Here is a 115,343-nt window from a genome sequence, read left to right on the forward strand (position 1 = left end):
CCGCGTGACGAAGGGTGTGCCGCGCGCTACTAAAGTTGTTGCGTGAGTAAGACCGGATTCGACCTCTTCACCGACCGCTCCGTTGTCGCTATGCGCGTCAACGGCGAACTGAAGGACCTCGCGGCGACAACCGCAGACTCCGACACGGTCGAACCCGTCACCATCGATTCGCCCGATGGTCTCAACATCCTTCGCCACTCTGCTGCCCACGTCATGGCTCAAGCGGTGCAGTCCATCAACCCCGAGGCGAAGCTCGGCATCGGCCCGCCCGTCGAGGACGGCTTCTACTACGACTTCGACGTCGAGGAGCCCTTCACCCCTGAGGACCTCAAGGCGATCGACAAAGAGATGTCCCGCATCGTCCGTCAGGGCCAGCGCTTTCAGCGTCGTGTGGTGACCGAAGACGAAGCGCGACAAGAGTTGGCGGACGAGCCCTACAAACTCGAGCTCATCGGTCTCAAGGGAGCAGCATCCGGCACTGCGCAATTCGAGGACGGCGAGTCAGTCGAGATCGGCGGCGGCGAGCTCACGATCTACGACAACGTCGACGGCAAAACCGGAGAGGTCTTCTGGAAGGACCTGTGCCGCGGCCCGCACCTTCCGAATACGCGCATGATCGGCAACGGTTGGGCGCTCGTACGTAATGCCGCCGCCTATTGGCGTGGCTCTGAGAAGAACAAGCAGCTGCAGCGTATTTACGGAACGGCCTGGCCCACGAAGGACGAGCTGCGTGCGTACCAGGAGCGACAGGCCGAAGCGGCGAAGCGCGACCACCGCAAGTTGGGTGCCGAGCTCGATCTGTTCTCGTTCCCCGAGGAGATCGGTTCAGGCCTCGCGGTCTTCCACCCCAAGGGTGGAATCATTCGCGCAGAAATCGAAAACTACATGCGCGAGCGTCTTCGCTCCCACGACTACGAGCTCGTCAACACACCGCACATCACCAAAAAGCACCTCTTCGAGACGAGCCAGCACCTCAACTGGTATCGCGAGGGAATGTTCCCGCCCATGCATTTGGACGAGGAGACGGATGCCGAAGGCAACGTCACGCGTCAGGGTCAGGACTATTACCTCAAGCCCATGAACTGCCCGATGCACAATCTGATCTTCCGCGCGCGCGGACGAAGCTACCGCGAGCTGCCGCTTCGACTTGCCGAATTCGGAACCGTGTACCGCTACGAGAAGAGCGGAACGCTCCAGGGGCTCACACGTGTTCGCGGTCTCACTCAGGACGACGCGCACATCTACGTCACCGAGGATCAGGTGAAGGACGAGATCGCGCGTCAGCTCGATTTCGTGTTCGAGACCCTCCGCGGTTATGGGCTCACCGACTTCTACCTCGAATTGTCGACTCGCGACCCCGACAAGTCCGTCGGCACCGATGAGCAGTGGGAGGTCGCGACCGAGACCCTTCGCGAGGTGGCGGTCGACTCCGGACTCGAACTCGTGGCGGACCCGGGCGGTGCGGCCTTCTACGGGCCGAAGATCTCGGTGCAGGCTCGCGACGCGATTGGGCGCACCTGGCAGCTTTCGACGGTGCAGCTGGACTTCAACCAGCCAGAACTCTTCGAGCTGGAGTACACGGCGGCGGACGGAACGCGTCAGCAGCCCATCATGATTCACCGCGCGCTGCTCGGTTCCATCGAGCGGTTTTTCGCGATTCTGCTGGAGCACTATGCCGGCGCCTTCCCGGTGTGGCTCGCACCGGTGCAGGTTGTGGGTATCCCCGTCTCGGAGGAGCACGAGGAGTACCTGAGCGACATCATCCGTCGCCTGAAGGATGCCGGGGTGCGGGCAGAGCTCGACACCTCCAGTGACCGCATGCAGAAGAAGATCCGCACCCACACACTGCAGAAGATCCCCTATCTGCTGATCGCGGGAGCCGAGGATTCGGCCAATGGATCCGTGAGCTTCCGGTTCCGCGACGGTTCGCAGGAGAATGGCATTCCCGTGGACGATGCGGTCGCACGCATCCTCGACTCGATAGCGACCAAGGCCCAGGTCTAGTGCGGGACTACGACGGAACGGATCTCGGTGAGGCCGAGCCCGCATCGGATTTTGCGGCCGTTCCTGATGCTTTCCAGCGACTGTGGACTCCCTATCGCATCGCTTACATCAAGGCGAATTCGGAACAGGAACCGGGGGCGGAGGGGTGCCCGTTCTGTGTCGCCCCGACGCTGAGCGACGAAAAGGCCCTCATCGTTCACCGGGGCGAGCACGCGTTTGTGCTCCTCAATCTCTACCCCTACAACAGCGGTCATCTCCTCGTGTGTCCGTACCGCCATGTTGCGACGTATGACGAGGCGACTGCTGACGAGGTGGCGGAGATCGGTAGCCTCACTCAGACGGCCATGCGCGTGCTGACAGAGACCTCGGGATGCCACGGCTTCAACATCGGCATGAATCAGGGTCGGATCGCGGGTGCGGGTGTTGCTGAGCACCTCCACCAGCACATCGTGCCCCGATGGGCGCTCGACTCGAACTTCTTCCCCATCGTGGCGGGGACGAAGGCGGTGCCTCGCCTTCTCGGCGAAGTCCGTGCCGAGATCGCGGCGGCGTGGCCACAGAACTGACTCCGTCGTCGAGTCTCTCCACCACCAGACGTAGAATTTAAGGATCATGAGCTCACACAGCAACAACACTGACGGTTTCGGTACTACGCGCGTCAAGCGTGGTCTCGCGGAGATGCTCAAGGGCGGCGTCATCATGGACGTCGTCACCGCCGACCAGGCGAAGATCGCCGAGGATGCCGGTGCTGTGGCCGTCATGGCTCTTGAGCGTGTGCCCGCCGACATCCGCTCCCAGGGAGGCGTGGCGCGCATGAGCGACCCCGACCTCATCGATCAGATCATCGCGTCGGTCTCGATCCCCGTCATGGCGAAGGCCCGTATCGGCCACTTCGTCGAGGCTCAGGTCCTCGAGGCACTCAAGGTCGACTACATCGACGAGTCAGAAGTGCTCTCGCCCGCGGACTATGTGAACCACATCGACAAGTGGCAGTTCGATGTTCCCTTCGTGTGCGGGGCCACGAACCTGGGCGAGGCTCTGCGTCGCATCACCGAGGGAGCGGCGATGATCCGTTCCAAGGGTGAGGCCGGCACGGGTGACGTCTCCGAAGCGACCAAGCACATCCGCACGATCACGGGCGAGATCAACGCTCTGCGGTCGAAGACGAAGGACGAACTCTACGTCGCGGCCAAAGAACTTCAGGCGCCTTACGAACTCGTGCGAGAGGTCGCCGAGACGGGCAAACTTCCGGTGGTTCTCTTCACCGCGGGAGGTGTAGCGACGCCGGCGGATGCTGCGCTCATGATGCAGCTCGGCGCAGACGGCGTCTTCGTCGGCTCCGGCATCTTCAAGTCTGGCGACCCCGCCAAACGTGCCGCGGCGATTGTCAAGGCGACGACCTTCCACGACGACCCATCGGTGATCGCTGATGCGTCCCGTGGCCTCGGCGAGGCGATGGTGGGCATCAACGTCGCAGATCTCCCCGCACCGCACCGGCTCGCCGAGCGTGGCTGGTAAACCGACAGTAGGGGTGCTCGCCCTTCAAGGCGATTATCGCGAGCACCTCGCCGTGCTCGCCGAACTTGGCGCAAGGACCGTACCCGTGCGCCGCCCGAGTGAACTCGCTCAGGTCGACGGACTCGTCATCCCGGGCGGCGAGTCGACGGTCATGGACAAACTGAGCCGTCAGTTTGACCTCGCGGAGCCGCTCGTCGATGCAATCTCCGCCGGGCTTCCCGTGTACGGCACGTGCGCTGGACTGATCATGCTGTCGAACACCGTTGTCGACGCTATCGAGGGTCAACAGACCTTGGGCGGCCTCGATGTCGTTGTGCGCCGCAACGCTTTCGGTTCGCAAGTCGACTCGTTCGAAACCGATCTCGATATCCCCGCTCTCGGCGAACCGCCCGTGCACGCGGTGTTCATTCGCGCACCGATCGTGGAGTCGACGGGCCCCAGCGTCGACGTGCTGTCGGCGCTCGATGACGGCAGGGTCGTCGCTGTGCAGCAGGGCCCACTACTCGGGACAGCGTTCCACCCCGAGATCACCGGTGACGTCCGATTCCATCGCTACTTCCTCGACCGCATCATCGCTGCCTGACTCACACGCGACGCCCGTAGGCGATTATGTGGGTATGAAACTGTACTCGGACTTCGCTCCCCGCAGAACGCGCCAGGTCCTCGCGGATGTCACGGCCCTCGCGCTCATCGCAGCGTGGGTGTGGCTCGGCGTCACCGTCTACGGACTCGTCGCCCAACTTGCACAGTGGGGGCGGGACGTCGAGAACGCGGGCGCGGGTTTTCGGGACACCATGACGGAGGTGGGGGAGAACCTGGGGTCGATCCCGCTTATCGGTCCGGGCATCCGGGTGCCTTTTGACGGCGCTTCCGGTGCTGGTGAAACGCTCGAGGCGGCCGGCCAGAGTCAGCAGGAGACCGTCGCACTCTTGGCGACCACTCTGGGTGTGGGTATCGCCGTGCTGCCGATCGTGACGATTTTGCTGCTGTGGCTCATCCCTCGCGCCCGATTTGTGCGGCGCGCTGGCCGGGTTGGCGCCATTGCCGCATCGAGCGGAGGAATTGACCTTCTTGCCCTCCGTGCTCTTGCGACACAGAGGCTATCGGTGATCGCAACTGTCGATGCCGACGCGATGTCCGCCTGGCGGCGCGGGGACGAAGCCGTGATGCGCAAGCTTGCCGCCATCGAACTGGAGGCGTCCGGCATCCGATTGACCGATGGGCAAGTCGTCCCGACAACGAAGCTATAGCTGGTCGAGCCTGCGATATTTCGGACGCGCTCCGCGCGTGGACGCGTACCCATCGAGCTCCCGCACCTCACGCTCGGTGGTCACCGCCGCGGTACCGCTGCTGGTCCTATTCTCGGAATTCGCAAACCCGAACGCGAGTTCAAGAACGGACTCGGGATGCCCGTGCCGACGCATCCGCCGTGCGACCGAAAACTCCCAGAGATCTGCGTTGGGTCCCCACGAACACACAAGCTCATCGAGTTCGGAATGTTGAGGGCGGAAGTCCCTGAAGAACCCGGCCATGGCGTGCACACCCTGAGCGACGGTAATGCTCTCCAGCGAACGCCCGTCTGACTCGAGGGTCCGGAGGAAGGCGTTACGAGCGAATGAGATTCTGAACCAGCGCGAGGCCACCCGCCGATCGTACGGCAGGGTCCCGCGTGTTCGATCTCAGTAGACTGGTCGGCATGTCAGGCCACTCCAAGTGGGCGACGACCAAGCACAAGAAGGCGATCATCGATCAGCGTCGTGCCAAGTCGTTCGCCAAACTCATCAAGAACATCGAAGTCGCGGCGAAGATCGGCGGAGCCGACCTCTCGGGCAATCCCACTCTCGTTGACGCGGTACAGAAGGCAAAAAAGACTTCCGTGCCAAACGACAACATCGACCGCGCGATCAAGCGCGGTGCCGGCCTGACCGGTGAGAGCGTCGATTATCAGACGATCATGTACGAAGGCTATGGCCCGAACGGTGTGGCCCTTCTCATCGAGTGCCTCACCGACAACAAGAACCGCGCTGCCGCCGACGTTCGCACCGCTATGACACGCAACGGTGGCACACTCGCCGATCCGGGCAGTGTCGCGTACAACTTCCACCGCAAGGGCGTCATCTCGATCACCAAGACCGATGGAGTGACCGAGGACGACATACTCGAAGCCGTGCTCGAGGCCGGCGCAGAGGAGGTCAAGGACCAGGGTGGCGGATTCGAGGTCATCACCGACCCGTCTCAACTCGTTGAGGCCCGGACCGCGCTGCAGAACGCGGGAATCGATTACGACTCGGCCGATTCCGAGTTTGTGCCCGGTCTCAGTATCGACGTCGATGCCGAGACGGCACGGAAGGTGTTCCGTCTCATCGACGCGCTCGAGGACTCCGACGACGTTCAGAACATTTATTCGAACTTCGCCGTGTCGCCCGAGGTTCAGACCGAACTCGATCAAGACTAGGAGCATGGCGCTCAGAGTCCTCGGTATCGATCCCGGGCTCACGCGATGTGGCGTCGGAGTGGTCGACGTGGCGCCCGATCGCACAGCGTCCTTGGTGTTCGTTGGAGTGGTGCGCACACCCCCCGAACTCGCACTAGAGCGGCGACTGCTGGCGATCTCCGAGGGCATCAGTGAGGTCCTCGAGGAGTTCGCCCCGCACGCCGTGGCCGTTGAGCGTGTGTTCGCTCAACACAATCTGAGAACGGTCATGGGTACGGCGCAAGCAAGTGGGGTGGCATTGCAGCTCGCGGCATCCCGGGGCCTGACGGTTGGTCTTCATACGCCGAGCGAGGTCAAGGCGGCCATCACCGGCTATGGCTCGGCGGACAAACGTCAGGTGGCGTCGATGGTTGCTCGTGTGTTGCATCTCGACTCTCCTCCGAAGCCGGCTGACGCAGCGGATGCCCTCGCGCTCGCTCTGTGTCACGCGTGGCGCGGATCCCTTGCCGCACCGGCCATGGGCGACACGACGCTCACGCCTGCTCAGCGGTTGTGGCGTGACGCCGAAGTCGCGTCGAGAAGAGCGGTGCGCTCGTGATCGCGTCGGTCCGCGGGTCAGTCCTCGTGAGTGCTGGAACGACCGTTGTCATCGATGTCGGGGGAGTCGGGCTGTCGATCAGCACGACACCCCAAAACGCCCTTGCCTTGCGAGTAGGCATGGAGGCTACCGTTCACACGGCGCTTATCGTCCGTGAAGACGACCTTTCGCTGTTCGGTTTCGCGACGAAGGACGAACTCGACGTTTTTGACCTACTGCGAGGCGTGACCGGGGTAGGGCCGAAGAGCGCTCTCGGTGTTCTTGCGACAATGACGCCTGCGCAGATCGCGTCAGCGGTCGACGCCGAGGACGACGCCGCGTTCCGTAAGGTGCCCGGAATCGGACCCAAAACCGCGAAGCTCATCATCGTCAGCCTTGCCGGCAAACTCGCGGTCGCGTCCACCGTGACTGAGCCCGTGTCGAGCACGCCGAGCTCGGCTCGCGACGATGTCGCGGTTGCGCTTGTCGGGCTCGGTTGGCCCGAACGCGTTGCAGCGTCGGCCGTCGAGGATGCTCTCGCCGTTGCATCCGCAGCCGAAAAGGACAGCGTGCCGGCGCTCCTGCGCATCGCTCTCGCCTCGCTGGGCCCGCGGAGCTGACATGGATGTCGACGCAATTTCGAGCCCCGATCCCGAATCGGACCAGGAACTCGCCTTCGAGGGGGCGCTACGACCGAAATCTCTTGACGAATTTGTCGGCCAGACGAAGGTGCGCGGTCAGCTCGAGCTGCTCCTTAAGGCTGCCGCGATGCAAAACAGGGCACCCGATCACATCCTGCTGGCCGGGCCGCCCGGACTCGGAAAAACGACGCTCGCCATCATCGTCGCGCTCGAGAGCGGCAAACCATTGCGAATGTCGAGCGGTCCGGCGATTCAACACGCTGGCGATCTCGCGGCAGTCCTCTCGTCTCTCGTGCCCGGTGAAGTTCTCTTTATCGACGAGATCCACCGCATGGCGCGCTCGGCCGAGGAGATGCTCTACCTCGCGATGGAGGATTTCCGGATCGACATCATGGTGGGAAAGGGCGCGGGCGCTACATCGATTCCGCTCGAACTCGCGCCATTTACCCTCGTCGGAGCCACCACGAGGGCTGGCCTCCTCCCTAATCCTCTCCGCGACAGGTTCGGATTCACCGCACACCTGGAGTTCTACGATGAACCCGAACTCGAACGAGTATTAGCCCGAGCCGCCGACCTCCTGGGTCTTGAGTTGTCCGGTGATTCGCGAGCAGAGATTGCCCGCCGCAGCCGCGGGACCCCACGAATCGCAAATCGTCTCCTCCGACGGGTGCGCGACTATGAACTCGTCCACGGCGGGGGAGCCTCAGTTGCCGCCGTCCAGGCCGCGCTCGAGCTTTACGATGTCGACCCACTCGGGCTTGACCGGTTGGACCGGGCCGTGATGCACGCCGTGCTCATGAGATTCGACGGGGGACCGGTGGGCCTGAACACCCTCGCGGTCTCGGTAGGAGAAGAAGCGGAGACGATCGAGTCGGTCGTCGAGCCGTTCCTCGTTCGAATCGGGCTGCTCACGCGCACACCTCGAGGCCGAGTGGCGAGCCGTGAGGCGTGGAAGCACTTCGGGCTGCGACCACCCGCGGCATCCGGTGCCCAGCCGGGCCTCTTCGACGATGACCTATAATTGGGGCGGTTGCCCAGCTACGTCGCCGTAGACTGCGAACCATGGCTCGGCAGAGTGCCGACAACCCCCACCCCGGAAGGTGTCCTTGATGGATCCGTTAACTATCGGAATGCTTGCCATCCTGGCTGTGCTCGTGTTTTTCATGTTCCGCAATAGCAGGAAGCGCAAGCAGCAGGCGGAGGAGCTCTCGCTGAAGATGGTTCCGGGCGTGCGCGTCATGACCAGCTTCGGTCTGTTCGCGACCCTCGTGTCGGTTGACGACATCAAGAACGAGGCGGTGCTCGAGGTGAGCCCCGGTGTTTTTGTTACCGTCCACAAGCAGACTCTCGCCAAGGCCGTAGAAGAAGCCGAGGGCGAGCCCGGTGAACCGCGCTCGGTTGAAGAGGCGATGGAGATTGCCAACCGTGAGGCAGCGGAGCGCGAGGCGGCTGAGGCCGCCGCTGCGGATACCGAAGAGCCCGCGTACGGTGAGCGCATCGAGCCCGAGAAGAAGCCTCGGTCAAAGAAGGCCTCCGAGTAGCACTAGCCTAGGTTGCTGGCTCCGCAATGCGGGGCCAGCACTTCACGGCGGGTCCGCGACGAAGCGGTCCGCAACGCACAGAAAGCTGAGATACCCCCGTGGCACGATCAACTCCCGTCCGTAAGGCGTGGCGTTCTCTCACCTGGCTCGGAGTCATCATCGTCGGACTCATCGCCATCAACGGGGCTGGTGTCCTGTGGGGCGGCGGGTCCTGGGTTCCGAAGCTCGCGCTCGACCTCGAAGGTGGAACGCAGATTATTTTGGCCCCGCAGCTCGAGAGCGGTCAGACGGTCACGGCGGAGCAGCTCGACCAAGCGGTCTCCATCATCCGACAGCGTGTCGACGCCAGTGGTGTCTCCGAGGCCGAGATCAGCACGCAGGGCGGGCAGAACATCGTTGTGGCCATCCCGGGTGTGCCAGACGACCAGACGATCGCACGGATCGAGTCGTCCGCGAAGCTCGAGTTCCGACCTGTCATTTACACGGATGCCGCGGCCAACAGCGCAGTCGGCGCCGATGGCAGCACGTCGACTGCAACTCCTGAGCCCACTCCGGTTCCCCTGTCGACGGAGCTCACCGCTTCGCCCACCGACGCGAGCGACCCGAGTTGGGTATCGCCAGCACTCTTCGATGAGTTCCAGAACTTCGACTGCTCCTCTATCGAGGAGAACCAGGCCAACGTCGCACCGTCCGACCAGCCGCTCGTGACGTGTGACACCTCGGGCATCGAGAAGTTCATCCTTGGACCCGTTGAGGTCACTGGCGAGCAGATTTCCGACGCGACGAGCGGCCAGATCTCTAACTCGCAGGGTGCCAGCACCGGCCAGTGGGGTGTGTTCATCACCTTCAACGAAGAAGGCACGAAGGACTTCGCCGAGGTCACGAAGCGACTCTTCAGCTACCTGTCGACGGATGCGGCCACGCCCGACCCGCGCAATCGCTTCGCCATCGTGCTCGACGGCAGTGTGATTTCGGCGCCGACCACGCAGGGTGTGATCCAGGACGGCCGTCCGCAGATCTCCGGTTCGTTCACGCAGGAGAGCGCAAAGACTCTCGCCGATCAGCTCAAGTTCGGTGCACTGCCGATCGGATTCGAGATCCAGAGCCGCGACACGATCTCCGCGACCCTCGGTTCGTCCCAGCTTCTCAGCGGACTTATCGCCGGTGTGATTGGACTCGCGCTCGTTGTGGTCTATTCACTGATCCAATACCGGGCCTTGGGCTCGGTCACCATCGCCTCGCTGTTGATCGCCGCGCTCATCACCTATCTGTTGATCGCGATTCTCTCGTGGCGACAGGGCTACCGATTGTCTTTGGCCGGTGTCGCAGGTCTTATCGTGGCCATCGGTATCACCGCGGACTCCTTCATCGTCTACTTCGAACGAATCCGCGACGAGCTTCGAGACGGAAAGAGCCTCGAATCCTCGGTCGAGGCCGGCTGGAAGCGCGCTTTCCGCACGATCCTCGCGTCGGATGCCGTCAACTTCCTCGCGGCAGCGATCCTCTTCATCCTCGCGGTCGGTAACGTTCGCGGGTTCGCGCTCACGCTCGGTCTCACCACGATCGTCGACCTGATCGTCGTCTCGCTCTTCACGCACCCGGTGCTTCAACTTCTCGGAAGAACAAGGTTCTTTGGTGAAGGTCATCGCTTCAGCGGGCTCGACCCGAAGGCGCTTGGCGCCGTCTACCGCGGTCGCGCGCAGTTCCGCGAGCCCGTGGGTGTTGCGGAGACCAAGCGCGCCAAGAGCAGCCGGGAAGCGGCTCGCCGACAGACGATCGCGGAGCGGAAGGCGGCAGAGGCCGCGGGATCCTCAGCTTCGAGCGAAGGGAAAGATTCCTGATGGCCAGCTTCTCGCAGTTCGGAAACGACCTCTACACCGGTAAGCGTTCGTTCGACTTTGTCGGCAAAAAGCGCATCTGGTTCACGGCCGCGATCATCATGCTCATCATCGCCGTGGGTGGCACTGTGCTCCGCGGTGGTTTCGTGCTCGGAATCGAGTTCACGGGCGGCTCGGAGTTCACCATCAGCAATCCCGCCGATGTCGATCAGACACTCGCGCAGGATGCCGTGGCAGAAATCGTGCCCGGCTCGACGTCTCGTGTTTCCGTCGTCAATGGTGGCGACTCGATCCGTGTTCAGACCGATCAGGTGTCGACCGAGGAGTCTCAGGAGATCCGTGACGCGCTTTCGGCCGCGTACGACGTCTCTGAGGACCAGGTCACCTATTCGTTCATCGGTGCGACGTGGGGTGCTGACATCACCCGATCGGCCCTGACCGCTCTCGGTGTGTTCCTGCTCTTCGCGGCGGCGACGATGGCGCTCTACTTCCGCACCTGGAAGATGTCGGCCGCGGCGATCATCGCGCTCATCCACGACCTCATTTTCACCGCGGGTGTCTACGGCATCGTCGGGTTTGAGGTGACCCCCGCCGCGGTCATCGGATTCCTTACTATTCTCGGATACTCGCTCTATGACACCGTTGTGGTGTTCGACAAGATCCGCGAGAACACTGCTGAAGGCTCATCCAGGACCTTCGGCGAGTCGGTGAACCTCGCCGTCAACCAGACGCTGGTGCGCTCGATAAACACGTCGGTGGTTGCGCTTCTGCCCGTCGCGTCGATTCTCTTCATCGGATCGGTCCTGCTCGGTGCAGGCACCCTGCGCGACATCGCCCTCTCGCTCTTCATCGGGATCTTCGTCGGAACCTACTCGACGATCTTTATCGCGGCTCCGCTCTACGCCTGGATGCGTCAGGGCGAGACGATCGTGAGGAAGAACGATGAGCGCAAGGCCTCGTCGGCGCGGATGTCGGGAGCGGTTCGCTAAGGGCCGATTCGACCCGTCCGATCGGAATCGATGCACCTCCCGAGCCGCGTAGAATTGCGTGAGGAGGTGGGTGCATGACGGAGACGACTCAGAGCGCCGCCTCATTCCGCAGCCTTCTGCCAAGACTCTTTTCGCGCGCACAACCTGCCGGGGCGGTCGATCGTCTCATCAAAACGGTGAAGATGCACCATCCGCGTGCAGATACGGCCATCATCGAACGCGCCTACACCGCAGCCGAGCGTGCGCATCGCGGTCAGCGGCGTAAGAGCGGTGAGCCGTACATCACCCACCCCGTTGCCGTCGCCCAGATTCTGGCCGACCTCGGCATCGGCACGAAGACAGTTGCGGCGGCCCTGCTTCACGACACGGTGGAAGACACCGACTACACGCTCGATGTGCTGCGGGCTGACTTCGGCGACGAGATCGCCATGCTCGTCGACGGGGTTACCAAGCTCGACAAGCTGAAGTACGGCGACAGTGCACAGGCGGAAACCGTACGCAAGATGGTAGTCGCGATGTCGAAGGACATCCGCGTGCTGGTGATCAAACTGGCTGACAGACTGCACAACGCCCGCACCTGGGGCTTCGTGGAGGAGGCCTCGGCGACACGTAAGGCCACGGAAACCCTCGAGATTTACGCGCCGCTCGCCCACAGGCTGGGGATCCAGGCCATCAAACTCGAGCTCGAGGACCTCTCGTTCGCGGTGCTGCACCCGAAGCTCTACGTCGAGATCGAGAGCCTCGTGAGCAAGCGCACCCCACAGCGCGAGCAGTTCATGCAGCAAGTTATCGACGCCGTTAACGACGATCTAAAGGCATCGAAGATCAAGGGGTCGGTTGTGGGCCGCCCCAAGCAGTACTACTCGATTTACCAGAAGATGATTGTCCGCGGGCGCGAGTTCGATGAGATCTACGACCTCGTGGGTATTCGAGTCCTCGTGGGGTCCGTGCGCGACTGTTATGCCGTCCTGGGTTCGATCCACGCTCGCTGGACGCCGGTACCCGGCCGCTTCAAGGATTACATCGCGACACCAAAGTTCAATCTGTACCAGTCGCTTCACACAACGGTGATCGGTCCGCAGGGCAAGGCGGTCGAGATCCAGATCCGTACGCACGAGATGCACCAGCGTGCCGAGTTCGGTGTCGCTGCGCACTGGAAGTACAAGGATCGTGTCAATAGCGGACGTGGTGACACGGGGACGGCCGTCGCTACGGACAGCGACATGGCGTGGCTTGCGCACATCAACGACTGGCAGGCGGAGACGGACGACCCGAGTGAGTTCCTCGACAGCCTCCGATTCGAGATCGGTGCCAAAGAGGTCTACGTCTTCACACCGCAAGGAAAAGTCATCGGTCTGCCGGCCGGAGCCACTCCCGTGGACTTCGCCTACGCCGTTCACACCGAAGTCGGACATCGAACGATGGGCGCGAAGGTCAACGGTCGCCTTGTGCCTCTGGAGAGCACTCTCCAGAGTGGTGACTCCGTCGAGGTGTTCACGTCCAAGAATCCGGATGCCGCTCCGAGCCAGGATTGGCTGAGCTTCGTCAAGAGCACCCGTGCACGCAACAAGATCAAGGCTTGGTTCACGAAGGAGCGCCGCGAAGAGGCGATCGAGCAGGGCAAGGATGCCATCGCGCGGGCCATGCGCAAGCAGAATCTCCCACTGCAGAAGCTCATGAGTCAGGACTCGTTCGCCGAAGTAGCATCGCAGCTGCGGTATGACGACGTCTCCGCGCTGTACGCCGCAGTCGGCGAGGGACACGTCTCCACTCAATCCGTTATCGAGAAGGTCGTTGCGCTCGTCAGCGAGGACGACACGGAGGACGATCCGACATTCGTGCCAAAAGCACGCTCGCGTGCGCTGAAGAACAGCGACTCCGGTGTGCTCGTTCGTGGCGCCCCCGACATCCTCGTCAAACTCGCTCGATGCTGCACGCCTGTGCCGGGTGACGACATCGTGGGCTTCGTCACGCGAGGCGCCGGGGTTTCCGTGCACCGAACCGATTGCAACAACGTTGAGTCGCTCATGCACGAACCTGAGCGAATTATCGAGGTGGAGTGGGCACCGAGCTCCAAGAGCGTTTTCCTCGTTCAGATCCAGATTGAGGCTCTCGATCGCCCCGGACTGCTGTCGGATGTCACTCGTGTACTCACCGAAAACCACGTCAACATCCTGTCGGCGACGGTATCGACGTCGAGTGAGCGCTTGGCGCTGAGCCGATTTGTCTTCGAAATGGGTGACACGACGCACCTCGATCGCGTTCTGAACGCCGTGCGGCGCATCGACGCCGTGTACGACGTCTATCGCGTCAACTCTGGCTAAGCACGCTCCACGCCTGAAGAACCCTCTCCATCGCTCGCCGCTTGTGCGGGAGCTTGTGGCGCGAGAGCTCCACGGTCAGGGTTTCCAGGCTGAGATTGCACTCCCGCATGAGCGTGATCACGGTCGTCTCGTCTCGCGGTGTCCATCGATCGGTGAACCGCGCGAGGTCGGCGGTCGTGCGCAGGGGAGTGGTCACCTGGACACCGCCCACTCGCACAACCTCAGAGGGCTGCAACACAACCTCCCGAATGATGACGTGCGGTTGGGAACGATGCGCGATCCGAGCCTCCTGTGCGGTGCAAAACTCGTGTGGCACGGGTGGACACGAGCGCGCGCCCCAAATCCAGGCCGCCGTTCCCCGTTCGGCTATGAGTTTGTCGTGATCGAGGAGCATACCCGCGGCCCGAAGCCTCGGTGTCGGGAACTCGTCGAACCGGGCATAGCCGCGGTCGATGGCGACGAGTTCGCCGTCGAGAGCCATCGCCGACAACTCCGCGATAGGGAACTGATCGGGGCCGAGGATGCCGTGCATCCTCACATCATCGTCGCCCCGGGAGAGTCGAGCGCTTTGGCCTGTAGATCTGTGAAGATCTCGCGCACTTTCCCTAGGAGGAGATAGCTCCGAGCCAGGCCTTGCGAGCTTCCAAAGCTTCCTTTGCCTTGGCAATGCGCTTTTTATCTCCGCTGGCCTTGGCCTCGTCGAGCTCACGCTCGAGCTTGGCGATAGCCGAGTTCAACTGGCCGAGGAAACCCTCCTCGCGCTGCTGGCGTTCGGGGTTTGACTTCTGCCAGTGCTCTTCGTCTAGCTTGCGCACGGCGTTCTCGACCTTCCGGAGCCGATCCTCCACCGCCCGAATCTGGTCGCGGGGAACCTTGCCGATCTCATCCCAACGCTTCTGGATAGCGATGAGTGCTTCCCGTGCCTTGTTGCGATCGGTGATTGCGAGAATCGCCTCCGCTTCGGTGAGGAGCTCCTTCTTTTTGGCGAGGTTCCCCTCAAACTCGGCGTTCTCCTGAGCGTCCAACTCAGACTTGGCGGCGAAGAGCACGTCTCCCGCAGCCTTGAACTTCGCCCACAGAGCGTCATCGACCTTCTTGCCCGCGCGACCTGCCCGCTTCCAGTCGTCGAGCAGCGAACGGTAGGCCGGGATGCCAGCAGCACCCTGTGCGGAGAGCGCTTCGGCTTTGTCAACGAGGGCCTGCTTGGCGTTGCGAGCGTCTCGGTGCTGACTGTCGAGTTCGGCGAAGAATGCCTTGCGATGTGTCTCGATCGTCGTCCGTGCTGCCCGGAATCGCTTCCAGAGGTCGCTATCTTCGCCCTTCGGGAGACGCGGCCCCTCGTTCTGCTGTTTCTGCCATTCCGCGAAGAGGGCGTCGAGCTCGGCCGAGACCGCCTTCCACTGTGCCTTGGCCGGGTCTTGCGCCGCGAGCTTCTCCGCCGCAACAACGAGCTTCTCGCGCTCTTCGAGGGCGGCGGCGATAGCTGCTTTCGCTTCTGCCTTCTGCTTCTCGGTGAGTTCGGTCACAGTGCCACCGAGCGCCTCGAGACGTCGCTGGAGAGACGGGAGGTCCCCGACTGCATTCGCAGAAGAGACGCTGGCGCTCAGGGTCGAGACGGCCTTGGCGACATCCGATGGCGATGCACCGCGTTTAACACGTTGCTCGAGGAGGGTCACCTGACCGGCGAGCTCTGCATATTTGCGCTCGAAGTATGCGAGCGCTTCTTCGGGAGTGCCATCCGGGTAGGAGCCGACGGCACGTTCGCCGTCAGCTTCCCGAACGAACACCGTGCCGGTCTCGTCGACGCGGCCCCATGGAGCCTTTTCGTCTGTCACGTGGATCACCCTGTCTGCTGTGCCCTGCGGATACGGTGGGCCCTAGTTAGCCTATGGCACCGGTTCCGTGGCCGGTCGGTCTATTCGAGCGTGAAGCCCGTGATGGTTGTGGGGACGGCGGGGGCGCCATCCGGAGCACCGTCTGCGGTGCCTTGCGACGTCACGCTCGCGATGAGCGCGTCAAGTCCGGATGTGACGGTGCCGACGACCGAGTACCCGCCAGCGGAGTCGGCCGGGAGCACGGTGTCCTGCACCACGATGAAGAACTGGTGCCCATTGCTGTACGCGTCGTCACCGACACGCGCGATCGCGATCGTTCCCGCGGGGTAGAGCCCGTCCGCCGGCGCATTCTCGATCGGGCCGAAGCTGTAGGTCAGATCCGACGTGCCATTGGCGTCGAGAGCTCCACACTGGATCAGCCCTGCCGATTCGCTGGTCACGAGACGGTGGCAGGCCTTGTCGATGTAGTAGCCGTCGTTCGCGTCTTTGAGGAGCGAAGAGACCGCTTGCGGAGCCACGGTCGGGTCGAGCTCCACACCGAGGCTGATGTCCCCGTTGAACACGATGCTCCCGGTGTACGGGCGCTGTTCGGCGAAGTCGGGGGCAGGCACGTCACCGACGTTCTGTCCCTCGGGTGTTGCCGTTGCCGATGCCGAGGGTGAAGCGGATGGAGTTGGCGTGGGCGTGCCGGGGCCGCCGGAGAAGTAGAAAATTTGCAGCGCGCCAGCTACTGCCGCGACAGCGACAACACCGATGATCGCGAGAATGTTGTCCCGACGCCGCCGCTTGTGTTGATTCTCGTGGACTGCCTGCCGTGCGTTGTAACGGCGAAGTCGTTCGCGTGCCTCGCGTGCTTCGCGTGCGCTGCTCTTGTTGGGGGCCACGGTGCTCCTTGCGCGTCATGGGGGGACCAGTGAACCTTACGACGACCGCCGCGAACTGAGCAAAACCGTGTCGCTCGTCGCGGATACCATGGCCTGATGGATGCCGGGAGCGGGTTGTTCGGCGGTGCGACGCCTCTCGCTGTCCGTATGCGTCCGCGGTCGCTCGACGAGGTTGTCGGACAGCGCCACTTGCTCGGACCGGGAAGTCCGCTTGTGGCCCTCGCTGCGGGGTCGAGCGAAAGCCAATCGGCCGTGTCGATCATCCTGTGGGGTCCTCCCGGCACGGGTAAAACGACGCTGGCGAAGTCGATCGCCCAGAGCTCAGGGCGCAAGTTCGTCGAGCTGTCAGCAGTCACCGCTGGTGTGCGCGATGTTCGCCAGGTGATGGAGGAAGCGCTCTCTGCGCGCGATCTCTACGGGCTCTCGACGGTGCTCTTCCTTGACGAGATACATCGGTTCACGAAGGCGCAACAAGACGCACTCCTGCCGGGAGTCGAAAACGGCTGGGTGATCCTCGTCGCGGCAACCACCGAGAATCCGTCGTTTTCAGTGATCTCACCTCTCTTGTCACGATCACTTCTTCTGACCCTCGAACCCCTCGATGACAACGATCTCGGTGCTCTCATCGATCGAGCGCTCGTGGACGAGCGTGGACTCAAGGGAGCGATTGAGCTGGATGACGATGCCAAAGCGGCGATCATCCGTCTGTCCTCCGGGGATGCTCGCCGAGCGCTCACCGCACTCGAAGCCTCTGCTCAAGCCGCCGCGGCGGAGCACGAGGGGGAGGCCTCCCCTCGTGTGACCCAAGACACCGTCTCGATCGCTGTGGATCGAGCGCTCCTGCGGTACGACCGTCAGGGCGATGAGCACTACGACGTCATCAGCGCCTTCATCAAGTCCATCCGCGGCTCGGACGTCGATGCGGCGCTCCATTACCTCGCTCGCATGATTGAGGCGGGCGAGGATCCGAGATTCATCGCGAGGCGCGTGATCATCAGCGCGGCCGAGGACATCGGTATGGCCGACCCCCAGGCACTCCTGATCGCGACCGCGGCAGCCGAAGCCGTGCAACTCATCGGCATGCCAGAGGGGAGGATTCCGCTGGCCGAAGCTGTCGTGTATCTCGCCACGGCCCCGAAGTCGAACGCGGCCTACTTGGGAATCGATGCCGCGATTGCGGATGTCCGGGCCGGTCGTATTGGCCGTGTACCGACCCACCTCCGGGACGCGCACTACCCGGGTGCCAAGCGACTGGGGCACGGTAAGGGATACATCTACGCCCATGACACCGAGTACGGCGTTGCGACGCAACAGTATTTGCCAGACGAACTCGAGGGCACGACCTACTACAGCCCGACGAATCACGGCAACGAGAGGGACATCGCTGCCCGGCTGGAGCGTCTCCGAGCGATTTTGCGCGGCACCTGATCCAATCGCCAGCGGTAGGCACGATCTCTGGTAAAGTAGCGGGGTTCGACTGGATGTCGGACACATCCCACCCCGTATTGCTCCCGGAGCGCCCCGACGTGCGTGCCGAACCGGAGCGGTGTGGCGATGCACGTTCGTGAGCCGCGATCGCCGCGGCCATGTAGTGAAAGGCTCCAGCATGCCCACGAAGTCCCAGGACCGCCGCAAGGTCCGTCTCTCCCGCGCTCTCGGTATCGCGCTCACGCCCAAGGCGGCGAAGTACCTCGAGAAGCGTCCCTACGCTCCCGGTGAGCACGGCCGCACCAAGCGCAAGGCCGACAGCGACTACGCCGTTCGTCTCCGCGAGAAGCAGCGTCTGCGCGAGCAGTACGGCATCCGCGAGAAGCAGCTGCGCATCCAGTTCAACGAGGCCCGCAAGACCGCCGGTCTGACCGGTGAGAACCTCGTCGAGCAGCTCGAAATGCGTCTCGACGCCCTCGTGCTCCGCGCCGGCTTCGCTCGCACCACCGCCCAGGCTCGCCAGATGGTTGTGCACCGCCACATCCTCGTCGACGGCAAGCTCGTCGACCGCCCGTCCTTCCGCGTCAAGCCGGGTCAGCTCATCCACGTCAAGGAGAAGAGCGAGGGCCTCGAGCCGTTCCAGGTCGCGGCGGCCGGTGGCCACGCCGACGTGCTGCCCAAGGTTCCCGCCTACCTCGAGGTCGAGCTCGACAAGCTCCAGGCACGCCTGGTGCGCCGTCCGAAGCGTGCCGAGGTCCCCGTCACGTGTGACGTCCAGCTCGTTGTTGAGTACTACGCGGCGCGCTAAGCAGCACAATCGCTTTACGCTGGAGCGGGTCATCCATCTGGGTGGCCCGCTTCGGCCTTTAAGGAGTACTCATGACCGGTGGAGATATTGCTGGACTGATTGCGGCGGGCATCTTCGCGGTCCTCGTGGGTCTTCTCGCCATCCCACTTGTCAAGCTCGGTCGCGTTTTTGATGAGACCAGCAGTGCCATTCGCGAGTTGAGTTCGAATGTCACCCCGCTGCTCGAGGAGGCGACGACCACGATCAGCGAGACCAACAAGCAGATCGCGCGGGTCGATGCGATCACGAGCAACGTCGAGGAGGCTACCGGCAACGCGTCGTCCCTTGTCGCTCTCTTCGCGGCAACCGTAGGTGGACCGCTCATCAAGATCGCGGGGTTCTCTGCAGGTGTTCGGGCGGCCATCGGAGGGCTCCGGCCTGGCCGCAAGTCGGCGTCACGAACGAAGTAAGCTTGGTGCGGGTAGCGCCCAGAAGCGTCGCCTTCCACTGATCGTTTCGACTCAAGGAGCACACATGAAGGGCGTTCTTCTCGTACTGGCAGGTGTCGCCGTCGGCTTCGTCGTCGCACACCAGGTGGCAAAAACCCCCGAGGGTAAGAGATTCTTCGAGGACGTCGACTCGAAGGCGCGGGAGTTCGGAAACGCGGTGGTTGACGGCTACAAGGCCCGCGAGGCGGAGCTGCGTGCCGCCGTTGCGGAGGCCGAAGAGGCGATCGCCGACCTCAAACGCTCCCGCTAAGCCATCCATCACCCGCGGGCACACTGCCCGCTCATCATTTTCAGGAACCCATGCAGACCGCCGATATCCAGAACCGCTGGCTGACCTTTTTCGGAGATCGCGGTCACACCGTGGTCCCGTCCGCTTCGCTCGTGAGCGACGACCCCACCCTGCTTTTCACGGTGGCGGGAATGGTGCCGTTTGTGCCCTACCTCACGGGGCTGGTACCCGCGCCGTTCCCACGCGCAACGAGCGTTCAGAAGTGCATCCGCACCCTCGACATCGAGGAGGTCGGGAAGACGCCACGGCACGGCACGTTCTTCCAGATGAACGGCAACTTCTCGTTCGGCGACTACTTCAAAGAGGGCGCCATCACCTACGCGTGGGAGCTTCTCACGACGGAGGAGTCCAAGGGTGGGCTCGGTTTCGATGAGAAGGACCTCTGGGTCACCGTCTACAAGGATGACGACGAGGCCATCGACCTGTGGAAGAAGGTCGCAGGCCTCTCCGACGAGCGGATCCAGCGGCTCGACAAGGACACGAACTACTGGTCGACCGGCCAGCCCGGCCCGGCTGGCCCGTGCTCGGAGATATTTTTCGATCGCGGCCCCAAGTACGGCATCGACGGGGGACCGGCGACCGACGACGATCGGTACGTCGAAATCTGGAACCTCGTTTTTATGCAGTATCTGCGAGGCGAGGGAAGCGGCAAGGACTTCGAGATCCTCGGTGAACTGCCCAAAAAGAACATCGACACCGGCATGGGCATGGAGCGTGTCGCCTTCATCAAGCAGGGTGTAGAGAACTTCTACGAAATCGATCAGGTGCGGCCCGTCCTCGATCGGGCATCCGAATTGTCCGGACGCAACTACGGCCACAATCACGACGACGACGTTCGGATGCGCGTGATTGCCGATCACGTGCGCTCCGGCCTCATGCTCATGTCGGATGGCGTCACACCCAGCAACGAGGGGCGCGGATACATCCTCCGTCGACTACTCCGCCGCACGGTGCGCGCAATGCGTCTCCTCGGAGTCGAAGAGCCGACTTTCGCCGAACTGTTCCCGGCATCCCGTGACGCCATGAAGGCGCAATATCCCGAGGTTGCCACCGACTTCGACCGCATTTCTCGATTGGCGCTGGCCGAGGAAGAGACGTTCCTGCGCACGCTCGCGAGCGGAACCACCATCCTCGATGTTGCCGTCGCTCGGACTCGGCAGGCTGGATCGGCCGAGTTGCCGAGCGACACGGCCTTCCTGCTCCACGACACGTACGGTTTCCCCATCGATTTGACGCTGGAGATTGCCGAGGAGGCTGGTCTCTCCGTTGACCGGGATGCCTTCGATTCCCTCATGCACCGCCAGCGCACGCTTGCCAAGGAGGATGCCAAGTCCAAGAAGCAGCACCTGGCCGATCTTTCGGTCTACAGCGCGTTCCGGGCTCAAGGCGAAACCGCGTTCACCGGCTACGAGTACCTGTCGACGGACAGCACCGTGCTCGGCATTATCAAGAATGGCGAATCGGTGACGAAGGCCTCGGCGGGGGATATCGCGGAGATCATCCTCGCGGAGACCTCGTTGTATGCGGAGTCCGGTGGTCAAGAGGCGGATGCCGGCACCATCGTCGGCTCGGGCTACGAGCTCGAGGTCCTCGACGTGCAGCGTCCCGTGAAGGGTCTCATCAGCCACAAGGTGCAGGTCACCTCGGGTGAGGTGGGTGTCGGCGATGCGGCTACAACACTCGTCGACGCGGACTGGCGCCGTGGCGCTGAGCAAGCACACTCCGCTACGCACCTCATCCACGCGGCCCTCCGACAGATCTTGGGCCCGCAGGCTCACCAGTCCGGTTCGTACAACAAGGCCGGCTACATGCGTCTCGATTTCTCGTGGAACGAGGCCCTGTCGCCGGCCACACGTTCCGAGGTCGAGGAAGTCGCCAACAACGCGGTGCGTGACAACCTCGAGGTGACGACACGCATCATGTCCCTTGACGAAGCGAAGTCGCTCGGCGCGATGGCTCTCTTCGGCGAGAAGTACGGCGAGACGGTTCGTGTCGTCGAGATCGGGGGGCCGTGGTCGCTCGAACTGTGCGCCGGCACCCACGTGTCGCGTTCGTCCGAGATCGGTCTCATCAACGTCGTGGGCGAGTCCTCCGTCGGAGCGACGAACCGACGTATCGAATCGCTCGTGGGTCTCGACGCGTTCCGGGATCTCGCGACGGAGCGTGCCATCGTTTCTGAGCTCACGTCGAGCCTCAAGACGCCGCGTGAACAGCTTCCAGAGCGCATCGCAGAACTGGTGGCGAGTCTCAAGGCCGCGGAGAAAACGATCGCGCAGTTCGAGCAGGCCGCCCTGTCCCAGCGGGTGCCCGCTCTCGTCGAGAATCGCCGGCTCGTCGGTTCGACGACCATCGTCGCCGAGAATCTCGGGTCCGTGGCATCCGGCGACGACCTCCGCTCGCTGGCGCTGTCGGTGCGCGAGCGACTCGGGTCGGAACCGGCTCTCGTCGCCCTTGGAGCTGACGTTGGCGGCAAGCCAGCGATCATCGTCGCGACCAACGACGCCTCGCGAGCTCATGGGCTCAAGGCCGGCGTTCTCGCGAAGGCTGCCGCAGGCGTCCTCGGTGGTGGTGGCGGCGGCAAGGACGATATCGCCCAGGGCGGCGGAACGGATGTTTCGGCCATTGGTGCCGCGCTCGACGCGGTCGTGAGCCAGGCCGCTTCCTGATGCGTTCGGGCGTTCGCCTCGGTGTCGACGTCGGGACGGCGCGCATCGGGGTCGCCCGGAGCGATCTGCACGGAATGCTCGCGACTCCGGTCGAGACTGTCCCGCGCGGAGCAGGCGACGTTGAGCGAATCGCGGCCATTGTGGCCGAGACAGAGTGCATGGAGATGATCGTGGGTCTCCCTATCGCGCTGTCGGGCAATGAGACCGCGTCGACGGCGGATGCTCGCGAATTCGCCGGCCGCCTCGCGGACCTCGGCGTGGCCACCGTCCGCGTCGTCGACGAACGTCTGTCCACGGTGTCTGCGCACGCCGCATTGCGGTCGTCTGGCAGGCGGGAGAAGGGGTCCCGCTCAGTCGTCGATCAGGTCGCCGCCGTTATAATCCTTCAGCACGCACTCGACTCCGAGCGTGCGTCCGGCCGCCCGCCCGGCGCGCTCATCGATCCGCACGAAGGAGCCTAAGTGGCGAACGAACCGAGCTGGGAGGACATCTTCACTCCCCGCGACACGGCGCCGGACCAGAATGCGGCTCCTCAGCCCGCCAGCGCTCCCGTTGTGGTGGCACCGGCGTTAAGTCGACGCGAAGCGCGTGAGCGTCAGGCGACTGGGGCGGGAGGTGGCGGCTCGCGCGGTGGTGGTCGTGGACGCGATAACAGCGGCAACTATGGTCGGACTCCGCGTAAGCGGCGTCTTCTGTGGCTCTGGATCACGCTGCCCATCGTGCTCATCGTCGGTGGACTCGGCGGTGCAGCGGCCTATGGCTGGCTCAACTACGAGGACCAGATCCGAGAACTCATTGGCTGGGAACTTCCTAACGACTACACCGGCGCCGGCAACGGTGTGGAAGTCATCGTCCCCATCCAATCGGGGGACATCGGCGCAGACGTTGCCAAAACTCTCCACGACGCGGGTGTGACGATGACGTTTGATGCCGTCTACGACCTCCTCGTGGAGAACCCGGACATCGGTTTTGTTCCGGGCAACTGGCGACTGCAGGAGGAGATGAGCGCGCAGTCTGCGATCGATGCTCTGCAGGATCCCGCGAACAAGGTCACGAGTGAATTGCTCTTGACCGAGGGTTCTGTGCTTCCCGACGCTCTCGAGATCATCGCGCAGACCACGGGAATCCCCCTGGAAGAGGTGCAGGCCGCTGCGGCTGACCCGACCGTCTACGGGGTACCGGCCGAAGCGCCCTCGCTCGAGGGCTATCTGTTCCCCGCTACATACGAGTTGAGCGGTGACGAAACGGCCCAAGACATCTTGCAGATGCTCGTGGACGAGATGTTCGAGCGCCTCGACGCCTTCGGTGTCGCGCCCGATCAGCGTCACGTCGTTTTGACGAAGGCATCGATCATCCAGCGCGAGGCTGGTTGGAATGTCGACGACTTCTACAAGGTGGCCAGAGTCTTCGAGAACCGTCTGGAACAGGGCATCAATCTCGAGTCCGATGCCACGGTCGCCTACGGTACCGGCAACCTCCACACCGTGTGGACCGAACCGGAGGAGCGCGCCGACGCGTCCAACCCCTACAACACCTACGCGAACCCCGGGCTACCCATTGGTCCGATCGGCCTGCCCGGTGAGGACGCGATTTCGGCAGCTCTCAACCCAGCCGATGGCCCCTGGTTGTTCTTTGTGCCGATCAATCTCGCCACCGGTGAGACCGTGTTCTCCGAAACTGCGGATCAGCATGAGGCGGCCGCCGAACAACTTCGCGCGTGGTGTCGCGAGAGCGACGAGAACGCCGCATACTGTGCGTAATCCGGAGCGCACGCGATTAGCGGTACTCGGATCGCCCATCGCCCATTCGCTCTCGCCGACGATCCATGCTGCGGCATATCGCGTGCTCGACACCGGGTGGGACTATGGCGCTCACGACGTGACGGGGGAGTCACTCGCATCCTTTGTCGCGGCTCTCGATGACCAGTGGCGCGGTCTGTCGCTGACGATGCCGCTCAAGCGCGATGTTCTTCCGCTTTTGACGGCACGTGACGAGATGGTCGATCGGGTGGGTGCCGCCAACACGGTCCTCTTGGGCGACTCTCTCGTCAGCGGTTTCAACACCGACGTTCGGGGCGCCGTCGAGTCGTTTCGTCGCGCTGGTGTGGCCACTCTCGATTCCGTGCACATTCTCGGCGCGGGCGCTACAGCCGCGTCGCTGCTCATCGCCGCCGTGGAACTCGGAGCCACCCACGCTCTGATCTCTGCGCGCACCGTGGAGAGGGCTGAGCCCCTCGTGGTGTTGGGTGCTCGTGAGGGTATCGACGTTGATGTCAGACCGTGGGGGATCAGCGATCGGTCGCACGCGGTCCCGGATGCCGTGATCTCCACGATTCCGCAGGGCGCGGCCGACCTCGTCTTCCCGGAGGACGTGCGGAGCAGATCCACCCTGTTCGACGTCGCCTATGACCCGTGGCCCACTCCTCTAGCCAGGGCCTGGTCCGACGTCGGTGGGCGAGTGATCTCGGGTCTGGACCTCCTCATCAACCAAGCGGTCGGCCAGATCCGTGTCTTCCTGACGGGAGACGTTGAGCGTCCGCTCCCGGACGAGGAGAGTGTGATCGCAGCTATGTGGGAGTCGGTCGCGAGCCGCCACTGAGGCTCCGACGGAGCATCCGTCCCGCGCGCCTGTGGGAGGATTGACGCATGCTTCGTTGGTTGACGGCCGGAGAGTCGCACGGTCCGGAACTGGTGGCGATCCTCGAGGGTATTCCCGCCGGTGTTCCTGTTTCGCCCGAGTCCATCCAGGAGGATCTGCACCGCCGCAGCCTCGGTTACGGACGCGGTGCTCGGATGAAGTTCGAGCAGGATGAGCTGACGATCTCGGCGGGAGTCCGCTTCGGCGCGACCATGGGTAGCCCTGTGGCGCTGCGCATCGGCAACACCGAATGGCCCCGCTGGGTCGATGTCATGAGCGCCACACCCGTCGATCCGGAGACTCTTCCGAAGGGTCGCGGGGCGCCGCTGACGCGACCTCGTCCCGGGCATGCCGACCTCGTCGGAATGCAGAAGTACGACTTCCCTGAGGCGCGTAATGTTCTTGAACGCGCGAGTGCTCGTGAGACGGCGGCTCGTGTGGGGCTCGGTGCCGTCGCGCGTAGCTTCCTGTCTGAGCTCGGCATCAGCATCCTCAGCCATACGTTGTCGATCGGTTCCGTCCGTGTTCCCGATGGCTCGGCTCTCCCCACGTACGACGATGTCGCCTACCTCGATGCCGACCCGTTGCGGTGCTTCGACTCCGCGACTTCGGCCGAGATGGTTGCCGAGGTCGACCGCGCACACGATGACGGTGACACTCTGGGCGGGGTTGTCGAGGTTCTTGCTTACGGTGTTCCGCCTGGGCTCGGGTCCTACGTCCACTGGGATCGGCGACTCGACTCGCAGTTGGCGGCAGCGCTCATGGGCATCCAGGCGATCAAGGGTGTCGAGGTAGGCGACGGATTCGCCACCGCCGCCAGGCGTGGGTCCGTTGCTCACGACGAGCTCGTCATGGGCGCCGACGGGATCACTCGCCTCAGCGACCGCGCAGGCGGCACCGAGGGCGGCATGACCACCGGCACGCTCCTCAGGGTTCGCGCGGCGATGAAGCCCATCTCCACCGTTCCTCACGCGCTTCGGACGGTCGATGTCGCAACCGGTGCCGCGGCGGATGCCCACCACCAGCGTTCCGACGTGTGCGCCGTTCCCGCCTCGGGGGTCGTCGCCGAGGCGATGGTCGCGCTTGTGCTCGCCAACTCGGTGCTCGAGAAGTTCGGTGGCGATTCCGTTGGCGAGACCCGACGCAATCTCGATGCCTATCTTGCGAGCATCCCCGAAGCACTCACGACCGCCAGGTCATCGCAGAGTGAGTGAGGTCGGGTCGCCGGCGGTTGTGCTCATCGGGGCACCCGGGGCAGGGAAGACCCGCACGGGGAAACGTCTGGCACGTTTACTCGAGGTGCCGATCATCGACACGGACAGTGTCATCGTCGAGCGCCATGGTCCCATTGCTGACATCTTCGACACGTATGGCGAAGCAGTGTTCCGGCGTTGGGAGCGCGAAGCCGTCGCGGAGGCGCTGACGCAACCCGCGATCGTAACGCTGGGCGGCGGAGCTGTACTCGACTCCGAAACTCAGGCCGATCTCGAAGGGCTACCCGTCGTACAGCTGACCATCTCCGCGGAGGCCGTCGAGCGCCGCATCGCCGGCGGCAAGCGACCTCTCGTGAGGGGCGGCGTTGGGGCGTGGAGTGACCTCGTCGCTCGTCGGCAGCCCATCTACGACAGACTCGCGGACCTCACCATCGACACCTCCACGGTTCCCCTGGACGGCGTCGCGCACACGATCGCAGACTGGTTGGAGAACCGAGCATGAGTGGCACGACAGTGATTCCGGTGACGGGAGTCGACTCCTACGACGTGCTCGTCGGACGGGGACTCCTGGCCGATCTACCGCAGCAACTCGGCACCCGTGTCGCGAAGGTGCTCATCGTTCACCCCCCGACGCTCGGCGCGCGCGCTGCTCGCCTCCGGGAGGCCCTGAGCGAACGATACGAGGTCTATCTCGCGGAAGTCCCCGACGCCGAGGACGCAAAAAGGGTGGAGGTCGCGGCATTCTGCTGGCAGATCATGGGCCAGACCGACTTCACCAGGACCGACGCCGTCATCGGTCTCGGTGGGGGAGCAACGACCGATCTCGCCGGCTTTGTCGCCGCGACATGGCTTCGCGGAGTCCGATTGATCCAGGTGCCGACGAGTGTCGCGGGAATGGTGGACGCCGCCGTCGGGGGAAAGACCGGGATCAACACCGCTGAGGGCAAAAATCTCGTCGGATCGTTTTATGCACCCGCCGCCGTCATCGCGGACCTGGACCTGCTCGACACGCTCCCTCGCAATGAGATCCTCGCCGGCTTCGCGGAGATCGTTAAGTGCGGCTTTATCGGCGAGCCCGACATTCTCGACATCATCGAGGCCGATCCAGAGGCTGCGACGGATCCGACGAGCGACGCCTTCCGACGTGTCGTTGAGCTGTCGATCGCACTCAAGGCACGAGTGGTGAGTGAGGACTTCAAAGAGTCAGGTCTGCGCGAAATCCTCAACTACGGGCATACGCTCGGCCACGCAATTGAGCACGCTGAACGGTATCGCTGGCGCCACGGAGCTGCCATTTCGGTCGGTATGGTCTTCGCGGCGGAGCTCGGTCGTATCGCGGGGTCACTCTCCGACGAGGTCGTCGATCGGCACCGCGCCATCCTCACGTCTCTCACCCTGCCCATCGACTACCCGCTTGGGCGTTGGCAGACGCTCCTGGCGACAATGCAACGCGATAAGAAGGCGCGGGCCGGCATGATGAGGTTCATCGTGCTCGATGCCGTTGGCAAACCCACGGTCCTCGCCGGTCCAGATGAGTCTCTCCTCTTCGCGGCCTACCAGGAGGTCGGGGTCTGAGATGTCGAGTGGGGCGGATGCGACGGCCGATACACTCGACGTCGTGACCAGCATCCTCGTCCTCAACGGCCCGAACCTCGGTCGTCTCGGCTCACGGGAGCCGGATGTCTACGGCACCGGCAACCTCGAAGACCTGCGTGTGGCGCTCGAGTCGGCTTCCCGCAGCGACCATGAGATCGACCTTCGCCAGACAAATGACGAAGCGACACTCATTGGCTGGTTGCACGAGGCGGTGGACAACGGTTCGCCGGTGATTCTCAATCCGGCTGCGTTCACGCACTACTCGTACGCTCTTCGCGACGCCGCCGCACTCGTGACGAAGGCCGGTCTGATTCTCGTCGAAGTCCACCTTTCGAATCCGCACGCTCGCGAGGAGTTCCGCCACACGAGCGTGATTTCCGCGGTGGCGACGGGCGTCATCGCCGGTTTCGGCTTCGACTCCTATCTCCTGGCGCTGGAACTCGTCGAGCGCAGGCTCGGGTAGACTCGACCGCTGGTTTCCCTGAAAGAACGGATTGACATACGCATGGCCTCAACAGCTGACATCCGCAACGGAGTCGTTCTCAGCATGGACGGTGGACTCTGGAGCGTCATCGAGTTCCAGCACGTCAAGCCGGGCAAGGGAGGTGCGTTCGTTCGCACCAAGGTGAAGAACGTCATGACGGGCAAGGTCGTCGACCGTACGTTCAACGCGGGAGCCAAGGTCGAGGTCGAGACGGTCGACCGGTCGGACTTCCAGTACCTGTACCAGGACGGCGAGAACTTCGTTTTTATGGACCTGGGTACCTACGACCAGATCACCCTGTCGCCCGCTCAGGTGGGCGACGCCGCGAACTTCATGCTCGAGAACCAGAACGTGACCATCGCGCAGCACAACGGTGACCCGCTCTACGTCGAGCTCCCGGCATCCGTTGTCCTCGAGATCACGTACACCGAGCCGGGGCTCCAGGGTGACCGTTCCACGGGTGGCACCAAGCCCGCGACGGTGCAGACGGGCTACGAGATCCAGGTTCCGCTGTTCCTCGAGACCGGAACGAAGGTCAAGGTCGATACGCGTGACGGCAGCTACCTCGGGCGTGTGAACGACTAAGTGAGTGCTCGCACCAAGGCCCGCAAACGGGCCCTCGATGTGCTCTACGGCGCGGACGTGCGCGGAGAGTCCATCAACACCGTCCTCGGTGCCGAATCGCTCCGTGCCGCCGCCCAACCCGAGCGCTCTGCGTCGTGGGAGTACGCGCGCACGATCGTGACGGGTGTGACCGAGCACGGCGACGAGATCGACGAGCTCATTGAGACCTACTCGCAGGGGTGGCCGATCGCGCGCATGCCTGCCGTCGACAGGGCACTGCTGCGCATTGGCATTTGGGAGATCTTGTTCAACGACGAGGTTCCCGACAGCGTCGCTATCGCCGAGGCAGTCGAATCCGCACGTATCCACAGCACCGATGACTCCGCGGGTTTCGTCAACGGTTTGCTCGGTCGAATCGCCGCAACGCGCGGCTAACGCTCGTCATGTAACGCTGCGTTACGCCTCGATTACGAAGGATGGCGCCGAACGCATAACGTGCTTGTTATGCCCCCCGCAACCGCCGTAGTATCGCGCGCCCTGAGCGTATCGCTCGACGACGTGTCGCGATCGTTTCCCGCGGCGACCAAGGGTGGAACCCCGCGACGCGTTCTGCGTGACGTGTCACTCGAGATTGCTCCGGGGGAGATTGTTGCCCTCATTGGCGCCTCGGGTAGCGGAAAGTCGACTCTGTTGCGCCAGGTTTCCGGCCTGGACCACCCGGATAGTGGGGACGTCCTCATCGGGGGAACTCCGCTTGTGGGAGTCGATCAGCGCTGTGCTGTCGCGTTCCAGGAGCCGCGCCTGCTTCCGTGGCGCACCATCGCGCACAACGTCGAACTCGGACTCCCGCACGGCACGCCGCGCACCGAAGGCCGGGCTCGTGTTGCAGAGCTGCTCAAGCTCGTTCAGCTCACGGATGCTGCTGACCTCAGGCCGCGCCAGATCTCCGGGGGAATGGCACAGCGCGCATCGCTCGCCCGTGCCCTCGCGCGAGGCCCAGGGGTGCTGCTGCTCGACGAGCCGTTCGGCGCTCTCGACGCGCTGACGCGTTTGAGCATGCAGGACCTCCTGCTCGACATCCATGCCGCGGAGGCCGCGACGATCCTCTTCGTCACTCATGACGTTGAGGAGGCGCTATACCTCGCCGATCGTGTCGTGCTGCTCGGCGTCGAGGCAGGTTATCGCTCCGACAGCGGGGCGGTCATCCGTTCTGTCATCACAGTGCCGGGGAAGCGACCTCGCGATCGCTCCGACGCGGCACTCGCACATCTTCGCGTCCAGCTCCTCGAGGGGCTTGGCGTTTCGACCCATCACCCACCACACACCTTCTGAAGGACACAGCACCCATGACCAAAAAACTCTTCCCGCTTCTCGCGGCGGCCGCGGCAGCAGCACTCGTGCTGACCGGCTGCGTCCAAGGCGAGGGCTCCGCCACCGATGTCGAGGAGCCGTCGACGACCGAGTGGAGCTCGGATGTTCTCAACATCGACTTTGCGACCTACAACCCGCTGAGCCTCATCATCAAGGACCAGGGCTGGCTCGAGGAGGCGACCGGCGGCGACGTCACGATCAACTGGATCCAGTCGGCTGGCTCCAACAAGGCCAATGAGGGTCTTCGCGCTGGTGCTCTCGATGTGGGTTCCACTGCAGGGTCGGCCGCGCTCCTGGCACGGTCGAACGGCTCGCCGATTCAGACCATCGAGGTCTACACGCAGCCGAACTGGGCCGCGCTGCTCGTTCCGGCCGGTTCATCCATCACAAGTGTCGAGGAGCTCGCGGGCAAGTCGATCGCCGCGACGAAGGGTACCGACCCGTACTTCTTCCTTCTGCAGGCTCTCGGTGAGGCGGGTCTTTCGCTGTCCGACGTCAACGTTCAGAACCTGCAGCACGCTGACGGCAAGGCCGCGCTCGAGTCCGGTGCCGTCGACGCGTGGTCGGGTCTCGACCCGCTGCTGTCAACGAGTGTCGCGACCGCCGGCTCGAAGATCATCTACGACAACATCGACTTCAACAGCTACGGCTTCCTCAACGCGACCGAGTCGTTCCTGGAGAAGTCTCCCGATCTCGCCCAGCTCGTGATCGACGCCTACGAGCACGCTCGTGCCTGGGCAATCGAGAACCCTGAGGAGACCGCCGCGATCCTTGCCGAGGTCGCAGCGATCGACACCGAGGTCGCCGAAGCGGTTCTCATCGACCGCACGGTCATCGACCTCGACCCGGTCCCGGGCGACAAGCAGCGTGAGGTGCTCGAGTTTATCGGCCCGATCTTTGTCGAGTCCGGTGACGTCGCGAACCAAGACGACATCGACGAGGCGCTCGATTCGCTCTTCAACACGACGTACATCGAGGCCGCCGACCCCGCACGGTTTGGTTGATATTGCCTAAGCGTCCGTCAGAGCTCGCAGCCGACTCCTCCGAGAAGGAGTCGGCTGCGAGCCTGTTGCAATACAGCTCGAGTTTCGGGTACTCCGCGGCCGGAACCGCAACCAGCTCACGATCAACTCGCGCTGCGCGTTCGTCCCGGCGCGGCTGGTTCATCGCCGCAGGAGCCGTTCTTCCGGTTGTACTCGTCATTTTCTGGCAGTTCCTGTCGACCTCGGGCCTCGTTCCGTCGTACCGGCTTCCCACCCCGGTTGCGGTGGTCCAGTCCGGCATCGATCTGGCCGTGAGCGGACTGCTCGGTCAATACATCGCGATCTCGCTTCAGCGTGTTCTGCTCGGCTTCTTCGCGGGCGCGATCGTCGGACTCGCGTTGGGAGCGCTCGTTGGACTCTCACGGTGGGGGAGCGCGTTCCTCTCGCCAACTATTGGCGGCATTCGCGCCGTGCCATCACTCGCATGGGTTCCGCTGCTCATCATGTACCTCGGCATCAATGAGGACTCGAAGGTGACCCTCATCGCGATCGGCGCACTGTTTCCCGTCTACACCACGGTGTCGGGAGCGTTGCGTCACGTCGATCCGCACCTCGTGGAGCTCGGCCGCGCCTACGGCCTCGGCCGGATGTCGCTGCTGGCTCAAGTACAGCTGCCCGCTGTCATCCCGAGTGTGGTCTCCGGGCTCCGACTAGCATTGGCGCAGTCCTGGCTCTTCCTCGTGGCCGCGGAACTCATCGCCTCGTCGATGGGTCTCGGATTCCTTTTGGTCGATTCGCAGAACAACGGCCGTATCGACCGCATCTTTCTCGCGATCATCATCCTTGCCGTTCTCGGCAAAACGACGGATGCCCTCATCGGGCTGCTCGAGCGTTACTTGCTCAAGCGCTGGGGCTAACCGCCGCCAGAGACACGTAAGGGGTCGACCTCGCGGTCGACCCCTTACGTGTTTGAGCGTCAACGACGCTTCGCGTGTGCCGTGCTGTAACCCGCAACAACAAGCAGGCCGGCGATGAGCACGAGGTTCTTCGCGATGAACTCACCCTCGAACGTGACGAAAAGCGGGTTGCCCGTGAAGACAACTGCGGGGTAGATCACGAACACGGCAAAGGTGCCGAGGAGGTGTGCAATCTGCACGGCTGCGACCCAGGGCACGAGCACGCCGGCGATGAGCAGGCCGCCGAGGATGACCTCGACGATTCCCATTCCGGTCACGGCGACGTTTGCGGGAAGGAACGGCATCATGGCAGCGACAAGGTCACCGACAGGGGTGGCGCCGATGACTTTCAGTACACCGAACCAGAGATAGACGACGCCGAGTGCAATGCGCAGGAGCGGGATGGAGGTCGGCTTGATGACGGCGATCGTGAGATCGACGAGGTCCGCGACCCAGGCGAACGGGGGACGCTTCGCCGGTGCGGTGGGTTCGACTGCGTCGGGAGTTGGCGCGGGGCGAACGGGTGTGTGGAGGGACATCGGTGATTCCTTTCAACGGGAGGGTGACGTGGTTCCACGCTCCCGTGCCCGTCGTCCCGGGCACGAGGGGCTTTCGTCACGACATGTCGGGCATCCGGTCCCGGCACCGGTGGGTATAGTTGGGTGACCGACATCCTTTAAGTTCCGTCCTGTGAGGCGGGGAAGGAGGTCAGAGTGACTGCACGCGTTGTGCTGCAGCAGGCTGACATCGCCCGAGCGTTGACTCGGATCTCCCACGAGATCCTGGAGTCCAATCGAGGTGGCTCAGATCTCGTTATTCTCGGCATCCCCACGCGGGGTGTCCTCCTCGCCGAGCGCATCGGACGCATCCTGGACAGCATCGAACCGGGGTCCGGCACCGTGGGCTCCCTCGACGTGACGATGTACCGCGACGACCTTGCGACTAATCCCACACGAACGCCCGCCAGAACGGCGATCCCCGATGGAGGGATCGACGGCAAGACGGTTGTTCTCGTGGACGACGTTCTCTACTCGGGGCGCACGATCCGCGCAGCGCTCGATGCACTCGGTGATATCGGACGAGCGCGAGCGGTGCGGTTGGCCGTTCTCGTCGACCGAGGGCATCGCGAGCTTCCGATCCGGGCCGACTTCGTGGGCAAAAACTTGCCGACGTCGGCGTCGGAGCGCATCAATGTGCGTCTGGCGGAAACTGACGATCGTGAAGAGGTGACAATCCAGTGAGACACCTTCTCTCCACGGCGGACCTCTCGCGGGATTCCGCTATCGCGTTGCTCGATCTGGCCGAAGACATGGCCGACGTATCGAACCGTGAGGTCAAGAAGCTCCCCACGCTGCGGGGTCGCACTGTCGTAAATCTTTTCTTCGAGGACTCGACACGCACTCGAGTGTCGTTCGAACTGGCCGCCAAACGGCTGAGCGCCGACGTCATCACCTTCAGCGCCAAAGGATCAAGCGTGTCGAAGGGCGAGAGCCTCAAGGACACATCGCAGACGCTCGCCGCCATGGGTGCGGATGGCGTCGTCATCCGGCACTCAGCGTCCGGTGCCCCGCGGGTCCTCGCCGATAGTGGGTGGATCGACGCGGCCATCGTCAATGCGGGTGACGGCACACACGAGCATCCGACACAGGCCCTGCTGGATGCGTTCACCATGCGCAAGCGTATTCACGGCGTTGCGTCGCGCGGCCGTGCTCTTGACGGCGTGCGGGTGGTGATTGTCGGCGACATCCTCCACTCCCGGGTGGCCCGCTCCAACGTCTGGCTGCTCTCGACTCTCGGTGCCGAGGTGACCCTCGTCGCACCAGCGACCCTGCTCCCCGTGACGACGTCAACGTGGCCGGTTGCCGTGTCTCACAATCTCGACGATGCACTGTCGACAACGCCGGATGTCGTCATGATGCTGCGTATTCAGGCGGAACGTATGAACGCCGCGTTTTTCCCTTCGTCGCGCGAGTACTCACGTCAGTGGGGACTCGATGACGACAGAGTCGCTCGACTGCCAGCGGATACCATGGTCATGCACCCCGGGCCCATGAACCGCGGCCTCGAGATATCGGCCGGCGCAGCCGATTCGGCCCGCTCGACCGTTCTCGAGCAAGTAGCCAACGGGGTATCGATAAGGATGGCTGTGCTCTTTCACCTACTCTCCGGCAGCGACTCGTGAACATCACGGTAAAGGGAGCCGCGCTTCCGGGCGGAGCGCGCACGGACATCCACATCGTCGACGGTCGTTTCGCCGAAACGGCGGATGCCCGAGCAACGGTTATCGATGCCGAGGGCCTCATCGCCCTACCGGGACTTGTTGACCTCCATACGCACCTGAGGGAGCCGGGCTTCGAGCAGAGCGAAACGGTACTGACCGGCTCGCGCGCGGCCGCGGCCGGGGGCTTCACCGCGGTGTTCGCCATGGCGAACACGAGTCCCGTACAGGACACCGCGGGGGTCGTCGAGCAGGTCCAATCGCTCGGCGAACGCCACGGGTACGTGACGGTGCGCCCCATCGGCGCGGTCACCGTCGGACTCGCGGGGGAGAAGCTTGCCGAAATCGGCGCGATGGCCCAGTCCCGCGCCCGGGTCCGGGTGTTCTCCGATGACGGGCTCTGCGTGCACGACCCACTTCTCATGCGTCGCGCATTGGAGTATGTGAGCACGTTCGGGGGTGTTGTGGCGCAGCACGCCCAGGAGCCGCGCCTGACGATCGGTGCCCAGCTCAACGAGGGTGCCCTGTCGAGCGAACTCGGTCTCGCTGGATGGCCGGCCGTCGCGGAGGAGTCGATCATTGCGCGCGATGTACTGCTCGCCGAACACGTCGGAGCGCGGCTGCACGTGTGCCACGTCTCCACCGCTGGCTCGGTCGACGTCATCCGGTGGGCGAAAGCTCGCGGCATCTCGGTCACCGCGGAGGTAACTCCACACCACCTGCTCCTCACTGAGGAGTTGGCCAGGGGATACGACTCGCGCTTCAAGGTCAACCCGCCGTTGCGTCGGGACGAGGACGTCCACGCACTGCGTGCCGCCCTCGCCGATGGGACCATCGACATCGTGGCAACCGACCACGCTCCGCACCCCGTCGAGGCCAAGGAGTGTGCGTGGGATGAAGCGGCCAATGGCATGGTCGGGCTCGAGTCAGCCCTCTCGGTGGTCCAAGCGGCGGTTGTCGACACCGGGATGCTCGCGTGGGAGGACGTGGCGCGGGTCATGTCGAGCGCGCCAGCGGCCATCGGGCTCCTGGATGGGTACGACTCTCCGTTTGACGTCGGATCGCCGGCGAACCTCGTGCTCGTGGACCCGGCCGCCCGCCGCGATTTCTCCACGGCAGACCTGCGAGGCAAGTCGGTCAACTCTCCCTATTTGGGTCGCTCGCTACCGGGGAGGGTCGTCGCGACCATTCATGACGGGCGCCCCACGGTGCTGGACGGCGAGTTGCTCGCTCCCGAGATAGTGGGTGGTCGGCATGGATAGGGGCATCCTGCTCGCTCTCGTTCTCGTACTACTCGTTGTGCTGCTGGCACTCTTGCCGCTTGGCTGGTACGCCAGACGGCGTCGGCAGAAGGATGTTGTCGCCCCGATTTCGGCACCGACCGATCTCGGCACCGTCGTCGGTTCGTTCGCCGGCAAATATGTAGCGACGACGGCATCCGGCGACCCGTACGACCGCATCGCCGTTCACGGACTCGGATTTCGGAGCGCGGTGACGGTGACGGTGAGCGACACCGGCGTGCTCCTCGTTCGTCCGGGCACTCCTGATGTCTGGATTCCCCGGGCTGACCTGCTGTCGCTGCAACGCGCCACGTGGACCATTGACAGAGTTGTGGAACCCGGGGGACTCCAGCTCATCGAATGGACGCTCGGCTCCCGCGCCGTGGCGACCTATCTCAGACTCGACAACCCCGCGGCCTTCGAGGCCGCACTCTCCCCGTACCTCCCCATCGAAAGGCAGGCTTCGTGACCGTCGCCACCGACCCAGCAGTACTCGTCCTCGAGGACGGCACCCGATTCGCCGGGCACGCGTACGGGGCCCGCGGACGAACCCTCGGTGAGGTTGTTTTCGCGACCGGAATGACCGGTTACCAGGAGACACTCACCGATCCCAGTTACGCCGGACAGATCGTTGTCATGACGGCGCCGCATATTGGCAACACGGGGGTCAATGACGAGGATCCCGAATCGTCACGTATCTGGGTCAGTGGTTACGTTGTGCGTGATCCCAGTCGCATCGTGTCCAACTACCGCGCTGACGGATCCCTCGACGACCAGCTGAGCGAACAGGGCATCGTCGGGATCTCGGGTATCGACACTCGTGCCGTGACGCGCCGCATTCGCGATGCCGGTGCCATGCGCGGTGGCGTCTTTTCCGGCGAGGATGCAGGACTCGACGCTGACGAGCAACTGAGGCTCGTGCGTTCCGGCGAAGAGATGACGGGGCGGAACCTCTCGGCGGAGGTCTCGACACGCGATGGTTACGTCATCGCCGCCGAGGGCGAGCGGATCGGTAACCTCGCCGTGCTCGACCTCGGAGTCAAGACGTCGACCCTGAACTACCTCGCGGCTCGCGGGTTCGAGGTCCACGTCCTCCCGCAAACCGTCACTCTCGATGAGGTTCTCGCGTTGGACCCCGTCGCCGCGTTCTTCTCGAATGGACCGGGGGACCCCGGAGCCTCGGATCAGCACGTCGAACTCCTGCAGGGCATCCTGCGCAACGATGTTCCGTTCTTCGGCATCTGTTTCGGCAACCAGCTGCTCGGCCGTGCGCTCGGCTTCGGCACCTACAAGTTGCCCTTCGGTCACCGCGGCATCAACCAGCCAGTACTCGACCGTGAGACGGGCCGAATCGAGGTGACGAGCCACAACCACGGTTTCGCGGTTCAGGCAGAACTCGGGGAAATCCTCGAGTCCGCGACGGGCTTCGGCCGGGTCGAGGTGAGCCACGTCAACCTCAACGACAACGTGGTCGAAGGCCTGCGCGCCCTCGATATCCCCGCATTCTCGGTGCAGTACCACCCCGAGGCGGCAGCGGGACCGCACGACTCCAACTACCTCTTCGACCGGTTCCGCGACATGGTGCTCGCGCACAAGAAGGACAGCAAGTAATGCCCAAGCGCACCGACATCCAGTCCGTTCTCGTTATCGGTTCTGGCCCGATCGTTATCGGTCAGGCGGCCGAGTTCGACTACTCCGGAACCCAGGCCTGCCGCGTGCTGCGTGAGGAGGGGGTGCGCGTCATCCTCGTCAACTCCAACCCGGCGACCATCATGACCGACCCCGACTTTGCGGATGCGACATACGTCGAGCCCATCACCTGGGAGGTCATCGAGACGATCATCCAGAAGGAGAAGCCTGACGCGATCCTTCCGACCCTTGGCGGTCAGACGGCGCTCAACGCCGCGATCGACCTGCACAAACACGGCATCCTCGAGAAGTACGATGTCGAACTTATCGGCGCCAACTTCGAGGCGATCAACAAGGGCGAAGATCGGCAGATCTTCAAGCAGTTGGTGTTGGATGCCGGCGCCGATGTCGCCCGTTCCTACATCGCGCACACGCTCGAGGAGGCGATCGAGTACGCCGAGGATCTCGGCTACCCGTTGGTCATTCGTCCGAGCTTCACGATGGGCGGGCTCGGCTCCGGTTTCGCCTATTCGCGCGACGAACTCGTCCGCATGGTCACCGATGGCCTGCACCAGAGCCCGACAACCGAGGTCCTTCTGGAGGAATCGATCCTCGGCTGGAAGGAGTACGAGCTCGAGCTCATGCGCGACACCGCCGACAACACGGTTGTGGTCTGCTCGATTGAGAACGTCGACCCGGTCGGCGTCCACACCGGTGACTCGATCACGGTCGCGCCGGCCCTCACCCTCACCGACCGCGAGTACCAGAAGCTCCGCAACATCGGCATCGACATCATCCGCGCGGTCGGCGTCGACACCGGTGGATGCAACATCCAGTTCGCCGTCGATCCCAAGACCGGACGCGTCATAGTCATCGAGATGAACCCGCGCGTGTCCCGTTCGAGTGCGCTCGCGTCAAAGGCAACCGGATTCCCCATCGCCAAGATCGCCGCAAAACTCGCGATCGGCTACCGCCTCGACGAGATCCCCAACGACATCACAAAGGTCACTCCCGCGAGCTTCGAGCCGACCCTCGACTACATCGTGGTCAAGGTACCCCGTTTTGCGTTCGAGAAGTTCCCGGCCGCCGACGTGCGTCTCACGACGACTATGAAGTCGGTCGGCGAGGCGATGGCGATCGGCCGCAACTACTCGACGGCCCTTCAGAAGGCTTTGCGTTCTCTCGAGAAGCGTGGCTCGAGCTTCCACTGGGAGGGCGAGCCCGGTGATAAGCAGCAGCTCCTCGCCGTCGCGAGTGTGCCGACCGACGGACGTATCGTCGTCGTTCAGCAGGCGATGCGCGCGGGTGCCAGCATCGAGGAGGTTTTTGGCGCGACGGGCATCGACCCCTGGTTTGTCGACCAGATCGCTCTCATCAACGAGGTGGCGGATGCCATTGCCGCAGCCGCGGAACTCGATGACGCAACCCTGCTCCTGGCGAAGGACCACGGGTTCAGTGACGTCCAGATTGCGCAACTCCGGGGTCTGTCGGAGGCCGAGGTTCGCGCGCTTCGGTGGGAGCGCAACATCCGCCCCGTCTACAAGACCGTCGACACGTGTGCTGGCGAGTTCCCCGCGCTCACGCCGTACCACTACTCGAGCTACGACTCAGAGACCGAGGTCGCCCCGAGCGATCGGCGCAAGGTCGTCATCCTCGGATCTGGGCCGAACCGCATCGGACAGGGCATCGAGTTCGACTACTCGTGTGTCCACGCGTCGTTCGCACTCGCGAACGCCGGCTTCGAGACGATCATGATCAACTGCAACCCTGAGACCGTCTCCACCGACTACGACACGAGCGACCGGCTGTACTTCGAGCCGCTCACGCTCGAAGACGTTCTTGAGATCATCCACGCCGAGTCGCAGTCCGGCGAGCTCGTCGGCGTGGTGGTCCAGCTCGGCGGCCAGACCGCACTCGGCCTAGCGCAGGGACTCAAGGATGCGGGTGTGCCCATTCTCGGCACGACCCCCGAGGCGATTGACCTCGCGGAGGAACGCGGCTTGTTCTCGGGCATCCTGAACTCTGCAGGACTTCTTGCTCCCCGCAACGGAACGGCGACCGATCAGCAGGGCGCCGTCGCGATCGCCGAGGAGATCGGCTATCCCGTTCTCGTCCGCCCGAGCCACGTCCTCGGCGGTCGCGGCATGGAGATCGTGTACGACACCGGCTCGTTGGAGGACTACTTCGACAGGGTGCGCGACCAGGCCATCATCGGCCCGGGCTCGCCGCTGTTGGTGGACCGATTCCTGGATGACGCGATCGAGATCGATATCGACGCACTCTACGACGGCTCCGAGCTGTACATCGGCGGCATCATGGAGCACATCGAGGAGGCGGGAATTCATTCCGGTGACTCCGCGTGCACACTCCCACCCGTCACTCTCGGCCGCGACGTCATCGACCGTGTGCGCGAGGCGACCGCAGCCATCGCTGAGGGTATCGGCGTTCGCGGCTTGCTCAATGTGCAGTTCGCGATCGGCCAGGGCATCCTCTACGTTCTCGAGGCCAACCCGCGGGCATCGCGCACCGTGCCGTTTGTGTCCAAGGCGCTCGGCATCCCGCTGGCGAAGGCGGCGTCCCTCGTGATGGTCGGACGCAGCATCCGCTCGCTCGTGGAGGACGGTCTTCTTCCGGCACAGGATGGTTCGATCGTGCCTCTCGATTCTCCCGTCTCGGTCAAAGAAGCTGTACTGCCCTTCAAGCGTTTCCGTACGGTCGAAGGTCTCGTTGTCGATTCCGTGCTCGGCCCGGAGATGCGGTCGACCGGTGAGGTGATGGGCATCGACTCGAACTTCCCCAAGGCGTTCGCAAAGAGCCAAGAAGCTGCCTACGGCGGTCTGCCCGCGAGCGGCTCGGTCTTTGTGTCGGTAGCCGATCGCGATAAGCGCGCCATCGTCTTGCCCGTGCTCCGTCTCAGCCAGCTCGGTTTCAGCATCCTCGCGACGGAGGGCACTGCGGAGGTCCTCGCGCGCAACGGCATCGAGACACGTGTTGTTCGCAAGTACCTCATGGGCCAGGAGGCGGATGCCGGCGAGCCGACGATCGTCGACCTCATCAACGCTGGCGAGGTGGACGTGGTGATCAACACCCCGTCGGGGCGCAGCGCGCGGGCGGACGGTTATGAGATTCGCACGGCAACGGTCGCTGCTGACAAACCCATCTTCACGACTATCGCGCAGCTCGCGGCAGCGGTGGCGTCTTTCGAGGCGATCCAGGATGGCTTCGACGTGCGCTCGCTTCAGGACTACGCGCGAGACCGAGCGGAGCGGGTTGCTCGTGTCTGATTTCGGATCGCGACTGAACCAGGTGCTCGACACCGTCGGTCCGATCTGCCTCGGCATCGACCCTCACCCTTTCCTCCTTTCCGAATGGGGTCTCGCGGATTCGGCCGACGGTGTCCGCGAGTTCGGCCTTCGGGCCGTTGAGGGTGCCACAGGAGTTGTCGGCATCGTGAAGCCACAGGTCGCGTTCTTCGAACGGCACGGGAGCCGCGGCATCGCCGCTCTGGAAGTCGTCATGAGTGCTGCCCGCGCCGCGGGTCTGCTTGTTATCGCCGACGCAAAACGTGGCGACATCGGTAGCACTGTCGAGGCCTATGGCGAGGCGTGGCTCAGTTCGGGCGCTCCGCTCGAGGCAGATGCGATGACCGTCGTCGCGTACCAGGGAGTTGGCTCACTTCAGGGCGTGATCGACCGCGCCACGGGAGCGGCGAAGGGGTTGTTCATCCTTGCCGCGACGAGCAACCCGGAGGCGCGTGAGACGCAGACGGCGGCCATTCAGGAGGGTGTGCGGGTGGGCACCCCGGTCGCACGCGCGGTCGCCGATGACGTGTGCGCGTTGAACTCGGCAGATTCGCCGCTCGGTTCCATCGGTGTTGTTGTCGGGGGGAACCTCGACCTGGCGGGTTTCGGGCTGAGTTCTGAGTCGCTCTCGGGCACCCCGATTCTTGCGCCCGGCTACGGCGAGCAGGGTGCTTCTCTCAGTGCCATAAAAACCACTTTCGGCGCCGCTTCGCGCGGGGTTGTCGCCAACGTGGGCCGTGCAGCACTGCGTCGCGGCCCCCGTGAACTCGCGTCAACGCTTGAGGCTCTTGCTCGAGAGGCGGCGATGGCACGATGACGCCGCGTCCTGCCCCACCGTCGGTTGACCGTGCCGCTGCCTCGCAGGCGGCTGTTGCGGCGCGCCGGGCGCGAGCGGCGATCAAGAAGGATGTCTCGGATCGCACTCGCTCGCCCCTCGAGGTTGCGTCTGCCGCGTGGAACGATCCCGCCAGCCCTGAAGCGGGGCTTCGCGTGCGAGAACTCCTGCTCAGCGTCCCGAGCCTCGGGCCGGCGAAGGTCGACCGTGCGCTTGGCGAACTCGCAATCTCGGAGCGCAAGCGTCTCGGCGGACTCGGCTCGCGTCAGCGGGTTCGATTGACCGAGTACCTGATCAGTCGTACCCCTGCTCCGCCCGCACGCCTCACCGTTCTCGCCGGGCCGACTGCGGTCGGCAAGGGCACCGTATCGAGTTACATCCGCGAGAACTACCCCGACATTCAGTTGAGTGTTTCGGCCACAACGCGCTCGCCACGCCCGGGTGAGGTCGACGGTGTCCACTATTACTTCGTCAACGATGACGAGTTCGACCGCATGATCGATGGCGGTGAACTTCTCGAGTGGGCGACCGTACACAACTCCTACCGCTACGGCACACCTCGTGCACCGATTGAGCAGGCTCTGGCCGCTGGCCGCCGCGTTCTGCTGGAGATCGACCTCCAGGGAGCGCGCTCCGTGCGCCGCGCCATGCCCGAGGCAAAACTCATCTTTCTCTTGCCGCCGACGTGGGAGGAGCTCGTGCGGCGCCTCACCGGGCGGGGCACCGAAAGTGCAGAAGAGCAGCAGCGGCGCCTCGACACCGCGAAGGTCGAATTGGCTGCTCAGGACGAGTTCGACGCCCATGTTGTGAACACGGACGTCGGGGTTGCGGCTCGGGAGGTCGTAGAATTGATGGATGCGCCCGCTGGCGCGACCGCTTTCCGCCCGAATCCCACCCCAACCGAGGGTTCGGCGCCACGATAATCGAGGAGTTCGTTATGACCGACAAGCACGCAGGAATCATCGACCCGCCCATCGACGAACTTCTCTCGAAGGTGGACTCGAAGTACCAGCTCGTCATCTTCGCCTCGAAGCGTGCGCGCCAGATCAACGATTACTACGCAGATCTCCACGAGGGCAGCCTCTTCGATAACGTCGGGCCGCTCGTCGACTCGACGATCGAAGACAAGCCGCTCTCGGTGGCTCTTCACGAGATCAACGAGGACAAGCTCGAGCTGAAGCGCCTCTCCGAGTAACCCCGAGCGCTCGAACCGCGTCCGTGTCATCCTCGCTCACCGTCGTTGTCGGCGTGACCGGTGGGATCGCCGCCTACAAGGCTGTATCGGTCGTACGGGCTCTCGTTTTGCGCGGGCACGACGTCCACGTCGTTGCGACCGAGAACGCCCTGAGGTTCGTCGGGCGCCCCACCCTCGAGGCCATCAGTCGCAATCTCGTCCACAGCGATCTCTATGAGGGTGTTGCTGAGGTCAGGCACGTCGCGATCGGGCAGTCGGCCGACCTCATCATCGTGGCGCCCGCGACCGCGAACACGATCGCGAAACTCGCGGGAGGATTCGCCGACGACCTCCTGGGCAACACCATTCTTGCGAGCACGGCACCGCTCGTGATTGCTCCCGCGATGCACACTGAGATGTGGCAAAACCCGGCGACGGTCGCCAACATCGCGACTCTGCGGTCGCGTGGCGTGACCGTTGTTGGTCCGGCATCCGGCCAACTCACGGGCACCGATTCCGGCGCAGGTCGCATGTCCGAGCCTGACGACATCGTTGAGGCGGCCCTCGCCCGCGTCGCGCGTAGCCGGGACTTCGACGGCGTTCGAGTTGTCGTGAGTGCTGGCGGCACACGTGAGCCTCTTGATCCCGTTCGATTCCTCGGCAATCGCTCGAGCGGACGGCAGGGCATCGCCCTGGCCGAAGCCGCACGCGATCGCGGTGCGGATGTGACACTCGTTGCGGCAAATCTCGACGTGCAACCGCCGCAGGGGATGCGGGTCGTTCCCGCCTCAACCGCCAGTGAGCTTCGGGAGATCATGCACGCCGAGTCACGCGACGCGGGTGTTGTGATCATGGCAGCAGCGGTCGCCGATTACCGCCCGGATACGGTCTCCGAGGGCAAGATCAAAAAAGAAGATCGGGGCGACACGCTTCAGCTCACGCTCGTGCGCAACCCCGACATCCTGCGTGGGCTTGTCGAAGCGCGCGCAAACAACCAGATCATTGTGGGTTTCGCCGCGGAGACCGAACGCAATCCTGACGCATTCCTCGACCTCGGCAGAGCCAAGGTTCGTCGCAAAGGTAGCGACCTTCTCGTCCTCAACAGGGTGGGGTGGACCGAGGGCTTTGCAACCTCGGGTAATGAGGTCGTCGTGCTCGATACACGCGGGGATATAGTTGGCGAGGCGAGCGGCTCGAAGCGTGACGTAGCCGATCGCATTCTCGACGCGATCATTCGTCGTCAGCGATGACGGACCGCCTCGACCTCCCGACCGCCTTTCTACCGCCGACGTGCCTGGAGCAATTGTGAGCAAGCCGCTGCGACTCTTCACCTCTGAATCCGTGACGGAGGGGCACCCGGACAAGATCTGTGACCAGGTCAGCGACAGCATCCTCGACGCCCTTCTCGCGGAGGACCCGTTCGCACGTGTCGCCGTCGAGACGCTCGTCACGACCGGCCTCGTTCACGTCGCCGGCGAAGTATCGACGTCCGGTTACGTCGACATCCCGAGCATCGTGCGCGATCGAATCAGCTCCATTGGCTACACGTCTTCCGATGTCTGGTTCGACGGTCGTTCGTGCGGCGTTTCGATCTCCATCGGCGGCCAATCTCCCGACATCGCCATCGGGGTGGATAGTGCCTACGAGGCGCGCGAGCACGCCAGTGAGGACGCCGGTGACGTCCAGGGTGCTGGCGACCAGGGCATCATGTTCGGCTATGCCACCAATGAGACGCCGGAGCTGATGCCACTCCCGATCTGGTTGGCGCACCGGATGGCAGAGCGACTCGCCGAGGTACGTCACACGGGTGTTGTCGATTACCTCCGTCCCGACGGCAAAACGCAGGTCACGATCGGCTACGAGGGCTCGACTCCTCGAACCGTGAACACAGTGGTGCTCTCGACGCAGCATTCGCCGTCGGTGTCCACGCCGGACCTTCGCGCCGCCATGGAGGAGCTTGTCATCCGTCCTGTTCTCGATCGTACTGATCTGGATACACGCGACCTGCGTGTCCTCATCAATCCGACGGGCCGTTTCGAGATCGGCGGACCTCAGGGTGATGCCGGTCTCACTGGCCGGAAGATCATCGTCGACACCTACGGCGGTGCTGCCCGACACGGTGGTGGCGCCTTCAGCGGCAAGGACCCGTCGAAGGTTGACAGATCAGCCGCCTACGCGATGCGGTGGGTCGCGAAGAACGCCGTCGCCGCCGGTTTGGCTGACCGTCTGGAGGTGCAAGTGGCGTACGCGATCGGAACGGCACACCCCGTTGGTCTCTACGTCGAGACGTTCGGCACCGCGCACGTGCCGGAGGAGACCATTATCGCGGCGATCGACGAGGTATTTGATCTCCGGCCCGGCGCCATTATCCGTGAACTCGATCTGCTGCGCCCCATCTACGCGCAGACAGCCACGTATGGGCACTTCGGCCGTGAGCTGCCCGACTTCACGTGGGAGCGTACTGACCGCGTCGAGGCACTGCGCAGCGCATCCGGACTCTGATCGTGTCCGAATCAGCCATCGCCCGCGTGGTGGTCGATTCGCCGCTGCCACAACTTGATCGACTCTTCGACTATTCGATACCCGATGCGCTCGCATCTGAGGTGGTCGCCGGTGTGAGAGTCAAGGTGCCGCTGAGGTCGGCGGGACGCGTTGCCGACGGCCTCGTGGTCGAGGTCGCTGAACGTGGCGGATTCGATGGGCCTCTCAGCGAAATCGACTCCGTCGTGTCCCCGATCCCTGTCTTGACGCCCGAGGTGTGGCGCCTGGCGCGGCAGGCGGCCGATCGAGCAGCAGGCTCGGCCAACGACATTCTTCGCCTGGCGATTCCCGGTCGCCAGGTAAGGGTCGAAAAGACCTTTCTCGGGGCAACAGAATCTGAGCCAATACCCGTCGTGGCAAGCCCGACGGTCCAGCACTACGGCGAGACGATTGATTCGGTTGTGACCGACCGGTCCAGAATCGCGCTGTCCGCCGTGCCGGGAGTTACCGAACTTCGGGACGGTCGGTGGGTGAGGACCTGGGCTGTAACTCTCGCCCAGGCCGCGGCAGCCTGTGTGGCGCGTGGCGACACCGCGATACTGGTCGTGCCTGACTACCGCGATCAGAATCAGGTTGAGGCGGCGCTGGCGCAGTATCTGCCGCCGGAACTCATCATCAGGGCGGATGCCCGGCAATCCAACCCAGACCGTTACAGGGGATTCCTCCGCGGCTTGGGTGACACCGCTCTCGCGGTCGTGGGGAATCGCTCGACGGTATATTTCCCCGCGAAACGCCTTGGACTCATCGCGCTGTGGGATGACGGCGACCCCCTCCACGCCGAACCACTCGCTCCGTATGTTCACGCGCGTGACGCGGCGCTGATCCGCCAGGAGCAACGGGGGTGCGCGCTGATTTTTGCGTCCCACTCGCGTAGTTCCGAAGTGCAACGTTTGGTCGAGCTCGGTTGGTTGATTGCTGTCGATCCTGTCCGGGCCGCGCACCCGAAAGTTGTGCCCACCGCTCATCAGCTCTCCGACGATCCCATGGCTCAGCGAGCGCGCATTCCCTCGCTCGCGTGGCGCACCGCTCGGGAAGCTGTCGCTCACGGCCCCGTCCTCGTGCAGGTCGCTCGACCCGGATACTCGCCGCGCCTCGCGTGTGCCGACTGTGGCCAGACAGCACGCTGTCTGAGGTGTTCTGGCCCGCTCGCTCAACGATCCGCCGGTTCAACACCCTCCTGCAGCTGGTGCGGAATGCTCTCGACTTCGTGGTCGTGTTCGCACTGCGACGGCACGCGACTTCGTTTGGTTGGCGCTGCTGGTTCAACGAGAACAGCGGAGGACCTGGGGCGAGCGTTTCCGGGGGTCAGGGTGATCATCGCCGACGGCGAGCATCCGATAGAACATGTCGGCAGCTCTCCCGCCCTCGTGATCGCCACTCGCGGCGCCGAACCCATCGCAGACGGTGGCTATCGGGCCGTCTTGCTCCTCGACGGCGAGCAGATGATCGCGAGGGAGTCCCTGCGTGTCGCGGAGGATTGCCTGCGGTGGTGGTCGAATGCTGCCGCGCTGGCCGCCCCCGGCGCCGTCTCGGTGCTGAGCGGGGTGGGCGGCGAACTCGCGACCGCGATGGCGACGTGGCGCCAAGCCGATTTCGCCGCGCGTGAACTGAGGGATCGACGGATGCTGCGCTTCCCGCCAGCCGTGCGCGTGGCGACGGTCACGGGAACTCTCGCCGCCGTTGCCGAAGCCATCGCGGACTTGCCGGTCGAGCCTTCAGACGTACTGGGTCCCGTGGATCTCGGCTCAGCCACCGTGCGGTCGATCGTGCGTTTCGACTACTCCGCCGGGTCGGAGATTGCCTCCGCTCTTCGCTCGGAGCTCATCCGTAGTGCATCCGGCCGGCGCAGCGCCGCTCGCGGGGGACGACCCACAACCCCCGCGCTGCGTGTTCGTCTCGACGATCTCGAACCGTTCCTCGAATCGTGATGTCGGGTCGTCAGTCGGGCGTCGGGGAGAATGGAGGGATGCGGATCGTCTTTGCTGGCAGCCCGGCCGCCGCCGTCCCCAGTCTCGAGGCATTGGCTACGTCGAAGCACACGATTCTCGCGGTGATCACACGGGAGGACTCGCCTCAGGGGAGACGGGGCGTGCTCACACCTACCCCGGTTGCAGTTCGTGCGGAGGAACTCGGCTTGCGCGTCATCCGGGCCAATCGTCTCGACGAGCGCGTTCGTGACGAGGTCGCGGCGCTTCGAGCCGATCTCGGCGTTATCGTCGCGTATGGGGGGCTTGTGCGCGAGCCACTGCTCTCCGATCCGGCTCTCGGCTGGATCAACCTGCACTTCTCGGTACTTCCACGCTGGCGTGGAGCAGCGCCCGTGCAAAGGGCGATCATGGCGGGAGACGCCACAACAGGTGCGACGGTGTTCCGTCTTGTTCCCGAACTCGATGCTGGCGACGTGGTGGCGGCGATCGACGAGCCGATCGGCCGCTTCCACACGGCGGGCGCGTTGCTCGAGCGATTGGCGGAGGTCGGTGCAGAGCTCCTCGTACGCAGCGTCGACGGTCTCGAGGACGGAACAGCGGCTTTCCGACCGCAGTCGGGCGACGTGACCTTTGCGCCGAAGCTCACTCTCGAGGACGGTCGAATCGACTGGACACTGCCCGCCGTAAGAGTTCACGACATCATCAGGGGAGTGACGCCGGAGCCAGGAGCCTTCACGGTCATCGACGACGTTCGTGTGAAGATTCTGGAAGCCGCTGTCGCTCATGATGAAATCGCTCCAGCGCCGGGTGTGGTCGAGCTTCGCGGTAAGGCGGTTGTCGTTGGTACCGGCGCCGGCGCGCTCGAGTTAGTCCGCGTGCACCCGGCGGGGCGTAAGGCGATGGATGCCGCGGCATGGTGGCGTGGCATCGACTCCGCCGCGACCGCGGTGAGGGCGTCGTGAGTCGCGGCGGTACTGCGCGTTCTGTCGCGCTCGACGTGATCGTTGCGACCCGAGAGTCCGATGCCTATGCCAACTTGCTCCTGCCCGCCCGGATTTTGTCTGCCGGTCTGTCGTCGGCGGATGCGGGTCTCGCGACGGAGCTCGCTTATGGCACGTTGCGCATGCAGGGTTTTTATGACCGGGTGATCGAGCTGGCCGCCGCCCGCCCCGTGAAGGACATCGACGCGGCTGCCCTGGACGTTCTCAGGCTCGGTTGTCACCAGCTGCTCTCCATGCGTGTCGCCGCACACGCCGCTGTTGGTGAAACCGTGGAGCTTGCTAAGGGACGGGTTTCACGGTCCGCGGTGGGCTTCGTCAACGGTGTCCTCCGCACGGTGAGCAGAACTGACGTGCTCGAGTGGCGCGATCGGGTGATTGCCACCGCTCGCTCGGGCGAGGAGGCACTCGCCTTCGAGCATTCGCATCCTCTGTGGGTGGTCCGTGCGATCCGCCAGGTGCTCACGGCGGAGGGGCGGGAGGCAGAGTTGGAGGGCGCACTCGTCGCCGACAATGTCGCGCCGCGCATCGCGGCGGCCGCGCTTCCCGGTTTTGCTTCTCCCATAGAAATTCCCGGCAGCCGCACCGAATTCTCACCCGTCGGTGTGCGTGTCGATGCCGGAGATCCGGCGCGCGTGCCAGCGATCAAGGATGGCCGCGCGCGCGTGCAGGACGAGGGTTCCCAGCTCGCTGCACTCGCGCTCTCGCGCGCACGGCCCGTCGGCGAAGGCGAGCGCTGGCTGGACATGTGCGCTGGACCGGGTGGCAAAGCCGCGCTCCTGGCCGCCGAAGCTGCTTCCGGCGGCGCGACCCTCACTGCTAACGAGGTTGTTCCTGCTCGGGCCGGACTGGTGCGTAACGCGCTGCGCGCTGTTGATCCGACGATCACCGTTCTTGAGCAGGATGGCAGGATGCTCGGCGAAGAGCACCCCGACACGTTCGACCGCATCCTCCTCGACGCCCCGTGCACGGGCCTTGGTGCCCTCCGTCGGCGTCCCGAGGCGCGCTGGCGCAAGCAGCCGAGCGACGTTGCTGAACTCGGAGCCCTGCAGTCGGCACTCCTCTCGTCCGCGGTCGCTGCGCTGCGTCCTGGCGGCCTTCTGGCCTACGTGACCTGCTCGCCGCACGCTGCCGAGACCAAGGCGATCGTCGCGAGCGCCCTGCGCACGATTCCCGGCCTTTCGACCGTTAATACGCCAGCGGTACTGGAGTCGATCGCTTCGCATCCTCTCGACCTGCCGCCGGGGGAGCATGTGCAATTGTGGCCGCACCGTCACGGCACCGACGCGATGTTCATCCAACTCCTGACGAAAGCCTGATCATGAGCAGAATCAACCCCAGCATCCTCGCCGCGGATTTTGTCAACATGCAGCGGGATCTCGAGCGAATCGCGACCGCCGACTACGTTCACGTCGATGTCATGGACAACCACTTCGTGCCGAATCTCACGTTCGGACCACAGATGGTGGGACGCATCCAGGATGTTTCGCCCATCCCTCTCGACGTCCACCTCATGATCGACGACGTCGACCGGTGGGCGCCCGACTACGCGCGGCTTGGCGCGTTCTCCGTAACCTTTCACGCCGAGGCGACCGAGCACCCGATCGAACTCGCGCGCACCCTCCGGTCGCTCGGAAGCAGGGCCGGTATCGCGGTCAAACCGGGCACCCCGGTTGAGCCATACCTCGACTATCTCGCCGAGTTTGACCAGTTCCTCGTGATGACGGTCGAACCAGGCTTCGGCGGGCAGAGTTTTATGTCTGAGACCATGGCCAAGGTCGAGCGCGTGCGTTCGGCCGTTCGGGACGCTGAGACGGATGTTTGGCTCCAGGTGGACGGCGGAATCGATCGTTCGACCATCGGCATAGCGAAGGCCGCGGGCGCCGACACTTTTGTCGCGGGATCGGCTGTCTTCGGCGCAGGGGAAGCGTCCGAGAACATCGCCGCGCTGAGAGCCGCAGCGCACGATCACCGTCACGATGTCTGATTGACTTGTGTCATGACTGATGCACCCCGGACCAAGCCAGAAGTCGAGTTCTACGAGGGCCCCGAGCCCACAGAACTCGTGATCATCGACATCATCGAGGGAACGGGCGCCGAAGCAAAGCCGGGCGCCACCGTAGACGTGCACTACCTCGGCGTCGATTTCGAGACCGGTGAAGAGTTCGACTCCTCGTGGAGCCGCGGTCAGTCGATTGAGTTCCCGCTCGCGGGCCTGATCAAGGGCTGGCAGGACGGCATCCCGGGGATGAAGGTTGGCGGCCGTCGTCAGCTCATTTGCCCGCCAGCACTCGCGTATGGACCGGCCGGTGGTGGCCACCGCCTCTCCGGACGCACCCTCACCTTCGTTATTGACCTCCTCGGCGTACGCTGAGGCCCCTCGCCGAACCGGTAGCCTTAGCGCGTGAAAAATTTCGACGATCTGTTCGCCGAGCTCTCCGAACGCGCTGAGTCCCGCCCGTCGGGGTCGCGCACGGTCGAGTTGCTCGACGGCGGCGTTCACGCGATCGGCAAAAAGATCGTCGAAGAGGCTGCCGAGGTGTGGATGGCCGCCGAGTACCAGTCGCGGGAAGAGACCGCGGAGGAGATCTCACAACTGCTCTACCACCTGCAAGTCCTCATGGTCGCGAAGGGTCTCACGCCTGCCGATGTCTGGCGACATCTGTAGACCGAGCACCCCACCCGACGACCAGGAGAGACAACCATGCTGAGAATTGCGGTCCCGAACAAGGGATCTTTGAGTGAGACCGCGGCTGAGATGCTGCAAGAGGCCGGTTACACCGGTCGACGTGATCCGCGCGCACTGAGCGCTCTCGACGCACGCAACGATGTCGAGTTTTTTTACCTTCGTCCGCGTGACATCGCGACCTATGTCGGGTCGGGAGCGCTCGACGTCGGTATCACGGGGCGCGACCTGCTGTTGGACTCCCGAAGCGAGGCACAGGAGATCTCGACCCTCGATTTCGGGGAGTCGACTTTCCGTTTTGCGGCAATCCCCGGGCGCTTCACCGAGCTCGCCGATCTTGAGGGGGTTCGTGTCGCGACAAGTTACCCGGGCCTCGTCGGCGACTTCCTGGCCCGTCATGGCGTGTCAGTGACGATGGTCTCGCTCGATGGGGCAGTCGAGTCCGCGGTCAAGCTCGGTGTCGCGGATGCCGTCGCTGATGTTGTGTCGACAGGATCGACACTGCGCGCTCAGGGGCTCGAGATCTTCGGTCCGGTCATCCTGGACTCCACGGCCGTGCTCATCAGCGCGTCACCGCAGTTGCCCGGCATCTCGACTCTTCAGCGCCGCCTGCAGGGTGTGCTCGTCGCTCGCCAGTACGTGCTCGTCGACTATGACGTGCCACGAGAGCACCTCGAAGCGGCAACACGCATCACGCCTGGACTTGAGAGCCCGACCCTTTCGCCACTTCACGACCCGAACTGGGTTGCGGTGCGGTCGATGGTTCCGCGATCCGACGCGAACGATGTCATGGACGCTTTGCACGCCGTCGGGGCCCGCGCGATCCTTGTCAGCGCGATTCACGCTGCGCGGATCTGACGTGGGCGTCGCAGTTCGGGTCATCCCGTGCCTTGACGTCGCCGACGGGCGTGTGGTCAAGGGAGTCAACTTCCTCAATCTCCGGGATGCCGGAGACCCGGTCGAACTCGCTCGCAAGTACTACGAGCAGGGCGCCGATGAGATCACGTTCCTCGACGTGACTGCCACGGTCGACAACCGCGCGACGACCTACGACGTGGTGCGAGCCACGGCCGAGCAAGTGTTCATTCCGCTCACCGTCGGCGGGGGAGTCCGCTCGACCGACGATGTCTCGCGACTGCTCGCGAGCGGTGCCGACAAGGTCGGCGTCAATAGCGCAGCGATTGCCCGCCCGGAACTCATCGGGGAGATCGCCGATCGATTCGGCGCACAGGTTCTCGTTCTGAGCCTCGACGTGCGTCGCTCCGGCGGCCGTTTCATTGTCACCACCCACGGTGGGCGCACCGACACCGATCTCGATGCTCTCGAGTGGGCGGCGGAGGCGATCGAGCGCGGTGCGGGGGAGTTGCTCGTCAACTCGATTGACGCCGACGGAACGAAGGATGGCTTCGATCTCGAACTCGTCACCGCCATGCGCGAGATCAGCTCGGTGCCCGTTGTCGCCAGCGGCGGTGCGGGAGCCGTGGGGGACTTCCTCCCCGCGATAGCGGCGGGTGCCGATGCCGTGCTCGCGGCCTCCGTGTTCCACAATGGAGAACTGACGGTGGGCGAAGTCAAGAGCGCCCTCGGTGAGGCTGGAGTGCTGACACGATGAGCGAGCTAACGCAGGAGACCGTTGGTCCGGTTCTCGACCGAGTTCGATTCGGTTCGGACGGATTGATCCCTGCGATCATCCAAGAGCGTGCGACGCGGGATGTTCTCATGCTCGGCTACATGGACAGGGAGGCCCTCCGGCGCACCCTCACCGAGGGACGTGTGACGTTCTGGAGCCGCAGCCGTCAGGAGTACTGGCGTAAGGGCGACACGAGCGGGAACATCCAGCTGGTGACGGGCGCGGCTCTCGACTGTGATGACGACACGATCCTCGTGACGGTCGATCAGCATGGCGCCGCCTGCCACACGGGTGCCCACGCGTGTTTCGACGTCGATCCGTTGGAGCCCGCCATCGCCGTGAGTCTGGGAGGAACCGATGGATAACACGACCACGCGCGACGACTTCGATTCGCGTGTCGCGGCCGGCCATCGTGTGGTTCCGGTCATCCGCGAGCTGTTTGCCGACAGCGAGACCCCGGTGGGCATCTACCGCAAGCTTGCGCACGGCCGCCCCGGCACTTTCCTCCTCGAATCCGCGGAGCAGGGCGGCATCTGGTCACGGTACTCGTTTGTCGGCGTCTCGACCTTTGGAGTGCTCACCCAGAACGGCAGCGACACCGTATGGCTCGACTACGGGTTGTCGGCCGAACGCGCCCTCGGCGCGACGCCAACCGCGCCGCTCGAGGCGATCGCACACCTCTACGCCCGGTGGTCGACTCCGCGGGTCGACGGGCATCCGCCCTTGACGGGGGGTCTCGTTGGATTCATCGGTTGGGAAGCCATCCGCCAACTCGAGCGACTTCCGGATGCCCCGCCAGCCGAGATACCGATCCCTGGCCAGGCCCTGGGTTTTGTCTCGGAGCTTGTGGTCCTCGATCACCGCAATGGAACGGTGCTCCTCATCGCGACGGCGCTCAACGATGGAACAGAGTCGGGCGATGAGCTCTGGGCGAGTGCTCAAAAGCGGCTCGACGGACTGCAATCCGGCCTTGCAAGCCCGGCGGATGCCTCGTTGGCGATCGTCGACTTCGAGACGATGCCCCAGCCTCAGCTTCGTGTCACGAAGGAGACGTTCTCGGCGGCGATCGAACGATCCAAGCAGCACATCCGCGACGGCGACGTGTTCCAGGTCGTCATCTCGCAGCGCTTCGACCACCCGATGACCGCCGAGCCGCTCGACGTCTACCGAGTGCTGCGAACGCTGAACCCTTCTCCGTACATGTACTACTTGAGCCTCGAGACGCCAGAGGGCGAACCATACGTCATCGTGGGTTCCAGCCCCGAGGCAATGGTCAAGGTGACGGGGGAGCGGGTTTACATGCATCCGATCGCCGGCTCACGCCCGCGAGGACAAACGCCTGAGGCCGATCTCGACCTGTCCGAGGAGCTCCTCGCCGACGACAAGGAGAAGGCCGAGCACCTCATGCTCGTTGATCTGGCACGAAACGACCTGCAAAAAGTGTGCCGTGCCGGATCGGTCGAGGTGACCGAGTTCATGCAGGTGGAGCGTTTCAGCCACATCATGCACCTCGTCTCCTCCGTCGAGGGAGACCTATTGTCGTCCGCCACATCCATCGATGTCTTCAGGGCCACCTTCCCCGCGGGTACGCTCTCCGGCGCACCCAAGCCGCGTGCACTCGAGATCATCGATGATCTCGAACCGGCCCAGCGTGGTGTCTACGGTGGAGTCGTCGGCTACTTCGACTTCGCGGGAGATGCCGACCTCGCGATCGCGATCCGCACGGCGGTCATTGCACGCGGTGTGGCCCATGTTCAGGCCGGCGCTGGGCTCGTCGCCGACTCTGACCCAGAAGCCGAGTACGAAGAATCCCGCAACAAGGCCGCTGCACCCCTCAGAGCCGTCGCAATAGCCAACGCGTTGCACTCAGCACAGTGAGCGCACGCCGACTCAAATACATCACTCTCGCGACGGGTCTCCTCGGCGGTGTTCTCGCGCTCGTCGCGTGGACGCAGGTGTGGTTCACGGTCACGCTTACCGACGACGTGAGCATCCCCATCGCCGGCGATCGCGCTGCGGGGGCCCTTGCGGCGCTTGGTCTCAGCACACTCGCGCTCGTGGGTGCGTTGGCGATTGCAGGACCGATATTCCGCGTGATTCTTGGTGTGCTCGCGGCCGCTCTCGGTGCAGTCATTGGCGTCTCGTCGATTCTCGCCATCGTCGACCCGATCGCGGAGTCCGCCGCCTCGATCTCGGAGCGAACAGGTGTTGCTGGCGATGATTCTCTTCGTGAACTCATCGTGTCGATCGATACGTCAGGGTGGCCGATCGGCGGCGTCATCATCGGGGTACTGATCCTCGCCTTTTCCGGCGCTGTCATTGCGACATCGAGCCAGTGGCCCTCCAGCTCCCGTCGATACAGCGCGACACGGCTCGAGGGGGAGAACGGCGAGTCGCCGAGCGAGCTATGGGATGCCCTCAGCGACGGGAGCGACCCGACGACGACCGATCCTCGTTCCCCCTAGAATTGATGTGCACCTCGACGAACGGAGATCGATGAACGAGACTGACCCCGGCCACGGCAACTCACCGGCTGCCTGGACGGCCGTCGTCATCATGCTGGTCGGTTTTACCATCGGTACGATCGCCTTCTTCTTCGACCTCGCGTGGCTCGTCGTCGCTTCTGCAGGTCTCGTAGTCGTCGGCGCGGTCGTCGGCTGGCTTCTTTCTAAGGCGGGCTACGGCGTCGGTGGCTCCCGCGTTACTCAGAAGGCACACAACTAGGTGCTCGGCGAACTTGTCGCCGGAGCCCTCGCGGATGCTTCGGCGCGTCGTAGCGTGCGCTCGATCGACGACGTGGAGCGCGCGGCACTCGCTGCGCCACCGGCCCTCGATGCCCGTGCAGCACTGGCGCCGCGGAGCTCGGTGCACATCATCGCCGAGGTGAAGCGTGCGAGCCCCTCGCGCGGCGCGCTCGCAAGCATCCCGGACCCGGCAGCCCTCGCGGCGTTGTACGAGCTGGGCGGCGCGAGCGCGATCAGTGTGCTCACGGAGGAGCGGAAGTTCAAGGGTTCGCTCGCCGACCTCGAGGCAGTCCGCGCCGCTGTGTCCCTCCCGGTCCTGCGGAAAGATTTCATCGCCGAGCCGTATCAGGTCTTCGAAGCTCGAGCCGCTGGTGCCGATCTTGTGCTTCTCATTGTCGCCGCGCTCGACCAGCCGACGCTGTCGTCGCTGTTCACGCTCATCAATGAACTGGGTATGACGCCGCTCGTGGAGACTCATTCGGCGGAGGAGCTCGACAGAGCACTCGACCTGGGGGCGGATGTCGTCGGCGTCAATGCGCGCGACCTTTCGACCTTCGAACTCGACAAGAACCTGTTCGGGGAACTCGCAACGGCCATTCCCGAGGGTGTCGTCAAGATCGCGGAGTCCGCCGTCACGTCACCGGATGACGTCGCACACTACCGTCGCGCAGGAGCCGACGTTGTGCTCGTGGGGGAGGCGCTCGTCACCGGGGATCCCGTCGCGACGCTGAAACGATTTTTGGAGCCATGATGTATCGCGATGAACTCGGCCCGTACTTCGGTGACTTCGGGGGGCGTTTTGTTCCCGAGTCGCTTATCGCGGCCCTCGATGAACTAGACGTCGCCTATCGCGACGCAAAGACCGATCCGGTGTTCCAGTCCGAGCTGGCGGCGCTTCACGCCACGTACACGGGTCGACCGTCGATCATCACCGAGGTTCCGCGGTTCGCCGAGCACGCCGGCGGAGCCCGCATCATCCTCAAGCGCGAGGACCTGAACCACACGGGCTCGCACAAGATCAACAATGTTCTCGGTCAGGCTCTTCTCGCCCGGCGCCTTGGCAAGACCCGCCTCATTGCCGAGACCGGCGCGGGCCAGCATGGGGTTGCCACGGCAACCGCCGCGGCCCTCTTCGGTATGTCGTGCGTCGTCTACATGGGTGAGGTCGACACCGAGCGACAGGCACTCAACGTCGCTCGCATGCGTCTGCTCGGGGCCGAGGTCATCCCCGTCAAGACCGGCTCGCGCACACTCAAGGATGCGATCAACGAGGCACTGCGCGATTGGGTCGCCAACGTCGCGGACACTCATTACCTCCTCGGCACCGTCGCCGGCCCGCACCCGTTCCCAGTTATGGTGCGCGACTTCCACAAGATCATCGGTGAAGAAGCTCGTCAGCAAGTCCTCGAGCTCACCGGTCGACTGCCGGATGCCGTTGCCGCCTGTGTTGGCGGTGGCAGCAACGCCATCGGCATCTTCCATGCCTTCCTCGACGATCCCGAGGTCGCGCTGTACGGCTACGAGGCCGCTGGCGACGGGCACCTGACCGAGCGTCACGCTGCGACACTCACCCGTGGCCGCCCCGGCGTTCTCCATGGAGCGAAGAGCTACATGCTGCAGGACGAGGACGGGCAAACGCTCGAGTCGCACTCCATCTCCGCTGGTCTCGACTATCCGGGTGTCGGTCCGGAGCACGCGTGGCTTCACGACATCGGACGAGCGAGCTACCTCCCGGTGACCGATGACGAAGCGATGCAGGCGTTGCGCCTCCTCAGCCGCACCGAGGGGATCATTCCCGCGATCGAGTCGTCGCACGCCCTTGCCGGAGCGCTCACGCTCGGGCGTGAACTCGGGCCGGAGTCGATCATCCTCGTCAATCTCTCCGGTCGCGGAGACAAGGACATGGAAACCGCAGCCACGTACTTCGACATCCTGGATGCCCGATGAGCCGCGTCGCGGACGTCATCGCCGCGCGTCGCGATGCCGGATCGGGGGCGCTCGTCGGCTACCTCCCCGCAGGATTCCCTGACCTCTCGACGAGCATCGACGCCGCTGTGGCCCTCGCGCACAACGGCGTTGATGTCATCGAACTCGGACTTCCGTACTCCGACCCCGTCATGGACGGAACGGTCATTCAGAAGGCAACCCAGACCGCGCTTGCCGGCGGTTTCCGACTGGCCCACGGTTTCGAGGCGGTGCGCCAGATCACGGCGCAGACCGACGTGCCGGTTCTCGTGATGACGTACTGGAATCCCGTGGTCCAGTACGGCGTCGATCGCTTCGCTGACGACCTGCGCGCCGCGGGTGGAGCCGGTCTCATCACGCCGGATCTCATCCCGGATGAGGCGGGCGATTGGCTCGCGGCATCCGACCGCGTCGATCTCGACCGCGTCTTTCTCGCTGCACCGTCGTCCACAGACGAACGACTGCGCCAGTCCGTTGAACTCAGTCGCGGGTTCGTGTACGCGGTCTCCACGATGGGGATCACGGGTGCCAGGAGCGACGTCGATTCGGCCGCGCGCACTCTCGTCGACAGGCTCCGTACGGTCGGGGCGACGTCGACGTGTGTTGGCCTTGGAATCTCAACCGCCGAGCAGGTGCGCGAAGTGCTCGCCTACGCCGATGGCGCCATCGTGGGGTCCGCACTCGTGAGGGCCCTCGCCGACGATGGCGTCGAGGGTGTCGCCCGTGCCGCCGCCGCTCTCTCCGCCGGTACTAGACTCGCGTAGTCCGTACGAAAGGTCTGAAGGTTTGTCGTTCCTGCCGCTCTCCATCCCGAGCCCGCCCGAGGATTGGCGCAGCATCGACTTCGGTCGTTGGCTCGCCTCGACGTTCGGGTGGGAGTTTGCCGAGTCCTGGCGCATTGCGACCTACGCCCTTCTCATCCTCGTCGGCATTGTGCTCGCGACCGCCTGGGTCAACTCCCGACTGAAGGCGCGCGGAGCCGAGCCGGGTGTCGTGCTCGACGTGATCATTTTCGCCGTGCCGCTCGGACTCGTGGGTGCGCGTGCCTACCACGTGCTTACGCACCTCGGCGACTACTTCTACGAGGGCTCGAACCCGTGGAATCCGCTCCAGCCTGGCAGCGTATGGGCGATCTGGGAGGGCGGCAACGCCATCATCGGCTCGCTCATCGGAGGCGCCATCGGTGCCTACATCGGATGCCGCGTCACGGGCCTGCGCTTCTGGACCTTCGCGGATGCCCTTGCCCCCGCCATTCTCCTGGCTCAGGTCATCGGTCGCCTCGGCAACTACGTCAATCACGAGCTCTTCGGTCTGCCGACCGATCTGCCGTGGGGCCTCGAAATCCCGAGCCCCAATCCGGCCATCCCCGTCGGTCTGCCCGAGGGAACTCTCTTCCACCCGACGTTCCTCTACGAGATGATCTGGAACACCGTCGGAATCGTCTTCCTGCTCACGATGGAGCGTCAGTTCCGTCTACAGCGTCGCCGTATTGCGGGCCTCTCGATCGTTGTTCCGGTTGGCGATGCTCAACCTCGACTCCAATGGGGCAAGGTCTGGGCCCTGTACCTCGTCTGGTACGGCGTTGGGCGTGTCATTTTCGAGTCGATTCGGATCGATCCGAGCGAGGTTTTCTTCGGCATCCGCGCCAACGTCTGGGGTGCCTTCGCACTCATCGTCATCGGTGTCGTTCTGTACCTCGTTCAGCGTCGCCGTCACCCGGGTCTCGAGCCGAGCCCGTACGTGCCGGGTCGCGAGTGGGTCCCGGGGGGTGCTGTAGACTCGGACGAGACCTATTCGGACTCCGACGACCCCAGCGACGAGGCTGCGACGGAGCCTGAGTTGGCCGCCACAAGCGGATCACAAACCCCGACCTCCTAATCCCACGGAGGCCGTTCACCCCTTGGGCCGCCGACGTCCCGCATTTCCAGCACCATCGTGAGGACGGTAGCCATGGCTCTCACGCCAGTTTTCGAGCGTTTCAGCTCCACGCCAGCAGCAACAGGTTTGTACGACCCGCGCAATGAGCGCGATGCGTGCGGCCTCGCCATGGTCGCGACGCTGCGCGGTACCGCCGGTCACGACATCATCGACACGGCACTCGGTGCCCTCCGCAACCTCGAGCACCGTGGAGCTGTCGGCTCCGACGCTGGCACCGGCGACGGAGCTGGTATCAACACGCAGATTCCGGATGCTTTCCTCCGGGCGGTCGTTGACTTCGAGCTCCCGGCCGCTGGTCGCTACGCCGTCGGTATGGCCTTCCTGCCGACCGACGCGACCGAGCGCGACGAGATCAAGGCGGGTGTTGCCCGTCTCGCCGAGTCCGAGAGCCTGCGTGTGCTCGGCTGGCGCGAGGTTCCCGTGGACCCAACACAGCTGGGCAACCTCGCACGCGCGGCGATGCCGGCCTTCGAGCAGTTGTTTGTGCAATCGACCCGCGAGACAGGCAAGGGCACGGCATCCGGTCTCGAACTGGAGCGCCAGGTCTTCCGGCTCCGCAAGCGTGCGGAGCACGAACTGCACGTCTACTTCCCGTCGCTCTCGTCGCGCACGCTCGTCTACAAGGGCATGGTCACGACTCTCCAACTCGAGCCGTTCTATCCCGACCTGTCTGATGAGCGCTTCGTTTCGAAGCTCGCCCTCGTGCACTCGCGGTATTCGACCAACACGTTCCCGTCGTGGCCGCTCGCCCAGCCGTTCCGCATGATTGCGCACAACGGTGAGATCAACACCGTTCAGGGCAACCGCAACTGGATGCGGGCGCGCCAGTCGCAGCTCGAGAGCGAGGTGCTCGGGGACATCCGGTCGATCCTCCCTATCAACACCCCTGGCGCGAGTGACTCTGCCTCGTTCGATGAGGTCGTGGAGTTGCTCAATCTCGCTGGCCGCAGCTTGCCGCACGCGATGATGATGATGGTCCCGGAAGCGTGGGAGAACCAGGCAGACATCGACCCCACCAAACGAGCCTTCTACGAGTACCACTCGATGCTCATGGAGCCGTGGGATGGTCCGGCCGCACTCGTCTTCACCGACGGCTCGCTCGTCGGCGCGACCCTCGACCGCAATGGACTTCGCCCCGGTCGCTATCTCGTCACCGACGACGGCCTTGTGGTGCTCGCCAGTGAGATCGGCGTTTTCGATGTCGAACCGAGCAAGGTCGTGCGTAAGGGTCGACTCCGCCCGGGCAAGATGTTCCTCGTCGACACGGCAGAAGGCCGAATCATCGAGGACGATGAGGTCAAGGCTGAGCTCGCCGGCTCGCAGCCGTGGGGTGAATGGCTCGAAGAGGGCAGGATCGCCCTGCGCGACCTACCCGAACGCGAGCACATTGTGCACACGCCGGCCTCGGTCGTCCGTCGGCAGCGCACGTTCGGATACACCGAAGAAGAGGTGCGCATCCTCATCGCGCCGATGGCGAAAAACGCAGCAGAGCCTCTCGGCGCCATGGGGTCTGACACCCCGATCGCGGTGCTGTCCGACCGGCCGCGGCTGCTGTTCGACTACTTCACTCAGCAGTTCGCCCAGGTGACCAACCCGCCGCTCGACTCCATCCGCGAAGAGGTTGTGACGTCGATGGCCCTGGGGCTCGGCCCTGAGCGCAACTTGCTCAGTGCAACACCCGAGCACGCCCATCAGGTCGCACTCGAGTTCCCCGTCATCGACAACGATGAACTCGCGAAGATCCAGCACATCGACACCACTCCGGGCAGCACCCGTTCGGCGACGATCAAGGGTCTCTATCGCGCGGACAAGGGGCCCAAGGCTCTCGAGAAGCGCCTCACCCAGATGTGCGCCGAAGTCGATGAGGCCATTCGCGCGGGTGCCGAGTACATCGTGCTCTCGGACCGTGATTCCAACAAGGATCTCGCGCCGATCCCGTCGCTGCTGATGCTGGCCGCCGTCCACCACCACCTCATTCGCGCAGAGACACGAATGAAGGTCGGACTCATCGTCGAGGCCGGCGACGTGCGTGAGGTTCACCACGTTGCGCTTCTGATCGGTTACGGCGCATCGGCGATCAACCCGTACCTCGCCATGGAAACGGCGGAAGAGCTCGTCCGCAGCGGAATGATCCAGGGGCTCACACCGCAGAAGGCTGTCGCGAACCTGATCAAGGCGCTTGGCAAGGGTGTGCTCAAGATCATGTCCAAGATGGGCATTTCGGTCGTGAGCTCGTACGCGGGCGCCCAGGCATTCGAAGCGGTCGGGCTGTCACAGGAGTTCGTCGACCAGTACTTCACGGGAACGTCGAGTCTCCTCGGCGGTGTCGGCATCGACGTGATCGCTCAGGAGAACGCCGCGCGTCACGCTGCCGCTTACCCGGAAGACGGGGCGACCCACGCGCACGAGCGGCTCTCTATCGGTGGTGAGTACCAGTGGCGCCGTGAAGGACCGCCCCACCTGTTCAATCCCGAAACGGTGTTCCGACTCCAGCACGCGACACGGTCGCGTCGGTACGACATCTTCCGTGACTACACAAAGCTCGTGGATGACCAGGCCGAGTCACTCATGACCCTTCGCGGCCTGTTCGGCCTGCGCACTGGCGTTCGGCCGCGCGTGCCGATCGACGAAGTGGAGTCGGTCGAGTCGATCGTCAAGCGCTTCAACACGGGAGCGATGAGCTACGGTTCGATCAGCAAGGAGTCCCACGAGACCCTCGCGATCGCCATGAACCGGCTCGGTGGCCGCTCGAACACGGGTGAGGGCGGCGAAGACGTCGATCGGCTTCTCGACCCGGAGCGGCGTTCGGCCATCAAGCAGGTCGCCTCCGGTCGGTTCGGTGTTACGAGCATGTACTTGACCCACGCCACGGACATCCAGATCAAAATGGCGCAGGGCGCCAAGCCCGGTGAGGGTGGTCAGCTTCCTGCCGGCAAGGTGTATCCCTGGATCGCGCGCACGCGCCACGGCACGGCTGGTGTCGGGCTCATCTCGCCGCCCCCGCACCACGACATCTATTCGATCGAAGATCTCAAGCAGTTGATCTTCGACCTCAAGCGCTCGAACCCCGAGGCTCGAGTGCACGTCAAGCTCGTGAGCCAGTCCGGTATCGGTGCTGTTGCCGCGGGTGTGACCAAGGCGAAGGCCGATGTTGTGCTCGTGTCGGGTCACGACGGTGGAACGGGCGCGAGCCCGCTCAACTCGCTCAAGCACGCCGGAACGCCGTGGGAATTGGGCCTCGCCGAGACTCAGCAGACGCTCATGCTCAACGGCATGCGCGACCGTGTTGTCGTCCAGGTCGACGGCCAGATGAAGACCGGTCGCGACGTCATTGTCGCAGCCCTTCTGGGGGCGGAGGAATACGGATTCTCCACCGCTCCGCTCGTTGTCTCCGGTTGCATCATGATGCGTGTGTGTCATCTCGACACGTGTCCCGTAGGAGTTGCCACTCAGAACCCCGAGTTGCGGGCTCGCTACACGGGCAAGCCTGAGTTTGTGATCAACTTCTTCGAGTTCCTCGCACAAGAAGTTCGGGAGTACCTGTCGGAGCTCGGTTTCCGCTCCCTCGACGAAGCCATCGGTCACACCGAGTTGCTCGACGTCGATCGCGCCATCGAGCACTGGAAGGCGGACGGTCTCGACCTCGAGCCTGTTCTCGTGGGTCCGTCCTTCGAGGATGACGAGCCACGAATCAACGCGACATCGCAAGACCATGAGCTCGACGAGCACTTCGACCGTGAGCTCATCCGCCTCGCGGGATCGACCCTGGATCACGGCGAGAAGGTCGTCATCGAGCTTCCGATCCGTAACACCGAGCGTGCCGTCGGCACAATGCTCGGCCACGAGGTCACACGTCGTTTCGGCGAAAACGGCCTGCCCAGTGGCACGATCGAGGTCCGTCTCACGGGAACGGCCGGTCAATCGCTCGGTGCCTTCATGCCGTCCGGGATCACGTTGCGCCTCGAGGGCGACAGCAACGACTACGTCGGCAAGGGTCTGTGCGGCGGTGAGATTGTCATCCGTCCACACCGCGACAGCGTTTTCGCCGCCGAGCGCAACGTCATCGCGGGCAACGTGATCGGCTACGGCGCCACTCAGGGATCCATGTTCCTTCGCGGCATCGTTGGCGAGCGCTTCCTCGTGCGTAATTCCGGTGCCACCGCAGTCGTCGAAGGTGTTGGCGACCACGCGCTCGAGTACATGACGGGTGGACTCGCCGTGATTCTCGGCGGAACAGGACGCAACCTGGGCGCTGGCATGTCCGGCGGCACCGCCTACATCCACGACCTGCGTCCCGAGCGCGTCAATCGCGAATCACTCTCGTCCGGTGAGCTCGAACTGCTGCCCCTCGGAAGCGGCGACAGGGAGATCCTGCGTGACCTCCTGGAGCGTCACGTCGACGAGACCGACTCCGCAGTCGCCGCGCGACTGCTCGAGAACTTCGAAGACGCTGTCTCGCGCTTCACCAAGGTGTTGCCGCGCGACTACGCCGCTGTTCTCGCAACCCGACAGACTGCAATCGAAGAAGGTCTGGACCCCGACGGCGACGTCGTGTGGGGACGGATCATGGAGGTGACCGGTGGCTGACCCGAAGGGCTTCCTCAAGGTACAAGAGCGCGAGCTTCCCAAGCGTCGCCCCGTCAGCCTCAGGCTGATGGACTGGAAAGAGGTCTACGAGCAGCAGGATCCGTCGCAGCTGCGCCGTCAGGCCGGACGCTGCATGGACTGCGGTATCCCGTTCTGCCATCAGGGCTGTCCGCTCGGCAACCTGATCCCCGAATGGAATGACCTCACGTGGCGTGGCGAGAATGCCCAGGCCATCGAGCGGCTCCATGCGACCAACAACTTCCCTGAGTTCACGGGAAGGCTTTGCCCCGCGCCGTGCGAAAGCGCGTGTGTTCTCGGAATCAACCAGCCCGCCGTCACGATCAAGCAGGTCGAGGTCTCGATCATCGACCAGGCGTTCGCGAACGGCCTCGTGACGCCGCATCCGCCCGAGCGTCTCACGGGCAAGACCGTCGCCGTTGTCGGCTCTGGTCCTGCGGGTTTGGCCGCTGCGCAGCAGCTCACGCGCGCGGGCCACACCGTGGCCGTGTACGAGCGGGATGACCGCATCGGCGGTCTTCTTCGCTACGGCATCCCGGACTTCAAGATGGAAAAGAAGCACATCGAGGCGCGTCTCGCACAGATGCAGGCCGAGGGAACACGTTTCCGTGCCGGCGTCGAGATCGGTGTCGACATCTCGTGGTCCGACCTCCGTTCGCGATATGACGCAGTCGTCATCGCGACGGGCGCTATGGTGCCGCGCGACCTTCCGATTCCCGGTCGCGATCTCCTCGGAGTGCATTTCGCCATGGAGTACCTCGTCCAGGCGAACAAGGTCGGCGCCGGGGATTCGGTTCCGGACCAGATCACCGCGGAGGGCAAGCACGTCGTTGTCCTCGGTGGTGGCGACACTGGCGCGGACTGCATTGGAACGGCGCACCGACAGGGCGCACTCTCGGTGACGAACCTCGCCATCGGCACGCAGCCCCCGTCGGAGCGACCCGACAACCAGCCATGGCCCATGACGCCGACACTCTTCGAAGTCTCCAGCGCGCACGAGGAGGGCGGTGAGCGCATGTACCTCGCGTCGACCGTCGAGTTCCTCCGCAACGATGCCGGCGAGGTTCGCGGTGTCCGTGTCGCGGAGACAGAGTACGTCGATGGACGCCGCGTGCCGAAGTCCGGCACCGAGCGTGAAATCCCCGCCGACCTTGTGCTCCTCGCACTCGGATTCACGGGGCCCGAGTCGCACACTCTGTCGGAGCAGCTCCCCGTACCGTTTGAAGAGCGCGGCAACATCGAGCGCGATGGTGACTACCAGACCAGCGAGCCAGGCGTCTTCGTCGCGGGCGACGCGGGTCGCGGTCAGTCCCTCATCGTCTGGGCCATTGCCGAGGGTCGGGCTGCGGCATCCGCCGTCGACCGCTACCTTGAAGGGGAGACGAGTTTGCCGTTCCCGGTGCGCCCGACGGATCGGGCGATCTCCCTCTAAGCATGCGCGGGCGTGCCCGCACGATTGCTATCACAACGCCTTCGGGCACACCCCACCACAGAAGGAAGTCATGAGACGAGCCAAGATCGTTGCGACCCTAGGGCCGGCAACGTCGAGCTATGAGAGCATTCGAGCGATCATCGATGCTGGCGTCGATGTCGCGCGGATGAACCTGAGCCACGGTTCTTACGATGTCCACGAGGCGGTCTACGCCAACGTGCGCAAGGCAGCGGACGACGCAGGCAAGGCTGTAGCCGTGCTTGTCGACCTGCAGGGACCGAAGATCCGTCTCGGCAAGTTCGAGAACGGACCACACGAGCTGGCGGTCGGCGACATCTTCAAGATCACCACCGAGGACATCCTCGGCACGAAGGAGATCGTCGGAACGACGTTCAAGGGTCTTCCGCAAGACGTCGCGCCCGGTGACTTCCTCCTCATCGACGATGGCAAGGTCAAGGTCCGGGTGATCGAGACCGACGGCGTCGTCGTCACGACGGAGGTCGTTGTTGCTGGCCCGGTCTCTAACAACAAGGGCATTAACCTTCCCGGTGTCGCCGTCAATGTTCCGGCCCTGTCAGAAAAGGACGAGGATGACCTCCGTTGGGGTCTGAAGCTGGGTGCTGACCTGATCGCCCTGTCCTTCGTACGCAATGCTGACGATGTCACGCGCGTTCACGAGATCATGGCGGAGGAGGGGCGTCGCGTCCCCGTCGTTGCGAAAATCGAAAAGCCCCAGGCGGTAGATCACCTCGAGGCCATTGTCGACGCGTTCGACGCGATCATGGTCGCGCGCGGCGATCTGGGTGTTGAGCTCCCGCTTGAGGCGGTGCCGATCGTTCAGAAGCGCACGATCGAGCTCGCTCGGCGTATGGCCAAGCCCGTGATCGTTGCGACCCAGATGCTCGAATCGATGATCTCCAGCCCGGTGCCCACGCGTGCCGAGACCTCGGATGTTGCCAACGCGATCCTCGACGGCGCGGACGCAGTCATGCTGAGCGGCGAGACCAGCGTCGGCGCGTACCCCGTGATCACCGTCCAGACCATGGCGCGAATTGTGAGTTCCACCGAGGAGCACGGGCTTGAGCGCATTCCGCCCCTCGGCACCAAGCCCCGCACGCAAGGTGGCGCGATCACGTTGGCCGCAGCGGAGGTCGCTGACTTCGTTGATGCGAAGTACGTGTGCATCTTCACCGAGTCTGGCGACTCGGCACGCCGGATGTCCCGTCTTCGCTTCCGCGTGCCCATGAAGGCCTTCACGCCGGATCAATCGATCCGCCGCCGGATGGCCCTCATCTGGGGAATCGAGTCCTACGTCACTCCTCGAGTGACGCATACGGACTCCATGTACGCCCAGGTCGACACCGTTCTTCTGGAGGAGGGACTCGCCGAGGTGGGGGAGAAGGTTGTTGTGATCTCCGGCTCGCCTCCCGGAATCCCCGGCGGCACAAACGACCTGCGGGTGCACGTTGTCGGTGACGCCGTCAATGGCGTGGCGCCGGCCTGGACCGTCCACGACGACTCCTAACGATCACCACCGCACGAGCGATGAAAAACGGACCCCGATCCTGACAGATCGGGGTCCGTTCTCTCGTTCGTGGCCGCTAGTGCCGCGGGAGCGCCGCAGAGATTGCGTCGGCCGCCCGCACCAAAGCAAGGTGCGAAAAGGCCTGCGGAGTGTTCCCCATGTGGTCGCCAGTCGTCGAGTCCACCTCCTCCGAGAGGAGCCCCACGTCGTTGCGCAGCCCGACAAGTCGATCCATGAGCTCGCGAGCGTCGTCGATCCGACCGGAGAGTGCGTACTGCTCAACGAGCCAGAACGAGCACGCGAGGAACGGATGCTCGTCGCCGGGTAACCCGTCGACTCCCGACTCGGTGAGGTACCGGAGCACGAGGCCGTCGTGCATCAGCTGTTCCTCGATTGCAGCCACCGTTCCGAGCATCCGGGGATCGTCCGCCTCCAGGTAGCCGACGTGGGGCAGCTGAAGGAGCGCTGCATCCACCCCGGTTCCTCCGTAGTACTGAACGAAGGTGCCGAGTTCAGCGTTGTAGCCGTGCTCATCGATCTCGCGACGCAGCGCGTCACGGTGCGCACGCCACTCGTCTACTGGCCCGGGCAGGCCGAATTTCTCGACGGCGTTCACTCCACAATTGAACGCGGACCACATCAGCACCCGGGAGTGGGTGAAGCGACGCAGGGGACCACGAATCTCCCAAATTCCGTGATCCAGTTCGTCGAGCGTGTCGGTGAGACGCCCGAGAAGGGCTTGCTGCAGTGGCCAGGAGAACGAATCCTCGGTGACCCCGTTGCTTCTGGCGAGGGACAGCGCCTGCATAACTTCGCCGTACACGTCGCCCTGGAATTGTGTGTACGCGGCGTTGCCCACGCGCACGGGAGCAGATCCGCGGTGACCCGGGAGAGAGCTCGGCGTCCATTCGACGAGCCGCCTCTCACCACCCAGTCCGTACATGACCTGCATGTCGGCAGGGTCCCCCGCAATGGCGCGAAGTAGCCAGTCCCGCCATTCGAGAGCCTCGGTCTCGTAGCCATGGAGCAGGAGCGCCTCGAGGGTAAATGCCGCGTCTCGAAGCCAGACAAAGCGATAGTCCCAGTTGCGAACACCGCCGAGATCCTCGGGAAGACTTGTTGTGGCCGCGGCCACGATCCCGCCCGTGTCTTCGTGTGTCAGTGCGCGAAGCACAAGCAGGGATCGGGCCACGGCATCCTCATACGGTTCGCCCGTTCGCGTGTAGTGCGACGCCCACTCGGTCCACCACGACTCCGTGCGTTCGATCTGTGCGTCGACGTCGAGGGCAGCGGGTGGGCGCCGGTGAGCGGGATGCCACGTCAAGACGATGTCGACGGTCTGCCCCTCGCTGACCGTGAACTCCCCGCGGTGGGCGTGGTCGCGTGCGATCAGGCGAGGTCCGCGAATGGTGACGGCATCCGGACCCGCTACGGCCAAAATCGCCGATTCGTATCCATCGGCGTATTCGGGCACTTGCCGCACCCACGGCAACGCTGCGGCATAGTCGAAGCGAATGCGCACGGTCTGCTCCATGCGCACCGTGCCAGAGAGTCCGCGAACCCTGCGGATGACGTCGGCACGTCGGTCGCCGTGCGGCATCACATCGATGACCTCGACAGTGCCGTCAGGCGTCTCCCACAGCGTCTCGAGGATGAACGTGCCCTCTCGGTAGTGCCGACGTGTCGCGACGTCCGCACCGACGGGTGCGACCCTCCAGTGACCGTGCCGTTCATCTCCGAGCAGAGCGCCGAAGGTGGACGCGGAATCGAACCGTGGCAGACACAGCCAATCGATGCTCCCCGTGAGCGATACCATCGCGCCGGTGTGACAGTCACCGACAAGTGCATAGTCCTGAATAGGGCGGGCCATCGTCCCATCTTGGCAAACGACGATGTGCGAGACCCCCGCGGTCCATGAGGGCCCGTGGATTCTGTCATGCTAGAGGGGCGCCCGCCTGGTGGAATTGGCATACACGTCCGACTCAAAATCGGATGCCGAAAGGCTTGCGAGTTCGAGTCTCGCGGCGGGCACCGTCACCTCTGGCATCGAGGGCACCACCACACCGTTCGGAGCATGGTGGGGGAGTCGCCGAGTTCTCCGACCATAATGCGCGTGCCACAGCGCAGACAGGGCCTTCCACCTCGCCCGTACACCCACGTTCGATCTCTCTGGAGGTTGCCCGTTGTCGTGCGTTCGACACGGTCGCGATTGGCGAGGATGAGACGGTGCGCGAGGTCGACCATTCGCTCGAGATCGTTGACGTCGCCGACGGGTCGAGTGGGGAGAACCCCGCGAAGAAAGCACAGTTCTGCTCGATAGACGTTGCCGAGACCGGCGAGCACACGCTGATCGAGGACCGCGAGACCGATCTCCCGCTCCGGTGCGGCGCGGAGATTGGCTAGTGCGGTGTCGGGGTCCCAGTCGGGACCCAAGAGATCGGGGCCGAGATATCCGACCGCCTCATCCTCGTCCGATGTCCGGATCACCTCGAACAGCCCCAGTTCGAAACCGACGGCAACCACGGATTCTGTCTCCAGAATCGCGCGCGCCTGCCAGGCCGGTCGCTGCCAGCGAGTGTCGTGCCGGTAGAGGTGCCAGCTCCCCTCCATCTTCAAGTGGCTGTGGAGGGTGTACTCACCGACACGCATGAGCAGGTGCTTACCCCGGGGGATGACCTCGTGCACGGGCGACCCCGTCAGGTCGGTTGTCGCGAACTTTGGGACACGAATATCGCATCGTGTGAGCACCGTGCCAGCCAAGGCAGCGTTGAGAGCGTGGGCGGAGCGGTAGACGGTGTCACCTTCGGGCATTCGCTAGACCCTTAGCCTGAGACCCGCGGGGGTGGAGCCAATGCCTGCTTCGAGCAGGGCGGCGCCGAACGGCGTGCCCTGCGCTGGGTCACCGTCGATCCGCTCGATCTTGAGTCCCTGAGAAGAACTGCGTGCGGTCTCGAGGAGTGACCGCGCCGCCGCAGCCAGGATGTCGTCATCGTCTGCGAAGGTGACGATGCTTTTGCCGCCCTTCTCCACGAACACGGCGAGCCGCCCATCGACGAGGGTGACGAGTGCGCCCGCCTTCCGCCCGGGACGGTGCCCCTCGCGGGGAGGCCAGGCTAGTGCGGCCCCGTAAGGGTTTGCGGGGTCCGTCGCCGCGAGGGTCAGCGCTTTTAGCTCGGGAGCTGTATCGGGTTCTACCGCGAAGGTGCGTAGCCGATCGACCGTAGCACCGGCCGCGAACTGGGCTGCACCGAGGCCGTCAACGAAGTAGCCTCTGCGCACCCGCCCTTGCTCCTCGAATCCCGACAGCACGCGGTAGGTGAGGGCGAACCCACCAGGGATGCCCTCACCAACGACGGAGCCCCGCGTCACCACCCCGTGCCGTTCCAGCAATGCCTCCGCGGTTGCTTTGGCGCGTGTCGTGTCATCGGCGTCGTCCACGAAGACGAGTGACCACCGGCCAGCGCCGGCAGCGGGGCCCGACTGGGTTACACGAAGCGAGCGACCTCGCGACCGTCGAGGTCGCGCCGCGACCGCTCGTCTCCCGAGATGCGCACGCAGTGGCGCCAGGCTGTCATTGGTGACGAGGCCGTCCCAGACGAGTTCCCACAGTGCTGACAGCAGCATCGAATCGGTGACGGGTTCCTCACCCCGTTCCAGCAGGGCGACACCAACCGCGTTCGCGAGCTGACGGAAGAAGTAGGCACCGCCGCCCTGCAGCGATTCGAGCACGGTGGTGCCGAGCGGCGAAACTTCTGCAGCATGACGTTCATAGAGCAACAGCCCGACCGAGTCGGCTACCTGCAGCCGAACCCAGCCATCGGAGCCGGGAAGCGAACCCGCGCCCGACCATTGCACCTCTCCCGACACCGTCAGTTCGTCGAGCAGGGCGGGGGAGTAGTCGGCAACGCGCGCGGGAAGCACGAGAGTCTCGAGCGCGGATGCCGGGATGGCAACCCCGCCCAACTGCTCGATCACCTGCAACACCCCATCAACACCTCGCAGTCCACCGCCGACGTGCTGCCACGAGGGAAGGAAGCGCCCGAGAGTGTCCTCCGAGACGGGTTCGACGTCGTCGCGGAGAGCGGCAAGGGATCGAGCACGAAGGCGCCGCAGAACTTCGATAGAGCACCACTCCGTACCCGTTGCCCCGGGGCGGAACTCTCCCTCCACGACGCGCCGATCCGACTCGAGCCGTCGGAGGGCGTGAAGAACGACTGCCGGGCCGAGCCCAAACCGTGATGCGACGTCGTCGACGGTGAACGGTGCATGAGTTCGAGCGAATCGACTCACGAGTTCACCGACCGGGTCCGACATCTCCTCGGTGAAAGCAGCAGGGATCCCGAGGGGAAGAGGCACACCGAGCGCATCGCGGAGACGCCCAGCATCCTCTACGGCGGCCACCCGTTCCACACCCCCGACGGTGGCGACGAGTGCGCGTGTTGCCGCGAGAAGGGCGTCAACGGTCGCGTCGACGTCGACGCCGGAGGCGCGGTCGCGGATCTCGTCCCTACTGAGCGGTCCGAGCATCCGCAGCACGTCGACAATGCCCTCGAGGTCGCGCGCGTGCCGCTCGGGGGCGAGTCGCTGCAGCTCTCTCTCCGTGCGTTCGATTTCGACCGGATCGAGCAGTTCCCTCAATTCGGCGCGACCCAGCAGTTCGGCGAGCAGGGCGGGGTCGAGACTCAGCGCCGCGGCGCGTCGCTCCGCGAGCGGCGCATCACCTTCGTACAGGAACGCAGCCGTGTACCCGAACAACAGGCTTCGCGCGAAGGGGCTGGGCATCGGGGTTTCCACCTCGGCTACGCGAATGGCGCGCTGCCCGATCTTGGTCGTGATCGCGCGCAGGGTCGGCACGTCGTAGACGTCCTGGAGCACCTCGCGAACGGTCTCGAGCACGATCGGGAACGTCGGGTACTTTCGTGCCACATCCAGTAGCTGCGACGCGCGCTGGCGTTGCTGCCAGAGCGGTGATCGTTTGCCGGGATCACGTCGGGGCAGGAGCAGAGCCCGAGCCGCACTCTCGCGGAATCGGGCAGCGAACAGCGCAGAACCGCCAACCTCGTCGGTGACGATGTGGTCGAGCTCATCGAGTTCGAAGAGAAAGAGCTCGGCGCCAGGTGGATCGGCGTCGGTATCCGGCACACGCACGACGATGCCGTCGTCGCCGGCCATCGCCGCACCGTCGACGCCCAGCCGATCCCGCACACGTGCGCCAACCGCGAGAGCCCACGGCGCATGAACGGGCATTCCGTAGGGGGAGTGCAGCACCACACGCCAGTCGCCGAGTTCGTCGCGAAATCGCTCGACGAGGAGCGTCGTATCGTTCGGGACGTGGCCTGTCGCGGCCTTTTGTTCAGCGATGAGTGAGACGAGGTTGGTTCTGGCGCGTTCGTCGAGGCCGATCTCGGCGAGGTCTGCACGATTACCCGCGGCCACCTCGCGGACAAACGCGCCGATCGCCTCCCCAAGTTCAGCCGGCCGACCCAGACCGTCACCCTTCCAGAAGGGCACTCGTCCAGGTTGGCCGAAGGCGGGACTCACAAGAACTTGGTCGTGGGTGATCTGTTCGATTCGCCAGCTTGTGGTGCCGAGGGCAAACACGTCGCCAACGCGCGACTCGTAGACCATCTCCTCGTCGAGTTCTCCCACACGACGACCGGAGTCCGAGCCGACCATGAAGACCCCGAAGAGGCCTCGATCGGGGATGGTGCCGCCGGATGTCACGGCCAGACGTTGTGCTCCCGGCCGACCTACGAGCGTGCCGGCCACCCGGTCCCACGTGACGCGTGGCCTGAGTTCCGCGAACTCATCGCTCGGGTAGAGCCCGCTCACGAGATCGAGTGTCGCGTCGAAGGCGGATCGCGGGAGCGTTGCGAATGGTGCGCTTCGACGCACCGTGTCGAACCATTCCTCAACGTCGAGCTGTTCGATGGATGCCGCTGCGACCGTTTGTTGCGCGAGAACGTCGAGGGGGTTCTGGGGTACGGCGATGGCCTCGATAAGACCTTTGCGCATCCGGTCAACGACGACTGACGTGTGGATGAGATCGGTTCGATGCTTCGGGAAGAGCACACCGCGCGAGATTTCGCCGACTTGGTGCCCAGCTCGGCCGATTCGTTGAAGCCCTGACGCCACGGACGGGGGCGACTCCACCTGGACGACAAGATCGACAGCGCCCATGTCGATGCCGAGTTCGAGTGAACTCGTTGCGACAACGCAGCGCAATCGCCCGCTCTTCAGTTCGTCCTCGATCTCTGCGCGCTGATCCTTCGACACCGAGCCGTGATGCGCGCGTGCAAGAAGAACATCTTCGGCGTCGGGGAACCTCTCCTCGTAGATCTCGTTGAGTCGTGCCGTGAGACGCTCGGCCTGACGTCGCGCGTTCACGAACACGATCGTCGATCGGTGCTCGAGCACACGATCGACGATGGCCTCCTCCACGTGCGGCCAGATCGACCCGGTCGCCTCGGCACTGGCACCTCCATCCCCGCCCGTTATTGCCCCCGACGACGAGCCTTCCTTGAAGGTGACCATGCCGGGTTGCGCCATATCGTCGACCGGAACGGCAACCGTGAGATCGAACGTCTTGGCTGCGGGGGGCTGCACGATGGTGACGCTGGCACTCCCGCCGAGGAAGCGGGCTACCTCCTCAAGGGGTCGGACGGTAGCGGAGAGCCCGATCCGCTGCGCACGGGTGGGAAGGAGGGCATCCAAACGCTCCAAAGACAGCGCGAGGTGCGCCCCGCGCTTCGTCGAGGCAACCGCGTGAACCTCATCGAGGATGACCGTCTCAACGCCGCGTAGGGTCTCCCGCGCCTGCGAGGTGAGCATGAGGTACAGCGATTCCGGAGTCGTGATCAGGATGTCGGGAGGAGTGCGCGCGAGCGCCCTACGCTCCTGGGACGTCGTGTCGCCCGATCGGACGCCCACGGTGGGCGCTACAACGTCGAGGCCGAGTCGAGCCGCTGACCGCGTCACACCGACGATGGGGGAGCGAAGGTTCCTCTCAACATCAACACCCAGGGCCTTCAGCGGGGAGACGTACAAGACCCGAGTCCCTCGTGACACCTCGGGGTCGGAGATTAGCCGATCGATGGACCACAGAAATGCGGCTAGCGTCTTACCCGATCCGGTGGGCGCGACGACGAGAGCGTGCTGCCCGGACGCCACCGCGTCCCAGGCCCCGAGTTGTGCTGGCGTTGGCTCGGCGAAGGCTCCTTCGAACCAATCCCGCGTCGCGGGCGAGAAGCGTTCGAGCACCATGCCTCTATCCTCCCTCCACCCACCGTCGTTACCTTGTGCCCATAGTGGGATCAGCCGAACGCGGGCTGGGACGCAGAGTCGCTGGATACCGTAGGCTTTTGCCGTGACTGATCAGGATGCCGCACAGACGACACCGCGCAGAGTTGTTGTCGCAGAGGACGAGTCCCTCATCCGTATGGACATCGTCGAGATTCTCCGAGACAACGGTTTCGAAGTTGTCGGCGAGGCTGCCGACGGGGAGACCGCTGTTGCACTGGCGACAGAGCTGCGTCCCGACCTCGTCATTATGGACGTCAAGATGCCGCAGCTCGACGGTATTTCTGCTGCCGAGCGGCTCAGCAAGAACCACATCGCTCCCGTTGTGCTGCTCACGGCATTCAGCCAGAAAGAGCTCGTTGAGCGGGCATCAGAGGCCGGCGCCCTCGCCTACGTTGTGAAGCCCTTCACCCCCAACGACCTGCTTCCGGCCATCGAAATCGCACTCAGTCGGTACACCCAGATCATCACGCTCGAGTCCGAGGTCGCCGATCTCGTCGAGCGCTTCGAGACACGCAAGCTCGTCGATCGGGCCAAGGGTCTTCTCAACGAAAAGATGGGCCTCACCGAGCCCGAGGCGTTCCGTTGGATTCAGAAGGCGTCGATGGATCGCCGCCTCACCATGCACGACGTAGCGCAGGCGATCATCGAACAACTGAGCGCCAAAAAGTAGCGCTCTGGTTAGCCCTGCCGGTCGCGCAGGATGTTGGTCATGCGCACGGTCGACAGCCGTCTACCCTCGTCGTCGCGGATGACGATTTCGTGCGTCGCGAGGGTGCGCCCGAGGACGAGTGCATCGCATGTCGCCGTCACCCACCCCTCCGAGATTGACCGGCTGTGGGTCGCATTGATCTCAATGCCCATCGCGATACGACCCGGGCCCGCATGGATGGCGGAGGAGATCGATCCAAGCGACTCACCCAGCACAACATGGGCTCCACCGTGCAGGATGCCCACAACCTGACGGTTGCCCTCGACGGGCATCCGCGCGACCGAGTGCTCGGCCGAGAGCTCGAGATACTCGACACCCATCTTGACGGTGAGCTCGCCACCCCCGGTGTCCACGATCCGCGCATAGAGCTCGGGGTCGAGATCGTCGGGGAGCTTCACCATGCTGTTCCTTCGTCCGCGAATCGGCCGTCAGCGGCCGCAGCTAGGCTGGCTTCGTGACGGATCCAGCAAAGCCTACCCTTCTCGTTGTCGACGGCCATTCGCTCGCTTTTCGCGCGTTCTACGCCCTTCCGGTCGACAGTTTCGTCACTCGCGACGGGCAACACACGAACGCGATCCACGGCTTCCTGTCGATGCTCATCCTCCTGCTCCAGAACGAGAAGCCCACCCACCTCGCTGTGGCCTTCGACATCTCTCGGTTCTCCTTCCGTACGCGCGAGTACGCCGAGTACAAGGGCACTCGTTCTGAGACTCCGCCGGAGTTCGTGGGACAGGTACCTCTCCTAGAGGAAGCGCTCCAAGCGATGGGTGTGCAAACGCTCAGCAAAGAAGACTTCGAGGCAGACGACATCCTCGCCACTCTCGCCACGCGCGGAGCGGAGGAAGGGTTCGATGTCCTGGTCGTTTCGGGCGACCGCGACGCGATTCAACTCGTGCGACCGGGCGTTACGCTCCTGTACCCCAATGCACGCGGTGTTTCTGAACTCAAGCGCTACGATCGCGACGCCGTGGTCGAACGCTACGGAATCGAGCCGGAGCAGTATCCGGATGTCGCTGCCCTCGTCGGGGAGACCTCGGACAACCTCATCGGCATCGACAAGGTGGGGGAGAAGACCGCCGTCAAGTGGCTCAAGCAGTTCGGCTCCCTCGACGAGATCCTTGCCCACGCCGATGAGATCACGGGTGTGGTGGGCCAGAACCTTCGAGACCAGAAGGACCGAGCTGTTCGCAATCGCAAACTTAATCGGCTCGTCACTGATGTCGAACTGCCGGTCGGACCCCTCGATCTCGAGAGGAAGCCGATCGACGAACAGGCCGTGAGAGCTGTCTTCGACCGGCTCCAGTTCAAGACGTTGCTCGAGCGTGTTCTGAAGATCGCAGCGGCCGAGCGCGGGGATTCTGCTCCCTCGGCCGCGGATGCTCCGCCAGCCGACTCCATCCCCGTGATCAGGACCCTCGTCGACGAGGAACTCGCTCAGTGGATAAAGAAGCAGTCCGCGAGCGGCACCACTCCGCTCGGCCTCCGCGTCGAAACCCACGGGTCGTCGGTGACGGGCTTCGGGCTCGCATCGGCAACCGAAACGGTCTACGTGCCGTGGGCGGAAGGTCGCATGGATTATGTCGCTCTCGAGACGTGGCTGGCCAGCGATGCGCCGAAGTACCTGCAGGGCGCGAAGTCTCAGTACAAAGCGCTGCACGGCGCGGGCCTGCGACTAGAAGGCATCGCTTTCGACACCACGTTGGGCGCCTGGCTACTGAAGCCGGGTCTCAAACCGGAATCGCTCGAGACACAGGTCTACGACTATCTGGGTGAGCGCCTGGCAGTCGCCGACCCGTCCCAACTCGTTCCGGAGAACGAGGGAGCAAGTCCAGCGACCGAGGCCTGGTACATCCTCCGAATCGCCGAATACCTGGCTGGCAGGCTCGACGCCGGATCCCGTGGAGTGCTCGACGACATCGAACTCCCACTCGTTCCGGTTCTCGCGACGATGGAGCTGACCGGAATAACGGTCAACCACGATGTCCTTTCTGCACTCACTGCTCAGCTGAGCGAGACGGCGGCAACCGTTGCCGCCGCGGCCTTCGCCGAGATCGGGCGTGAGATCAATCTCGGTAGCCCCAAGCAACTCCAAGAAGTGCTCTTCGACCAGCTCGAGATGCCGAAGACCCGGTCGAACAAAACGGGATTCTCAACGGATGCCGCGAGTCTCGCCGACCTCCAAGAGCAGAACCCGCATCCGTTCCTGGATCTGCTCCTCCAGCACCGGGACGCGACGAAGCTCATGCAGATCATCGCGTCGATCGACAAGGCGATCGATAAGACAGGACGCGTGCACACCACGTACGAGCAGGCGGGCTCCAGCACCGGTCGCATCGCCTCCAATGATCCGAACCTGCAGAACGTGCCCGTCAAAACCGAGATCGGGCGCCGGATCCGCTCTGCTTTCGAACCGAGTCCGGGCTTCGAGACACTCTTGACCGCCGACTACTCGCAAATCGAGATGCGGATTATGGCACACCTCTCGGGTGACGCCGGGCTCATTGAAGCCTTCAACAGTGGAGAAGACCTCCACCGATTTGTCGGGGCGAGGATCTTCTCGGTGGCCCCCGCCGATGTGACGCCAACCATGCGCACCAAGGTCAAGGCGATGTCATACGGTCTGGCGTATGGCCTGAGCGCGTTCGGCCTGAGCAAACAGCTTCGTATCGAAACGTCCGAGGCCAAGGAGCTTATGACGGACTACTTCGCCCGATTCGGTGCCGTTCGGGACTACCTGCGGAACGTCGTTGAACAGGCGAAGGTCGACGGGTACACCACAACGATCTTCGGTCGCCGACGGCCATTCCCCGATCTGAACTCGTCGAACCGAGTGCTCCGAGAGAACGCGCAACGGCAGGCACTCAACTCACCGATCCAGGGTTCGGCTGCCGACATCCTCAAACGAGCCATGTTGTCGATCAGTGCCGACATGGCGGGGATGCAGTCACGGATGCTCCTTCAGGTGCACGACGAACTCGTTTTCGAGGTTGCCCCCGGCGAGCTCGACGATCTTACGTCGCTCGTTCGCGCGCGCATGGGCGGTGCGGCGGACCTCGATGTTCCGCTCGATGTGCAGATCGGCACTGGTCCGAACTGGGACGCGGCTGCCCACTGAGTGGCGTCGCGCTCGGAGAACACCGCGGCGTAGGCTTGGCCCAGGAGGGCTGATGATCGAGAGAACAGTAGCGGTGGCTTCCGCCGTTGGCCTGCACGCACGCCCTGCCTCGCTCTTCTGCAAGGCGGCCGCCCAAGCGGGTGTACCCGTCACTATCAGCTCGGCGAGTGGGTCGAGTGTGAACGCCTCGAGCATCCTGGGTGTTCTGTCGCTCGGTGTGAACCACGGGGATGTTGTGACTCTCAGTGCTGAGGGCGACGGCGCCGAGCAGGCGCTCGACAAACTGGTCGATCTCCTCTCCGTCGAACTTGATGCCCGCTGATCCCGGGTCGCCGTGGCGCGACGCGCTGGGGGAGGACTGGGAGCGACTCGACCCCCACCTCATCTCGTATTTCGGCGCTCTCACCCCCGCTCAGATCGGTCGCGGTCGTGGCGTTTTTGATGTCGTCGGCACACCCCGGAGGTGGCTGTGGCCCCTACTCTCTCTCCTCGGCGCAGTCCATGTCCTTTTTCCCGCCTGGCAGCACGACGTGCCCTTTCAGGTGCGAAATACCGATGCCGGTGGCGGTCGCGTTGGCCTTCGACTCTTCGAGTTCACGGGTCGACGTCGCACGATGGTGGATCGCGTCGCCATGGACAATCGACACCTGACTGATGTGATCGGTCGGCCGGGTTTCATCCGCGTCGAACTCGTTCCCAGGGTCGACGATGGCGCGCTCGTGCTCGAGTCCGCCGGCGTCAGCGTTGTCGGCGTTCCCGTTCCACGCTCGATAGCGCCCCGGGTTTTCTTGCGTGAGAGCTGGGACAGGACGAACGACATGCAGCACGTGGACTTTCGGCTCGAACATCCACAACTCGGACTCCTCTACGAATACTCGGTGAGCTTCACGTACACGGTCACGGAGGCGGCATGACGCAGACACCTCGCAAGATCGTTATCGCCGGCGCCTCGGGTTTTGTTGGCCGCTACCTCGTCGAGCGTCATCGCGCTCGTGGCACCGACGTCATCACCGTTGGCAGGCGCGATTCGGTTACGTGGTCGGATGCCGATGCGCTCTCGCGCGCGGTGGACGGAGCGTCACTCGTCATTAACTTGGCAGGTCGAAGTGTGGATTGCCGCTACACACCGGAGAATCGCCGGATCATTCTCACATCGCGAACCGAGACGACGGCCGCAATGAAGCTCGCGATCGAGCGAGCTGGTTCGCCTCCACCGTTGTGGGTGAACTCCTCGACGGCGACGATCTATCGGCATGCCATGGATCGCCCTCAGACGGAATCGTCGGGAGAACTCGGCGAGGGATTCTCGGTCTCTGTTGCCAGGTCATGGGAACAGACGCTGCTCGATGGTGAGCTACCGGGCACTCGTCGCGTGGCGCTCCGCATGGCAATCGTCCTCGGCCAGGGGAGTGTGTTGGAACGACTGGTCACTCTCGCGCGCCGGGGAGTGGCCGGGCCGCAGTGGGATACGCCGTGGTTTCCGAGCCGTCGACGGCGCGAAGCGGGAACCGAGCATCGATTCGGGGCTCCGTGGGGTCGGCAGAAGTTCAGCTGGATCCACGTCGAAGACGTACACCGGATGATCGACTTCCTCGTCGCGAACCCCGACATCGATGGCGCGATCAACGCGAGTTCTCCGGGTCCTGTCGACAACCGCACCCTCATGCACACACTCCGGAAGGTGTTGCGGATCCCGTTCGGCATTCCCGTACCACGGCCGGCTCTCGAACTCGGCGCGGCGCTCATGGGAACCGAGACAGAGCTCATCCTCAAGAGCCGATGGGTTGTCCCCGAAAGGATGACCGCCGCGGGGTTTACCTTCACGTACCCAGAACTCGAGACAGCTATCCGATCCATCCTCGATTAGCTGGCATCGCGGCCCACGGGACGCTAGACTGGAACGTCACGTCTGTGACTCTCTATTCGCCTGCCACGGCGGTACAACACCTGCAACACCGTCGCCGTGGCCCAACCATGTCCTATCCGGAGCAATTACTACATGACAATCGTAACGACCGACAAGGCGCCCAAGCAGGTCGCCGTCAATGACATCGGATCTGCTGATGACTTCCTCGCCGCGGTCGAGAAGACACTGAAGTTCTTCAACGATGGAGACCTCATCGAGGGCACCGTCGTCAAGATCGACCGGGACGAGGTTCTCCTCGATGTCGGTTACAAAACCGAGGGTGTCATCCCCTCCCGTGAACTTTCCATCAAGCACGACGTCGACCCGACCGAGATCGTCCAGGTTGGCGACTCCGTTGAGGCGCTCGTTCTCCAGAAGGAGGACAAGGAAGGCCGCCTCATCCTGTCGAAGAAGCGCGCTCAGTACGAGCGTGCATGGGGTGACGTCGAGAAGATCAAGGACGCCGATGGCGTCGTGACCGGTTCGGTCATCGAGGTCGTCAAGGGTGGACTCATCGTCGACATCGGCCTCCGTGGCTTCCTTCCGGCGTCGCTTATCGAGCTGCGTCGCGTTCGCGACCTCACGCCGTACCTCGGCCAGGAGATCGAGGCGAAGATCCTCGAGCTCGACAAGAACCGCAACAACGTCGTCCTCTCGCGTCGCGCTCTCCTCGAGCAGACGCAGAGCGAGAGCCGCACGACCTTCCTCAACAACCTCGCCAAGGGCCAGGTTCGCAAGGGTGTCGTCTCCTCGATCGTCAACTTCGGTGCGTTCGTCGACCTCGGCGGTGTTGACGGTCTCGTTCACGTCTCCGAGCTCTCGTGGAAGCACATCGAGCACGCCTCGGAGGTCGTCGAGGTTGGCCAGGAAGTCACCGTGGAGATCCTCGAGGTGGACCTCGAGCGCGAGCGTGTGTCGCTGTCGCTCAAGGCCACGCAGGAGGACCCGTGGCAGGTCTTCGCCCGCACCCACGCCATCGGCCAGGTTGCGCCCGGAAATGTCACCAAGCTCGTTCCCTTCGGTGCGTTCGTTCGCGTCGCAGAGGGCATCGAGGGTCTCGTGCACATCTCGGAGCTCTCCGGCAAGCACGTTGAGCTCGCCGAGCAGGTTGTGTCGGTCGGCGACGAGGTCTTCGTCAAGGTCATCGACATCGATCTCGAGCGTCGTCGCATCTCGCTGAGCCTCAAGCAGGCCAACGAGGGTGTCGACCCCGAGGGAACCGAGTTCGACCCGGCGCTCTACGGAATGCTCACCGAGTACGACGAGCAGGGCAACTACAAGTACCCCGAGGGCTTCGACCCCGAGACGAACGAGTGGAAGGAAGGCTTCGAGGAGCAGCGCGCGAAGTGGGAGGCCGACTACGCGGCCGCTCAGGCGCGTTGGGAGCAGCACAAGAAGCAGGTCGCTGCTGCTGCACTCGAAGAGGCCAACTCGACCGAGTCGTCCTCCAGCGGTTCGTCGTTCTCGAGCGAGGGCACGTCCGTCGGCACGCTTGCCGACGACGAGTCGCTCGCAGCTCTTCGCGAGAAGCTCTCGAGCAACTCCTAATAGCTCACTAGCACGATGGCCGGTCCCGAGTGGGGCCGGCCATCGTCGTTTAACGTGTCACTCGGTTCGAGCCGCCACGCGGCGCCGGCGCACGGTGACAACCGCGAAGGTGATGAGCCCGCCGAGGCCGAGTAAAACGAGGACCGGGAGAAGAAGTGCCGCGATGCTGAGTGCAACACTGCTGACATCCTCTGCCGTGCTGACGACGGGAGCGGCGAACCCTGCCGTCGTCGCGTTGAGCACCGGTCGCGCAAGCATTTTCACGAGGTGAGTGCCGAGCGCGAGTGCGACGCCGACGGCAACGGGAATCCACGAACCGGATGTGAAGAAGGACTCTGGATCGCTGACAACTGCTGTCGCCGACCCCGCACCCGTGCCGAACGCGATGCCACCAGCGGCAGGCCGGACGACCGTTTGGATCCAGTCGTTCACGGTGTCGACAACGGGCACTTTATCGGCGACGATCTCGATGACCAGCAGCACAGCGAGGATGCCGAGCACCCATGGATTCTCAAGCCACGCCCACGCCGCCGGCAGCTCGACGAAGTCAAGGAATCGCCCGGCGAGCCCCAGCACGAGCAGCGGGATGTAGGCGTTCAGTCCGGCTGCGACGGCGAGACCTGTTCCCGTGAGGAACTCCATGGGCGACCTCCAGTGCTCGATCCGGTCTGCTCCTGCGGTGAGGCTAGCATTGCCCCATGCATCTCGTCGCTCTCACCGGCGGCATCGCGTCGGGCAAGTCTCTTGTCGCCGCTCGCCTCGCAGAGCTCGGCGCCGTCCTCGTCGACGCGGACGTGCTCGCGCGCGAGGTGGTCGAGCCGGGCTCACCGGCACTCGCTGCCATTGCGGATGCCTTCGGTCCGAGTGTGATCGCCACGGACGGTTCCCTCGACCGAGCAGCCCTGGGCGCCATCGTTTTCTCCGATGACTCGAGTCGTGAGTTGCTGAACTCGATCACACATCCGGCGGTCTGGAATCTGGCCGAGGAGCGTTTCGCGCGCGCTGACGAGGCTGACCCGAGCGCGGTTGTGGTGTACGACGTCCCGCTCCTCGCCGAGCGCAGTTCACATCGACCCTTCGCCTTCGATCGAATCGTTGTGGTCGAGGCTCCGGAGGAGACGCGCATCGCTCGGATGATCAGAGACCGAGGGATGACGCGGGCCGAGGCACTCGCGCGAATCGCCGCCCAGGCGACCGATGAACAACGCCGTGCCCTAGCCGACCTTGTGATCGACAACGGAGGTTCCCGGGAACATACGCTCGAACAGGTCGATGCTCTGTGGGGCACTCTGAAAGCGGCAGCGAAGGAGGCGCCACAATCCTGACCCCGAATGGTGTCGGCGCGTCTGCCTAAGCTTGATGACATGGATGCCACGCGTGCTGTGCGGCCCTTCAAGGTCGTCAGCGAGTACATGCCGAGCGGCGATCAGCCCCAGGCGATCTCGGAGTTGGCGCACCGCATCAATGCTGGGGAGACCGATGTCGTGCTCTTGGGCGCGACGGGTACGGGTAAGTCGGCAACGACCGCGTGGCTCATCGAACAGGTCCAGCGCCCCACGCTGGTGCTGTCGCACAACAAAACCCTCGCAGCCCAGCTCGCCAACGAGTTCCGCGAGCTCATGCCCGACAACGCCGTCGAGTACTTCGTCTCGTACTACGACTACTACCAGCCGGAGGCGTACGTTCCTCAGACGGACACCTTCATCGAGAAGGACTCGTCGATTAATGCCGAGGTCGAGCGACTTCGGCACTCGACGACAAATTCGCTCCTCAGCCGCAGAGACGTGGTTGTCGTCTCCACGGTCTCCTGCATCTACGGTCTCGGCGCGGCCGAAGACTATCTCGAGGCTATGCTCGCGCTGCAGGTGGGTATGCGTATCGACCGTGAGGCGCTCATCCGTCGCTTCATCGCGATGCAGTACGAGCGCAACGATTACGCGTTTTCGCGCGGCACGTTCCGCGTTCGCGGGGACACGATCGAGATCATTCCCGTGTATGAGGAGCTCGCGATCCGAATCGAGATGTTCGGGGACGAGATCGAAGCCATCTTCGCGCTCCATCCGCTGACCGGCGATGTTGTGAGGTCCATGGACGCGGTGTCGGTGTTTCCTGGGACGCACTACGCCGCAAGTCCGCAGACCATCCAGCGCGCGATCGTGTCGATTCAGGAGGAGCTGGCGGAGCGCCTTCAACAACTCGAGAAAGAGGGCAAGCTCCTCGAGGCGCAGCGTTTGCGTATGCGCACCACGTTCGACATCGAGATGATGGAGCAGCTCGGCTTCTGCAATGGCATCGAGAACTATTCGCGGCACCTCGATGGACGCCGTCCGGGGGAGGCGCCGCACTGCCTTCTCGATTACTTTCCGGAGGACTTCCTCGTCGTCATCGACGAGTCGCATGTGACAGTCCCGCAGATCGGAGCCATGTATGAGGGCGATGCGTCGCGCAAGCGCACTCTCGTGGAGCACGGGTTCCGACTGCCGAGCGCCCTCGACAATCGTCCGCTGACGTGGGACGAGTTCCTGGCCAGAACGGGTCAGAAGGTGTACCTGTCGGCGACGCCCGGCAAGTACGAGTTGGGTATCACCGACTCGATCGTTGAGCAGGTCATCCGCCCGACCGGTCTCGTCGATCCTCAGATCATCGTCAAGCCGTCCAAGGGACAGATCGATGACCTGCTGGAGCAGATCAGACTTCGTGTCGAGCGCGACGAGCGGGTTCTAGTAACCACCCTCACCAAAAAGATGGCGGAGGAACTCACCGAGTTTCTGGGAGAGCACGGGGTACGCGTGCGCTACCTGCACTCCGACGTCGACACTCTTCGTCGTATCGAATTGCTCACCGAGCTGCGCCAAGGTGTCTACGACGTACTGGTGGGCATCAACCTCCTCCGTGAAGGCCTCGACCTTCCCGAGGTGTCGCTCGTTGCGATTCTGGATGCCGACAAGGAGGGCTTCCTACGATCCGGAACGTCGCTCATCCAGACCATCGGTCGTGCTGCTCGAAACGTCTCCGGCGAGGTGCACATGTACGCCGACGTCATCACCGACTCGATGGCGAGCGCCATCGATGAGACTTCGCGGCGACGCGAGAAGCAGATCGCGTACAACACCGAGCGAGGCATCGACCCTCAGCCCCTTCGCAAGAAGATCGCCGACATCACGGATGCCCTCGCCAGGGAGGGTGCCGACACCGCTGCTCTGCTCGGCGGCAGTGACGGTCGTAAACGCGCACCGACACCCAACCTCAAGCGTGAGGGTCTGGCCGCTCAGGGTGGCAACGACCTCACCGCGATCATTTCCGATCTCAACGACCAGATGCTTCAGGCGGCCGCAGAGCTCAAGTTCGAGCTCGCCGCCCGGCTGCGCGATGAGGTGTCGGAGTTGAAGAAGGAGTTGCGCCAGATGGAGAAGGCTGGCCACCTGAAGTAGGTGCGCTGCCGTACGATGGGGGCGTCGCGCTGACCACTGTGGGGCAGTCCTCACCTCCGCGTGACCAGGAAGCGGGACGTCATGGCGTTCGGTCCTTTCAGCGCGGCTCGTTCGGTTGTCAGCCCCTATCTCGAGGTTCTCAATTCGCCTCGCCGACGCGCGTTTGTGGCGGCCGCGTGGGCTGGGCGTTTTCCGAAGTCCGGTTTGAGCCTCGGACTGATTCTTCTCATCGCCCTCACGGAGGGCAGCTACGCGATCGCGGGCGCGGTGGCCGCGGTCTTCGTGATCGCTCTGGCCATCAGCGGGCCCCGCTGGTCACGAGCGATGGACCGCTATGGCGTGCGCCGCGTGCTGCCCATCGCCGCCGCATCCCTCAGCGTGTTCGCAGTCGCACTCCTCTGTGCCATCACGCTGGCCGCACCCCTGTGGGCCTGGTTCGTTCTCGCGGCGCTCACGGGGTTGAGCGTCGTGGACATGGGGTCGGTGGTTCGGGCGCGATGGGTGGCGTTGCTGTCGGAACGGGAGCGGCTACCGGCTTTCGCTCTCGAGTCCATCAATGACGAACTGGTCTTCGTCATTTCACCACCCGTGATCACGATCGTTGCGACTCTGGCACACCCGTCGCTCGGCTTCGCACTCGGATTGGCCGCGGGCGTCGGGGGTTATCTCGTCTTCGCTCTGCTTCCGTCACCGGAACGCTCTTCTCAGCGCCATCGGGGTCGTGCGCGACTGCACCCGGGAGTGTTCGGAGTTATCGGAGCATTCGCGGCGATGGGCATCGTCTTCGGAAGCTTCGACATCTCCGTGGTGGCTCTGGCCGAATCCGAGGGTGCCCCCGTGGCCGCTGGCCTGCTCATCGGTGTTTTTGCGCTGGCGAGCGTGATCTCCGGCACGGTACTGGGGTCGCGGTCGCCTCGGCGATCGCGGGCTCGCCGATTCATCCTCGCTGCCGTCGCCTACTCTGTGGCCGTCCCGGCCCTAGCCCTCGCGTCTAACCTGCTCATCGCGGGTCTAGCGTGCGCCATTGCGGGTCTCGTCACCTCCCCACTCATGATCACTGGACTCTCACTCGTCGAATCGAGAGCGGACCACACGCGATTGACGGAGACTCTTGCCTATCCCACGGCAGCGATTGCTGTCGGCGGCATGATCGGGGCCGCGGCGGCCGGATACGTCATCGACGGGCACGCGCCACAGGCCGGTTTTCTGGTCGCGGCGTTGGCCGCCGTGACCGTGATCGCGTCCGCTGGAGTCGGAGAGGCCCTCGCTTCGCGCGCATCTGGACCGGGGCATCCGAATGATGTCGGTGGCCTCGGTAGAATATAGAGAGTGTCGATTTCAGCAACGGAACCCGAAGAGCTCGATGAGGCCACCATGCTTCGCGTCATCGACCGGCCGCCAGCAAACGACACGCTGTCGGTGCGCGGGGCCCGCGTTCACAACCTGAAAAACGTCGACATCGACATCCCGCGGGATTCTCTGGTCGTTTTCACCGGCCTCTCCGGTTCTGGCAAATCGTCCCTCGCATTTGACACGATTTTCGCAGAGGGCCAACGTCGGTACGTCGAGTCCCTCTCCGCCTATGCTCGCCAGTTCCTTGGCCAGGTCGACAGGCCCGATGTCGACTTCATCGAGGGTCTCAGCCCTGCCGTGTCGATCGACCAAAAGTCCACCAACCGCAACCCGCGATCGACGGTCGGTACGATCACGGAAATTTATGACTACATGCGTCTGCTGTGGGCGCGGATCGGCGTCGCCCACTGTGCCGTGTGCGGTGAGCGTATCTCGCGCCAGACGGTGCAGCAGATCGCCGACCAGCTCATGACGTTGGAGCCCGGCACTCGGTACCAAGTGGTCAGCCCTGTCGTGACGCAGAAGAAGGGTGAGTTCGTCGACCTGTTCCGCGAGCTCGCCTCGAGCGGGTACTCACGAGCGATCGTCGATGGGGAACAGATCCAGCTGAGCGATCCGCCGAAGCTCAAGAAGCAGTACAAGCACGACATCGCCGTTGTGGTCGACCGACTGGTGGCCAGTGACGACGTGCTGACGCGGCTCACAGATTCGCTCGAAACGGCGTTGCGCTTGACCGACGGCGTGGTGTCCATCAACTTCGTCGACGAGAAGGGGGATGCCGCCTGGCGCAACTTCTCGGAGAAGCTGTCCTGCCCGAACGGGCATCCGGTGCAGCTCACGGAGATCGAGCCGCGAACTTTCTCGTTCAACGCCCCCTTCGGCGCATGCCCGGAATGCTCTGGCCTCGGTACCCGGATGTCCGTGGACGCCGACCTCCTCATTCGGGATGACTCGGTCAGCATCGCCGACGGCGCGATTCTCCCGTGGACAAGTGCGGGGAAGGGGCTGTTCAACTACTTCGAGAAGCTCCTGACGGGACTTGCCCAGGACCTCGATTTCTCACTCGACACCCCGTGGGGAGAACTCCCCGAGGATGTCCGCAACGCCGTTCTCAAGGGCAACAACTTCGAGGTCACGGTTCGCTGGAAGAACCGCTACGGCCGCGAGATGAAGTACTCGACGGGCTTCGAGGGTGTCATCCCCTATATGGAACGCAAGTACCTCGAGGCGGAGACCGACGTGCAGCGCCAGAGAGTCGCGGAGTACCTCCGCGAGGTGCCATGCCCCGTGTGTGACGGCAAGCGTCTGAAGCCCGAGGTGCTCGCGGTGACGATCGAGGGCATGAGCATCGCGGATGTCTGTGAACTCAGCCTCGTCGAGTCGCACAAGTTCATGGACCAGCTCGAGTTGAACACTCGAGACGCTCGGATCGCAGCCCAGGTGCTGCGCGAGATCCGACTCCGTTTGGAATTCCTCATCGAAGTTGGGTTGAGCTATCTCGACCTCATGCGCGCGGCGGGAACACTGAGCGGAGGTGAAGCTCAGCGCATCCGGTTGGCGACTCAAATCGGGTCCGGACTCACTGGGGTGCTCTACGTTCTCGACGAACCGAGCATCGGTCTCCATCAGCGCGACAACCGTCGCCTCATCGAGACCCTCGTCAAACTTAAGAACCTGGGTAACACGCTCATCGTCGTCGAGCACGACGAAGACACGATTCGCACGGCGGATTGGCTCGTCGATATCGGACCGGGCGCGGGGGAGCACGGTGGAACGGTCGTGCACTCCGGTTCCTACGAGGCGCTTATGGAGAATCGCGATTCAGTGACGGGCGATTATCTCGCCGGTCGCCGATCGATCGGCATGCCAGAGAAGCGGCGTCCGGTGGATCGCGACCGCATCATCCGGGTGGAGGGTGCTCGCGCGAACAATCTCAAGAACGTCACCGTCGATTTCCCGCTCGGCACGTTCACCGCGGTGACCGGTGTCAGCGGGTCTGGCAAATCGAGCCTCGTCAACGACATCCTGTACAAGGTGCTCGCGAACGAACTCAATGGAGCACGGCAAATCGCCGGGCGTCACACCCGTGTGACGGGACTCGATGGCCTCGACAAGGTTGTGCATGTCGACCAGGCTCCGATCGGTCGCACGCCGCGCTCGAACCCCGCGACGTACACCGGTGTTTTCGACAAGATTCGTACGCTTTTTTCTGAGACAGCGGACGCCAAGGCACGCGGATATCAGCCGGGGCGGTTCAGCTTTAACGTCAAGGGCGGACGATGCGAGAACTGTTCTGGCGACGGCACGATCAAGATCGAGATGAACTTCCTTCCCGACGTCTACGTGGCGTGTGAGGTATGTGGTGGTGCCCGCTACAACCGTGAAACGCTCGCCGTGCGCTACAAGGGCAAAAACATCGCCGAGGTCCTCGACATGCCGATCAGTGAGGCCGCCGAGTTCTTCGAGGCGATCTCGTCCATCCACCGTTATCTTCGAACTCTCGAAGACGTCGGTCTTGGCTACGTTCGGCTTGGACAGAGTGCAACAACACTGTCCGGCGGAGAAGCCCAGCGTGTGAAGCTTGCGACAGAGCTCCAGCGCCGCTCACTCGGGCGCACGGTCTACGTCCTCGACGAGCCTACGACGGGTCTGCACTTCGAGGACGTTCGCAAACTTCTCCTCGTCCTGAACGGGCTCGTCGACAAGGGCAACACCGTTATCGTCATTGAGCACAACCTCGATGTCATCAAGTCGGCCGATTGGCTCATCGATTTGGGGCCCGAGGGCGGTGCTGGCGGCGGTCAGGTCATCGCAACGGGAACGCCAGAGAACGTGGCACAGTCGGAAGCCAGCCATACGGGGGTGTTCCTCGCGGAGGCTCTCGAGGGTTCGCGAGCCTAGCCGACCATGGCCTCCGACCTGCCCTGGCGACCGCGGGCTGGTGACATCCCGCAGCAACCGGGTGTCTATCGATTCCGGGACGCGACCTCTCGTGTGCTCTATGTCGGCAAGGCGCGGAACCTGCGTGCTCGCCTCAGCAACTACTTCGCTCCACTGGCAACACTCCACGACCGCACCCGTCGAATGGTACAGACGGCCGCATCCGTGGAGTGGACGGTCGTGGGGAGTGACTTCGAAGCTCTTCAACTCGAGTACACGTGGATCAAGGAGTTCGATCCGCCGTTCAACGTCCAGTACAAGGACGACAAGTCCTACCCGTACTTGACGATCACGCTGGGTGATCCGGTCCCGCGCGTGCTCGTCACGCGCCGGCGGGGCATCCCGAATGCGCGCTATTTCGGCCCGTACTCGCGAGCGTGGGCGGTGCGAGACACGGTCGACGTGCTTCTCAAGGCATTCCCCATGCGGAGTTGCTCGGATGCCACGTACAAACGTGCGCAGCAGACCGGGAGACCGTGTCTCCTCGGCGATATCGGCAAGTGCGCAGCGCCATGTGTCGGGCGTGTCACCCTGGAAGAGCACAAGTCGATCGCACTCGACTTCGCGTCGTTTATGAGCGGCAACGATCGGGGATTCGTTACGGCGCTGACGAAAAAGATGCGCGAGTCCTCCGATCGTCAGGATTACGAGTCGGCCGCGCGGTATCGCGATCAACTCGCGGCCATCGAATCGGTTCTGGAGAAGAACTCGGTGGTGTTGTCCGAGGATGTCGACGCCGATCTTTTCGGTATCGCCCATGACGAGCTCGCAGCCGCTGTTCAGCAGTTCATTGTGCGCGGTGGGCGCATCCGCGGTGTGCGCGGATGGGTTGTCGACAAGGAGCTCGACATTGGACTCTCCGAGCTCGTGGAGTCCGTCCTGCAGAACGCCTACGACGACTCCGAGCCACCTCGCACGGTCTACGTGCCCGTTCTGCCCGATGACGCCCCCGAGCTGGAGCAATGGCTGGGTGAGAGGCGTACTCCGAGCGGCCGCGTCGAGCTCCGTGTCGCGCAACGCGGGGAGAAAGCGGCGTTGGCACAGACGGTCGCCACGAACGCCACCAATGCCCTGGTGTTGTACAAGTCGCGCCGTTCCGCCGATTTTGTCGCCCGGTCCGAGGCCCTCAGTCACATCCAGGACGCCTTGCGGATGGACGCGGCACCGTTGCGCATGGAGTGCTTCGACGTATCCCACTTGTCTGGCACGGGAATCGTCGCGTCGATGGTCGTCTTCGAGGACGGTCTGCCACGCAAGGACCAGTACCGAAAGTTCAGCATCCCCGAATCGACGGATGACACGGACTCGATCTACCAGGTGCTCTCCCGTCGACTCGCTTACCTGGGCCGCCCGGAGTCAACGGAGGACGATGAGACCGCGGCCCCCAAGCGCCGCAAGTTCGCCTATCGGCCTCAACTGCTCATCGTCGACGGTGGTGCACCCCAGGTCGCGGCGGCGCAGCGCGCTCTGGACGATGCGGGCATCACCGACATCCAGCTGTGCGGAATCGCCAAACGCCTGGAGGAACTCTGGGTTCCGGGGGACGACTTCCCCGTCATCCTTCCGCGAAATAGCGATGCGCTGTTCCTCATTCAACGAATCCGAGATGAGGCGCACCGTTTCGCAATCTCGTACCAGCGCACAACCCGTAAGAAGGGCATCCAATCCGTGCTCGCCGAGATTCCGGGGTTGGGGGAGTCGCGAGTGAAACTCCTACTCAAGCAGTTCGGTTCGGTGAGCAAGCTCAAGCAGGCAAGCGTCGAGGAGATCGTCGCCGTGAAGGGGATTGGCCCGAGCCTCGCGGCGGCAATCCACGAACGACTTGGCGAATCGCGACGGTAGGCTGGTGTCGATGACCGAAGCGCAACCCTCTCAGGAAATGCTGGTGGTGACCGGCATGTCGGGAGCGGGACGCTCGACGGTGGGTAATGCACTCGAGGATCTCGGCTGGTATGTCGTCGACAACCTCCCGCCTCAGATGCTCATCCCGCTTCTCGAACTGGCGACTCACGCCGGTACAACGCTCCCGCGCATCGCTGCGGTGGTCGATGTTCGCGGAGGCAAGCTCTTCTCCGACGTCGAGGCCGCCATTGAGGAGCTCCGCAGCCGGACTTCACTGCGCGTGCTGTTTCTCGACGCAACAGATCAGGCGCTCGTTCGCCGTTTCGAGCAAGTGCGCAGGCCACACCCGCTTCAGGGTGACGGCACCCTTCTCGACGGTATCGAGGCCGAGCGGGCTCGGATGACGACGATTCGCGAATCGAGCGACATCGTCATGGACACCTCCGACCTCAACATTCATCAACTGGCGACGCGCGTAGCCGAGCGCTTCTCGGAGGATGACACGGCCGGGGTCCGCGTGACGGTCATGAGTTTCGGTTTCAAGTACGGTCTGCCAACCGACTCCGACCTCGTCGCGGATGCCCGCTTCCTCCCTAACCCGTTTTGGGTTCCCGAACTCGCCCCTCTCACTGGTCAAGATCCTGCCGTGCGCGACTACGTGCTCGGACAACCGGGGGCCAGCGAGTTTGTCACGAGCTACGCCGCCGCACTGGCGCCCGTGCTCGCCGGCTATCAGCGTGAGAATAAACGACACGCTACGATCGCCATTGGATGCACGGGGGGCAAGCACCGTTCGGTTGCCGTCGCAGAAGCCCTCGCATCGCAGCTGCGGACTCTCCCCGGCGTTGCGGTGAACGTCAAACATCGCGATCTGGGCCGCGAATAGCCGGCGAACGCCGCACAGCAGAAGTTAGGAGCATTCGTGGGACTCACCGCCGACGTTAAAGAAGAACTGGCCATGGTCAACACGGGCAAAACCACGTTGCGCGCTGCCGAGCTTGCCACGATCCTCCGGTTCTCCGGGGGGCTGCACATGATCTCGGGTCGAATCGCGATCGAGTCGGAGTTGGATTCGGAGCGTGTTGCCAAACGAGTGCGTCGGGATATCGCTGAACTCTATGGCGTGCGTGCCGAGGGTCAGTTGGTTCCCGCATCCGGCACCCGACGTACGAGTCACTACCTGATCCGCGTGATTGACGGCGGTGAGACCCTCGCTCGGCAGACGGGGCTTCTCGATGCACGTCGGCGACCGATTCGTGGATTGCCCAATCGCCTGACGACGGGCAACCCAGAGGAGATGGGCGCCCTGTGGCGCGGGGCGTTCCTCGCTGCGGGAGCTCTCACCGATCCTGGACGCACGTCTGCTCTCGAGGTCACGTGCCCCGGCAACGAGGCCGCGATGGCCCTCGTCGGTGCAGCAGGACGCCTCGGAATCGCTGCCAAGGCCCGCGAGGTACGAGGTGTGTACAAGGTCGTCATCCGCGACGGTGACGCGATCGCCCAGATGCTCTCCATCATGGGTGCGAAGGAGACGGTCGCCGCGTGGAGCGAGTTGCGTCAGCGCCGCGAGGTCAGAGCGACCGCCAACCGTCTCGTGAACTTCGACGACGCGAACCTCCGTCGCTCCGCTCAGGCGGCTGTCGCGGCGTGCGCGCGGGTTGAGCGCGCGCTGGAGATCCTGGGCGACGAGGTGCCCGACCATCTTCGCTATGCGGGCGAGCTCCGACTCCGCTTCCGCGATTCCAGCCTCGATGAACTCGGTCACCACGCCGATCCGCCGATGACGAAGGATGCCGTCGCCGGTCGCATCCGCCGTCTCCTGGCCATGGCGGACAAGCGAGCGATCGATGAGGGTGTCCCCGGAACCGACGCAAACCTTCCGCCCGAGTTCGAGGACGCGTGAGCGGTACGTCACACCACGCGGATGCTGCGCAGCGCGTGACTACACTGGAAACACACCCCCGGTCCCGCTCGATCGCGGTGCTGTACGGGGATCATTCGCTAGGAGAACACGATGGCTGAATACACCCTTCCCGAACTTCCCTACGACTACTCCGCTCTTGCGCCGAGCATCAGTGCGGAGATCATGGAGTTGCATCACAGCAAGCACCACCAGGCCTATGTCACCGGCGCAAACGCCGCCCTGGCTGGCCTCGCTGCTGCCCGTGACGCTGGCGACCTGGCGAACGTCAACAAACTCGAGAAGGATTTGGCCTTCAACCTCGGTGGCCACGTGAACCACTCGATCTTCTGGACCAACATGTCGCCCGACGGTGGCGACAAGCCCACGGGCGATCTTGAGAGTGCGATCGACGACACCTTCGGTTCGTTCGACAAGTTCACCGCTCATTTCACCGCCGCCGCGATGGGTGTACAGGGTTCCGGCTGGGCGGCCCTCATGTGGGATTCGATCGGCAAGAACCTCATCATCAACCAGTTCTTCGACCAGCAGGCGAACTTTGCCGCCGGTACCGTGCCGCTTCTCCTCCTCGACGTTTGGGAGCACGCGTACTACCTCGACTACAAGAACGTTCGCGCCGACTACGTGAAGGCCTTCTGGAACATCGCCAACTGGGCCAACGTGCAGGAGCGCTTCTCGGTCGCGCGTGAAAAGACCGACGGCCTGCTGGTACTGTCGTAGCGGCATTGAGGCCGGGGGAGACCCCGGCCCTGTTTCATCCATCCCCCCACAGCCATGTCCAGCGTCACGTGACGCATGAGCAGTAATCGGAGCCATAGTGACCGTCAAGATCGGTATCAACGGATTCGGCCGCATCGGCCGCAACTTCTTCCGCGCCGCCCTCGCCAAGGGCAGCGACGTGGAGATCGTCGCGGTGAATGACCTGACCGACAACAAGACGCTTGCGCACCTGCTCAAGTACGACTCGATCACCGGTCGACTCGACGCCACCGTCGACTACGACGGCGAGCAGATCGTCGTGAACGGCAAGGCCATCAAGGTCTTCGAGGAGCGCGACCCCGCCAACCTCCCCTGGGGAGAGCTGGGTGTTGACATCGTGATCGAGTCGACCGGTCGTTTCACCAAGTCCGAGGATGCTGCGAAGCACATCGCCGCCGGCGCCAAGAAGGTCATCGTCTCGGCACCCGCTACCGGTTCCGACGTCGCAACGCTCGTGCTCGGTGTGAACGAAGACACCTACGACCCCGCAGTCCACAACATCATCTCGAACGCGTCGTGCACCACGAACTGCCTTGCGCCGCTCGCCAAGGTGTTCATGGAGAACTTCGGTATCGAGCGCGGTCTCATGACGACGGTTCACGCGTACACGGCCGACCAGAACCTTCAGGATGGTCCGCACAGCGACCTTCGCCGTGCGCGCGCGGCCGCGGCCAACATCATCCCGACCTCCACGGGTGCCGCCAAGGCACTTGGCCTCGTTCTGCCCGAGCTTGTCGGCAAGCTCGACGGCTACGCGCTTCGCGTTCCGGTCATCACCGGTTCGATCACCGACCTGACCGTCACCGCCTCGCGCTCCGTGACCGTTGAAGAGATCAACGCCGCGTACAAGGCTGCAGCCGAGGGGCCGCTCAAGGGGATCCTCAAGTACACCGAGGACGAGATCGTGTCGTCCGACATCGTGGGTGACCCGCACTCGTCGATCTTCGACGCCGGCCTCACCAAGGTGATCGGCGACCAGGTCAAGGTTGCCTCGTGGTACGACAACGAGTGGGGCTACTCGAACCGTCTCGTTGACATCACCGAGTACGTCGGCGCGCGCCTCTAAGCCCGCTCCCCGCACTCCGTCACCATGGCCATTCGAACCCTCGATCAGCTTGGCGACCTTCGCGGCAAGCGTGTCATCGTCCGCTGTGATCTGAACGTCCCCCTGAAGGACGGCCAGATCACGGACGATGGCCGCGTGCGCGCGTCGGTGCCGACGCTCACCGCACTCCTGGAAGCAGGGGCAACTGTCGTCGTGATCTCGCACCTCGGTCGTCCCGATGGTGCCCCGGACCCGAAGTACAGCCTCGCGCCGGTAGCGGTCCGCCTCTCGGAGTTGCTCGGTCGCGACGTCGCGTTCGCCACCGACACCGTGGGTGATTCCGCTCGTGGAGTAGTGGCCGAGCTCGGCGGGGGAGGCATCGCACTTCTCGAGAACCTCCGCTTCAACCCGGAGGAGACCTCGAAGGATGCCGAGGTTCGTGCAGGATTCGCCCGCCAGCTCGCCGAGTTCGCCGACGTTTTCGTCTCCGACGGATTCGGAGTGGTACACCGTAAGCAGGCAAGTGTCTACGAGCTTGCGGAGGCCCTGCCGAGCGCCGCCGGCCTGCTCATCGAGCAGGAGCTCGGTGTGCTCGAACGGCTGACGGTGGACCCGAAGCGCCCTTACACGGTGGTTCTCGGCGGTTCGAAGGTGAGCGACAAGCTCAGCGTCATCGATGCCCTTCTTCCGAAAGTCGACACGCTGCTCGTGGGTGGAGGCATGCTCTTCACCTTCCTTGTCGCACAGGGCCACAAGGTCGCGGCGAGCCTCCTCGAGGAGGACCAGGTCGATACGGTCAAGGAATACCTGCGTCGGGCCGACGAACTCGGCGTGACCATCGTGCTGCCGACCGACATTGTGGTGGCGTCGAAGTTCGGCGCGGACGCAGAACACGTCGTCACAGCAGCGGACGCGATCGAACTCACTCCGTTCGGTGCCTCGGGCCTCGGCCTGGACATCGGCCCCGAGTCAAGCGCGCGCTTCGCCTCGGAGATCGGACGCTCCGCGACGGTGTTCTGGAACGGCCCCATGGGAGTTTTCGAGCTCGCGCCATTCGCGTCGGGAACCCGCACGGTCGCCCAGGCGCTTGCCGACTTCGACGGCTTCGGAGTTGTCGGCGGGGGAGATTCTGCCGCCGCCGTGCGTGCGCTGGGGTTCGAGGACTCGCAGTTCGGCCATATTTCCACCGGTGGTGGCGCCAGCCTCGAGTTCCTCGAGGGAAAACGACTCCCAGGACTCGAGGTACTCGGATGGCAGTGAAAAGGGTCCCGCTCATCGCGGGCAACTGGAAGATGAACTTCGACCACGAGCAGGCGATCGCCTTCGTGCAGAAGCTCGCGTGGACGCTCAAGGACGCAAACCACGACTACGATGAGAAGGGCTCGGAGGTCGCGGTCTTCCCACCCTTCACCGATCTTCGCCCGGTTCAGAATCTGATCTGGTCCGACAAACTGGAGCTCGTCTACGGGGCACAGGACCTGTCAGAGCACGACTCCGGTGCGTACACGGGTGAGATCTCGGGTCAGTTCCTTTCCGCCCTGCACTGCACGTACGTTCTCGTCGGGCACTCCGAGCGTCGCACGATGCACAACGAGACGGATGAGATCCTCGCCCGCAAGGTCGCTGCGGCGCTGCGGCACGGTCTCGTCCCGGTACTGTGCGTCGGGGAGACGGCAGACGATCTCGAACAGCACGGTCCGAGCGCCGTGCCGGTGGCCCAGTTGCGGGCGGCTCTCGCCGATGTGACCGGCACACCTGACCTCGTCATCGCCTACGAACCCGTGTGGGCTATCGGCTCCGGTCTGGCTGCCACACCCGAACAAGCCGAGCAGGTTGCTTCGGCGCTGCGTTCGACGCTTGCCGAGTTGCTGGGTCAGGAGGTGGCGGATGCCACGCGCATCCTGTACGGCGGGTCGGTGAAGTCGAGCAACATCGCGTCGCTCATGCGCGAGCCGAACATCGACGGTGCACTCGTGGGAGGCGCAAGCCTTGATGTCACAGAGTTCGCGAGCATCGCACGCTTCCAGAAGCATGTCGGAACCTGACCGATACACCTCCCGCTATACTTACTGAGGCTTTCGAAAGGTTCTTCAACGTGGAAATTCTCCAGGTCGTGCTGCAGGTCATCCTCGGCATCACATCCCTCCTCCTTACTCTTCTGATCCTGCTGCACCGCGGTCGTGGTGGCGGGCTCTCGGACATGTTCGGTGGTGGGGTCACGTCGAACCTCGGCGCGTCCGGTGTTGCCGAGCGCAACCTGAATCGAATCACGGTTCTGCTGGCCGTCGTGTGGATCATCTGCATCGTCGTTCTCGGCCTCATCACACGTTTCAGCGGCTAATCGCTCGCTCGAGCACACTCAGGGAGAGTCATGGCATCAGGCGGTAGCGCAATTCGCGGCTCGCGCGTCGGCGCGGGCCCCATGGGCGAACAGGATCGCGGATTTCACGCGGATCGAATCGCCGTGTCGTATTGGGACGAACTCGGCAACGAGACCGTCCGGTACTTTGCCGCGAATCTCCCGGATGAGGAGATTCCCGAGGTGATCGATTCGCCGTCGACGGGCCTTCCCGCCGGCCGCGACAAAGCCAATCCGCCGTCGGTCACCAAGCTCGAGCCCTACAAGACCCACCTCGCGTACGTGAAGGAACGCCGCACCGAAGAAGAGGCGGCACAGCTCCTCGATGAGGCGCTCCAGCAGTTGCGCGAACGTCGCGGCACCGCGAGCTGATCACGAACCGAGCTGATCACGGCCCGAGCTGACCACGCACTGCGTCGACGCTGACGCGGTAGTGATCACGCGGTAGCGCGACCGTCAACGGCGGCGTTTCTACTCGTCGGCGCCCGTCCAGAACTGGCCGGGATCGATAAGGTTCTCAGGAACCTCGGCAGCGGCATCCCCGTCGACAAAAAAGAGAGTGCGTCGACGGCCTTCGACACCGGCAGCCGGAACCTCATCGATACTGGCGTCCGCGAGGGTGAGTCCCAGCGCCGATGCCTTATCGCTGCCGGCGACAACTGCCCACACTCGAGCGGACGAGTTGATCACCGGAAGCGTCAGACTGAGTCGCTCGGGCGGAGGCTTGGGGGAGTTGCGCACCGCGATGACGGTTTCCTCCGTCACCCGGATGCCGGGATGCCCGGGGAACAGCGACGCGATGTGACCGTCGGGACCCATACCGAGGAAGGTGATGTCGAAGTGGGGGAGGGAGGCGTTACGCGGGGCCGCCGCGACGAGCTCATCGGCGTAGGATCGTGCCGCAGCGTCGAGGTCGAGCCCTTCATCCGAGCTGGGGAACGCGTGCACCCTCCGGGGGTCCAGCGGAACGTGGTCCAGGAGCGCCTCACGCGCCTGCTTCTCGTTGCGCTCGTCGTCTGCTTTCGGCAACCATCGTTCGTCGCCCCACCAGACATTGACGCGCGACCAGTCGATGCTGTCCCGGTCAGGGGAGCTGTTGATCGCCGCAAGCGCGGCGATGCCCATCGAGCCACCTGTGAGAACAACCGTCGCCTCATCGAACTCTTCGATGAGGTCGCGGACCTTACGCACGAACCGAGCGGCGACCGCGGCAGCCAACGTTTCTTTGTCGGCGTGGACGAGGACGCGGCGCTCGGGTGACATTAGTGGGCCTTTCCTGCAGTGCTCAGTTCTGGAACGCCGTGCTGGATCACGTCGCCGTAGAGGTCATCGGGGTCTAGCCGGCGAAGCTCCTCAGCCAGACAATCACGCATGCTGCGACGCGGCAAGGAGATGTCGTGAACGGGCTGGGCCGGCTGAACGAGCTGCGCGATCGTCGGGTCGAGCCGCGAGAGGGTGATCACGCCGCTGTCGCGCGTGAGGGCGACCGATTCGATGCCCGTAGCTCCGTGGCTCGGTCCCGAAACCACCAACTCGACGGGAACCTCGAGCGCGTGCTGCAGCCAGGCGGCGAGCAGCGCGGTCGAGGGGGAGTCGGATGCGCCATGGACCTCGACGGCCGTTACGGTGTCGTATGGCGGCTGGTCGAGAACCGCTGCGAGCTGTGCGCGCCACAGGGTAAGCCGTGTCCAGGCGAAATCCGTGTCGCCCGGCTGGTAGCTGCTGGAGAGCCGAGAGAGGGTGGCAAGCGGGTCCGGGCTGGAGGCCGCATCGGTGATGCGACGCTGGGCGATCCGTCCGAGCGCGGACTGGGAGACATTCTCCGGTGCAGTGCCGGGCCACCATGCCACGACGGGCGCGTCGGGCAGGAGCAGACCCGTCACGAGACTCTCCTCATCGCCCGAGGCATCGCCATACGCACGCACGACGATGACCTCGCTCGCGCCAGCGTCACCGCCGACTCGAATCTGGGCGTCAACCCGGGAGTCACTGGAGTCAGTGGCATCCGACGACACAACGATGACACGCATGGGGTGCTCGCGCGAAGCATCGTTCGCGGCCTCGATGGCATCTTCCTCCTCGCCGAGGCGCGTGGAGATGACGAGGGTGAGCACGCGGCCGAGGGCGACGGCGCCACCCTCCTCACGGATCTTGACGAGAGTCTTCGAGATCTGGCTTGTGGTCGTGTTGGGCAGATCGACGATCATGGGCGTCTCCAGGTACGGCCGTCACGGGCCATGAGTGCGTCAGCGGATGCGGGGCCCCACGTACCGGGACGGTACTGCTCGGGCTGACCCTGGGTCGCCCAGTACTCCTCGATCGGGTCGAGGATCTTCCAGCTGAGTTCCACCTCCTCGTGACGGGGGAAGAGCGGCGGGTCACCGAGCAGCACATCGAGAATGAGTCGCTCGTACGCTTCGGGGCTCGACTCGGTGAAGGCATGGCCGTAACCGAAGTCCATCGTCACGTCGCGCACCTGCATCCCGGCACCGGGAACCTTGGATCCAAATCGGATCGTCACGCCCTCGTCGGGCTGGACGCGGATGACAAGGGCGTTCTGACCGAGGGCCGCCGTCTGGCTCGCCTCGAACAAGTACTGGGGGGCGCGCTTGAAGACCACGGCGATCTCGGTGACGCGACGTCCCAGTCGCTTTCCCGTGCGAACGTAGAACGGCACACCAGCCCAGCGACGAGTGTCGATGTCGAGGCGCATGGCCGCGTAGGTCTCGGTCGTCGACAGCGGGTTCATTCCGTCTTCATCGAGGAATCCGATGACCTTCTCGCCGCCAGCCCACCCACCGGAATACTGACCACGTGCCGTGTGCTTGCCAAGGTCCTTGGGCAGACGGACAGCGGAGAGCACCTTCTCCTTCTCGGCGCGGAGATCCGCGGCATCGAAGGACACCGGCTCCTCCATCGCGGTGAGGGCAAGAAGCTGCAGCAAGTGGTTCTGGATGACATCGCGTGCCGCGCCAATACCGTCGTAGTAGCCGGCACGTCCACCGACACCGACGTCCTCGGCCATAGTGATCTGCACGTGATCGACGTAGTTCGCGTTCCAGATGGGTTCGTAGAGCTGGTTGGCGAAGCGCAGAGCGAGGATGTTCTGCACCGTCTCTTTACCGAGGTAGTGGTCGATCCTGAACACGCTGTCCGGAGGGAAGACCGACTCGACCACGGCGTTCAGCTCGCGTGCCGTCTGCAGGTCGCTGCCGAACGGCTTCTCGATGACAACACGGCGCCACTGCCCGTCCTTCGGCTCGGCAAGACCAGAATTGCGGAGTTGCTCGGTGACCTGGGGGAACGACTTCGGTGGGATCGACAGGTAGAAGGCGTGGTTTCCCATCGTCCCGCGGTCACGGTCGAGTTCCTCGATCGTGGCCTTGAGGCGCGAGAACGCGGCGTCATCGTCGAACTCACCCTGAACGAACCGGATGCCGGTAGCAAGCTGCTTCCAGACATCCTCGTCGAAGGGGGTACGGGCGTACTGCTTGACCGCGTCGTGGACGACCTCGGCGAAGTCCTGGTCTTCCCAGTCGCGCCGCGCGAAACCGACGAGCGCGAAACCCGGGGGCAGGAGTCCCCGGTTGGCGAGGTCGTAGACCGCGGGCATGAGCTTCTTACGCGAGAGGTCTCCCGTCACGCCGAAGATGATCAGGCCACTCGGACCCGCAATGCGGTTCAGGCGACGGTCACTGGGCAGGCGTAGCGGGTTGAATCCGGCGGTGATAGGCACGGGTGTCATGGAGCTCGAATCGATAGTTATGCGGGCGTACCGAGGATGACCGGGATCGAGTCGGCGCCGGCACGGAGTGTCAGGCTCAGGACCGGACGACCGTGGTCGGCGAGCACACTCGCGTCACCGGCGGCCTGAGCGCGGATGAGTTCACCGAACGTGAACGGACGATCCGGAATCTGCAGGTCCTCGTCCTCAACGGTCGTTATCTGGAGGAACACGCCGACCGCGGGGCCACCCTTGTGGAACTGTCCCGTCGAGTGGAGGAATCGAGGTCCCCACCCGAACGTGACAGGGCGTCCGCAGCGGGCAGCAATCGCATCGCGAAGTTCCGCCAATTGCGGGTACTCGAGGCGGTCGACGTAGGCCTGAATGGAGACGTAGCCGTCGCTCGGAATGAGAGCGAGAAGAGCATCCACCGCGCTGCTCACGGTCGACACGCCGCTCACGACGTCGCTCGTACCGCGAACCTCCACGGTGTCGTCGACGAACGCGGGTGCCGGCGTCTCCGACGGGTTGTCGATGAGGGCACGAGTGGCGACCTTGGCGGATTCGACGTCCGGCTGGTCGAACGGGTTGATACCGAGAAGTCGCCCGGCAACTGCAGTCGCGTACTCCCAGGTCATGAGCTGGGCGCCGAGGGTGCCCGTGATCTCGATCTCACCTTCAGCGACGTGCTTCGTGTCTTCCCAGTCGCCAACGAGGCGAATGATCTGCACGTCGGGAAGACCCGCGGTGATCTCGGGGGAGTTGACGTCGAGCACAACCGGCAGGATGCCCGTGCCGAGCTTGCCCGTCGACTCGGCGAGCAACTGCTCCGCCCAGTCACCGAAGCCCACGATGTGTGTGCCGTCCGCGACGATACCGAGCTTGTCCTTGAGCGGCTTCGTGCCAGCGATGGCGGCGCCGAGGACGAGTCCCGGGTTGGTGGTCGTGTCGACGGCGAGGTCGAGAAGCATGGCCTCTGCCTCGTCGAGCAGTTCGGAGATGTCCACGCCGGCAAGGCCCGACGGAACGAGCCCGAATGCGGTGAGCGCCGAGTAACGGCCGCCGACGTTCGGGTCTGCGTTGAATACGCGATACCCGGCCTGTCGTGCCGAAGTGTCAAGCGGCGACCCGGGGTCGGTGACGATGACGATGCGCTCGAGCGGGTCGATACCGGCGTCGGTGAAGTACTTCTCGTAGATGCGCTTCTGGCTGTCGGTTTCGACAGTAGAACCGGACTTGGAGGAGATCACCACGGCGGTGGTCGAGAGGCGGTCACCGAGTGCCGACAGCACCTGACCAGGGTCCGTCGAATCCAGCACCGTCAATTCCACGCCGTACGTCTGCGTGATGACCTCGGGAGCGAGGGACGAACCGCCCATGCCGCCGAGCACGATGTGGTTGACACCGGACGCGCGAAGCTTGTCACGCAGTGCGACGATGTCCTCAACGAGCGGACGTGAGATGGAGACGGCTTCGACCCAGCCGAGGCGCTTCGATGCCTCGTCCTCGGCGTCCGGTCCCCAGAGTGTCGCGTCGCCGCTGGTGATGCGACTCGCGACGAGATCGCTCACCAGCTGCGGGACTACCCGGTCGACGGCCTCAGCGGCCGCGCCCGAGAGCGCGATCTTCACGCTCACCGTGCCGCCTCGAGGGCGGCGGTGACGGTGTCGAGCAGTTCGTTCCACGAGACGATGAACTTTTCAACACCCTCCTTCTCCAGGAGCGCGGTGACCTCGTCGTAGGAGACACCGAGGGCGGCAAGGTCATCGAGAACCTTCTGTGCGGCGTCGTACGAGCCGGTGACAGCGTCTCCGGTGATCTCGCCGTGGTCAAAAGTTGCCTCGAGGGTCTTCTCCGGCATGGTGTTGACCGTCTCGGCCACCGCGAGCTCCGTCACGTACAGCGTGTCGGGGAGGCTCGGGTCCTTTACGCCGGTGGAGGCCCACAGCGGACGCTGCTTGTTGGCGCCAGCGTCGAGCAGTGCCTTGGCGCGATCCGTGGCGAAGGCCTCTTCGTACAGGCGGTACGCAAGCTGCGCGTTGGCGACGCCGGCCTTGCTCTTGAGGGCAATCGCCTCGTCGGTGCCGATCGCGTCGAGGCGCTTGTCGATCTCGGTGTCAACACGCGACACGAAGAACGAAGCGACCGAGTGGATCGTCGAGAGGTCGATGCCGTCGGCCTTCGCCTTCTCAAGACCCGCGAGGTACGCCTCGATCACGGCGCGGTAGCGCTCGAGGCTGAAGATGAGCGTGACGTTGACGCTGATGCCCGCGCCGATCACGGCCGTGATCGCCTCGAGGCCCTCGACGGTTGCGGGGATCTTGATCATGGCGTTCGGGCGGTCGACCTTGGCCCACAGCTGCTGCGCCTGCTCGATCGTGCCTGCTGCGTCGTGCGCAAGGCCCGGCTCGACCTCAATCGACACGCGGCCGTCGAAGCCCTTGGTCGAGTCGTAGATGCCGCGGAAGATGTCGCTCGCATTGGCGACGTCATCCGTCGTGATCTCGAAAACGGCCTCGGTGACCGACTTGCCCTCGGCCGCGAGTGCCGCGACCTGCTCGTCGTAGGTCGTTCCCTTCGCGAGGGCGCTCGCGAAAATCGTCGGGTTGGTCGTGACGCCGACAACGTTGCGGTCGGCGATCAGCTTCTCCAGTCCACCGGACTGGATGCGGTCGCGAGAGAGGTCGTCGAGCCAAATGCTCACGCCGAGTGCGGAGAGTGCTGCGGTGGGGGTTTCGGTGCTCATGGGTGTTCTGTGTTCTTTCTTGTCGTCGCTAGGCGCGCGAAGCGGCCAGCGTCTCCTTGGCGGCAGCGATGGCCGCCTCAGTGGTGATTCCGAACTCGCGGAACAGGGTCTTGTAGTCGGCGGATGCTCCGAAGTGCTCGATCGAGACGCTGCGGCCGGTGCCGCCGACGTACTTCGACCATCCGAGAGCGAGGCCTGCCTCGATCGAGACACGGGCCGTCACGGACGCGGGAAGAACAGACTCGCGGTACGCCTCATCCTGCTCCTCGAACCACTCGAGGCACGGGGCCGAGACAACGCGGGCGTTGATGCCCTCGTCCTTGAGCTTCGCACGAGCCTCAACAGCGAGCTGAACCTCAGAACCGGTCGCGATGAAGATGACATCGGGCGTTCCGCCAGGTGCCTCGGCAAGCACGTACGCACCCTTTGGGGTGTTGCTTGCTGACGCGAGAACGTCGCCATCGGCTGCGCCGTCGCCACGCTCGAACACGGGGATGTTCTGACGTGTGAGGGCGATTCCGGCGGGTCCGTTGCGCCGCTCGAGGATCGTCTTCCAGGCCCAACCGACCTCGTTGGCGTCACCGGGGCGAACGACGTCGAGACCGGGAATGGCGCGGAGGGTGGCGAGCTGCTCGATCGGCTGGTGCGTCGGGCCGTCCTCACCGAGGGCGACCGAGTCGTGCGTCCAGACGAAGATCGACGGCACCTTCATGAGGGCTGCGAGGCGGACCGCGGGGCGCATGTAGTCACTGAAGATGAGGAACGTGCCACCGAAGGCGCGCGTGTTGCCGTGCAGCACGATGCCGTTGATGATCGCGCCCATCGCGTGCTCGCGGATGCCGAAGTGGAGGACGCGGCCGTAGTCGTTACCCGTCCACTCGTGGGTCGAGTGCTCGGCGGGGATGAACGACGCTCCGCCCGCGATGGTCGTGAGGTTGGACTCAGCGAGGTCAGCCGAACCACCCCAGAGCTCCGGGATGACGGAGCCGAGGGCGCCGAGAACCTTGCCGGACGCGGCACGGGTGGAGACATCCGTGCCACCGTCGAAGACGGGAAGGGCATCCTCGATACCCTCGGGCAGTTCGCCCGCAAGGATACGGTCGAGGAGCTGCTTGCGCTCGGGGTTGGCAGCGGCCCACGCGTCGAATGACTTGTCCCATTCGGCGTGCGCTGCCTTACCGCGCTCAATGGCCCCACGCGTGTGGGAGATGACCTCGTCCGCGACCTCGAAGGTCTGGTTCGGGTCGAAGCCGAGCACCTCCTTGACGGCGGCGAGCTCCTCAGCGCCGAGGGCCGAGCCATGGATCTTTCCGGTGTTCTGCTTCTTCGGGCTCGGCCATCCGATGATCGTCTTCAGGATGATCAGCGACGGCTTGTCCGTCTCAGCCTTCGCGGCCTCGATCGCGTCATTGAGGGCGTGGAGGTCCTCCTCGTACACGCCCGTCTTCTTCCAATCGACGACCTGCACGTGCCAGTGATACGCCTCGTAACGCCCCTTGACGTCCTCGGTGAAGGCGATGTTGGTGTCGTCCTCGATCGAGATCTGGTTGGAGTCGTAGATCGCGATGAGGTTACCGAGCTGCTGGTGCCCGGCGAGGGAGGATGCCTCGGCCGAGACGCCTTCCTGCAGGTCGCCGTCACCCGCGATGACGTAGATGTAGTGGTCGAACGGGCTCGTCCCGGCGTCGGCATCGGGGTCGAAGAGACCGCGCTCGAAGCGGCTCGCGTAGGCGAAGCCCACGGCGGACGAGATTCCCTGACCGAGCGGGCCGGTGGTGATCTCGACGCCGTCGGTGTGACCGTACTCGGGGTGACCGGGGGTCTTGGAACCCCACGTACGCAGCGCCTTGAGATCATCGAGCTCGAGACCGTAACCGCCCAGGTAGAGCTGCACGTACTGCGTGAGCGAGCTGTGGCCCGCAGAGAGAATGAAGCGGTCGCGGCCGATCCAGTGCGTGTCACTCGGGTCCTGGCGCATGACCTTCTGGAAGAGCAGGTACGCCGCTGGCGCCAGGCTCATCGCGGTTCCGGGATGCCCGTTCCCCACTTTCTCCACGGCGTCGGCGGCGAGAATCCTCGCCGTGTCGACTGCCTTGCTGTCGATGGGGTCCCATTGGAGAGCTGCCACGGTGACTGATAACCCTTCTGCAAGCGGCGCCGCCCGGAAGGCTGGTGCACGGCGAACGAATGCCTGCTGCAGACCACGTCGGCTGTGCCGCCGCAGCCGCGATCCACTTCAGGAGAGGGGGACGTTGCCGCATTTGTTGGCTGGCAGGCGTTACCCAGTATAGAGAGTTCGAGAGCGGCTCGTCCCCGTATTGCGCCAGACGTCGGTCGTCGGTAGGTCGCCTATCATCGAAGGTATGGGTGTCGCGATACAGGACCGCTCGGAGACCGGGCGCATCGGAGTCATCCGTAAAGTGAAGGCCTACGTGGCATTGACGAAGCCTCGCGTCATCGAGTTGCTTCTCGTCACCACCGCTCCGGTCATGATTCTTGCGGCACAAGGAATCCCGAACCTCTGGCTGGTGCTCGCCACGCTTGTCGGCGGAACCCTGTCTGCGAGTTCGGCGAACGCCTTCAATTGCTACATCGACCGCGACATCGATCGCGTGATGAACCGCACCAAAAACCGCCCGCTCGTGACCGGTGAGCTGACCGACCGTGAGGCTCTCGCTTTCGCATGGATCACGGGTGCTGTCTCAATTGTGTGGCTGGCGCTTCTCACTAACTGGCTTGCCGCGGCTCTCTCACTGGCCGCGATCCTCTTCTACGTATTCGTATACACACTGCTCCTCAAGCGCCGCACGCCTCAGAACATCATTTGGGGCGGGGCGGCCGGATGTATGCCCGTCCTGATCGGCTGGGCTGCGGTGACGGGGTCCCTCTCGTGGACACCCGTGATCCTCTTCGGGATCGTTTTCCTCTGGACTCCGCCGCACTACTGGCCGCTCTCGATGAAGTACCGAGCCGACTACCAGTCGGTCGGCGTTCCCATGCTCGCGGTGGTTCGCGGTCGCACGGTGGTGGGACTTCAGGTGGTGCTCTACGCGTGGGCGACCGTGGCGTGCTCGCTGCTTCTCATTCCTGTCGCACCGATGGGAATCGTGTACTCCGTTGTGGCCGTCGCGAGCGGCGGATGGTTCATCGTCGAATCCCATCGCCTGTACTCGGCGGCGATCCGCCACGACGAGGTGCGCCCCATGCGGGTTTTCCACGCCTCGATCACGTACCTGACGCTCGTTTTCCTCGCCGTCGGGATCGACCCGCTCCTGCCGTTCTAGACCGAAACAGCCGCGACGCCGATGTCGCGCTTGACGGCGAGTGGTCCTCGCGGCTCCCGGAGGGCGAGGACAACCGCCGTCATGGCCGCGGCGAGACAGCACGCGAGAACCATGTGAATGCCAACAAGGATCTCGGGCAGGCCGAGTCGCGCTTGCACAAGGCCGATAACGATCTGCACACCTTCGATGGCGAACAGGATGAGACTGAAGGTGAGCAGTCGACGCTGCCCCAGTCGCCACGCACCGACAATGAGTGCGAGTGTCGCGACAAACGTTGCGTAGGCCGGCCAGCTATGGATGTGCTGCAGTAGCTCCGAATTCAACCCGTTTCGTGCCGCACCGCCGTCACCGGCGTGCGGTCCGGAGCCGGTTACGAGAACGCCGACCAGGATCGTTGCCGCGGTGGTGACTGCCGTGATTGCGACGAGGACGCGGTATCCGCCTGGCAGATTCACTCGCTCCCCGCGCGGACCCAAAAAGACACGGAATACGAGAACCGCAGAGAGCGACACGAGCACAACGGATGCAACGTAATGGAGGCCCACAACGTAGGGGTTGAGGTTCGTCAGCACCGTGATGCCCCCGATGATCGCCTGAATCGGAACGTACAGACCGATGAGGAGGGCGAGCACAAAAAGGTCACGCCGCTCGCGGCGGATCCGCAGGACGAGAACGAACATCCCGATGGCGATCGCCACAAGCACAAAGGTCAGCAGTCGATTACCGAACTCGATGATTCCATGGATGCCCATTTCTGGCGTGGAGACAAAAGACTCGGGGGTGCACCGGGGCCACGTTGGGCATCCCAGGCCAGAACCCGTGAGTCGCACAGCCCCGCCCGTGCCGACGATGAGGATCTGCGCGACCAAAGTTGCAACGGCGAAAACCCGAATCCGGGTGTCCACGAAGCTCGGCAGTCGATCGAACACGGCTTTCACGGCCGTACCTCCTGTTATTTGATGGCGCGCCCTGTAGAATCGTGGGGTTCGAAGAACAGCCCACGCCGGGGAGTCAGCGCAGACGTCGGAGACGAACTCCGAGTCCTGGTTCAGTCTAAGCAGGCCCCAGCCGTATCCGCGGAACAGAGCGCACGAGGCCAGCAGAGCACTGAACTCCTAGCTGCACGGCGAAGGGAATGCCGGTGAAACCGTTGTGGTTGTCACCGGTGGGAAAGAGGTAATGACTATGGCTGATGTGCTGATCGACCGCCCCGAACTAGGCAGTCTCGGCCAATACGAATTCGGATGGGCCGATTCGGATGTCGCAGGCGCAAGCGCCCGTCGAGGAATCAACGAAGAGGTCGTCAGAGACATCTCCGCCCTCAAAAACGAACCGGAGTCGATGCTCAAGACCCGTCTGGCCGGCCTGCGGAACTTCTTCCGCAAGCCCATGCCGACGTGGGGAGCCGATCTCTCGGGCATCGACTTCGACAACATCAAGTACTTCGTGCGCTCCACCGAGAAGCAAGCACAGAGCTGGGAAGACCTGCCGGAGGACATTCGCACGACGTACGAGAAGCTCGGCATCCCGGAGGCGGAGCGCCAGCGTCTCGTCGCGGGTGTCGCTGCCCAGTACGAGTCGGAGGTCGTCTTCCACTCCATCAACGAAGAGCTCGAGAAGCAGGGTGTCATTTTCATGGACACCGACACGGCGCTCAAGGAGCACCCGGAGTTCTTCGAGGAGTACTTCGGTACGGTCATCCCCGCCGGCGACAACAAGTTCGCCGCGCTCAACACCGCGGTGTGGTCTGGCGGGTCGTTCGTCTACGTGCCGCCGGGTGTTCACGTCGAGATCCCTCTCCAGGCCTACTTCCGTATCAACACGGAGAACATGGGCCAGTTCGAGCGCACTCTCATCATCGCCGACGAGGGGTCATACGTTCACTACATCGAGGGATGCACGGCACCCATCTACAAGTCGGATTCACTGCACTCGGCCGTCGTCGAGATCATCGTGAAGAAGAACGCGCGCGTGCGCTACACGACCATTCAGAACTGGTCGAACAACGTCTACAACCTGGTGACCAAGCGCGCCATCGCGCACGAGGGTGCGACGATGGAGTGGATCGACGGCAACATCGGTTCCAAGGTAACGATGAAGTACCCGTCGATTTACCTCGTGGGTGAGCACGCGAAGGGCGAGACTCTCTCCGTTGCGTTTGCGGGCCCGGGTCAGCACCAGGATGCCGGCGCCAAGATGATCCACATGGCGCCGTACACGACGTCATCCATCGTCTCCAAGTCGATCGCCCGCGGGGGTGGTCGTGCTGGATACCGCGGAGAAGTCCGGGTCGACGAGAAGGCGCACCACGCCGCCAACACCGTGCGCTGCGATGCTCTCCTGGTTGACACGATCTCGCGGTCGGACACGTATCCCGCCATCGACATCCGCGTCGACGATGTACAGCTCGGCCACGAGGCCACGGTGTCAAAGGTGAGCGAGGAGCAGCTGTTCTACCTGCAGTCGCGTGGCCTGCCCGAGGATGAGGCAATGGCTATGATCGTGCGCGGCTTCATCGAGCCCATCGCGCGGGAACTCCCCATGGAGTACGCACTCGAACTCAACAAGCTCATCGAGATGAGCATGGAAGGCTCTGTCGGCTAGATGTCCATCGCCACCACTCAGACTCCAGGCCAGCACGGCGCAACGGCTCACAGCGACGGAGGATGGGGCGCGGGTTCCGTGCCCGTCCAGACTCGCTCCGAGCGATTCACCTCCACAGATCCCGCCGACTTCCCCGAGGTCGTCGGGTTCGAGATCGACTGGAAACTCACGCCAGTCGATCGCGTTCGCCACCTCATCGACAGCCCGCTGAACGGTGAGCAGTACGAGATCGCGACCGATGGTGCCGACGGCACGACGGTCGAGTGGGTCGCTCCGGGCGACGCACGCGTCGGATCGGCAGGCGTGCCAGAGGACAAGGCCGCCGCCAATGCCTGGTCGAGCGTCGAATCTGTGCTCTCGATCACCGTCGAGGGGGAGTCGAGTGCCCCTCTCGGGATCGACAGGACCGGCCTCGGCACCGCTCCGCGCGCGGCCCACACCGTTGTCACGGCTCGTCCGAACTCACGGGGACTCGTTGTGCTCGCAAGCTCGGGTGAGGCGAACCTCGTGGAGAACGTCGAGATCGTTGTCGGCGAGGGCGCCAACCTCACGGTTGTGCACCTCCAGGAGTGGGAGGACGATGCGCTTCACCTGGCCAGCCACTTCGCTCAGGTGGGCCGCGATGCAGCTCTTACGCACATCGTCATCACGCTGGGCGGCTCGGTGGTTCGAGTCAATCCGTCGGTTCACCTGAGTGGCGAGGGCTCGCACGGCGACCTCTTCGGGCTCTATTTCGCTGACGGCGGCCAGCACTTCGAGCAACGGGTGTACCTGCATCACAAGGCAGCGCATACCGTGGGCCGAGTCAACTACAAGGGTGCGCTCCAGGGAGCGGGAGCCCGGACCGTGTGGGTCGGTGACGTGCTCATCGGGCCGGATGCAACGGGCACCGACTCCTACGAGCAGAACCGCAACCTCGTGCTCACCGAGGGCACCCGGGCCGACAGCATCCCGAACCTCGAGATCGAGACGGGCGACATCCTTGGTGCCGGTCACGCGAGTGCCACGGGGCGTTTCGACGACGAGCAGTTGTTCTACCTTCAGTCGCGTGGCATTACAGAGCCCGAAGCGCGTCGCCTCGTTGTGGTGGGCTTCCTCAACGAAATCATCCAGAAGATCGGCGACGACCGGCTCGAGGAGTACGTACTCGGCCGTGTTGTGAGCGAATTGGGGGCGGGTCAGTGACCGCGGAACGCGTGTGCACAACGGCAGAACTCGAGCCGAACAAGCCCTTTCGTGTTGTCCTCGACGGTACCGCGATTGTCGTGGTGAAAGACTCCGCCGGCGACGTCCATGCCATCGGCGATACGTGCACACACGGCGACATCTCACTGTCCGAGGGCTTTGTCGAGGACGACTCGATCGAGTGCTGGGCTCACGGCTCATCGTTCTCTCTGACCACCGGAAAGCCGAACAACCTCCCCGCCTACGAGCCGGTTCCGGTCTTCGTAGTCAACATCGACGCCGATGGCGTCGTCACCATCGACCCGAACGAGATCGTGTCGGTCTGAGCGGCCAGGCGCCAGCTCACTACCGAAACAACACAGAAACGAAACAGACATGTCAGTACTCGAAATCAAAGATCTCCACGTCAGCGTCGAGACCGACCAGGGCACCCGCCAGATTCTGCGCGGAGTCGACCTGACCATCAAGCAGGGCGAAATCCACGCCATCATGGGACCGAACGGGTCGGGCAAGTCCACGCTCGCCTACTCGATTGCAGGCCACCCGAAGTACAACGTCGAGAGCGGCTCAGTGCTGCTGGACGGCGAAGAGGTACTCGAGATGAGCGTGGACGAGCGTGCGCGCGCCGGTCTGTTCCTGGCGATGCAGTACCCGGTGGAGATTCCCGGTGTGCGGATGACGGACTTCCTGCGCACCGCGAAGACGGCGCTCGACGGCGAGGCTCCCGCCATTCGCACCTGGGTGAAGGAGGTCGGCCAGGCGATGGATGACCTCCGCATGGACAAGTCCTTCGGCGAACGCAATGTCAACGAGGGCTTTTCCGGCGGCGAGAAGAAGCGTCACGAGATCCTCCAGCTCGAGCTCCTCAAGCCGAAGTTCGCCGTCCTCGACGAGACGGATTCTGGGCTCGACGTGGATGCGCTGAAGATCGTGTCCGAGGGCGTGAACCGCGCCCACGCGGCGAACGATCTCGGTGTGCTCCTCATCACGCACTACACCCGCATCTTGCGCTACATCAAGCCGGACTTCGTGCACGTCTTCGTGGCCGGTCGTGTCGCGGAGGAAGGTGGCCCCGAACTCGCCGAACGTCTCGAGGAGGAAGGCTACGATCGCTTTCTCCAGGGCAGCGGCGTAGCGTAGTCCCATGGCAACCGCACTCGCGCCGGCTCTCTTCGATCAGGTCGAGGAGGCCCTCAAGGATGTCGTCGACCCCGAGCTCGGGGTGAACATCGTTGATCTCGGGTTGATCTACGACCTGAGCTGGGACGACGAGAACGACGCACTTATCATCAGCATGACGCTGACCTCAGCGGGTTGCCCGCTCACTGACGTCATCGAGGAGCAGACCGCGCAATCCCTCGATGGCATCGTGGAGGCGTTCCGAATCAACTGGGTCTGGATGCCACCGTGGGGTCCCGAGCGCATCACCGATGACGGTCGCGACATGATGAGAGCGCTCGGCTTCTCCATCTGATGCTGGCCGCGCCTGGCGCGGCGACCGCGGACATAGAATGGTTCGCTTACCCCTTAAGTTTTCGCCTCATACGAGCGCGCCCACAGAACTGGAACAACCCGTGCTGTCAGTGCAGGACCTCGAACTCCGCGTCGGAGCACGTCTTCTCATGGAGAACGTGAACTTCCGCGTGTCCCGGGGCGACAAAATCGGGCTCGTCGGCCGCAACGGCGCTGGCAAGACAACGCTCACCAAGGTTCTGGCGGGTGAGCTCCCCGCTACTGGCGGCACGGTCTCGCGTTCGGGCGACGTGGGGTATCTTCCCCAGGATCCGCGATCGGGTGATCCGGAGGAACTGGCGCGAACGCGCATCCTCAACGCCAGGGGCCTTGGCGACCTCGTCTACGGTATGCAGCAGGCGAGCCTCGGGATGGCGTCGGATGACCCCTCCGTCAGCAGCGCGGCGATGAAGAAGTACGAGCGCCTCACCGACCGATTCGAGGCACTCGGGGGCTACGCGGCCGAAGCGGAAGCGGCATCCATCGCGAGCAATCTGAGCCTGCCGGACCGCATTCTGGATCAGCCGCTCAAGACTCTCTCTGGTGGCCAGCGACGACGTATTGAGCTCGCGCGAATCCTCTTCTCGGATGCCGAGGTCATGATCCTCGACGAGCCGACCAACCACCTCGACGCCGACTCCGTCGTCTGGCTCCGGGAGTTCCTCAAGTCGTACCAGGGCGGATTCATCGTCATCAGCCACGACGTCGATCTCGTGGGGGAGACGGTCAACAAGGTCTTTTACCTCGATGCCAACCGCCAGGTCATCGACATCTACAACATGGGGTGGAAACACTACCTGCGCCAGCGGGAGGCGGACGAAGAGCGACGCAAGAAGGAACGCGTCAACGTCGAGAAGAAGGCGACACAGCTACAGCTTCAGGCCGCTCGATTCGGCGCCAAGGCGTCGAAGGCCGCAGCCGCTCACCAGATGGTCGCCCGCGCGGAAAAGATGCTCTCGGGCCTGGAAGAGGTCCGGACCGTCGACCGCGTTGCCAAGCTTCGCTTTCCGGAGCCGGTGGCCTGCGGTCGCACGCCGCTCACCGCCCACAACCTCTCCCGCAGCTACGGTTCACTCGAGATCTTCACGGCCGTCGATCTGGCGATCGACCGCGGATCAAAAGTTGTTGTCCTCGGCCTGAACGGCGCAGGAAAGACGACCCTGTTGCGTATTCTCTCCGGGGTCGACAAGCCGGACACGGGCACCGTCGAATCCGGCCACGGTCTCCGAATCGGCTACTACGCCCAAGAACACGAGACGATCGATGTGAAGCGGTCCGTGCTCGAGAACATGGTCTCGGCGAGCCCCAATCTGACCGAAACCGAAGCGCGGCGAGTGCTTGGCTCCTTCCTCTTCACGGGGGATGACACGTCAAAGCCCGCGGGTGTGCTGAGTGGTGGCGAGAAGACACGCCTCGCACTGGCCATGATCGTGGTGAGTGGAGCGAACGTGCTCCTCCTCGACGAGCCGACCAATAACCTCGACCCCGCGAGCCGCGAAGAGATTCTCGGGGCACTGGCGTCGTACACCGGCGCCGTCGTGCTCGTCAGCCACGACGAAGGTGCCGTCGAGGCACTCAACCCCGAGCGCGTCCTCATCCTGCCCGACGGGGTAGAGGACCACTGGAACAAGGATTACGCGGACCTCATCAGCCTCGCCTGATGTCAATTGTCGAGGAGGGCATCCTCGACATCGGCGTCGCTCGGCTGCTTTTTGGCGGCCTTCGCGCGTCTCTTCTCGGCACGGGCCTGCTCGGCCGGGTCGTCCTCGTTGCGCGCCCGGTACTCCTGTCGTACGGCCCAGCCGAGAGCGACGAAGGCAAGGATGCCGAACACGAGCCACTGGAAGGCGTACGAGAGGTGCGGCCCCTCGTCGAGTTCGGGTCGAGTGAGCGCGGCGGGGCGGACCGGGGGAGCGGGATCCTCCTCTGCGAGGACGCCGTAGGCGCCGACGTATGTCGGCCTATCAACAAGCTCCTGGACTTGCGGGAGGTTTATGGACGCCAGTTGCCCGGCCGGCGCCGAGCGTCCGGGGAGAGTGGGCTCGCCGGCTTTGAGTCTTGCAATGACGGAGACCCGATCGCCCGGAGGCGCGGGAACGGCATCCGGTGCATCCTGCTCGTTGCCGGTGGGTACCCAGCCGCGATCGATCACGAGTACCGAGCCATCGTCGAGGAGCAGCGGAACGAGCACGGCGAATCCTGGTGCGCCGTTCATGGGTCTGCCTCGAACCAGCACCTGCTCGTCATCGAGATAACGTCCTTCGACACGCACGGGAATCCATTGGTCGTCGGCATCGAAGCTCTCGAGCGTCGGGAGGGCATCATCGAGGGGAACGGGCGCGGAATCCCAGTTGTTCTCGACAAGATCCATCGCCGCTCGTGCCTCGTCACGACGCGCGAGCTGCCACTGGGACAGCAGCACACACGCGATCGCAAACGCCACCACCAGCGCGAGGTAGCCGAGCCACCGCCGCGAGAGCGCGAAACGCCATCCCGTGCTCATGCGGTGCCTGCCTGCGGGAGCTGCGGCACTTCGGAGCCCGCGGGCACAACAACGACCGGGAAGCCGCGAGACGACAGGTACGTCTCGAGGAAGTCGCGATGCTCATCGCACGCGAGCCAGAGCTTCTTACGCTCGGGACTATGGATACGAGGGTTGCGCCACGCCACCGTCCAGGTGGCGGATGCTCGACACGCGGCCCGTGAGCAGGTGCTTGGTATGGCGTCGCCCGGCGCCGACGAATCGAAGAGTGTCACAGAGGACGACTCTCGTGTGGGAGAGGAACGATCGAGCCGGGGCGCTCGACCTCAGCACCGGGCCGGGCAGCTCGAGCATTGGCCGCAACCACAGCCACGTAGGGAAGAATCACGGCTCCCAGAATGGGGAGAACAAGCCACCATCCTTGGACAAAAAAGCACAGGATCACGCACACGGTGCGAATCCCCATCGCGATCGCGTAGTTGGTGAAACGGCGATTGCGTTCCACATCGGGGGCCTCCGGCAGGCTCGTGACCGACTGACGCTCGTTGTCGCTTCTCACACCGATCCTGTCTCCCTGCGGGTGCCCCGAGACAAGCCTACGTCGCTCGGCGGTGCCAATAGGCTGGTACCCATGTCTCACCCCAGAACTGTTCTCATCACCGGCGGCAATCGAGGAATTGGGCGTGCGATCGCCGAGGAATTTGTCGCGCAAGGTCACCGTGTCGCCGTGACGGCACGCTCGGGTGAGGGGCCTGAAGGCACACTCACCGTTCGCGCCGACGTCACCGACGCCGCAAGCATCGACGCCGCATTCAGCGAGGTCGAAAATCAACTCGGCCCCGTCGAAGTGCTTGTCGCCAATGCCGGAATCACGCGCGACACCCTGCTGCTGCGGATGAGCGACGAGGACTTCACCGACGTCATCGAAACGAACCTCACAGGGTCCTTCCGCGTTGTCAAGCGGGCATCGAAGGGGATGCTGAAGGCGCGCTTTGGGCGCATCATCCTCGTGTCGAGTGTTGTTGGCTTGCTGGGGTCAGCTGGGCAGGTCAACTACTCGGCGTCGAAGAGTGGACT

106 protein-coding genes and 1 tRNA gene (1 of these 107 running past the window's edge) are annotated in these 115,343 nt (G+C 64.0%); 88 read left to right on the top strand and 19 right to left on the bottom strand.

Annotated features, from left to right (window positions below):
* The first annotated feature begins 90 nt into the window (after positions 1-90).
* From thrS to LH407_RS00065, 13 genes are all read left to right on the top strand, one after another.
* Positions 91-2,004, top strand: coding sequence for a threonine--tRNA ligase (gene thrS / locus LH407_RS00005; RefSeq protein ID WP_322134927.1), 1,914 nt, complete (start codon positions 91-93; stop codon positions 2,002-2,004).
* Entirely contained in the window at positions 2,004-2,570 is a 567-nt protein-coding gene (locus LH407_RS00010; protein WP_322133337.1) for an HIT family protein, read from the top strand. Before thrS ends, LH407_RS00010 begins: the two co-directional genes overlap by 1 nt.
* A gap of 46 nt (positions 2,571-2,616) precedes the next feature.
* Positions 2,617-3,522: a pyridoxal 5'-phosphate synthase lyase subunit PdxS gene (gene pdxS, locus LH407_RS00015; RefSeq protein ID WP_322133336.1), complete on the top strand. Its 906-nt coding sequence runs from the start codon at positions 2,617-2,619 to the stop codon at positions 3,520-3,522.
* On the top strand, positions 3,512-4,105 hold the full coding sequence (gene pdxT / locus LH407_RS00020; protein WP_322133335.1) for a pyridoxal 5'-phosphate synthase glutaminase subunit PdxT: 594 nt from the start codon (positions 3,512-3,514) through the stop codon (positions 4,103-4,105). Before pdxS ends, pdxT begins: the two co-directional genes overlap by 11 nt.
* A 34-nt stretch (positions 4,106-4,139) precedes the next feature.
* Entirely contained in the window at positions 4,140-4,772 is a 633-nt protein-coding gene (locus LH407_RS00025) for a hypothetical protein (protein ID WP_322133334.1), read from the top strand.
* 446 nt (positions 4,773-5,218) lie between these two features.
* Positions 5,219-5,977, top strand: coding sequence for a YebC/PmpR family DNA-binding transcriptional regulator (locus LH407_RS00030; RefSeq protein ID WP_322133333.1), 759 nt, complete (start codon positions 5,219-5,221; stop codon positions 5,975-5,977).
* 4 nt (positions 5,978-5,981) lie between these two features.
* Entirely contained in the window at positions 5,982-6,554 is a 573-nt protein-coding gene (ruvC, locus tag LH407_RS00035) for a crossover junction endodeoxyribonuclease RuvC (protein ID WP_322133332.1), read from the top strand.
* Positions 6,551-7,153, top strand: coding sequence for a Holliday junction branch migration protein RuvA (gene ruvA / locus LH407_RS00040; protein ID WP_322133331.1), 603 nt, complete (start codon positions 6,551-6,553; stop codon positions 7,151-7,153). The genes ruvC and ruvA overlap by 4 nt, the downstream gene beginning before the upstream one ends.
* 1 nt (position 7,154) lies before the next feature.
* Positions 7,155-8,195, top strand: a complete 1,041-nt coding sequence (gene ruvB / locus LH407_RS00045) for a Holliday junction branch migration DNA helicase RuvB (protein ID WP_322133330.1) — start codon at positions 7,155-7,157, stop codon at positions 8,193-8,195.
* An 88-nt stretch (positions 8,196-8,283) separates the two neighbouring features.
* Positions 8,284-8,715: a preprotein translocase subunit YajC gene (locus LH407_RS00050; RefSeq protein WP_322133329.1), complete on the top strand. Its 432-nt coding sequence runs from the start codon at positions 8,284-8,286 to the stop codon at positions 8,713-8,715.
* A 98-nt stretch (positions 8,716-8,813) separates the two neighbouring features.
* A complete protein-coding gene (gene secD, locus LH407_RS00055) occupies positions 8,814-10,556 on the top strand; it encodes a protein translocase subunit SecD (RefSeq protein WP_322133328.1) in 1,743 nt (580 codons plus the stop codon).
* Positions 10,556-11,542, top strand: coding sequence for a protein translocase subunit SecF (gene secF, locus LH407_RS00060; protein WP_322133327.1), 987 nt, complete (start codon positions 10,556-10,558; stop codon positions 11,540-11,542). The genes secD and secF overlap by 1 nt, the downstream gene beginning before the upstream one ends.
* A 74-nt stretch (positions 11,543-11,616) precedes the next feature.
* On the top strand, positions 11,617-13,866 hold the full coding sequence (locus LH407_RS00065) for a RelA/SpoT family protein (RefSeq protein ID WP_322133326.1): 2,250 nt from the start codon (positions 11,617-11,619) through the stop codon (positions 13,864-13,866).
* Here the strand turns inward: LH407_RS00065 and LH407_RS00070 are convergent.
* From LH407_RS00070 to LH407_RS00080, 3 genes are all read right to left on the bottom strand, one after another.
* Positions 13,853-14,398, bottom strand: a complete 546-nt coding sequence (locus LH407_RS00070) for a hypothetical protein (RefSeq protein ID WP_322133325.1) — start codon at positions 14,396-14,398, stop codon at positions 13,853-13,855. The two genes, LH407_RS00065 and LH407_RS00070, sit on opposite strands and share 14 nt — an antisense overlap.
* Before the next feature lie 73 nt (positions 14,399-14,471).
* A complete protein-coding gene (locus tag LH407_RS00075) occupies positions 14,472-15,701 on the bottom strand; it encodes a DUF349 domain-containing protein (protein WP_322133324.1) in 1,230 nt (409 codons plus the stop codon).
* An 80-nt stretch (positions 15,702-15,781) separates the two neighbouring features.
* Positions 15,782-16,585, bottom strand: coding sequence for a peptidylprolyl isomerase (locus tag LH407_RS00080; protein WP_322133323.1), 804 nt, complete (start codon positions 16,583-16,585; stop codon positions 15,782-15,784).
* Between the two features lie 96 nt (positions 16,586-16,681).
* On the opposite strand from LH407_RS00080, the gene LH407_RS00085 reads away from it, so the two are divergent.
* The 17 genes from LH407_RS00085 (at position 16,682) to LH407_RS00165 (ending at position 32,030) form a co-directional block, all read left to right on the top strand.
* Positions 16,682-18,013, top strand: coding sequence for a replication-associated recombination protein A (locus LH407_RS00085; protein ID WP_322133322.1), 1,332 nt, complete (start codon positions 16,682-16,684; stop codon positions 18,011-18,013).
* Positions 18,014-18,191: 178 nt separating this feature from the next.
* Complete coding sequence (gene rpsD / locus LH407_RS00090) at positions 18,192-18,821, top strand: 30S ribosomal protein S4 (protein ID WP_322133321.1); 630 nt, start codon at positions 18,192-18,194, stop codon at positions 18,819-18,821.
* A 71-nt stretch (positions 18,822-18,892) separates the two neighbouring features.
* A complete protein-coding gene (locus LH407_RS00095) occupies positions 18,893-19,270 on the top strand; it encodes a DUF948 domain-containing protein (protein ID WP_322133320.1) in 378 nt (125 codons plus the stop codon).
* A 64-nt stretch (positions 19,271-19,334) separates the two neighbouring features.
* Entirely contained in the window at positions 19,335-19,559 is a 225-nt protein-coding gene (locus LH407_RS00100; protein ID WP_322133319.1) for a hypothetical protein, read from the top strand.
* Between the two features lie 50 nt (positions 19,560-19,609).
* Complete coding sequence (gene alaS, locus LH407_RS00105) at positions 19,610-22,264, top strand: alanine--tRNA ligase (RefSeq protein ID WP_322133318.1); 2,655 nt, start codon at positions 19,610-19,612, stop codon at positions 22,262-22,264.
* Positions 22,264-22,725, top strand: coding sequence for a Holliday junction resolvase RuvX (gene ruvX, locus LH407_RS00110; protein ID WP_322133317.1), 462 nt, complete (start codon positions 22,264-22,266; stop codon positions 22,723-22,725). The genes alaS and ruvX overlap by 1 nt, the downstream gene beginning before the upstream one ends.
* Positions 22,726-24,024: an endolytic transglycosylase MltG gene (mltG, locus tag LH407_RS00115; RefSeq protein ID WP_322133316.1), complete on the top strand. Its 1,299-nt coding sequence runs from the start codon at positions 22,726-22,728 to the stop codon at positions 24,022-24,024.
* Positions 24,017-24,862: a shikimate dehydrogenase family protein gene (locus LH407_RS00120; protein ID WP_322133315.1), complete on the top strand. Its 846-nt coding sequence runs from the start codon at positions 24,017-24,019 to the stop codon at positions 24,860-24,862. Before mltG ends, LH407_RS00120 begins: the two co-directional genes overlap by 8 nt.
* 47 nt (positions 24,863-24,909) lie before the next feature.
* Positions 24,910-26,115, top strand: a complete 1,206-nt coding sequence (aroC, locus tag LH407_RS00125) for a chorismate synthase (protein ID WP_322133314.1) — start codon at positions 24,910-24,912, stop codon at positions 26,113-26,115.
* Positions 26,108-26,617 carry a shikimate kinase gene (locus LH407_RS00130; RefSeq protein WP_322133313.1) on the top strand — a complete coding sequence of 170 codons (510 nt, stop codon included), beginning with the start codon at positions 26,108-26,110 and terminating at the stop codon, positions 26,615-26,617. The genes aroC and LH407_RS00130 overlap by 8 nt, the downstream gene beginning before the upstream one ends.
* Complete coding sequence (aroB, locus tag LH407_RS00135; RefSeq protein ID WP_322133312.1) at positions 26,614-27,690, top strand: 3-dehydroquinate synthase; 1,077 nt, start codon at positions 26,614-26,616, stop codon at positions 27,688-27,690. The genes LH407_RS00130 and aroB overlap by 4 nt, the downstream gene beginning before the upstream one ends.
* 43 nt (positions 27,691-27,733) lie before the next feature.
* Positions 27,734-28,174, top strand: coding sequence for a type II 3-dehydroquinate dehydratase (locus LH407_RS00140; RefSeq protein WP_322133311.1), 441 nt, complete (start codon positions 27,734-27,736; stop codon positions 28,172-28,174).
* 42 nt (positions 28,175-28,216) lie between these two features.
* Positions 28,217-28,780 (top strand): elongation factor P, encoded by a 564-nt coding sequence (gene efp / locus LH407_RS00145; protein ID WP_322133310.1) that lies wholly within the window; start codon positions 28,217-28,219, stop codon positions 28,778-28,780.
* Positions 28,781-29,194 (top strand): transcription antitermination factor NusB, encoded by a 414-nt coding sequence (gene nusB / locus LH407_RS00150; RefSeq protein ID WP_322133309.1) that lies wholly within the window; start codon positions 28,781-28,783, stop codon positions 29,192-29,194.
* Between the two features lie 69 nt (positions 29,195-29,263).
* Positions 29,264-30,091 carry an ABC transporter ATP-binding protein gene (locus tag LH407_RS00155; RefSeq protein WP_322133308.1) on the top strand — a complete coding sequence of 276 codons (828 nt, stop codon included), beginning with the start codon at positions 29,264-29,266 and terminating at the stop codon, positions 30,089-30,091.
* A 14-nt stretch (positions 30,092-30,105) separates the two neighbouring features.
* Positions 30,106-31,134 carry an aliphatic sulfonate ABC transporter substrate-binding protein gene (locus tag LH407_RS00160; RefSeq protein WP_322133307.1) on the top strand — a complete coding sequence of 343 codons (1,029 nt, stop codon included), beginning with the start codon at positions 30,106-30,108 and terminating at the stop codon, positions 31,132-31,134.
* A gap of 62 nt (positions 31,135-31,196) precedes the next feature.
* The gene (locus LH407_RS00165) at positions 31,197-32,030 is read left to right on the top strand and encodes an ABC transporter permease (RefSeq protein ID WP_407650664.1); all 834 of its coding nucleotides are present in this window, start codon (positions 31,197-31,199) and stop codon (positions 32,028-32,030) included.
* A 59-nt stretch (positions 32,031-32,089) separates the two neighbouring features.
* On the opposite strand, the gene LH407_RS00170 is transcribed toward LH407_RS00165, so the two are convergent.
* On the bottom strand, positions 32,090-32,608 hold the full coding sequence (locus LH407_RS00170; RefSeq protein ID WP_322133305.1) for a DoxX family protein: 519 nt from the start codon (positions 32,606-32,608) through the stop codon (positions 32,090-32,092).
* Between the two features lie 174 nt (positions 32,609-32,782).
* Between LH407_RS00170 and pyrR the strand changes: the two genes are divergently transcribed.
* The 30 genes from pyrR (at position 32,783) to pyk (ending at position 66,499) form a co-directional block, all read left to right on the top strand.
* Positions 32,783-33,310, top strand: a complete 528-nt coding sequence (gene pyrR / locus LH407_RS00175; protein ID WP_322133304.1) for a bifunctional pyr operon transcriptional regulator/uracil phosphoribosyltransferase PyrR — start codon at positions 32,783-32,785, stop codon at positions 33,308-33,310.
* Positions 33,307-34,251 carry an aspartate carbamoyltransferase catalytic subunit gene (locus tag LH407_RS00180; protein WP_322133303.1) on the top strand — a complete coding sequence of 315 codons (945 nt, stop codon included), beginning with the start codon at positions 33,307-33,309 and terminating at the stop codon, positions 34,249-34,251. Before pyrR ends, LH407_RS00180 begins: the two co-directional genes overlap by 4 nt.
* Complete coding sequence (locus tag LH407_RS00185) at positions 34,248-35,549, top strand: dihydroorotase (protein WP_322133302.1); 1,302 nt, start codon at positions 34,248-34,250, stop codon at positions 35,547-35,549. The genes LH407_RS00180 and LH407_RS00185 overlap by 4 nt, the downstream gene beginning before the upstream one ends.
* Positions 35,542-36,036: a PH-like domain-containing protein gene (locus LH407_RS00190; protein WP_322133301.1), complete on the top strand. Its 495-nt coding sequence runs from the start codon at positions 35,542-35,544 to the stop codon at positions 36,034-36,036. The genes LH407_RS00185 and LH407_RS00190 overlap by 8 nt, the downstream gene beginning before the upstream one ends.
* Positions 36,033-37,178 (top strand): glutamine-hydrolyzing carbamoyl-phosphate synthase small subunit, encoded by a 1,146-nt coding sequence (gene carA, locus LH407_RS00195; RefSeq protein WP_322133300.1) that lies wholly within the window; start codon positions 36,033-36,035, stop codon positions 37,176-37,178. The genes LH407_RS00190 and carA overlap by 4 nt, the downstream gene beginning before the upstream one ends.
* A complete protein-coding gene (gene carB, locus LH407_RS00200) occupies positions 37,178-40,480 on the top strand; it encodes a carbamoyl-phosphate synthase large subunit (protein ID WP_322133299.1) in 3,303 nt (1,100 codons plus the stop codon). The genes carA and carB overlap by 1 nt, the downstream gene beginning before the upstream one ends.
* Positions 40,473-41,315, top strand: a complete 843-nt coding sequence (gene pyrF / locus LH407_RS00205) for an orotidine-5'-phosphate decarboxylase (RefSeq protein ID WP_322133298.1) — start codon at positions 40,473-40,475, stop codon at positions 41,313-41,315. The genes carB and pyrF overlap by 8 nt, the downstream gene beginning before the upstream one ends.
* On the top strand, positions 41,312-42,256 hold the full coding sequence (gene gmk / locus LH407_RS00210) for a guanylate kinase (RefSeq protein WP_322133297.1): 945 nt from the start codon (positions 41,312-41,314) through the stop codon (positions 42,254-42,256). The genes pyrF and gmk overlap by 4 nt, the downstream gene beginning before the upstream one ends.
* Positions 42,257-42,270: 14 nt before the next feature.
* Positions 42,271-42,528 (top strand): DNA-directed RNA polymerase subunit omega, encoded by a 258-nt coding sequence (gene rpoZ, locus LH407_RS00215; protein WP_322133296.1) that lies wholly within the window; start codon positions 42,271-42,273, stop codon positions 42,526-42,528.
* Between the two features lie 23 nt (positions 42,529-42,551).
* Complete coding sequence (gene coaBC / locus LH407_RS00220; RefSeq protein WP_322133295.1) at positions 42,552-43,757, top strand: bifunctional phosphopantothenoylcysteine decarboxylase/phosphopantothenate--cysteine ligase CoaBC; 1,206 nt, start codon at positions 42,552-42,554, stop codon at positions 43,755-43,757.
* Between the two features lie 55 nt (positions 43,758-43,812).
* Positions 43,813-45,009, top strand: coding sequence for a methionine adenosyltransferase (metK, locus tag LH407_RS00225; protein WP_407650665.1), 1,197 nt, complete (start codon positions 43,813-43,815; stop codon positions 45,007-45,009).
* 2 nt (positions 45,010-45,011) lie between these two features.
* Entirely contained in the window at positions 45,012-46,976 is a 1,965-nt protein-coding gene (locus tag LH407_RS00230; RefSeq protein WP_322133294.1) for a primosomal protein N' family DNA-binding protein, read from the top strand.
* A gap of 38 nt (positions 46,977-47,014) precedes the next feature.
* Positions 47,015-47,938 (top strand): methionyl-tRNA formyltransferase, encoded by a 924-nt coding sequence (gene fmt / locus LH407_RS00235; protein WP_322133293.1) that lies wholly within the window; start codon positions 47,015-47,017, stop codon positions 47,936-47,938.
* The gene (locus tag LH407_RS00240) at positions 47,890-49,293 is read left to right on the top strand and encodes an RsmB/NOP family class I SAM-dependent RNA methyltransferase (protein ID WP_322133292.1); all 1,404 of its coding nucleotides are present in this window, start codon (positions 47,890-47,892) and stop codon (positions 49,291-49,293) included. Before fmt ends, LH407_RS00240 begins: the two co-directional genes overlap by 49 nt.
* Before the next feature lie 2 nt (positions 49,294-49,295).
* The gene (gene rpe, locus LH407_RS00245) at positions 49,296-49,961 is read left to right on the top strand and encodes a ribulose-phosphate 3-epimerase (RefSeq protein WP_322133291.1); all 666 of its coding nucleotides are present in this window, start codon (positions 49,296-49,298) and stop codon (positions 49,959-49,961) included.
* A gap of 12 nt (positions 49,962-49,973) precedes the next feature.
* On the top strand, positions 49,974-50,348 hold the full coding sequence (locus LH407_RS00250; protein ID WP_322133290.1) for an FKBP-type peptidyl-prolyl cis-trans isomerase: 375 nt from the start codon (positions 49,974-49,976) through the stop codon (positions 50,346-50,348).
* A 30-nt stretch (positions 50,349-50,378) separates the two neighbouring features.
* Positions 50,379-50,642, top strand: a complete 264-nt coding sequence (locus tag LH407_RS00255) for a phosphoribosyl-ATP diphosphatase (protein ID WP_322133289.1) — start codon at positions 50,379-50,381, stop codon at positions 50,640-50,642.
* 36 nt (positions 50,643-50,678) lie between these two features.
* A complete protein-coding gene (hisG, locus tag LH407_RS00260) occupies positions 50,679-51,518 on the top strand; it encodes an ATP phosphoribosyltransferase (RefSeq protein WP_322133288.1) in 840 nt (279 codons plus the stop codon).
* Between the two features lies 1 nt (position 51,519).
* The gene (hisF, locus tag LH407_RS00265; protein WP_322133287.1) at positions 51,520-52,272 is read left to right on the top strand and encodes an imidazole glycerol phosphate synthase subunit HisF; all 753 of its coding nucleotides are present in this window, start codon (positions 51,520-51,522) and stop codon (positions 52,270-52,272) included.
* Positions 52,269-52,655 (top strand): phosphoribosyl-AMP cyclohydrolase, encoded by a 387-nt coding sequence (gene hisI, locus LH407_RS00270; protein ID WP_322133286.1) that lies wholly within the window; start codon positions 52,269-52,271, stop codon positions 52,653-52,655. The genes hisF and hisI overlap by 4 nt, the downstream gene beginning before the upstream one ends.
* Positions 52,648-54,168: an anthranilate synthase component I gene (locus LH407_RS00275; RefSeq protein WP_322133285.1), complete on the top strand. Its 1,521-nt coding sequence runs from the start codon at positions 52,648-52,650 to the stop codon at positions 54,166-54,168. The genes hisI and LH407_RS00275 overlap by 8 nt, the downstream gene beginning before the upstream one ends.
* Positions 54,165-54,755, top strand: a complete 591-nt coding sequence (locus LH407_RS00280; protein WP_322133284.1) for a Trp biosynthesis-associated membrane protein — start codon at positions 54,165-54,167, stop codon at positions 54,753-54,755. Before LH407_RS00275 ends, LH407_RS00280 begins: the two co-directional genes overlap by 4 nt.
* Positions 54,756-54,786: 31 nt before the next feature.
* Positions 54,787-55,014 (top strand): DUF6704 family protein, encoded by a 228-nt coding sequence (locus tag LH407_RS00285; RefSeq protein ID WP_322133283.1) that lies wholly within the window; start codon positions 54,787-54,789, stop codon positions 55,012-55,014.
* Positions 55,015-55,785, top strand: coding sequence for an indole-3-glycerol phosphate synthase TrpC (gene trpC, locus LH407_RS00290; protein WP_322133282.1), 771 nt, complete (start codon positions 55,015-55,017; stop codon positions 55,783-55,785).
* The gene (trpB, locus tag LH407_RS00295) at positions 55,782-56,981 is read left to right on the top strand and encodes a tryptophan synthase subunit beta (RefSeq protein ID WP_322133281.1); all 1,200 of its coding nucleotides are present in this window, start codon (positions 55,782-55,784) and stop codon (positions 56,979-56,981) included. Before trpC ends, trpB begins: the two co-directional genes overlap by 4 nt.
* On the top strand, positions 56,978-57,763 hold the full coding sequence (gene trpA, locus LH407_RS00300; protein ID WP_322133280.1) for a tryptophan synthase subunit alpha: 786 nt from the start codon (positions 56,978-56,980) through the stop codon (positions 57,761-57,763). The genes trpB and trpA overlap by 4 nt, the downstream gene beginning before the upstream one ends.
* A 22-nt stretch (positions 57,764-57,785) precedes the next feature.
* Positions 57,786-58,877 carry a prolipoprotein diacylglyceryl transferase gene (gene lgt / locus LH407_RS00305; RefSeq protein ID WP_407650592.1) on the top strand — a complete coding sequence of 364 codons (1,092 nt, stop codon included), beginning with the start codon at positions 57,786-57,788 and terminating at the stop codon, positions 58,875-58,877.
* Positions 58,878-58,949: 72 nt separating this feature from the next.
* Positions 58,950-63,524 (top strand): glutamate synthase large subunit, encoded by a 4,575-nt coding sequence (gene gltB, locus LH407_RS00310; RefSeq protein WP_322133279.1) that lies wholly within the window; start codon positions 58,950-58,952, stop codon positions 63,522-63,524.
* Positions 63,517-64,974: a glutamate synthase subunit beta gene (locus tag LH407_RS00315; RefSeq protein WP_322133278.1), complete on the top strand. Its 1,458-nt coding sequence runs from the start codon at positions 63,517-63,519 to the stop codon at positions 64,972-64,974. Before gltB ends, LH407_RS00315 begins: the two co-directional genes overlap by 8 nt.
* A gap of 70 nt (positions 64,975-65,044) precedes the next feature.
* On the top strand, positions 65,045-66,499 hold the full coding sequence (gene pyk / locus LH407_RS00320; protein WP_322133277.1) for a pyruvate kinase: 1,455 nt from the start codon (positions 65,045-65,047) through the stop codon (positions 66,497-66,499).
* Positions 66,500-66,575: 76 nt separating this feature from the next.
* Here the strand turns inward: pyk and LH407_RS00325 are convergent, their stop codons facing one another.
* Positions 66,576-68,369 carry a glycoside hydrolase family 15 protein gene (locus LH407_RS00325; protein ID WP_322133276.1) on the bottom strand — a complete coding sequence of 598 codons (1,794 nt, stop codon included), beginning with the start codon at positions 68,367-68,369 and terminating at the stop codon, positions 66,576-66,578.
* 79 nt (positions 68,370-68,448) lie between these two features.
* On the opposite strand from LH407_RS00325, the gene LH407_RS00330 reads away from it, so the two are divergent.
* A tRNA-Leu gene (locus LH407_RS00330) sits at positions 68,449-68,530 on the top strand.
* Positions 68,531-68,533: 3 nt separating this feature from the next.
* Here the strand turns inward: LH407_RS00330 and LH407_RS00335 are convergent.
* Together LH407_RS00335 and LH407_RS00340 are read right to left on the bottom strand one after the other, a co-directional pair.
* Positions 68,534-69,310 (bottom strand): DNA-formamidopyrimidine glycosylase family protein, encoded by a 777-nt coding sequence (locus LH407_RS00335; RefSeq protein ID WP_322133275.1) that lies wholly within the window; start codon positions 69,308-69,310, stop codon positions 68,534-68,536.
* A 3-nt stretch (positions 69,311-69,313) separates the two neighbouring features.
* Complete coding sequence (locus tag LH407_RS00340) at positions 69,314-73,762, bottom strand: ATP-dependent helicase (protein ID WP_322133274.1); 4,449 nt, start codon at positions 73,760-73,762, stop codon at positions 69,314-69,316.
* 103 nt (positions 73,763-73,865) lie between these two features.
* Here LH407_RS00340 and LH407_RS00345 point away from each other — a divergent pair, with 103 nt between their 5' ends.
* Positions 73,866-74,471, top strand: a complete 606-nt coding sequence (locus LH407_RS00345; RefSeq protein ID WP_322133273.1) for an ANTAR domain-containing response regulator — start codon at positions 73,866-73,868, stop codon at positions 74,469-74,471.
* Positions 74,472-74,479: 8 nt separating this feature from the next.
* Here LH407_RS00345 and LH407_RS00350 read toward each other — a convergent pair whose 3' ends face one another.
* A complete protein-coding gene (locus LH407_RS00350) occupies positions 74,480-74,911 on the bottom strand; it encodes a PaaI family thioesterase (RefSeq protein WP_322133272.1) in 432 nt (143 codons plus the stop codon).
* Positions 74,912-74,964: 53 nt separating this feature from the next.
* Here LH407_RS00350 and polA point away from each other — a divergent pair, with 53 nt between their 5' ends.
* The 5 genes from polA to rpsA all read left to right on the top strand — a co-directional run bounded on the left by polA (position 74,965) and on the right by rpsA (position 81,079).
* The gene (polA, locus tag LH407_RS00355; RefSeq protein ID WP_322133271.1) at positions 74,965-77,625 is read left to right on the top strand and encodes a DNA polymerase I; all 2,661 of its coding nucleotides are present in this window, start codon (positions 74,965-74,967) and stop codon (positions 77,623-77,625) included.
* 52 nt (positions 77,626-77,677) lie between these two features.
* Positions 77,678-77,947 carry an HPr family phosphocarrier protein gene (locus tag LH407_RS00360; RefSeq protein ID WP_322133270.1) on the top strand — a complete coding sequence of 90 codons (270 nt, stop codon included), beginning with the start codon at positions 77,678-77,680 and terminating at the stop codon, positions 77,945-77,947.
* Positions 77,937-78,539: a DUF4166 domain-containing protein gene (locus tag LH407_RS00365; RefSeq protein ID WP_322133269.1), complete on the top strand. Its 603-nt coding sequence runs from the start codon at positions 77,937-77,939 to the stop codon at positions 78,537-78,539. Before LH407_RS00360 ends, LH407_RS00365 begins: the two co-directional genes overlap by 11 nt.
* Complete coding sequence (locus LH407_RS00370) at positions 78,536-79,492, top strand: epimerase (protein ID WP_322133268.1); 957 nt, start codon at positions 78,536-78,538, stop codon at positions 79,490-79,492. Before LH407_RS00365 ends, LH407_RS00370 begins: the two co-directional genes overlap by 4 nt.
* A gap of 132 nt (positions 79,493-79,624) precedes the next feature.
* Entirely contained in the window at positions 79,625-81,079 is a 1,455-nt protein-coding gene (gene rpsA, locus LH407_RS00375) for a 30S ribosomal protein S1 (protein WP_322133267.1), read from the top strand.
* Between the two features lie 57 nt (positions 81,080-81,136).
* On the opposite strand, the gene LH407_RS00380 is transcribed toward rpsA, so the two are convergent.
* Positions 81,137-81,721 carry a DUF4126 domain-containing protein gene (locus LH407_RS00380; RefSeq protein ID WP_322133266.1) on the bottom strand — a complete coding sequence of 195 codons (585 nt, stop codon included), beginning with the start codon at positions 81,719-81,721 and terminating at the stop codon, positions 81,137-81,139.
* A 56-nt stretch (positions 81,722-81,777) separates the two neighbouring features.
* Between LH407_RS00380 and coaE the strand changes: the two genes are divergently transcribed.
* From coaE to LH407_RS00445, 13 genes are all read left to right on the top strand, one after another.
* On the top strand, positions 81,778-82,404 hold the full coding sequence (gene coaE, locus LH407_RS00385; RefSeq protein WP_322133265.1) for a dephospho-CoA kinase: 627 nt from the start codon (positions 81,778-81,780) through the stop codon (positions 82,402-82,404).
* A 39-nt stretch (positions 82,405-82,443) separates the two neighbouring features.
* On the top strand, positions 82,444-84,510 hold the full coding sequence (gene uvrB / locus LH407_RS00390; protein WP_322133264.1) for an excinuclease ABC subunit UvrB: 2,067 nt from the start codon (positions 82,444-82,446) through the stop codon (positions 84,508-84,510).
* A gap of 81 nt (positions 84,511-84,591) precedes the next feature.
* Positions 84,592-85,836 carry an MFS transporter gene (locus LH407_RS00395; RefSeq protein ID WP_322133263.1) on the top strand — a complete coding sequence of 415 codons (1,245 nt, stop codon included), beginning with the start codon at positions 84,592-84,594 and terminating at the stop codon, positions 85,834-85,836.
* Between the two features lie 48 nt (positions 85,837-85,884).
* Complete coding sequence (gene uvrA / locus LH407_RS00400) at positions 85,885-88,764, top strand: excinuclease ABC subunit UvrA (protein ID WP_322134924.1); 2,880 nt, start codon at positions 85,885-85,887, stop codon at positions 88,762-88,764.
* 6 nt (positions 88,765-88,770) lie between these two features.
* Complete coding sequence (gene uvrC / locus LH407_RS00405; protein ID WP_322133262.1) at positions 88,771-90,645, top strand: excinuclease ABC subunit UvrC; 1,875 nt, start codon at positions 88,771-88,773, stop codon at positions 90,643-90,645.
* 10 nt (positions 90,646-90,655) lie between these two features.
* Positions 90,656-91,531 (top strand): RNase adapter RapZ, encoded by an 876-nt coding sequence (gene rapZ / locus LH407_RS00410; protein WP_322133261.1) that lies wholly within the window; start codon positions 90,656-90,658, stop codon positions 91,529-91,531.
* A 36-nt stretch (positions 91,532-91,567) separates the two neighbouring features.
* Positions 91,568-92,548: a DNA-binding protein WhiA gene (whiA, locus tag LH407_RS00415; protein WP_322133260.1), complete on the top strand. Its 981-nt coding sequence runs from the start codon at positions 91,568-91,570 to the stop codon at positions 92,546-92,548.
* A 111-nt stretch (positions 92,549-92,659) separates the two neighbouring features.
* Entirely contained in the window at positions 92,660-93,286 is a 627-nt protein-coding gene (locus LH407_RS00420) for a superoxide dismutase (protein ID WP_322133259.1), read from the top strand.
* A gap of 97 nt (positions 93,287-93,383) precedes the next feature.
* Positions 93,384-94,391 carry a type I glyceraldehyde-3-phosphate dehydrogenase gene (gene gap / locus LH407_RS00425; protein ID WP_322133258.1) on the top strand — a complete coding sequence of 336 codons (1,008 nt, stop codon included), beginning with the start codon at positions 93,384-93,386 and terminating at the stop codon, positions 94,389-94,391.
* 24 nt (positions 94,392-94,415) lie between these two features.
* Positions 94,416-95,630 (top strand): phosphoglycerate kinase, encoded by a 1,215-nt coding sequence (locus tag LH407_RS00430; protein WP_322133257.1) that lies wholly within the window; start codon positions 94,416-94,418, stop codon positions 95,628-95,630.
* The gene (tpiA, locus tag LH407_RS00435) at positions 95,621-96,415 is read left to right on the top strand and encodes a triose-phosphate isomerase (RefSeq protein WP_322133256.1); all 795 of its coding nucleotides are present in this window, start codon (positions 95,621-95,623) and stop codon (positions 96,413-96,415) included. Before LH407_RS00430 ends, tpiA begins: the two co-directional genes overlap by 10 nt.
* A gap of 50 nt (positions 96,416-96,465) precedes the next feature.
* The gene (gene secG / locus LH407_RS00440) at positions 96,466-96,711 is read left to right on the top strand and encodes a preprotein translocase subunit SecG (RefSeq protein WP_322133255.1); all 246 of its coding nucleotides are present in this window, start codon (positions 96,466-96,468) and stop codon (positions 96,709-96,711) included.
* A 30-nt stretch (positions 96,712-96,741) separates the two neighbouring features.
* Positions 96,742-97,101: an RNA polymerase-binding protein RbpA gene (locus tag LH407_RS00445; protein ID WP_322133254.1), complete on the top strand. Its 360-nt coding sequence runs from the start codon at positions 96,742-96,744 to the stop codon at positions 97,099-97,101.
* A 99-nt stretch (positions 97,102-97,200) separates the two neighbouring features.
* On the opposite strand, the gene pgl is transcribed toward LH407_RS00445, so the two are convergent.
* Genes pgl through tkt form a run of 6 tightly spaced genes read right to left on the bottom strand, consistent with a single transcriptional unit; the run spans position 97,201 to position 105,327 of the window.
* The gene (gene pgl / locus LH407_RS00450; protein ID WP_322133253.1) at positions 97,201-97,992 is read right to left on the bottom strand and encodes a 6-phosphogluconolactonase; all 792 of its coding nucleotides are present in this window, start codon (positions 97,990-97,992) and stop codon (positions 97,201-97,203) included.
* Complete coding sequence (locus LH407_RS00455) at positions 97,992-98,936, bottom strand: glucose-6-phosphate dehydrogenase assembly protein OpcA (protein WP_322133252.1); 945 nt, start codon at positions 98,934-98,936, stop codon at positions 97,992-97,994. Before LH407_RS00455 ends, pgl begins: the two co-directional genes overlap by 1 nt.
* On the bottom strand, positions 98,933-100,474 hold the full coding sequence (gene zwf, locus LH407_RS00460) for a glucose-6-phosphate dehydrogenase (RefSeq protein ID WP_322133251.1): 1,542 nt from the start codon (positions 100,472-100,474) through the stop codon (positions 98,933-98,935). Before zwf ends, LH407_RS00455 begins: the two co-directional genes overlap by 4 nt.
* A gap of 17 nt (positions 100,475-100,491) precedes the next feature.
* Positions 100,492-102,090 carry a glucose-6-phosphate isomerase gene (locus LH407_RS00465; RefSeq protein ID WP_322133250.1) on the bottom strand — a complete coding sequence of 533 codons (1,599 nt, stop codon included), beginning with the start codon at positions 102,088-102,090 and terminating at the stop codon, positions 100,492-100,494.
* Positions 102,087-103,199 (bottom strand): transaldolase, encoded by a 1,113-nt coding sequence (gene tal / locus LH407_RS00470; protein WP_322133249.1) that lies wholly within the window; start codon positions 103,197-103,199, stop codon positions 102,087-102,089. Before tal ends, LH407_RS00465 begins: the two co-directional genes overlap by 4 nt.
* 28 nt (positions 103,200-103,227) lie before the next feature.
* Complete coding sequence (gene tkt, locus LH407_RS00475; RefSeq protein WP_322133248.1) at positions 103,228-105,327, bottom strand: transketolase; 2,100 nt, start codon at positions 105,325-105,327, stop codon at positions 103,228-103,230.
* Positions 105,328-105,562: 235 nt separating this feature from the next.
* Between tkt and LH407_RS00480 the strand changes: the two genes are divergently transcribed.
* Positions 105,563-106,483, top strand: coding sequence for a heme o synthase (locus tag LH407_RS00480; protein WP_322133247.1), 921 nt, complete (start codon positions 105,563-105,565; stop codon positions 106,481-106,483).
* On the opposite strand, the gene LH407_RS00485 is transcribed toward LH407_RS00480, so the two are convergent.
* Positions 106,480-107,421: a COX15/CtaA family protein gene (locus tag LH407_RS00485; RefSeq protein WP_322133246.1), complete on the bottom strand. Its 942-nt coding sequence runs from the start codon at positions 107,419-107,421 to the stop codon at positions 106,480-106,482. The genes LH407_RS00480 and LH407_RS00485 overlap by 4 nt on opposite strands.
* Positions 107,422-107,668: 247 nt before the next feature.
* Here LH407_RS00485 and sufB point away from each other — a divergent pair, with 247 nt between their 5' ends.
* The 6 genes from sufB to LH407_RS00515 all read left to right on the top strand — a co-directional run bounded on the left by sufB (position 107,669) and on the right by LH407_RS00515 (position 113,445).
* Complete coding sequence (gene sufB / locus LH407_RS00490) at positions 107,669-109,087, top strand: Fe-S cluster assembly protein SufB (protein ID WP_322133245.1); 1,419 nt, start codon at positions 107,669-107,671, stop codon at positions 109,085-109,087.
* Positions 109,088-110,272 carry a Fe-S cluster assembly protein SufD gene (gene sufD / locus LH407_RS00495; RefSeq protein ID WP_322133244.1) on the top strand — a complete coding sequence of 395 codons (1,185 nt, stop codon included), beginning with the start codon at positions 109,088-109,090 and terminating at the stop codon, positions 110,270-110,272. It begins immediately after the preceding gene.
* The gene (locus LH407_RS00500) at positions 110,269-110,598 is read left to right on the top strand and encodes a non-heme iron oxygenase ferredoxin subunit (RefSeq protein ID WP_322133243.1); all 330 of its coding nucleotides are present in this window, start codon (positions 110,269-110,271) and stop codon (positions 110,596-110,598) included. Before sufD ends, LH407_RS00500 begins: the two co-directional genes overlap by 4 nt.
* Positions 110,599-110,647: 49 nt before the next feature.
* Positions 110,648-111,412: a Fe-S cluster assembly ATPase SufC gene (gene sufC, locus LH407_RS00505; protein WP_322133242.1), complete on the top strand. Its 765-nt coding sequence runs from the start codon at positions 110,648-110,650 to the stop codon at positions 111,410-111,412.
* Between the two features lie 4 nt (positions 111,413-111,416).
* Positions 111,417-111,746: a metal-sulfur cluster assembly factor gene (locus LH407_RS00510; RefSeq protein WP_322133241.1), complete on the top strand. Its 330-nt coding sequence runs from the start codon at positions 111,417-111,419 to the stop codon at positions 111,744-111,746.
* A gap of 100 nt (positions 111,747-111,846) precedes the next feature.
* Positions 111,847-113,445, top strand: a complete 1,599-nt coding sequence (locus LH407_RS00515) for an ABC-F family ATP-binding cassette domain-containing protein (RefSeq protein WP_322133240.1) — start codon at positions 111,847-111,849, stop codon at positions 113,443-113,445.
* Positions 113,446-113,447: 2 nt separating this feature from the next.
* Here the strand turns inward: LH407_RS00515 and LH407_RS00520 are convergent, their stop codons facing one another.
* The 3 genes from LH407_RS00520 to LH407_RS00530 are packed head-to-tail and all read right to left on the bottom strand — an operon-like array spanning position 113,448 to position 114,825.
* Complete coding sequence (locus tag LH407_RS00520; RefSeq protein WP_322133239.1) at positions 113,448-114,287, bottom strand: SURF1 family cytochrome oxidase biogenesis protein; 840 nt, start codon at positions 114,285-114,287, stop codon at positions 113,448-113,450.
* On the bottom strand, positions 114,284-114,541 hold the full coding sequence (locus LH407_RS00525; RefSeq protein ID WP_322133238.1) for a hypothetical protein: 258 nt from the start codon (positions 114,539-114,541) through the stop codon (positions 114,284-114,286). Before LH407_RS00525 ends, LH407_RS00520 begins: the two co-directional genes overlap by 4 nt.
* Positions 114,538-114,825: a DUF3099 domain-containing protein gene (locus LH407_RS00530; protein WP_322133237.1), complete on the bottom strand. Its 288-nt coding sequence runs from the start codon at positions 114,823-114,825 to the stop codon at positions 114,538-114,540. The genes LH407_RS00525 and LH407_RS00530 overlap by 4 nt, the downstream gene beginning before the upstream one ends.
* Positions 114,826-114,897: 72 nt before the next feature.
* Here LH407_RS00530 and LH407_RS00535 point away from each other — a divergent pair, with 72 nt between their 5' ends.
* Positions 114,898-115,343 carry the 5' portion of a beta-ketoacyl-ACP reductase gene (locus LH407_RS00535; RefSeq protein ID WP_322133236.1) on the top strand. 265 nt of this gene lie beyond the right edge of the window, so 446 of the gene's 711 nt are visible here — the first part of the coding sequence; its start codon is at positions 114,898-114,900; the stop codon falls past the right edge of the window.

The organism is Antiquaquibacter oligotrophicus (assembly GCF_020535405.1).
Lineage (GTDB): Bacteria > Actinomycetota > Actinomycetes > Actinomycetales > Microbacteriaceae > Rhodoglobus > Rhodoglobus oligotrophicus.

Excerpts from the sequence above, each read along its gene's own strand:
- efp (WP_322133310.1), top strand. The coding sequence starts at position 28,217 with ATGGCCTCAACAGCTGACATCCGCAACGGAGTCGTTCTCAGCATGGAC.
- LH407_RS00380 (WP_322133266.1), bottom strand. The coding sequence starts at position 81,721 with ATGGAGTTCCTCACGGGAACAGGTCTCGCCGTCGCAGCCGGACTGAAC.
- hisI (WP_322133286.1), top strand. The coding sequence starts at position 52,269 with ATGAGCGAGCTAACGCAGGAGACCGTTGGTCCGGTTCTCGACCGAGTT.
- LH407_RS00365 (WP_322133269.1), top strand. The coding sequence starts at position 77,937 with ATGCCCGCTGATCCCGGGTCGCCGTGGCGCGACGCGCTGGGGGAGGAC.
- LH407_RS00275 (WP_322133285.1), top strand. The coding sequence starts at position 52,648 with ATGGATAACACGACCACGCGCGACGACTTCGATTCGCGTGTCGCGGCC.
- aroC (WP_322133314.1), top strand. The coding sequence starts at position 24,910 with ATGCTTCGTTGGTTGACGGCCGGAGAGTCGCACGGTCCGGAACTGGTG.
- ruvC (WP_322133332.1), top strand. The coding sequence starts at position 5,982 with ATGGCGCTCAGAGTCCTCGGTATCGATCCCGGGCTCACGCGATGTGGC.
- LH407_RS00420 (WP_322133259.1), top strand. The coding sequence starts at position 92,660 with ATGGCTGAATACACCCTTCCCGAACTTCCCTACGACTACTCCGCTCTT.
- LH407_RS00050 (WP_322133329.1), top strand. The coding sequence starts at position 8,284 with ATGGATCCGTTAACTATCGGAATGCTTGCCATCCTGGCTGTGCTCGTG.
- uvrB (WP_322133264.1), top strand. The coding sequence starts at position 82,444 with ATGGATGCCACGCGTGCTGTGCGGCCCTTCAAGGTCGTCAGCGAGTAC.
- LH407_RS00170 (WP_322133305.1), bottom strand. The coding sequence starts at position 32,608 with ATGTCCCTCCACACACCCGTTCGCCCCGCGCCAACTCCCGACGCAGTC.
- LH407_RS00340 (WP_322133274.1), bottom strand. The coding sequence starts at position 73,762 with ATGGTGCTCGAACGCTTCTCGCCCGCGACGCGGGATTGGTTCGAAGGA.
- pdxS (WP_322133336.1), top strand. The coding sequence starts at position 2,617 with ATGAGCTCACACAGCAACAACACTGACGGTTTCGGTACTACGCGCGTC.
- secF (WP_322133327.1), top strand. The coding sequence starts at position 10,556 with ATGGCCAGCTTCTCGCAGTTCGGAAACGACCTCTACACCGGTAAGCGT.
- LH407_RS00085 (WP_322133322.1), top strand. The coding sequence starts at position 16,682 with ATGGATGCCGGGAGCGGGTTGTTCGGCGGTGCGACGCCTCTCGCTGTC.
- uvrA (WP_322134924.1), top strand. The coding sequence starts at position 85,885 with ATGCTTCGCGTCATCGACCGGCCGCCAGCAAACGACACGCTGTCGGTG.
- aroB (WP_322133312.1), top strand. The coding sequence starts at position 26,614 with ATGAGTGGCACGACAGTGATTCCGGTGACGGGAGTCGACTCCTACGAC.
- LH407_RS00190 (WP_322133301.1), top strand. The coding sequence starts at position 35,542 with ATGGATAGGGGCATCCTGCTCGCTCTCGTTCTCGTACTACTCGTTGTG.
- LH407_RS00100 (WP_322133319.1), top strand. The coding sequence starts at position 19,335 with ATGAAGGGCGTTCTTCTCGTACTGGCAGGTGTCGCCGTCGGCTTCGTC.
- rpe (WP_322133291.1), top strand. The coding sequence starts at position 49,296 with ATGAGCAGAATCAACCCCAGCATCCTCGCCGCGGATTTTGTCAACATG.
- ruvB (WP_322133330.1), top strand. The coding sequence starts at position 7,155 with ATGGATGTCGACGCAATTTCGAGCCCCGATCCCGAATCGGACCAGGAA.
- rpoZ (WP_322133296.1), top strand. The coding sequence starts at position 42,271 with ATGACCGACAAGCACGCAGGAATCATCGACCCGCCCATCGACGAACTT.
- LH407_RS00285 (WP_322133283.1), top strand. The coding sequence starts at position 54,787 with ATGAACGAGACTGACCCCGGCCACGGCAACTCACCGGCTGCCTGGACG.
- fmt (WP_322133293.1), top strand. The coding sequence starts at position 47,015 with ATGCGGATCGTCTTTGCTGGCAGCCCGGCCGCCGCCGTCCCCAGTCTC.
- coaE (WP_322133265.1), top strand. The coding sequence starts at position 81,778 with ATGCATCTCGTCGCTCTCACCGGCGGCATCGCGTCGGGCAAGTCTCTT.
- LH407_RS00030 (WP_322133333.1), top strand. The coding sequence starts at position 5,219 with ATGTCAGGCCACTCCAAGTGGGCGACGACCAAGCACAAGAAGGCGATC.
- LH407_RS00325 (WP_322133276.1), bottom strand. The coding sequence starts at position 68,369 with ATGGCCCGCCCTATTCAGGACTATGCACTTGTCGGTGACTGTCACACC.
- uvrC (WP_322133262.1), top strand. The coding sequence starts at position 88,771 with ATGGCCTCCGACCTGCCCTGGCGACCGCGGGCTGGTGACATCCCGCAG.
- LH407_RS00335 (WP_322133275.1), bottom strand. The coding sequence starts at position 69,310 with ATGCCCGAAGGTGACACCGTCTACCGCTCCGCCCACGCTCTCAACGCT.
- LH407_RS00250 (WP_322133290.1), top strand. The coding sequence starts at position 49,974 with ATGACTGATGCACCCCGGACCAAGCCAGAAGTCGAGTTCTACGAGGGC.
- gltB (WP_322133279.1), top strand. The coding sequence starts at position 58,950 with ATGGCTCTCACGCCAGTTTTCGAGCGTTTCAGCTCCACGCCAGCAGCA.
- hisG (WP_322133288.1), top strand. The coding sequence starts at position 50,679 with ATGCTGAGAATTGCGGTCCCGAACAAGGGATCTTTGAGTGAGACCGCG.
- LH407_RS00445 (WP_322133254.1), top strand. The coding sequence starts at position 96,742 with ATGGCATCAGGCGGTAGCGCAATTCGCGGCTCGCGCGTCGGCGCGGGC.
- LH407_RS00350 (WP_322133272.1), bottom strand. The coding sequence starts at position 74,911 with ATGGTGAAGCTCCCCGACGATCTCGACCCCGAGCTCTATGCGCGGATC.
- LH407_RS00480 (WP_322133247.1), top strand. The coding sequence starts at position 105,563 with ATGGGTGTCGCGATACAGGACCGCTCGGAGACCGGGCGCATCGGAGTC.
- LH407_RS00160 (WP_322133307.1), top strand. The coding sequence starts at position 30,106 with ATGACCAAAAAACTCTTCCCGCTTCTCGCGGCGGCCGCGGCAGCAGCA.
- zwf (WP_322133251.1), bottom strand. The coding sequence starts at position 100,474 with ATGACACCCGTGCCTATCACCGCCGGATTCAACCCGCTACGCCTGCCC.
- thrS (WP_322134927.1), top strand. The coding sequence starts at position 91 with ATGCGCGTCAACGGCGAACTGAAGGACCTCGCGGCGACAACCGCAGAC.
- LH407_RS00395 (WP_322133263.1), top strand. The coding sequence starts at position 84,592 with ATGGCGTTCGGTCCTTTCAGCGCGGCTCGTTCGGTTGTCAGCCCCTAT.
- sufC (WP_322133242.1), top strand. The coding sequence starts at position 110,648 with ATGTCAGTACTCGAAATCAAAGATCTCCACGTCAGCGTCGAGACCGAC.
- LH407_RS00430 (WP_322133257.1), top strand. The coding sequence starts at position 94,416 with ATGGCCATTCGAACCCTCGATCAGCTTGGCGACCTTCGCGGCAAGCGT.
- LH407_RS00025 (WP_322133334.1), top strand. The coding sequence starts at position 4,140 with ATGAAACTGTACTCGGACTTCGCTCCCCGCAGAACGCGCCAGGTCCTC.
- sufD (WP_322133244.1), top strand. The coding sequence starts at position 109,088 with ATGTCCATCGCCACCACTCAGACTCCAGGCCAGCACGGCGCAACGGCT.
- rpsD (WP_322133321.1), top strand. The coding sequence starts at position 18,192 with ATGCCCACGAAGTCCCAGGACCGCCGCAAGGTCCGTCTCTCCCGCGCT.
- carB (WP_322133299.1), top strand. The coding sequence starts at position 37,178 with ATGCCCAAGCGCACCGACATCCAGTCCGTTCTCGTTATCGGTTCTGGC.
- sufB (WP_322133245.1), top strand. The coding sequence starts at position 107,669 with ATGGCTGATGTGCTGATCGACCGCCCCGAACTAGGCAGTCTCGGCCAA.
- LH407_RS00065 (WP_322133326.1), top strand. The coding sequence starts at position 11,617 with ATGACGGAGACGACTCAGAGCGCCGCCTCATTCCGCAGCCTTCTGCCA.
- LH407_RS00095 (WP_322133320.1), top strand. The coding sequence starts at position 18,893 with ATGACCGGTGGAGATATTGCTGGACTGATTGCGGCGGGCATCTTCGCG.
- LH407_RS00520 (WP_322133239.1), bottom strand. The coding sequence starts at position 114,287 with ATGAGCACGGGATGGCGTTTCGCGCTCTCGCGGCGGTGGCTCGGCTAC.
- pgl (WP_322133253.1), bottom strand. The coding sequence starts at position 97,992 with ATGTCACCCGAGCGCCGCGTCCTCGTCCACGCCGACAAAGAAACGTTG.
- LH407_RS00370 (WP_322133268.1), top strand. The coding sequence starts at position 78,536 with ATGACGCAGACACCTCGCAAGATCGTTATCGCCGGCGCCTCGGGTTTT.
- LH407_RS00155 (WP_322133308.1), top strand. The coding sequence starts at position 29,264 with ATGCCCCCCGCAACCGCCGTAGTATCGCGCGCCCTGAGCGTATCGCTC.
- alaS (WP_322133318.1), top strand. The coding sequence starts at position 19,610 with ATGCAGACCGCCGATATCCAGAACCGCTGGCTGACCTTTTTCGGAGAT.
- LH407_RS00360 (WP_322133270.1), top strand. The coding sequence starts at position 77,678 with ATGATCGAGAGAACAGTAGCGGTGGCTTCCGCCGTTGGCCTGCACGCA.
- rapZ (WP_322133261.1), top strand. The coding sequence starts at position 90,656 with ATGACCGAAGCGCAACCCTCTCAGGAAATGCTGGTGGTGACCGGCATG.
- LH407_RS00510 (WP_322133241.1), top strand. The coding sequence starts at position 111,417 with ATGGCAACCGCACTCGCGCCGGCTCTCTTCGATCAGGTCGAGGAGGCC.
- tpiA (WP_322133256.1), top strand. The coding sequence starts at position 95,621 with ATGGCAGTGAAAAGGGTCCCGCTCATCGCGGGCAACTGGAAGATGAAC.
- trpB (WP_322133281.1), top strand. The coding sequence starts at position 55,782 with ATGATGTATCGCGATGAACTCGGCCCGTACTTCGGTGACTTCGGGGGG.
- LH407_RS00240 (WP_322133292.1), top strand. The coding sequence starts at position 47,890 with ATGGTGGCGTGGCATCGACTCCGCCGCGACCGCGGTGAGGGCGTCGTG.
- trpA (WP_322133280.1), top strand. The coding sequence starts at position 56,978 with ATGAGCCGCGTCGCGGACGTCATCGCCGCGCGTCGCGATGCCGGATCG.
- ruvX (WP_322133317.1), top strand. The coding sequence starts at position 22,264 with ATGCGTTCGGGCGTTCGCCTCGGTGTCGACGTCGGGACGGCGCGCATC.
- rpsA (WP_322133267.1), top strand. The coding sequence starts at position 79,625 with ATGACAATCGTAACGACCGACAAGGCGCCCAAGCAGGTCGCCGTCAAT.
- tal (WP_322133249.1), bottom strand. The coding sequence starts at position 103,199 with ATGAGCACCGAAACCCCCACCGCAGCACTCTCCGCACTCGGCGTGAGC.
- LH407_RS00455 (WP_322133252.1), bottom strand. The coding sequence starts at position 98,936 with ATGATCGTCGATCTGCCCAACACGACCACAAGCCAGATCTCGAAGACT.
- LH407_RS00070 (WP_322133325.1), bottom strand. The coding sequence starts at position 14,398 with ATGCACGGCATCCTCGGCCCCGATCAGTTCCCTATCGCGGAGTTGTCG.
- pyk (WP_322133277.1), top strand. The coding sequence starts at position 65,045 with ATGAGACGAGCCAAGATCGTTGCGACCCTAGGGCCGGCAACGTCGAGC.
- gmk (WP_322133297.1), top strand. The coding sequence starts at position 41,312 with ATGACGCCGCGTCCTGCCCCACCGTCGGTTGACCGTGCCGCTGCCTCG.